The sequence below is a fragment of the Reyranella aquatilis genome (assembly GCF_020880995.1).
Lineage (GTDB): Bacteria > Pseudomonadota > Alphaproteobacteria > Reyranellales > Reyranellaceae > Reyranella > Reyranella aquatilis.
The window spans coordinates 1-114644 of sequence record NZ_JAJISD010000001.1 but is presented as its reverse complement, the minus strand read 5'-3'; the positions used below and the strand labels follow the sequence as shown (position 1 = coordinate 114644).

101 protein-coding genes (1 of these 101 running past the window's edge) are annotated in these 114644 nt (G+C 65.8%); 45 read left to right on the top strand and 56 right to left on the bottom strand.

The genetic code is table 11. The features are described from left to right. Positions 1-2154, bottom strand: partial view of a nitrite reductase large subunit NirB gene (gene nirB, locus LJ725_RS00505; protein WP_230548668.1) — the 5' portion only. It extends 297 nt beyond the left edge of the window; the window shows 2154 of its 2451 coding nt (coding positions 1-2154); its start codon is at positions 2152-2154; its stop codon lies beyond the left edge, outside the window. A 301-nt stretch (positions 2155-2455) separates the two neighbouring features. On the opposite strand from nirB, the gene LJ725_RS00500 reads away from it, so the two are divergent. Beyond that, positions 2456-3055: a DUF4202 domain-containing protein gene (locus LJ725_RS00500; RefSeq protein WP_230548667.1), complete on the top strand. Its 600-nt coding sequence runs from the start codon at positions 2456-2458 to the stop codon at positions 3053-3055. A gap of 10 nt (positions 3056-3065) precedes the next feature. Here LJ725_RS00500 and LJ725_RS00495 read toward each other — a convergent pair whose 3' ends face one another. Next, entirely contained in the window at positions 3066-4139 is a 1074-nt protein-coding gene (locus tag LJ725_RS00495) for a tartrate dehydrogenase (protein WP_329958341.1), read from the bottom strand. A 109-nt stretch (positions 4140-4248) separates the two neighbouring features. Between LJ725_RS00495 and LJ725_RS00490 the strand changes: the two genes are divergently transcribed. The 4 genes from LJ725_RS00490 (at position 4249) to LJ725_RS00475 (ending at position 8527) form a co-directional block, all read left to right on the top strand. After that, positions 4249-5934: an N-acyl-D-amino-acid deacylase family protein gene (locus LJ725_RS00490; protein ID WP_230548665.1), complete on the top strand. Its 1686-nt coding sequence runs from the start codon at positions 4249-4251 to the stop codon at positions 5932-5934. Positions 5935-5958: 24 nt separating this feature from the next. Beyond that, positions 5959-6261, top strand: a complete 303-nt coding sequence (locus LJ725_RS00485; protein ID WP_230548664.1) for a putative quinol monooxygenase — start codon at positions 5959-5961, stop codon at positions 6259-6261. Continuing rightward, positions 6258-7067 (top strand): phytanoyl-CoA dioxygenase family protein, encoded by an 810-nt coding sequence (locus LJ725_RS00480; protein ID WP_230548663.1) that lies wholly within the window; start codon positions 6258-6260, stop codon positions 7065-7067. The genes LJ725_RS00485 and LJ725_RS00480 overlap by 4 nt, the downstream gene beginning before the upstream one ends. Before the next feature lie 272 nt (positions 7068-7339). Then, positions 7340-8527: a TMEM43 family protein gene (locus LJ725_RS00475; protein WP_230548662.1), complete on the top strand. Its 1188-nt coding sequence runs from the start codon at positions 7340-7342 to the stop codon at positions 8525-8527. 3 nt (positions 8528-8530) lie between these two features. Here LJ725_RS00475 and LJ725_RS00470 read toward each other — a convergent pair whose 3' ends face one another. Continuing rightward, positions 8531-9193, bottom strand: coding sequence for a TetR/AcrR family transcriptional regulator (locus LJ725_RS00470; protein ID WP_230548661.1), 663 nt, complete (start codon positions 9191-9193; stop codon positions 8531-8533). 111 nt (positions 9194-9304) lie between these two features. On the opposite strand from LJ725_RS00470, the gene LJ725_RS00465 reads away from it, so the two are divergent. Together LJ725_RS00465 and LJ725_RS00460 are read left to right on the top strand one after the other, a co-directional pair. Continuing rightward, positions 9305-10459 (top strand): efflux RND transporter periplasmic adaptor subunit, encoded by a 1155-nt coding sequence (locus LJ725_RS00465; RefSeq protein ID WP_230548660.1) that lies wholly within the window; start codon positions 9305-9307, stop codon positions 10457-10459. A 27-nt stretch (positions 10460-10486) separates the two neighbouring features. After that, positions 10487-13591, top strand: a complete 3105-nt coding sequence (locus tag LJ725_RS00460) for an efflux RND transporter permease subunit (protein WP_230548659.1) — start codon at positions 10487-10489, stop codon at positions 13589-13591. Positions 13592-13725: 134 nt separating this feature from the next. On the opposite strand, the gene pcp is transcribed toward LJ725_RS00460, so the two are convergent. The 10 genes from pcp to LJ725_RS00410 form a co-directional block, all read right to left on the bottom strand. After that, a complete protein-coding gene (gene pcp, locus LJ725_RS00455; RefSeq protein ID WP_230548658.1) occupies positions 13726-14367 on the bottom strand; it encodes a pyroglutamyl-peptidase I in 642 nt (213 codons plus the stop codon). A gap of 72 nt (positions 14368-14439) precedes the next feature. Then, on the bottom strand, positions 14440-15237 hold the full coding sequence (locus LJ725_RS00450) for an FAD binding domain-containing protein (RefSeq protein WP_230548657.1): 798 nt from the start codon (positions 15235-15237) through the stop codon (positions 14440-14442). A gap of 16 nt (positions 15238-15253) precedes the next feature. Continuing rightward, on the bottom strand, positions 15254-17638 hold the full coding sequence (locus tag LJ725_RS00445; RefSeq protein WP_230548656.1) for a xanthine dehydrogenase family protein molybdopterin-binding subunit: 2385 nt from the start codon (positions 17636-17638) through the stop codon (positions 15254-15256). Between the two features lie 4 nt (positions 17639-17642). Continuing rightward, on the bottom strand, positions 17643-18128 hold the full coding sequence (locus LJ725_RS00440) for a (2Fe-2S)-binding protein (RefSeq protein ID WP_230548655.1): 486 nt from the start codon (positions 18126-18128) through the stop codon (positions 17643-17645). Between the two features lie 182 nt (positions 18129-18310). Next, positions 18311-19330 carry a TRAP transporter substrate-binding protein gene (locus tag LJ725_RS00435; RefSeq protein WP_230548654.1) on the bottom strand — a complete coding sequence of 340 codons (1020 nt, stop codon included), beginning with the start codon at positions 19328-19330 and terminating at the stop codon, positions 18311-18313. A gap of 136 nt (positions 19331-19466) precedes the next feature. After that, entirely contained in the window at positions 19467-20828 is a 1362-nt protein-coding gene (locus LJ725_RS00430; protein WP_230548653.1) for a TRAP transporter large permease, read from the bottom strand. Further along, positions 20828-21319 carry a TRAP transporter small permease gene (locus LJ725_RS00425; RefSeq protein WP_230548652.1) on the bottom strand — a complete coding sequence of 164 codons (492 nt, stop codon included), beginning with the start codon at positions 21317-21319 and terminating at the stop codon, positions 20828-20830. The genes LJ725_RS00430 and LJ725_RS00425 overlap by 1 nt, the downstream gene beginning before the upstream one ends. A gap of 457 nt (positions 21320-21776) precedes the next feature. Continuing rightward, positions 21777-22238 carry an SRPBCC family protein gene (locus LJ725_RS00420; protein WP_230548651.1) on the bottom strand — a complete coding sequence of 154 codons (462 nt, stop codon included), beginning with the start codon at positions 22236-22238 and terminating at the stop codon, positions 21777-21779. 24 nt (positions 22239-22262) lie between these two features. After that, positions 22263-24194: a glycoside hydrolase family 17 protein gene (locus LJ725_RS00415; RefSeq protein WP_230548650.1), complete on the bottom strand. Its 1932-nt coding sequence runs from the start codon at positions 24192-24194 to the stop codon at positions 22263-22265. Positions 24195-24259: 65 nt separating this feature from the next. Further along, positions 24260-25357: a M14 family metallopeptidase gene (locus LJ725_RS00410; protein ID WP_230548649.1), complete on the bottom strand. Its 1098-nt coding sequence runs from the start codon at positions 25355-25357 to the stop codon at positions 24260-24262. 667 nt (positions 25358-26024) lie between these two features. Between LJ725_RS00410 and rcsF the strand changes: the two genes are divergently transcribed. From rcsF to LJ725_RS00395, 3 genes are read left to right on the top strand one after another with little or no spacing between them, the layout of a single operon-like run. Then, positions 26025-26402, top strand: coding sequence for an Rcs stress response system protein RcsF (rcsF, locus tag LJ725_RS00405; protein WP_230548648.1), 378 nt, complete (start codon positions 26025-26027; stop codon positions 26400-26402). An 18-nt stretch (positions 26403-26420) separates the two neighbouring features. After that, positions 26421-27539 carry a hypothetical protein gene (locus tag LJ725_RS00400; protein WP_230548647.1) on the top strand — a complete coding sequence of 373 codons (1119 nt, stop codon included), beginning with the start codon at positions 26421-26423 and terminating at the stop codon, positions 27537-27539. 57 nt (positions 27540-27596) lie between these two features. Next, on the top strand, positions 27597-28004 hold the full coding sequence (locus LJ725_RS00395) for a hypothetical protein (RefSeq protein ID WP_230548646.1): 408 nt from the start codon (positions 27597-27599) through the stop codon (positions 28002-28004). Between the two features lie 480 nt (positions 28005-28484). Here LJ725_RS00395 and LJ725_RS00390 read toward each other — a convergent pair whose 3' ends face one another. Next, positions 28485-29240 carry an SDR family NAD(P)-dependent oxidoreductase gene (locus LJ725_RS00390; protein WP_230548645.1) on the bottom strand — a complete coding sequence of 252 codons (756 nt, stop codon included), beginning with the start codon at positions 29238-29240 and terminating at the stop codon, positions 28485-28487. A gap of 15 nt (positions 29241-29255) precedes the next feature. Next, positions 29256-30233, bottom strand: coding sequence for an NADPH:quinone oxidoreductase family protein (locus LJ725_RS00385; RefSeq protein ID WP_230548644.1), 978 nt, complete (start codon positions 30231-30233; stop codon positions 29256-29258). Between the two features lie 108 nt (positions 30234-30341). Between LJ725_RS00385 and LJ725_RS00380 the strand changes: the two genes are divergently transcribed. From LJ725_RS00380 to LJ725_RS00365, 4 genes are read left to right on the top strand one after another with little or no spacing between them, the layout of a single operon-like run. Next, on the top strand, positions 30342-30797 hold the full coding sequence (locus LJ725_RS00380) for a MaoC family dehydratase (protein WP_068187648.1): 456 nt from the start codon (positions 30342-30344) through the stop codon (positions 30795-30797). 6 nt (positions 30798-30803) lie between these two features. Continuing rightward, positions 30804-31667: an HpcH/HpaI aldolase/citrate lyase family protein gene (locus tag LJ725_RS00375; protein WP_230548643.1), complete on the top strand. Its 864-nt coding sequence runs from the start codon at positions 30804-30806 to the stop codon at positions 31665-31667. Next, positions 31664-32290, top strand: a complete 627-nt coding sequence (locus LJ725_RS00370) for an exopolysaccharide biosynthesis protein (protein WP_230548642.1) — start codon at positions 31664-31666, stop codon at positions 32288-32290. Before LJ725_RS00375 ends, LJ725_RS00370 begins: the two co-directional genes overlap by 4 nt. Before the next feature lie 20 nt (positions 32291-32310). Further along, positions 32311-33423 (top strand): aromatic ring-hydroxylating oxygenase subunit alpha, encoded by a 1113-nt coding sequence (locus LJ725_RS00365; protein WP_230548641.1) that lies wholly within the window; start codon positions 32311-32313, stop codon positions 33421-33423. Positions 33424-33526: 103 nt separating this feature from the next. Here the strand turns inward: LJ725_RS00365 and LJ725_RS00360 are convergent, their stop codons facing one another. The 3 genes from LJ725_RS00360 to LJ725_RS00350 are packed head-to-tail and all read right to left on the bottom strand — an operon-like array spanning position 33527 to position 37848. After that, positions 33527-34693, bottom strand: a complete 1167-nt coding sequence (locus LJ725_RS00360; protein WP_230549677.1) for an acyl-CoA dehydrogenase family protein — start codon at positions 34691-34693, stop codon at positions 33527-33529. A gap of 10 nt (positions 34694-34703) precedes the next feature. Beyond that, a complete protein-coding gene (locus tag LJ725_RS00355; protein ID WP_230548640.1) occupies positions 34704-35624 on the bottom strand; it encodes a glutamate cyclase domain-containing protein in 921 nt (306 codons plus the stop codon). Next, on the bottom strand, positions 35605-37848 hold the full coding sequence (locus LJ725_RS00350; protein WP_230548639.1) for a CHASE2 domain-containing protein: 2244 nt from the start codon (positions 37846-37848) through the stop codon (positions 35605-35607). Before LJ725_RS00350 ends, LJ725_RS00355 begins: the two co-directional genes overlap by 20 nt. A gap of 71 nt (positions 37849-37919) precedes the next feature. Between LJ725_RS00350 and LJ725_RS00345 the strand changes: the two genes are divergently transcribed. From LJ725_RS00345 to LJ725_RS00330, 4 genes are all read left to right on the top strand, one after another. After that, positions 37920-38816: a DMT family transporter gene (locus LJ725_RS00345; RefSeq protein ID WP_230548638.1), complete on the top strand. Its 897-nt coding sequence runs from the start codon at positions 37920-37922 to the stop codon at positions 38814-38816. 49 nt (positions 38817-38865) lie between these two features. Continuing rightward, entirely contained in the window at positions 38866-39204 is a 339-nt protein-coding gene (gene erpA / locus LJ725_RS00340; protein ID WP_230548637.1) for an iron-sulfur cluster insertion protein ErpA, read from the top strand. A gap of 216 nt (positions 39205-39420) precedes the next feature. Further along, a complete protein-coding gene (locus tag LJ725_RS00335) occupies positions 39421-40401 on the top strand; it encodes a Bug family tripartite tricarboxylate transporter substrate binding protein (RefSeq protein ID WP_230548636.1) in 981 nt (326 codons plus the stop codon). Between the two features lie 39 nt (positions 40402-40440). Next, positions 40441-41229 (top strand): exodeoxyribonuclease III, encoded by a 789-nt coding sequence (locus tag LJ725_RS00330; protein ID WP_230548635.1) that lies wholly within the window; start codon positions 40441-40443, stop codon positions 41227-41229. A 139-nt stretch (positions 41230-41368) separates the two neighbouring features. Here the strand turns inward: LJ725_RS00330 and LJ725_RS00325 are convergent, their stop codons facing one another. Next, entirely contained in the window at positions 41369-42136 is a 768-nt protein-coding gene (locus tag LJ725_RS00325; RefSeq protein ID WP_230548634.1) for an SDR family NAD(P)-dependent oxidoreductase, read from the bottom strand. Between the two features lie 247 nt (positions 42137-42383). Between LJ725_RS00325 and LJ725_RS00320 the strand changes: the two genes are divergently transcribed. Further along, positions 42384-43118 carry a bestrophin-like domain gene (locus LJ725_RS00320; protein WP_230548633.1) on the top strand — a complete coding sequence of 245 codons (735 nt, stop codon included), beginning with the start codon at positions 42384-42386 and terminating at the stop codon, positions 43116-43118. A 70-nt stretch (positions 43119-43188) separates the two neighbouring features. Here the strand turns inward: LJ725_RS00320 and LJ725_RS00315 are convergent, their stop codons facing one another. The 4 genes from LJ725_RS00315 to LJ725_RS00300 are packed head-to-tail and all read right to left on the bottom strand — an operon-like array spanning position 43189 to position 47420. Further along, positions 43189-44442, bottom strand: a complete 1254-nt coding sequence (locus LJ725_RS00315) for a class I SAM-dependent RNA methyltransferase (RefSeq protein ID WP_230548632.1) — start codon at positions 44440-44442, stop codon at positions 43189-43191. A gap of 19 nt (positions 44443-44461) precedes the next feature. Beyond that, the gene (locus LJ725_RS00310) at positions 44462-45463 is read right to left on the bottom strand and encodes an asparaginase (RefSeq protein ID WP_230548631.1); all 1002 of its coding nucleotides are present in this window, start codon (positions 45461-45463) and stop codon (positions 44462-44464) included. Further along, on the bottom strand, positions 45460-46167 hold the full coding sequence (locus LJ725_RS00305) for a PP2C family protein-serine/threonine phosphatase (RefSeq protein ID WP_230548630.1): 708 nt from the start codon (positions 46165-46167) through the stop codon (positions 45460-45462). The genes LJ725_RS00310 and LJ725_RS00305 overlap by 4 nt, the downstream gene beginning before the upstream one ends. Positions 46168-46184: 17 nt before the next feature. Further along, a complete protein-coding gene (locus LJ725_RS00300; protein ID WP_230548629.1) occupies positions 46185-47420 on the bottom strand; it encodes a cytochrome P450 in 1236 nt (411 codons plus the stop codon). 60 nt (positions 47421-47480) lie between these two features. On the opposite strand from LJ725_RS00300, the gene LJ725_RS28840 reads away from it, so the two are divergent. The 4 genes from LJ725_RS28840 to LJ725_RS00280 all read left to right on the top strand — a co-directional run bounded on the left by LJ725_RS28840 (position 47481) and on the right by LJ725_RS00280 (position 51332). Next, a complete protein-coding gene (locus LJ725_RS28840) occupies positions 47481-48008 on the top strand; it encodes an AMP-binding protein (RefSeq protein ID WP_268990356.1) in 528 nt (175 codons plus the stop codon). Next, the gene (locus tag LJ725_RS28835; RefSeq protein WP_329958340.1) at positions 47957-49039 is read left to right on the top strand and encodes a class I adenylate-forming enzyme family protein; all 1083 of its coding nucleotides are present in this window, start codon (positions 47957-47959) and stop codon (positions 49037-49039) included. Before LJ725_RS28840 ends, LJ725_RS28835 begins: the two co-directional genes overlap by 52 nt. Next, the gene (locus LJ725_RS00285; protein ID WP_230548628.1) at positions 49039-50571 is read left to right on the top strand and encodes an acyl-CoA synthetase; all 1533 of its coding nucleotides are present in this window, start codon (positions 49039-49041) and stop codon (positions 50569-50571) included. Before LJ725_RS28835 ends, LJ725_RS00285 begins: the two co-directional genes overlap by 1 nt. Before the next feature lie 116 nt (positions 50572-50687). Then, positions 50688-51332: a glutathione S-transferase family protein gene (locus tag LJ725_RS00280; RefSeq protein WP_230548627.1), complete on the top strand. Its 645-nt coding sequence runs from the start codon at positions 50688-50690 to the stop codon at positions 51330-51332. Between the two features lie 7 nt (positions 51333-51339). On the opposite strand, the gene LJ725_RS00275 is transcribed toward LJ725_RS00280, so the two are convergent. Together LJ725_RS00275 and LJ725_RS00270 are read right to left on the bottom strand one after the other, a co-directional pair. Further along, positions 51340-51858: a hypothetical protein gene (locus LJ725_RS00275; protein WP_230548626.1), complete on the bottom strand. Its 519-nt coding sequence runs from the start codon at positions 51856-51858 to the stop codon at positions 51340-51342. 111 nt (positions 51859-51969) lie between these two features. Next, entirely contained in the window at positions 51970-52425 is a 456-nt protein-coding gene (locus LJ725_RS00270) for a GNAT family N-acetyltransferase (RefSeq protein WP_230548625.1), read from the bottom strand. Positions 52426-52651: 226 nt separating this feature from the next. On the opposite strand from LJ725_RS00270, the gene LJ725_RS00265 reads away from it, so the two are divergent. Beyond that, a complete protein-coding gene (locus LJ725_RS00265) occupies positions 52652-53098 on the top strand; it encodes an SgcJ/EcaC family oxidoreductase (RefSeq protein ID WP_230548624.1) in 447 nt (148 codons plus the stop codon). 26 nt (positions 53099-53124) lie between these two features. Here LJ725_RS00265 and LJ725_RS00260 read toward each other — a convergent pair whose 3' ends face one another. Continuing rightward, positions 53125-54066, bottom strand: a complete 942-nt coding sequence (locus tag LJ725_RS00260; protein WP_230548623.1) for a dihydrodipicolinate synthase family protein — start codon at positions 54064-54066, stop codon at positions 53125-53127. A gap of 107 nt (positions 54067-54173) precedes the next feature. On the opposite strand from LJ725_RS00260, the gene LJ725_RS00255 reads away from it, so the two are divergent. The 3 genes from LJ725_RS00255 (at position 54174) to LJ725_RS00245 (ending at position 57570) form a co-directional block, all read left to right on the top strand. Further along, positions 54174-55262, top strand: coding sequence for a fumarylacetoacetate hydrolase family protein (locus LJ725_RS00255; protein WP_230549675.1), 1089 nt, complete (start codon positions 54174-54176; stop codon positions 55260-55262). Positions 55263-55393: 131 nt separating this feature from the next. Further along, entirely contained in the window at positions 55394-56815 is a 1422-nt protein-coding gene (locus LJ725_RS00250; protein WP_230548622.1) for an amidase, read from the top strand. Beyond that, on the top strand, positions 56812-57570 hold the full coding sequence (locus LJ725_RS00245; RefSeq protein ID WP_408015710.1) for an RluA family pseudouridine synthase: 759 nt from the start codon (positions 56812-56814) through the stop codon (positions 57568-57570). The genes LJ725_RS00250 and LJ725_RS00245 overlap by 4 nt, the downstream gene beginning before the upstream one ends. On the opposite strand, the gene LJ725_RS00240 is transcribed toward LJ725_RS00245, so the two are convergent. The 8 genes from LJ725_RS00240 to LJ725_RS00205 form a co-directional block, all read right to left on the bottom strand. Next, complete coding sequence (locus LJ725_RS00240; protein ID WP_230548621.1) at positions 57542-58204, bottom strand: hypothetical protein; 663 nt, start codon at positions 58202-58204, stop codon at positions 57542-57544. The genes LJ725_RS00245 and LJ725_RS00240 overlap by 29 nt on opposite strands. Continuing rightward, the gene (locus LJ725_RS00235) at positions 58201-59181 is read right to left on the bottom strand and encodes an ABC transporter permease (RefSeq protein ID WP_230548620.1); all 981 of its coding nucleotides are present in this window, start codon (positions 59179-59181) and stop codon (positions 58201-58203) included. Before LJ725_RS00235 ends, LJ725_RS00240 begins: the two co-directional genes overlap by 4 nt. 161 nt (positions 59182-59342) lie before the next feature. Continuing rightward, positions 59343-60281 (bottom strand): ABC transporter ATP-binding protein, encoded by a 939-nt coding sequence (locus tag LJ725_RS00230; protein WP_230548619.1) that lies wholly within the window; start codon positions 60279-60281, stop codon positions 59343-59345. Between the two features lie 9 nt (positions 60282-60290). Continuing rightward, on the bottom strand, positions 60291-60650 hold the full coding sequence (locus LJ725_RS00225) for a COG1470 family protein (RefSeq protein ID WP_329958339.1): 360 nt from the start codon (positions 60648-60650) through the stop codon (positions 60291-60293). Between the two features lie 45 nt (positions 60651-60695). Then, positions 60696-61454: a COG1470 family protein gene (locus tag LJ725_RS00220; RefSeq protein WP_230548617.1), complete on the bottom strand. Its 759-nt coding sequence runs from the start codon at positions 61452-61454 to the stop codon at positions 60696-60698. A gap of 23 nt (positions 61455-61477) precedes the next feature. Beyond that, a complete protein-coding gene (locus LJ725_RS00215; protein WP_230548616.1) occupies positions 61478-62092 on the bottom strand; it encodes a glutathione S-transferase family protein in 615 nt (204 codons plus the stop codon). 40 nt (positions 62093-62132) lie between these two features. Continuing rightward, positions 62133-63152, bottom strand: a complete 1020-nt coding sequence (locus LJ725_RS00210; protein ID WP_230548615.1) for a zinc-binding dehydrogenase — start codon at positions 63150-63152, stop codon at positions 62133-62135. After that, positions 63149-64036 carry an alpha/beta fold hydrolase gene (locus tag LJ725_RS00205; RefSeq protein WP_230548614.1) on the bottom strand — a complete coding sequence of 296 codons (888 nt, stop codon included), beginning with the start codon at positions 64034-64036 and terminating at the stop codon, positions 63149-63151. The genes LJ725_RS00210 and LJ725_RS00205 overlap by 4 nt, the downstream gene beginning before the upstream one ends. A gap of 47 nt (positions 64037-64083) precedes the next feature. On the opposite strand from LJ725_RS00205, the gene LJ725_RS00200 reads away from it, so the two are divergent. From LJ725_RS00200 to cutA, 3 genes are read left to right on the top strand one after another with little or no spacing between them, the layout of a single operon-like run. Further along, positions 64084-65415 (top strand): aromatic ring-hydroxylating dioxygenase subunit alpha, encoded by a 1332-nt coding sequence (locus LJ725_RS00200; RefSeq protein WP_230549673.1) that lies wholly within the window; start codon positions 64084-64086, stop codon positions 65413-65415. A 4-nt stretch (positions 65416-65419) separates the two neighbouring features. Next, entirely contained in the window at positions 65420-66850 is a 1431-nt protein-coding gene (locus LJ725_RS00195) for a glutamine synthetase family protein (RefSeq protein ID WP_230548613.1), read from the top strand. 29 nt (positions 66851-66879) lie between these two features. After that, complete coding sequence (gene cutA / locus LJ725_RS00190; RefSeq protein ID WP_230548612.1) at positions 66880-67194, top strand: divalent-cation tolerance protein CutA; 315 nt, start codon at positions 66880-66882, stop codon at positions 67192-67194. A 7-nt stretch (positions 67195-67201) separates the two neighbouring features. On the opposite strand, the gene LJ725_RS00185 is transcribed toward cutA, so the two are convergent. After that, on the bottom strand, positions 67202-67669 hold the full coding sequence (locus LJ725_RS00185; protein ID WP_230548611.1) for a VOC family protein: 468 nt from the start codon (positions 67667-67669) through the stop codon (positions 67202-67204). Positions 67670-67744: 75 nt separating this feature from the next. Between LJ725_RS00185 and LJ725_RS00180 the strand changes: the two genes are divergently transcribed. Continuing rightward, the gene (locus LJ725_RS00180; protein WP_230548610.1) at positions 67745-68335 is read left to right on the top strand and encodes a TetR/AcrR family transcriptional regulator; all 591 of its coding nucleotides are present in this window, start codon (positions 67745-67747) and stop codon (positions 68333-68335) included. Here LJ725_RS00180 and LJ725_RS00175 read toward each other — a convergent pair. Together LJ725_RS00175 and LJ725_RS00170 are read right to left on the bottom strand one after the other, a co-directional pair. Beyond that, a complete protein-coding gene (locus tag LJ725_RS00175; RefSeq protein ID WP_230548609.1) occupies positions 68317-69279 on the bottom strand; it encodes a formylglycine-generating enzyme family protein in 963 nt (320 codons plus the stop codon). The two genes, LJ725_RS00180 and LJ725_RS00175, sit on opposite strands and share 19 nt — an antisense overlap. An 84-nt stretch (positions 69280-69363) precedes the next feature. Then, positions 69364-70968, bottom strand: coding sequence for an arylsulfatase (locus LJ725_RS00170; RefSeq protein ID WP_230548608.1), 1605 nt, complete (start codon positions 70966-70968; stop codon positions 69364-69366). An 80-nt stretch (positions 70969-71048) separates the two neighbouring features. On the opposite strand from LJ725_RS00170, the gene LJ725_RS00165 reads away from it, so the two are divergent. Beyond that, on the top strand, positions 71049-72029 hold the full coding sequence (locus LJ725_RS00165; RefSeq protein WP_230548607.1) for a LysR family transcriptional regulator: 981 nt from the start codon (positions 71049-71051) through the stop codon (positions 72027-72029). Between the two features lie 63 nt (positions 72030-72092). Here the strand turns inward: LJ725_RS00165 and LJ725_RS00160 are convergent, their stop codons facing one another. After that, positions 72093-73166, bottom strand: coding sequence for an NAD(P)H-dependent flavin oxidoreductase (locus LJ725_RS00160; RefSeq protein ID WP_230548606.1), 1074 nt, complete (start codon positions 73164-73166; stop codon positions 72093-72095). Between the two features lie 93 nt (positions 73167-73259). Here LJ725_RS00160 and LJ725_RS00155 point away from each other — a divergent pair, with 93 nt between their 5' ends. Genes LJ725_RS00155 through LJ725_RS00145 form a run of 3 tightly spaced genes read left to right on the top strand, consistent with a single transcriptional unit; the run spans position 73260 to position 75912 of the window. Further along, entirely contained in the window at positions 73260-74132 is an 873-nt protein-coding gene (locus tag LJ725_RS00155) for a LysR family transcriptional regulator (protein WP_230548605.1), read from the top strand. After that, on the top strand, positions 74129-74491 hold the full coding sequence (locus LJ725_RS00150) for a VOC family protein (protein ID WP_230548604.1): 363 nt from the start codon (positions 74129-74131) through the stop codon (positions 74489-74491). Before LJ725_RS00155 ends, LJ725_RS00150 begins: the two co-directional genes overlap by 4 nt. An 11-nt stretch (positions 74492-74502) precedes the next feature. Further along, the gene (locus tag LJ725_RS00145; protein ID WP_230548603.1) at positions 74503-75912 is read left to right on the top strand and encodes an amidase; all 1410 of its coding nucleotides are present in this window, start codon (positions 74503-74505) and stop codon (positions 75910-75912) included. A gap of 43 nt (positions 75913-75955) precedes the next feature. Here the strand turns inward: LJ725_RS00145 and LJ725_RS00140 are convergent, their stop codons facing one another. After that, a complete protein-coding gene (locus LJ725_RS00140) occupies positions 75956-77746 on the bottom strand; it encodes a phospholipase D-like domain-containing protein (RefSeq protein ID WP_230548602.1) in 1791 nt (596 codons plus the stop codon). A gap of 67 nt (positions 77747-77813) precedes the next feature. On the opposite strand from LJ725_RS00140, the gene LJ725_RS00135 reads away from it, so the two are divergent. Beyond that, entirely contained in the window at positions 77814-78845 is a 1032-nt protein-coding gene (locus LJ725_RS00135; protein ID WP_230548601.1) for a 5-methyltetrahydropteroyltriglutamate--homocysteine methyltransferase, read from the top strand. On the opposite strand, the gene LJ725_RS00130 is transcribed toward LJ725_RS00135, so the two are convergent. The 5 genes from LJ725_RS00130 to LJ725_RS00110 all read right to left on the bottom strand — a co-directional run bounded on the left by LJ725_RS00130 (position 78842) and on the right by LJ725_RS00110 (position 85028). Continuing rightward, on the bottom strand, positions 78842-81004 hold the full coding sequence (locus LJ725_RS00130) for a hypothetical protein (protein WP_230548600.1): 2163 nt from the start codon (positions 81002-81004) through the stop codon (positions 78842-78844). The two genes, LJ725_RS00135 and LJ725_RS00130, sit on opposite strands and share 4 nt — an antisense overlap. After that, positions 81001-82059 carry a glycosyltransferase gene (locus LJ725_RS29085; RefSeq protein WP_230548599.1) on the bottom strand — a complete coding sequence of 353 codons (1059 nt, stop codon included), beginning with the start codon at positions 82057-82059 and terminating at the stop codon, positions 81001-81003. Before LJ725_RS29085 ends, LJ725_RS00130 begins: the two co-directional genes overlap by 4 nt. A gap of 10 nt (positions 82060-82069) precedes the next feature. Further along, positions 82070-82786, bottom strand: coding sequence for a class I SAM-dependent methyltransferase (locus LJ725_RS00120; RefSeq protein ID WP_230548598.1), 717 nt, complete (start codon positions 82784-82786; stop codon positions 82070-82072). 113 nt (positions 82787-82899) lie between these two features. Next, the gene (locus LJ725_RS00115; protein WP_230548597.1) at positions 82900-84618 is read right to left on the bottom strand and encodes an N-acyl-D-amino-acid deacylase family protein; all 1719 of its coding nucleotides are present in this window, start codon (positions 84616-84618) and stop codon (positions 82900-82902) included. Next, positions 84618-85028, bottom strand: a complete 411-nt coding sequence (locus LJ725_RS00110; RefSeq protein WP_230548596.1) for a nuclear transport factor 2 family protein — start codon at positions 85026-85028, stop codon at positions 84618-84620. The genes LJ725_RS00115 and LJ725_RS00110 overlap by 1 nt, the downstream gene beginning before the upstream one ends. A 118-nt stretch (positions 85029-85146) precedes the next feature. On the opposite strand from LJ725_RS00110, the gene LJ725_RS00105 reads away from it, so the two are divergent. The 5 genes from LJ725_RS00105 (at position 85147) to LJ725_RS00085 (ending at position 90753) form a co-directional block, all read left to right on the top strand. Beyond that, a complete protein-coding gene (locus tag LJ725_RS00105) occupies positions 85147-86850 on the top strand; it encodes a GMC family oxidoreductase (protein ID WP_230548595.1) in 1704 nt (567 codons plus the stop codon). 9 nt (positions 86851-86859) lie between these two features. After that, positions 86860-87825 (top strand): peptidyl-alpha-hydroxyglycine alpha-amidating lyase family protein, encoded by a 966-nt coding sequence (locus LJ725_RS00100; RefSeq protein ID WP_230548594.1) that lies wholly within the window; start codon positions 86860-86862, stop codon positions 87823-87825. Between the two features lie 12 nt (positions 87826-87837). Then, positions 87838-88809, top strand: a complete 972-nt coding sequence (locus LJ725_RS00095) for an NAD(P)-dependent oxidoreductase (RefSeq protein WP_230548593.1) — start codon at positions 87838-87840, stop codon at positions 88807-88809. Further along, complete coding sequence (locus LJ725_RS00090; RefSeq protein WP_230548592.1) at positions 88806-89783, top strand: Bug family tripartite tricarboxylate transporter substrate binding protein; 978 nt, start codon at positions 88806-88808, stop codon at positions 89781-89783. The genes LJ725_RS00095 and LJ725_RS00090 overlap by 4 nt, the downstream gene beginning before the upstream one ends. Positions 89784-89853: 70 nt before the next feature. Beyond that, the gene (locus LJ725_RS00085; protein WP_230548591.1) at positions 89854-90753 is read left to right on the top strand and encodes a transglutaminase domain-containing protein; all 900 of its coding nucleotides are present in this window, start codon (positions 89854-89856) and stop codon (positions 90751-90753) included. Here the strand turns inward: LJ725_RS00085 and LJ725_RS00080 are convergent. Together LJ725_RS00080 and LJ725_RS00075 are read right to left on the bottom strand one after the other, a co-directional pair. Next, positions 90750-92018 carry an MFS transporter gene (locus LJ725_RS00080; protein ID WP_230548590.1) on the bottom strand — a complete coding sequence of 423 codons (1269 nt, stop codon included), beginning with the start codon at positions 92016-92018 and terminating at the stop codon, positions 90750-90752. The genes LJ725_RS00085 and LJ725_RS00080 overlap by 4 nt on opposite strands. Before the next feature lie 151 nt (positions 92019-92169). After that, complete coding sequence (locus LJ725_RS00075; RefSeq protein WP_230548589.1) at positions 92170-93669, bottom strand: flavin-containing monooxygenase; 1500 nt, start codon at positions 93667-93669, stop codon at positions 92170-92172. Positions 93670-93784: 115 nt separating this feature from the next. On the opposite strand from LJ725_RS00075, the gene LJ725_RS00070 reads away from it, so the two are divergent. From LJ725_RS00070 to LJ725_RS00060, 3 genes are read left to right on the top strand one after another with little or no spacing between them, the layout of a single operon-like run. After that, positions 93785-94747: an SGNH/GDSL hydrolase family protein gene (locus LJ725_RS00070; RefSeq protein WP_230548588.1), complete on the top strand. Its 963-nt coding sequence runs from the start codon at positions 93785-93787 to the stop codon at positions 94745-94747. A gap of 13 nt (positions 94748-94760) precedes the next feature. Continuing rightward, positions 94761-96365: a GMC family oxidoreductase gene (locus LJ725_RS00065; protein WP_230548587.1), complete on the top strand. Its 1605-nt coding sequence runs from the start codon at positions 94761-94763 to the stop codon at positions 96363-96365. Between the two features lie 11 nt (positions 96366-96376). After that, the gene (locus tag LJ725_RS00060; RefSeq protein ID WP_230548586.1) at positions 96377-96820 is read left to right on the top strand and encodes a hypothetical protein; all 444 of its coding nucleotides are present in this window, start codon (positions 96377-96379) and stop codon (positions 96818-96820) included. On the opposite strand, the gene LJ725_RS00055 is transcribed toward LJ725_RS00060, so the two are convergent. The 8 genes from LJ725_RS00055 to LJ725_RS00020 all read right to left on the bottom strand — a co-directional run bounded on the left by LJ725_RS00055 (position 96817) and on the right by LJ725_RS00020 (position 110216). Further along, entirely contained in the window at positions 96817-97182 is a 366-nt protein-coding gene (locus LJ725_RS00055) for a hypothetical protein (RefSeq protein WP_230548585.1), read from the bottom strand. The genes LJ725_RS00060 and LJ725_RS00055 overlap by 4 nt on opposite strands. Positions 97183-97265: 83 nt before the next feature. Further along, complete coding sequence (locus tag LJ725_RS00050) at positions 97266-98543, bottom strand: acyl-CoA dehydrogenase family protein (RefSeq protein WP_230548584.1); 1278 nt, start codon at positions 98541-98543, stop codon at positions 97266-97268. A gap of 236 nt (positions 98544-98779) precedes the next feature. Further along, entirely contained in the window at positions 98780-100681 is a 1902-nt protein-coding gene (locus LJ725_RS00045; protein ID WP_230548583.1) for an ATP-binding protein, read from the bottom strand. Between the two features lie 28 nt (positions 100682-100709). Continuing rightward, the gene (locus LJ725_RS00040) at positions 100710-101543 is read right to left on the bottom strand and encodes a phosphate/phosphite/phosphonate ABC transporter substrate-binding protein (RefSeq protein WP_230548582.1); all 834 of its coding nucleotides are present in this window, start codon (positions 101541-101543) and stop codon (positions 100710-100712) included. Between the two features lie 284 nt (positions 101544-101827). Then, complete coding sequence (locus tag LJ725_RS00035) at positions 101828-103075, bottom strand: nucleotidyltransferase domain-containing protein (protein WP_230548581.1); 1248 nt, start codon at positions 103073-103075, stop codon at positions 101828-101830. 390 nt (positions 103076-103465) lie between these two features. Continuing rightward, the gene (locus LJ725_RS00030; protein WP_230548580.1) at positions 103466-103744 is read right to left on the bottom strand and encodes a PqqD family protein; all 279 of its coding nucleotides are present in this window, start codon (positions 103742-103744) and stop codon (positions 103466-103468) included. Between the two features lie 67 nt (positions 103745-103811). Continuing rightward, positions 103812-105614 carry an asparagine synthase-related protein gene (locus LJ725_RS00025; RefSeq protein WP_230548579.1) on the bottom strand — a complete coding sequence of 601 codons (1803 nt, stop codon included), beginning with the start codon at positions 105612-105614 and terminating at the stop codon, positions 103812-103814. Between the two features lie 264 nt (positions 105615-105878). Beyond that, positions 105879-110216: an AMP-binding protein gene (locus LJ725_RS00020; RefSeq protein ID WP_230548578.1), complete on the bottom strand. Its 4338-nt coding sequence runs from the start codon at positions 110214-110216 to the stop codon at positions 105879-105881. A 273-nt stretch (positions 110217-110489) separates the two neighbouring features. On the opposite strand from LJ725_RS00020, the gene LJ725_RS00015 reads away from it, so the two are divergent. Further along, positions 110490-111872, top strand: coding sequence for a CoA-binding protein (locus tag LJ725_RS00015; RefSeq protein ID WP_230548577.1), 1383 nt, complete (start codon positions 110490-110492; stop codon positions 111870-111872). A 53-nt stretch (positions 111873-111925) separates the two neighbouring features. Here LJ725_RS00015 and LJ725_RS00010 read toward each other — a convergent pair whose 3' ends face one another. Together LJ725_RS00010 and LJ725_RS00005 are read right to left on the bottom strand one after the other, a co-directional pair. Further along, positions 111926-112576, bottom strand: coding sequence for a GNAT family N-acetyltransferase (locus tag LJ725_RS00010; RefSeq protein WP_230548576.1), 651 nt, complete (start codon positions 112574-112576; stop codon positions 111926-111928). Positions 112577-112875: 299 nt separating this feature from the next. Next, positions 112876-113691 (bottom strand): nucleotidyl cyclase domain-containing protein, encoded by an 816-nt coding sequence (locus LJ725_RS00005; protein ID WP_230548575.1) that lies wholly within the window; start codon positions 113689-113691, stop codon positions 112876-112878. Positions 113692-114644 lie beyond the last annotated feature (953 nt).

Here is a 114644-nt window from a genome sequence, read left to right as displayed (position 1 = left end):
GATCTCGGTACCCTTGATGTCCAGGCCGGCAGCACCGGCGAAGTGGATCTCATAGCCCGAGTCGACGCAGATCACGCCAACGTCCTTGCAGGTGGCCTCCGAGCAGTTCCGGGGACATCCGGACACGGCCATCTTGACCTTGGCTGGTGTCCACGAGCCCCACATGAATTTCTCGATACGAATGCCGAGACCGGTCGAGTCCTGCGTGCCGAAGCGACACCAGTCGGTGCCCACGCAGGTCTTCACCGTGCGCAGCCCCTTGGCGTAGGCATGGCCCGAGACGAAGCCCGCCTTGCCGAGATCGGCCCAGACCGCCGGCAGGTCCTCCTTGCGGACGCCCAGCATGTCGATTCGCTGGCCGCCCGTGACCTTCACCGTCGGGATAGCGAACTTGTCGACCACATCGGCTATCGCCCGGAGCTCCTTGGAACTGGTAACACCGCCCCACATGCGAGGCACCACCGAGAAGGTGCCATCCTTCTGGATGTTGGCGTGGACGCGCTCATTGATGAAGCGCGACTGGTAGTCGTCGGCATATTCCCCGGGCCAGTCGCAGACGAGATAGTAGTTCAGCGCCGGCCGGCATTTGGCACAGCCGCACGACGTCTTCCACTCCAGTTCCTGCATCACCGCCGGCACGGTCTTCAGCGACTTGGCGACAATCAGCCGCCGGACGTCGTCGTGGCCCAGCGGCGTGCAGGCACACATCGGCTGGACGGCACTGCGATCGAACGCATCGCCCAGCGTGAGTTCCATGAGCTGTTCGACGAGGCCGGTACAGGTGCCGCACGACGCCGAAGCCTTGGTGTGCGCCCGCACCTCGTCGAGCGTGGTCAGGCCCTTCGCCTTGATGGTGGAAGTGATCTTGCCCTTGCAGATACCGTTGCAGCCGCAGATCTCGGCATCGTCCGGCAGCGCCGCGACCGCCGCCGCCGGATCGCTCGTGCCGCCGCCCTGGAACGCCGGTCCGAAGATCAGCGTGTCGCGCATCTCCGAAATGTTCGCCGCCTTCTTCTTGAGGTCGTTGAACCAGGCGCCGTCCGCCACTTCGCCGAACAGCACCGTGCCGATGATCCTGTCGTCCTTCAGGATCAGGCGCTTGTAGACGTCAGCGGAGGCGTCACGCAGCACGATCTCCTCGCGGTCGTCGCCGTCGGCGAAATCGCCCAGGGAATAGACGTCGATGCCGGTGACCTTCAGCTTGGTCGGCGTATCGAGATGCACGAAGCGGGCGGACTCGTCGCCAGCCAGCCGGGCCGCCGCGGTTCGCGCCATCTCGTAGAGCGGCGCCACCAGGCCATAGACGCGGCCGCCCACCTCGGCGCATTCGCCGAGCGCATAGATGTCGGGATCGGACGTGCGCATGCCATCGTCCACGACAATCCCGCGCTCGACCGAGAGGCCCGCTTCCCGGGCCAGCGCCGCGTTCGGGCGGATTCCCGCCGCCATGACCACGAGCGTGGCGGGGATGATCGTGCCATCGGCCAGTTCGACGGCCTCGACCTTTCCGTTGCCGAGGATCGCCTTGGTATTCGCCTGAGTGAGAACCTTGATGCCGCGCGTCTCGAGTGCCTTCTGCAGGAGATAGCCGGCGGCAGGGTCGAGTTGGCGTTCCATCAGGGTCGGCATCAGATGCACCACCGTGACATCCATGCCCTGCGACTGCAGGCCGGCCGCCGCCTCGAGGCCGAGCAGCCCGCCGCCGATCACCACCGCCTTGGCGCGTGACTGCGCCGCAAGCAGCATCGCGTTCACGTCGTCGAGATCGCGATAGGTGAGCACACCCGCGAAGTCGTGTCCGGGCACGGGGATGATGAGCGGATTGGAGCCGGTGGCGATCACCAGCTTGTCGTAGGCCTCGGTCACGCCCTCCGAGGAGGTGACGGTCCTGGCGACGCGGTCGATCGCCTCGATCCGATGCCCCTTGTACAGGGTGATGCCGTTGCGGACGTACCAGCCATCACCGTGGATGATGATCTGCTCGTAGTCCTTCTCCCCCGACAGCACGGGCGAGAGCATGATCCGGTCGTAGTTCACCCGCGGCTCGGCATTGAAGATCGTCACCTGGTAACGCCCGGGTGCGGCTTCCAGCAGGTGCTCCAGCATGCGCCCGGGGGCCATGCCGTTTCCGATGATGACGAGCTTTTCGATCATTTCCTGGCGATTCCCCAAAACAAAAAAGCTGCCCAACGGACTTCCGTCCCGGTACGGGACGTGCAGTCGTTGGCAGCTTTGCCTGAGGCGCCCGCCATTGGACGCCCATCGATGAGGCCTCTTTGCCCCCGCGAGTACGGAGCATGAACCGTGCCAATCGTTGCGTGGTGGAAACCGCCGACATCGGCCCTGCCTGGCGGCGGAACGAACGCGGCTCAGGCGCACACTGGCGATTTATTGGGCACGGGTCGTTGTGGTTTGCCTCCTTAAGACGAGACGCTACGATCAGCGCAGGCATACCGTGACCGAGCTTTCACCCCACTTCGACGCGACCATCGCGGACATCGATGCCGCCAACGCCCAGGATCCGCGCCTCGACCGGGTCGATGGCGCGGCACGCCCGCGCGAGGTCGTCTATTCGGAACGGATGTCCGACTGCATGGCGCGCCTTTATCCCGACGCTTCGGAAGCACTGCGCCTCGCCGCCCGGGCCCAGCATATCTGCCGATGGCAGATCCCGCGCACGGACTACCCGCTCGGCCGCGAGGGTTACAACGCCTGGCGGACAGCCTGCCGGGAGCATCACGCGACACTGATCTCCGGCATCATGCGCCGCCACGGCTATGCGGACGGCGACATCGCCCAGGTCGTGAAAATCATCCGCAAGGAGCAGCTGAAGCGCGATCCCGAGAGCCAGGCGCTGGAGAACGTGGTGGCCGTTGTCTTCGTCCAGCACTACCTGGACGAATTCATCGCCGGCCACCGAGACTATGACGATACCAAGCTGGCCGGAATCCTGAAGAAGACGTTGCGCAAGATGGACGCGACCGGCCACGCCGCCGCCCTCGCCGCGAACCTGCCGGCGAGGACAGTGCGCCTCATCGAGATGGCGCTGAAGTGAAGTCGGCGCCCTAAACCGTTTTCACCAGTTCGGCGATGGCGGCGCCGACGGTCTTCGTGTCGCCGTTGCCGCCCAGGTCCTTGGTGCGCGGACCGCCTTCGACAAGCGAAGCCGCGATGGCGCGCTCGATTGCCTCGGCGGCCTCCGGATAGCCCAGATGGCGCACCATCATGGCGCCCGACCAGATCTGACCGATCGGATTGGCGATGCCCTTGCCCGCGATGTCCGGGGCCGAACCGTGGACCGGCTCGAACATCGAAGGATACTTGCGCTCCGGGTTGATGTTGCCCGACGGTGCCACGCCGATCGATCCGGTGAGCGCCGGTCCGAGATCGGACAGGATGTCGCCGAACAGATTGGAGCCGACGACCACATCGAACCAGTCCGGGTTGCGCACGAAATGCGCCGTCAGGATGTCGATGTGATACTGGTCCGCCTTGATGTTCGGGTACTTCTTGCACATCTCGGCGAAGCGCTCGTCCCAGAACGGCATCGTGTGGATGATGCCGTTCGACTTGGTGGCCGAGGTGACGTGCTTCTTCTTCGTCGTGCTGGCGAAGTCGAAAGCGAACTTGAGGATCCGGTCGACTCCCTTGCGCGTGAAGATGGCCTGCTGGATCGCCATCTCGTCGTCGGTGCCCTGGAACATGCGGCCGCCGATCGAGCTGTATTCGCCCTCGGTGTTCTCGCGCACGACCCAGAAATCGATCTCGCCCGGCTTGCGGTTGGCCAGCGGCGACGGCACGCCCTCGAACAGGCGCACGGGACGCAGGTTAACGTACTCGTCGAAATCGCGACGGATCGGGATCAGCAGGCCCCAAAGCGAAACGTGATCGGGCACGCCCGGCCAACCGACGGCGCCGAGGAAGATGCTCTCGAAAGCCTTGAGCTGCTCCATGCCGTCGTCCGGCATCATCTTGCCGGTCTTCACCAGCCGATCGCACGACCAGTCGAAATCGGTGAACTCGAGCTCGAAGTTGAAGCGCCGCGCAGCGGCTTCCAGAACCTTCACGCCCTCCGGCAAGACTTCCTTACCGATTCCGTCTCCCGGAATTAGCGCGATCTTATGCTTGGCCATCTCAATCCTCCCGAACCGCGCGGACCCTAGGCAGCGCGACTTTGCCATGCAAGCGCGGCATTGCCCCTGCGAAGCGCTCGCGCCAATATGAACACGCGTTTACCCCGGAGTAACCATGACGTTCGACCTCAAGATCACCGGCGGCACCATCGTCGACGGGACCGGCAAGCCCGGCTATGTCGGCGATGTCGGCATCAAGGACGGCAAGGTCATCGCACTCGGCAAGGTCGATGGGCCAGCCGCCCAGACGATCGACGCTACCGGCAAGGTCGTCTCGCCGGGCTTCGTCGACGTGCATACGCACTACGACGCGCAGATCCTGTGGGACCGCATGCTCACCATCTCGCCCTGGCACGGCGTCACCACCACGGTGATCGGCAATTGCGGCTTCGGCGTCGCGCCGACGCGGGAGATCCATCGCAAGCTGATCATGCAGACCCTTGAGAAGGTCGAAGGCATGAGCCTCGAGGCGCTGGAAGCGGGCCTCGGCACGGCCTGGCCGTTCGAGACGTTCCCGCAATATCTCGACGCGCTCGAGCAGCGCGGCTCGGCGATCAACGTCGCGGCCCTGTTCGGCCACACGCCACTCCGCCTCTACGTCATGGGCGAGGAATCGACCGAACGCGCGGCTACGGCCGACGAGGTCGGCACGATGAAGAAGCTCGTGCGGGAAGCGATGGACGCCGGTGCGATCGGCTTCGGCACGTCGGTCTCGGTCAGCCACAACGGCTATGCCGGCAAACCGGTGCCCAGCCGTCAGGCGACACCCGAGGAGATGGACGCCCTCGTCTCGGTCATGGGCGAGATGAAGCGCGGCCTGATGCAGATCACCATCGGCCGCGATTTCTCGACCCGCCACATGGCCGAGGTCAGCCGCAAGTACAACATTCCGGTCACCTGGACCGCGCTCCTCTCCCACCTCTACGGTCCGGGCGGCCATCGCAAGCAGCTCGACCTCGCGGCCGAGCAGCGCAAGTCGGGCGCGCTCGTGATTCCGCAGGTGAGTTGCCGGCCGCTGAACTTCGAGGTCACCTTCGCCGAACCGTTCATCTTCGACGTGATGCCGTTCATGAACGAGCTGGCGAAGGCCGACGCGAAAGAGCCCGGTACCCGCCGCCGCGCCTATGCCGATCCGGCCTGGCGCGAGAAGCTGCGCAGCGAGGTCACGCCGCTGTTCCGCAACTGGTGGGACCGCGTCGTCATCGCCTGGTCGCCGTCGCATCGCGAACTCGAGGAGATGCCGCTCACGGCGGCGGCCGCGAAGCTCGGGAAGGATCCGGTCGATCTCGCGCTCGACATCTCGCTGGCCGACGACCTGCAGACCCGCTTCCGTATGGCCGTCATGAACTTCGACGAAAAGGAAGTGGCCGAGCTGATCACCGATCCGAACACGATCATCGCCCTCTCCGACGCCGGCGCCCATGCCAGCCAGCTCTGCGACGCCTGCTACTCGACGCACCTGCTCGGCCACTGGGTGCGCGACCGCAAGGTCTTCACCCTCGAGGAGGCCGTACACAACCTCACCCAGCGCCCGGCTGAGATGTTCGGCATCACCGATCGCGGCGTGCTGGCCGAGGGCCGTCCCGCCGACGTCGTCGTATTCGATCCGAAGACCGTGAACCCGGGGCCGCTGAAGCGCGTCTACGACCTGCCGGCTGGTGCCGACCGTCTCGTGTCCGAGGCGAGTGGCATCGAGGCCGTGGTCGTCAACGGCAAGATGATTCGCCAGAACAACAAGGACATGGTCGCGGCCAACGACAAGCTGCCCGGTCGTCTGCTACGACACGGGCGCGCGGCCTAAGCGTACATTCAGGGAGAGAGACCAATGATCCACGTCATCGCCATCATCACCGCCAAGCCCGGCAAGCGCGACGAAGTTCTTGCGAACTTCAAGGCCAACGTCCCGGCCGTGCACGCCGAGAAGGGCTGCATCGAGTACGGCGCGACGGTCGACATCGATGGCGGTCCGTTCGCCAAGTTCGGTCCCGACACGTTCGTCGTCATCGAGAAGTGGGAGACCATGGACGACCTCAAGGCCCACGGCGCGGCGCCGCACATGAAGGCCTATGCCGAGAAGAACAAGGACCTGCTCGCCAATCGCGCCGTCCACGTCCTGCAGAACGCTTGATTTCCGTCACCGATACCGACGTCGCCGCGTACGAGCGCGACGGCGTCGTCTGCCTGCGCGGCGCCTTCGACGCCGTGTGGGTCGGAATTTTGTGCGAGGCGGTCGAGCGCGATCTCCTCAAGCCGGGCCCGCACGCCACCAACTTCGCCGAGGGCAGCACCGCCGGGAAGTTCTTCGGCGACATGTTCATGTGGCGTCGCGACAACGATTTCCGCCTCGCCGCCCTCGCCTCGCCCGCCGGCGAGATCGCGGCGGCGATGATGCGATCGCGCAGCGCCGATCTCTTCTACGACCAGCTCTTCGTGAAGGAACCGGGCACGGTGCATCCGACCCCCTGGCACCAGGACCAACCCTACTGGCCCGTGTCCGGCTGGCAGATCACCTCAGTGTGGATCGCGCTGGACGACATCGACCTCGGCAACGGGGCCGTCGAGTTCATCGCCGGATCGCACCGCTGGGGCGTCAACTATCGTCCGACACCCTTCCGCAAGGGCCATGAGGCCAAGTTCACGTCGAGCGAACTCGCGCAGATCCCGGACATCGACAGCGACCGTGGCCGTTACGACATCCGGTCGTGGACGATGGAGCCGGGCGATTGTCTGGTGTTCCATTCGATGATCGTGCACGGCGCGCCGGGCAACAAGACGCCGGGTTCAAGACGCCGCGGACTCTCGCTGCGCTACACCGGGGACGATGCCCGCTACGATCCGCGGCCCGGGACCTTCGAGTTTCCCCACAAGCCTGACCTCATCCCCGGAGCCCCCATGACCTGCGACCTCTTCCCGAGAGTCTGGCCGAGGCGATAGCGGGTCGAGCACAGCTCACCTCGAGCAACTGGATGCGGCTCCATCGCGTAAGCCTGAAGATGCCGTGATGGTTGGTCGCCTTGAAGGAGCGAAAGGTCCCTCGCTTACGCTCCGTATGACAACGTTTGTTTGATCGGCGCACTGCGCAAATCCCGACAAGATTGTCATCCCGAGCGTAAGCGAGGGACCTTTGTTTCATGTGCGGTCGCCCTGCATTTGAATGAGGCGGATGGTGATTCTAGTCTGCCCGCCCACTCCCAAGGGCAGCTTCAATGGAACAACCGGGCGTCGATCAGGTCACCGAGGTCACCAGCACCTCCTGGTTCGCCCGTCTCGGGCAGGCGGTGTTCGGCATACTCATCGGCTTCGTCCTGATCGCCATATCAATCGGCCTGCTGTTCTGGAACGAGGGGCGCGCGATCCGCACGGCCCAGGGGTTGAGCGAGGGCGCGGGGATCGTGCGCAGCGTTTCACCCGACAGGGTCGACCCGGCCAATAACGGTCGGCTGATTCACGTGAGCGGCATGCTGTCGACCGCCGGCCCCGTGGCCGACCCGGACTTCGCGCTGCGGGTGCGCGGCGTACGCCTGGAGCGGCATGTCGAGGTCTACCAGTGGAAAGAGGAGACCCACAGCGAGACCCGCACCAAGCTCGGCGGCGGCGAGGAACGCACTACGACCTACAAGTACGTGCGCGTCTGGTCGGACAAGCCCATCGATTCCGACCGTTTCCGCGAACCACGTGGCCATACCAACCCGGTCATGACCTACCAGTCGCGCGAGGCAATGGCGGCTGGCACGCGGCTCGGTGCCTTCGCGGTACCGGAGACGCTGCTGCGCGGGTTCGGCGAGGCGAGACGCCTGCCCGCGACCGAGACGCAGGCCAATGCGCTGCAGCTTCGGGTCAGCCGGCCGGTCACGATCAACGACGGCGTGCTCTATGTCGGCCGCGATCCCGCGCAGCCCGCGATCGGCGACATGCGCATCTCCTTCTCGGAGGTGCCGCTGCAGGCGGCCAGCGTGGTCGCGGCCCAGGCCGGCGATGGCTTCGCCCCCTTCCCCACACGCACCGGCACGACCGTCGAACTGATCGCCGCCGGCACGGTGCCCGCCGCCGTCATGTTCCGGCATGCCGAAGAAGAGAACGTCACCGCGACCTGGGTGCTGCGCCTGATCGGCGCGGTCTTCATGCTGATGGGCTTCAGCTTGATCCTGCGACCGCTCGCGGTGGCGGGCAGCGTGATCCCGCTGCTGGGCGAGGTAATCGGGGCCGGGGTGCTGCTGGTGGCACTGGTCTGCACGGCCGCGGTCGCGCCCGTCGTCATCGCCCTCGGCTGGCTTTGGTACAGGCCGCTGGTGGGTATCGGCGTTCTGGCGGTCGGGGCCGCGACGACATGGGGCCTGATGAAGCTCCTGCGGGCACGCGCCGCCGCGCGCAAGGCCGCCCTCCCGGCGACCTGACGCTCAGTCGGCGCGGATGAGGCCCTTCATCACGATGTCGAGCATGCCCGTACCAAGAAGGTCGCGGTTCGACCATGGAAACTCAGGCTTCATGATGAGGGCCGCAGCCACGCCGTGCATGGCCATCCAGCATAGTTCCGCGCAGGTGTCCGCCGGGTAGTTGAGCTTGAGGCCGGAGGCCTCGGCTTCGGCGAGAATTGCCACGAGCCGCTGGAACACGACGGCGCCGCCAATGCCGGGACGTGTCGGATCGTCCGTCGGCATCCTGTGTCCGAGCTTGCGGATCGATTCCGGAAGGTTGGCGCCCAGAAACACCAGCTTGTATTCGTCCGGGTGCGCGAGCCCGAACTTCAGGTAGGCCTCGCCGAAGCGGCGGATGCGCTCGCGCGGCTCGCTGACGGTGGCCTCGATCTCCTTGATGCTCTCGATCAGGTACCCGAAGGTCTGATCGCAGAGCGCCAGCATCATCTGTTCCTTGTCCTGGAAATAGAGATACAGCGCGGGCGCAGATACGCCGACCCGGTCCGCGATCCTGCGGATGGTCGTGGCCTCGTAGCCCAGTTCCAGGAACAGCTCTTTGGCGGCCTGAAGGATTTCCTCGCGACGGGTATGCCCCTCGCCGCGCTTTTTCCGGCCCGCCGGCACGGCTGTCGAAAATGCGTTCACGGGTTCTCCTGCCCCCCTTGACTCTTATCTGAACGACGCTAACTTATCAACACTAACTTAACGACGTTTATCTACACTGTCCCATTGTAAACGTCCGAAGGAAGGCCCGCCATGCGTCTCCCCAACGTTCGGTTTCCCGCCAGGTTTCCCCTGAAACTGGTTGCCGTGGGAGCGGTCGGCGCAGCCCTGGCAGGCGGCGCCTTCGCTGCCTTTTCCTTCCATGCGAACGCGAGCCGACCGGCGGCCGGCAACGAACCGGTCGTCCGCCCGGCGCGGGTGGCCGAGATCACCTACAAGAAGCAGAGCCAGGCCCTGCTTCTGGCCGGCACGGTCGTTCCCCGCATCGAAAGCACCCTCGGCTTCCGGGTCTCGGGCAAGATCGTGCAGCGCTCGGTCGATGTCGGCGCCGTGGTGAAGCCCGGCGACGTGATCGCGACCCTAGATCCGGCGGACTACAAGCTCGCGGTCGACAATGCCCGCGCCGCGCTCGCGTCGGCCGAAGCCGACTATGCCCGCGCCAAAGCCGATCACGAGCGTTACCTCAACCTGCGGGGCAGCACCGCGTTCGTCCCGCAGACCCTGGACCAGCGCCAGTCGCTCGCGTCTACAGCCCTCGCCCGCGTCGACCAGGCCAGGAGCCAGCTCGCCTCGGCCGAGAACAATCTCGCCTACACCGTCCTGCGCGCCGATGCGGCCGGCGTCGTCACGGCCGTGCAGGCCGAGGTCGGGCAGGTCATGGCGCAAGGCCAGGGCGTCATCCGCCTTGCCCGCACCGAAGAACTCGAAATCCTCGTGGGGGTGCCCGAGCACCGGCTGAAGGTCGTGCGCGAAGCCAGCAACGCCAGCTTCGAACTGTGGTCCGATCCGGGACGCCGTCACGCCGCGCGCCTGCGCGAACTCTCTCCCAGCGCCGATCCGGTGACGCGTACGTACGCGGCACGCTTCAGCGTGATCGATCCGCCGGAATTCATCGGCCTCGGCATGACCGCTACGCTGGGCTTCGAGCGTCCCGACAGCACGCCCGTCGCCGAGGTGCCGCTCGCCTCCATCTTCCAACGCGGCACGCAGCCGGCCGTGTGGGTCGTCGATCGCACCACCGGCACGGTGGAGCTTCGCCCGGTGACGATCGCGCGCTGGCGCGACGACACCGCCGCCATCTCCTCCGGCGTCAAGGACGGCGAGCTGATCGCCACGGCGGGCGTACACAAGCTGGAGACCGGCCAGAAGGTGAAGCCCCTGCCGATGCAGCAGCAGGCGGCCCGCTAGCGACCTCGTTTCGAGGGGAGTTTCTTCATGACCACGCGCACCAATCTCTCGGCGCTGGCGCTGAAGTACAGCACGCTCACCGTGTTCTTCATGATCGCGCTGACGCTGGCCGGCTTCTATGCCTTCTTCAACCTGGGCCGCGCCGAGGACCCGCCCTTCACCATCAAGCAGATGGTCGTGTCGGCCGCCTGGCCTGGCGCCACTTCGCGCGAGGTCGAGCAGCAGGTAACCGAGAAGATCGAGACCAAGCTGCAGGAACTTCCCTACTTCTACAACGTCCAGAGCTATACCAAGCCCGGCGAGACGGTGATCTTCGTCTCGCTGCGGGACGACACGCCGCCCGCGAAGGTCGCGGACCTGTGGTACCAGGTGCGCAAGAAGGTCGGCGACATCAGAGGCTCGCTCCCGCAGGGCGTCGTCGGGCCCTTCTTCAACGACGAATACGGCGACACCTACAGCATGATCTGGGCCTTCGAGGCCGACGGATTCTCGCCGGCCGAGGTCAAGGAGATTGCAAAGGCGGTGCGCCAGCGCCTGCTGCGCGTGCCCGACGTCACCAAGGCCGACCTGTTCGGCCTGCAGGACGAGAAGATCTACATCGAGTTCAGCCACACACGGCTCGCCATGCTGGGCGTGCCGGTCGACCAGATCCTCGAGGTCGTGCGCCGCCAGAACGCAATCGTGGCGAGCGGTACGGTCGAGACCAAGGGCGAGCGCGTGGCGATCCGTGTCGACGGCGCACCGACGTCGGCGGAGCAGCTCCTGGCGCTTCCCTTCACCGCCAACGGCCAGACGCTGACCCTGGGCGACGTCGCCGAGATCAGGCGCGGCTACCAGGACCCGCGCCAGCTCGCCATGCGCTTCAACGGCAAGCCGGTGATTGGCCTCGGCGTCGTGATGGCGCCCGGCGGCAATGTCGAGACATTGGGCAAGGCACTCGACAAGACGATGGCCGGGGTCGAGGCCGACCTGCCGGTCGGCATCACGGTGCATCGCATCGCCAACCAGCCCGAAGTCGTGGCCAAGTCGTTCGAGGAGTTCAGCTCCTCGCTGCTGGAGGCGCTGGCGATTGTGCTGGTCGTCTCGTTCATCAGCCTCGGCCTCCGCACCGGCGTGATCGTGGCCCTGTCGGTGCCGCTGGTGCTGGCCATCACCTTCGTGGGCATGCTGCTGCTCGGCATCGACTTCCAGCGCATCTCGCTGGGCGCGCTGATCATCGCGCTGGGCCTCCTGGTCGACGACGCGATCATCGCCGTCGAGATGATGATGGTGAAACTGGAACAGGGCGCGAGCCGCCTCGAAGCCGCCACCTACGCCTACACCTCGACCGCCTTCCCCATGCTGACGGGCACGCTGGTCACCGCCGTCGGCTTTGTGCCGGTGGGTTTTGCCCGCTCCAGCGCCGGCGAATACACCAACTCGATCTTCTGGGTGGTCGGCCTGTCGCTGATCATCTCGTGGTTCGTTGCAGTGCTGTTCACGCCGTGGATGGGATACCACCTGCTGCCGACCCCGAAGGTCCAGCATCACGATCCCTACAACGGCCGTCTCTACACGCTCTTTCGCAAAATGGTCACGTGGTGCGTCACCTGGCGCAAGACGACCATCGCCATCACGGCGCTGGCCTTCGTGGGCTCGATGGCGGCGTTCGGCCTGGTATCCAAGCAGTTCTTCCCGACCGCCAACCGGCCGGAACTGATCGTCGACATGAAGCTGGCTCAGGGCGCCTCCTGGAGTGCGACCGACGCGGAGGTCGCCAAGCTCGAGAAGTGGCTCGCCAACAACGCCGACGTCGCCTCCTACACCGCCTATGTCGGCGCGGGCAGCCCCCGCTTCTATCTGCCGACGGTGCCGGAACTGGCGAATGCCAACTTCGGCCAGATCATCGTCATGACGAAGGATCTGGTGGCCCGCGAGCGCGTCGTCGCCGAGCTGGATCGTCTCTTCAAGCAGGACTTCGAGGCCGTGCGGGCCCGTGTGCAGCGCCTGCAGAACGGCCCGCCGGTCAGCTATCCCGTGATGTTCCGTGTGCTGGGCGACGACCCACAGCAAGTCCGCCGGGTGGCCGAGCAGGTGCGGCAGGTGTTCAAGGCCGATCCCGACACGCGCGACATCAACTTCGACTGGAACGAACTGGCGAAGACCGTCCGCCTCGAGGTCGACCAGGCCAAGGCGCGCGCGCTGGGCGTCGATTCGCAAGCGCTGGGCAACACGCTCCAGACGCTCCTCACCGGCATCAACGTCACGCAATATCGCGAGCGCACCGAATCGATCGACGTGGTCGCCCGGGCCGTGGCGCCGGAACGGCTGAGCGTCGAGGGTCTGGAGGCGATCAACCTCCGGACATCCACAGGCGGCGTGGTCTCGCTGGCCCAGCTCGCGACGCTGAAGTTCGAGCTGGAGGAGCCGATCCTGTGGCGCCGCAACAAGGACCTGCTGATGACCGTCCGTGCCGGCGTGGCCGACGGCGTCCAGGGCCCCGACGTCGCCGCGCGGCTCGACAAGGCGCTGGCGCCGGTGCGCGCCACCCTGCCGCCCGGCTACCGCATCGAGGTCGGTGGCGACCAGGAGGAATCGGCCAAGAGCCAGGCGTCCATCTTCAAGATGATGCCGCTGATGGTCTTCCTGATGGTGCTGTTCCTGATGCTGCAGCTCCAGAGCTTCTCCAAGCTGGCGCTGGTGCTGCTTACCGCCCCGCTCGGCCTGATCGGCGTGTCGCTGTTCCTGCTGCTGTTCAACCAGCCGTTCGGCTTCGTCTCCCTGCTGGGCGTGATCGCGCTGGCCGGCATGATCATGCGCAATTCCGTGATCCTCGTGGACCAGATCGAACAGGACATCGCGGCGGGCCATGCCAAGTGGGATGCCGTGATCGACGCCACCGTGCGCCGCGCCCGCCCGATCCTGCTGACCGCCGGCACCGCGATCTTCGCCATGATCCCGCTGTCGCGCAGTGTCTTCTGGGGACCGATGGCCGTCGCCCTGATGGGTGGCCTGCTGGTCGCGACCGCCCTCACCCTGCTGTTCCTGCCGGCGCTCTACGCCGCCTGGTTCCGGGTGAAGAAGCCGGACGCCACGACGCAGGCGGCGCCGTCGCACCACATCCCGCCCCCGCTCGCCATCGCGGCGGAGTAGTTGCTCCGTCATCTCGACCGGAGCGCGCAGCGCGGAGTGGAGAGCTCTTCTCTCCACGAATAGCCGGCTCTTGGTGGAGCGAAGGTCTCTCCGCTCCGCACCTTCGCTGCTCCGGTCGAGACGACGGCTATGTCTTAGGAAATACGCCCTTCGGCGGTGTGAATGTCGGTCGTGCGTGCAGCACTGGTCGCGACGATGATCTCGATGCCGCGCGCGATGTCGTCCACGGCCATCGAGGGGGCACCGCCCAGCCGTGCCGCCTGTTCCGGCACATAGGGAATGTGCAGGAAGCCCCCGCGCATCCTCCTCGGATGGGTCTCGATGATGTCCATCAGGGCATACAGGATGTGGTTGCAGACGAAGGTGCCGGCGGTGTTCGAGACAACGGCGGGGAGGCCTGCCTTGCGCATCTCCGCGACGCAGGCCTTGATCGGCAGGTTCGAGAAGTAGGCCGCCGGGCCGTCGGCGCGCACCGGCACGTCGATCGGCTGCTTGCGGTCGTTGTCGGGAATGCGCGCGTCCTGGACATTGATCCCGACCCGCTCGAGGCAGAGTTCGGGGCGACCACCGGCCTGGCCGACGCACAGCACGATGTCGGGCTTTGCCTTGTCGATCGCCTCCCGCAGGACGCCCGCGGATCTGGCATAGGAGGTCGGGAGAACCGCCGTCGCCACGGCCACTTTGCCGATCTTCTTGCTCAGCCGGCTCACCGCCAGCGAAGAGGGATTGACCTTGTCGCCGCCGAACGGATCGAAGCCGGTTACCAGAGCCTTCATGTCCTACCCGCCTCAAACGAAAGGGCGCCCGGTTAGGGGCGCCCCGACGTTAGTCCTTCGGTTGCCGAACGGCTACTTGTTGGCCTTGTCGACCGCGCGGCGGGCCATTACGCCCACCAGATGCGCGCGGTACTCGGCGCTGCCGTGGATGTCGCTGTTGAGATCGGTCGCCGGGACCTTGATGTCCTTGATGGCGTCCGACGAGAAGTTCTTGGACAGCGCCTCTTCCATCGCCTTGACGCGGAAGACGCTGGGGCCGGCGCCGGTCACGGCGACGCGCACGCCTGAGGCGGTCTTGGCCACGAACACGCCGACCATCGCATAGCGCGAGGCCGGGTTCGGGAACTTCATGTAGGCCGCCTTCTCGGGCTTCGGGAAGCTGATCGAGGTGATGATCTCGCCCTCGCCCAGCGCCGTCTCGAACAGGCCCTTGAAGAAGCCGTCGGCGGCATGCTTGCCGGTGTTGGTCGTCACCGTGGCGTTAAGCGCCACGACCGCGGCCGGATAGTCCGCCGCCGGATCGGCGTTGGCGACCGAGCCGCCGATCGTGCCGCGGTTGCGCACCTGCGGATCGCCGATATGGCCCGCGAGGTCGGCCAGCGCCGGGATGTGCGCCTTGACGTCGGCCGAGGTGGCGACGTCGCCATGCTTGGTCATCGCGCCGATGACGACGTTGCCGCCTTCGACCTTGATGCCGGCCAGTTCCTTCACGCCGCCGAGATCGACGACGTCGCTCGGCTTCGCGAGCCGCTGCTTGAGGGTCGGGATCAGCGTCATGCCGCCCGACATCGGACGGGCTTCTTCCTTGCCCTTCAGCAGGGCGACCGCGTCGGCGACCGACTTGGGGCGGTGGTAGGCGAAATCGTACATCTGGACTTTCCTCCGTTTACTCGGCCGCCGCGCGTTGGGCGCCCTGGATCGACTGCCACACGTTGAGCGGCGTGGCGGGCATCTCGACATGCTTGACGCCGATCGGCGCCAGCGCGTTGTGGACCGCATTCATCACGGCCGCGGGTGCCGCAATGGCCCCCGCCTCGCCGCATCCCTTCACGCCCAGCGGATTGTGCGGGCACGGGGTGACCTTGTAGCCGAGCTTGAACGACGGGAAGTTGTCGGCGCGCGGCATGGTGTAGTCCATGAACGAGCCGCTCAGCAGCTGTCCGGTGTTCTTGTCGTACACGGCACCCTCGAACAGCGCCTGGCCGACACCCTGGACGATGCCGCCATGGACCTGCCCCTCGACGATCATCGGGTTGATGATGTTGCCGAAATCGTCGACCGCGGTATGGGCGATGACCTCGACGATGCCGGTCTCCGGGTCGATCTCGACCTCGCAGATCTGGGTGCCGGCAGGATAGACGAAGTTTGCCGGATCGTAGAAGGCGTTCTCGTCCATGCCCGGCTCGATCTCGGCCAGCGGATAGTTGTGCGGCACGTAGGCGGCGAAGACCGCCTGCGCCAGCGGCACGGCCTTGTCCGTGCCGGCCACCTTGAAGGTGCCGTTCTCGAACACGACGTCGGCCACGTCGGCTTCCATCAGATGGGCCGCGATCTTCTTGCCCTTGGCGATGATCTTGTCGGTCGCCTTCATGATGGCCGAGCCGCCGACCGCCAGCGAGCGGCTGCCGTAGGTGCCCATGCCAAAGGTCGTCGTCGACGTGTCGCCATGGACGACCTCGATCTGGTCCATCGGCACGCCAAGACGATCGTGGACGAGCTGGGCGAAGGTGGTCTCGTGGCCCTGCCCGTGGCTGTGCGAGCCGGTGATGACCTGCACGTTGCCCGTCGGGTTGAACTTGATCTGCGCCGATTCCCACTGGCCGACGCCGCCGCCCAGCTGGCCGATCACCTGAGAGGGCGCGAGGCCGCAGGCCTCGATGTAGGACGAAAAGCCGATCCCGCGCAGCTTGCCGCGCGACTTGGCCTCGGCCCGACGGGCCTCGAAGCCCGCGTAGTCGGCGATCCTCATCGCCTCGTCGATGATCGGCGGGTAGTTGCCCGAATCGTACTGCAGCGCCACCGGCGTCTGGTACGGGAAGGCCTCCGCCGGGATGAAGTTCTTCCGGCGCAACTCGGCGGGGTCCATCTTCAGCTCGGCCGCGGCCTTGCTGACGATCGTCTCGATGACGAAGGTCGCCTCGGGACGGCCGGCACCGCGATAGGCATCGACCGGTGCGGTGTGCGTCACGGCGGCCTTGACGTTCGCGTAGATGAGCGGCGTCGTGTACTGGCCGGCCAGCAGCGTCGCGTAGAGGTAGGTCGGCACCGCCGTCGAGAAGGTCGAGAGATAGGCGCCCATGTTGGCGATCGTCTCGACCTTGAGGGCCAGGAACTTGCCGTCTTTGTCGAGCGCCAGCTCGGCATGGGTGACGTGGTCGCGGCCGTGACAATCGGTCTGGAAGGACTCAGTGCGCTCGGCCGTCCACTTGATCGGCCGGCCGACCCGCGAGGCCGCCCAGCAGACCATGGTCTCGTCGGCGTAGCAGAAGATCTTGCTGCCGAAGCCACCGCCCACGTCCGGGGCGATGACGCGCAGCTTGTGCTCGGGGATGCCCAGCACGAAGGCCGACAGGATCAGGCGCAGGACGTGCGGGTTCTGCGAGGTCGACCAGAGCGTGTAGTTGCCAGTGCCCTTGTCGTACTCCGCCGCAGCCGCGCGCGGCTCCATCGCGTTCGGGATCAGGCGGTTGTTGACGATGTCCATTTTGGTGACGTGCGCCGCCTTGGCGAACGCCGCATCGACATCGGCCTTCACGCCGATTTCCCAGTCGTAGATCAGGTTGCCCGGGGCCTCGGCATGCACCTGCGGGGCGCCCTTGTCGAAGGCCTTGGCCAGATCGACGATGGCCGGCAGGACTTCGTAGTCCACCCTGATGGCTTCGGCCGCGTCTTTCGCCTCGTCGTAGCTGTTGGCCACGACCATTGCGACGGTGTCGCCGACATAGCGGACCGTATCGACCGCCATCACCGGATGCGGCGGCGACTTGTGCGGCTCGCCGTTCTTATCCTTGACCACCCAGCCGCAGATCAGGCCGCCCACCTTGGCATCGACAAGATCCTTGCCGGTGAAGATGTTGACGACGCCTGGACTCTTCTCCGCCGCGGAGATGTCGATGCTCTTGATCTTCGCATGGGCATGCGGCGAACGCAGGAAATACGCGTAGGTCGCCCGGGCGAGGGGCAGATCGTCGACATAGCGGCCGGTGCCGGTGAGGAAGCGCTTGTCTTCCGTCCGGACAACCCGCGCGCCGATTCCGGTGGCGGAGGTCATGGCGTTACACCCCTGCTGACTTCATGGCCGGTGCAGCGGCCAGGATTGCCTTCACGATGTTGTGGTAGCCGGTGCAGCGGCAGAGATTGCCCTCCAGCTCGCGGCGCACCGTGGCCTCGTCGAGCTGGTAGTTGTGGCGCTTCACCATGTCGATGGCGCTCATCACCATGCCGGGGGTGCAGAAGCCGCACTGCAGGGCATGATTGTCACGGAAGGCTTCCTGCATCGGGTGCAGCTTGTCGGCGCTCGGCGCGAGGCCCTCGATCGTCGTGACCTTGGCGCCCTCGGCCTGGACCGCGAGCATGGTGCAGGATTTCACCGACTGGCCGTCCACATGGACGACGCAGGCGCCGCACTGGCTGGTGTCGCACCCGACATGGGTGCCGGTCATGCCGAGATGCTCGCGCAGGAACTGGACCAACAGCGTGCGCGCCTCGACCTTGCCCGATACGGACTTGCCGTTGACGGTCATGGCGACGGAAATTGTCATCAGTCTATCTCCCCTGGCGTGTTCTTGCGGTGCGGCCGCCCGTGGCGCCGCCCGCGGAGGCATTGACCCGACTGTCGCAAGCCGCGGACCCGCCGGTCAAGGAATTTGCAATACGACGCCGGTAAACTCCGCCAAGAGGTGCCGCTTCGCGCGGCACCTCTCCTTCTCAGTTGCACCCTGCTTCAGTTCAGGGTACCGCGCCGCTGCTGGAACTCGCGACGGGCCGCCTGCATCAGGTCGAACAGCTCCGTCGACTTGCCACCCATGCTGCTGACAAGCTCCATCTGCTTCGATTCCACCAGCTTGCGGTAGGCATCGCGTTGGGCCTGATTCAGCTCGACGTAAGTGCCGCCCTTCGCCCTGAACTCCTTGACCTTTTCCGCGATCTCGTCAGCCACCATCTTCCGCTGCTGGGCGACCGGCAACACCCCGTCGCGGATGCCCTGCTGCTGGGCCGGCGTCAGCTTGTCCCACGCTGCCTTGTTCGCAACGACGAGCGAGGGATGATGCAGATGGCGGAGGTCGTAGTAAAACGGGGCCGACTCGCGGGCCGGGGTCGTCACGTAGTAGGGAAATGGCAGATCGGCCGCCACCACGAGGCTCTGCTGCAGCGCGGGGAACAGTTCGGACAGCGGCATCTGGACCCCGTTCGCGCCCATGGCGCTCCAGAACATCCGGGAGGCCGGAGTCGGCGCGACGCGGGCCTTGAGGCCCTTCAGGGATTCCGGCGTAGGGCATGCCGTCTTGCAGACCACTCCGTTCCAGCCCACCTCGCCGATACCGATCGCCACGAGCCCCTTGGCCTCAAAAAGTCGCGTCATGTATTTCCAGACGGTTCCGTCGAGCACGTAGTTGCGCTCGGCTTCGTTGGCCCACAGAAACGGAACGTTCACTAGGGCCGCCTCCGGGAACCCGGCCGGCGAAATTCCGGCGAACGAGATGCTTGCCATCTGGAGCCTTCCCCGGAGCACCTGCTGGGCCAGTTCCTGCTCACTCGCCACGAACTGCCGTTCCACTTTGACGCCGGGAACCTTGTTCCAGTTCGCAACACTCTCCTCAACGATGGTCAGCAGCGAGCTGCCCGGTTGGGCCGCCGAGCCGACTTTCCAGGTCTCCTGTTGCGCCGAAGCGGGAATCGAGAAAGCCGCAAGAGCCGCGCCCACTGTGGTACCGAGAACGATACGCCTGAAGACACCAGTCATGACATTTGCCTCCTTGTTATTTCATTCCTACGCCTGGGTATCCCTCGCTCCCCGGCGGCCACGCGCCGGAAGGCGAAGAATTTCGAGACTTTCGCTGCCGCCGAAAGCACATCCCGAGAATGACTGCCGCCTCCCATCACCTGGCCAGGGAGAGGGACAGTTCGGGAAACGCGATGACCGCGACCAGCCAGAGCAGCATCAGGATTACGAAAGGCACGACAGCCTTGCAGATCGTCCAGAAGCTTTCCTTGAATGCCGCCATTGCCACGATCAGATTGAGACCCACAGGCGGTGTCAGGTAGCCGATCTCCAGATTGGCCGTCATGATGATGCCGAAGTGGATCGGGTCGTAGCCGACCGATGTCGCAAGCGGCAGAAGCAATGGCGAGAAAACGATGATCGCCGACCCGGCATCCATCAGGCAGCCGACGACGAGCAGCAGCAGGTTGATGCCGATCATCATCGTCGCCTTGTCGGTAACGTGCGCCTTGACGAAGTTCACCCACCCCGCGGCGACGCCTTCATAGTCGAGGACCGTGTTTAGACTGGCGGCGATGGCCAGAAGCGGAAGAAGAGTGCCGAGCAAGCCGACTGTCTCTGTGAGAACCTTGCCGTAGTCCGGCAGCTTCATGTCGCGATGGATGAATGTCTCGACCAGAAGGGCATAGAGCACCGATACCGCCGCCGCCTCGGTCGGCGAAAAGTATCCGGAGTAGATGCCGCCAAGCAGGATCACCGGGAGCAGGATCGCCCAGATGCCCTGGCGAAGCGCCGTCCCGATACGCCCCGGGTTCCAGGGCTTCGTCGGCATGCGGCGGTTGACGGCGTAGGAGTATATCGCGAACACGAGCGTGAGCAGCAGGCCCGGGCCGATGCCGGCCTTGAACATCTCGGTGATCGACGCTTCGGTCATGATGCCGAACAGAATCATCGGAATCGACGGCGGGATCATGATCCCGAGCGTGCCCGCCGAAGCAATGAGCCCCAGTGAGAACGGCTTGCCGTAGCCGGCGCTGATCATTGCCGGATACATGATCGACCCGATGGCAAGCATGGTGACGATCGAAGACCCGGAAATCGCGGCGAACACCGCGCATCCCAGGACCGCGGCAACACCCATGCCTCCGGGAATGGGCGCAGTCAGCTCCATCATGACATTGATGAGCCGCTGGGCGATCGACCCGCGGGTCATGATCGCGCCGGCGACGATGAACATCGGAATCGACAGCAGGACCTCGCGATTCACGACGAACCACATGTCCTGCAGCAGGAATTCGACGCCGCTGTTCGTCGCGAAGTAGGCGTGTGTATAGGCTGCGATGACCGCGAGGATCAGCACGACCGGCTGGCGAAGCACCAGAAGGCCGATGACCATCACCAGAAAGAACAGAACCTTCGGTCCCGGCATCAAGCCGAACAGGCCAAGCAATCCGAAGACCGCGACGACAATGCCGAGGCTCCAGTAAAGCGGGCTGCGGCTTCGAATGACTGCGTCCATCACTCGTGGTCCTTCTCGACGGGGCGGATGGCAGGGAACGCGGCGTAGAGCGCGTAACGCACCGCCGACACCAGGAAGAGATAGGGGACGGCAAGCTGGATCGGCCAAACGGGGATCTCGAGCACCATGTCGGTCTCGCCCAGCTTGATCGAGCTCTCGACAAACTCGAGCGCATAGATGCCGAAGAACAGGCAAATGCCTGAAGAGACGACGTCGCCGAGCCGCGCCATCGTCGGATGCCATGCCGGAGGGAAAAGCCGGTCAACGGCCTGCACACGGAGGTGTCCGCCGGAGTGGACCACCACCGCAAAACCAAGCAATCCGGCCACTGCCGTGCAGAAGACGGCGAACTTCTGCGCTCCGAAGATGCCGTTGCCGAGAACCTCCCGCGCAACGATGTCCGAGATCAGCGCGCCCGCCACGAGCACGAAGGCAGCGCACGCAACGAAGATCTCTGCGCCGTAAACCCGTTCAAGGGTTCGGCGAGCCACACTTTCCATCCCTGCCTCGACGTTTTTTATGTCGTTCAGGGAGCAATTGGGTTCGCCATGCTTTCATTTCAATGCTGACATGAAAAAATAGTCAGCTTCAGCCCTTCCCAGATCTTTGAAAATATGAACCATATTTCCAGTATGTGCATATAGCGACACGGCGAGCGCAAATCTGCTTCCGCGAGCTCCAGCGTGGTAAACCGCCTCGTGCAAAGCCTCTACGGCGTCATGTCAGCCGGGATCGTCTGGCTGCATCGGCAGGCAGGCAGGCGCCCGGGCGGCGCAGGCGAGCCGCATCGCGCCGGATCGACACCCTCAAGGCGTCGTGGCTAGCGGCTGGCGAGAAAAACCAGAATCAGGATCGCAGCACCGACGCCAATCACCGTCCAATGCCGGAAGCCTCGCTGCGCTGCAGCAGACGGCACGGGCGGTGGCGGCTCTCCCGACGACACCATGGTCAGGCCGCCGCGACCGGCGGCGGTGCGCCAACGCTCTCGGCGAACTTGCCGAAGAACTGGTCCGCCAGCTTCTTTGCCGTCCCCGTGATGAGGCGCGCACCGACCTGGGCGATCTTGCCGCCGACCTGGGCATCCACGTCGTACTTCAGGATCGTGTCGCTGCCGTCTTCGGTCAGGGTCACCACCGCGCCACCCTTGGCGAAGCCGGCGACGCCGCCCTGCCCTTCACCAGTGATCCTGTAGCCGTTCGGGGGATCGATGTCGGAAAGCGTGACCTTGCCGCCGAACGCCGCGCTGACGGGGCCGATGCGCAGACGGACCTTGGCCGTCATCTCGGTCGGCGACAGCATCTCCAGCGATTCGCAGCCGGGAATGCAGGCCTGCAAGATGGCCTGGTCGTTCAGCGCCGCGAACACCTTCTCGCGCGACGCACCGATCCTGTATTCACCCTTGATTTCCATTTCGTAACTCCCGGCTCTCGGCGCCTACCACTTGTTGGTATAGGAGTCCGGCGGCAGTTCTGCCAGTGGTTCGCGCACCGAGATGTAGATCGTGGCGATGTAGGGCACGGCCATCAGCAGCGCCAGGAAGGCAAACCAGTTGGCCTGGGTGTTCCAGAACAGCGTGCGGATCACCCAGCGGCCGCCGTCGGCCGAGACGAACCCGCCGGCCCCGCCGTCGTGCAGCTTGATGGCGCCCTCGGTCACCACCAGCACGATGGCCCAGAAGACCAGCATGGACGCCAGCACGATCTCCGGCATCACCGGCGCGAAACGGCTGAGACGGCGGTCCATGCGCACGAAGCCGCGGCTGCCGTCGTAGCCCAGCAGGCGGCCGAACGAGAGCGCCTTGGCGATGCGATGGTCGCGCGCCACGGGCTCGGTGCGCAGGATCGTGATGGTCTTCCACAGCATCAGCACGATGCTGGGGATCACGAAGCTCCAGATCGGGAAGTCGCGGTAGCGGCCGTCGATGGCGATCTGGCGGAACCAGTCACCGATGCGGATCACCCCGTCGTACCAGTCGATGCTGATCACGATCAGGTAGAAGATGCAGAGCAGCGTCAGGGCGAGATAGAGGATCTGGGCCAGCACGTCGGCACGCTGCAGGATGCGGTAGCGCGGCAGTTCGCGCCACGCCCTCCAGGCTTCCCGAACCCGGGCGCCGTAAAGCGACGGATCGGCCATCTGTCCGGTCAGGCTGTCGGAGATGCCGCGCAGCAGCGCGTAGCTGAACAGCGCCAGGAGGATCGCCCAGAAGGCCACGCCCAGGGTGCGCTCGAAATAGAAATTGCGCGTCAGGTCGACCCACGTCGCCTCGATGTAGCAGGTCGCGACGAGCTGGGCGAAGAAGGCGAAGATGCAGATGCCCTTCCAGTGGCCCGCCTTGCGCTGTGTCGCATAGGCCAGCAGCAGAAGGGCACCGACGATCGTCGAGATGGTGAACAGGATCTGCCAGTGCGGCTCCGCCCTCACCGGCTTGCCGAGCTCGAATTTGTCGTGGCGCTGGGCATCCAGCAGGCCCCAGGCGGCACCGACCGTGCCTTCCTGCCGGGCCTTCCAGTACTGGTCGAACGCCTCGATGACGTTGTAGTCGAAGCCCTCGCGCTCGGCGGCCTGTCGGAAGATCGAGAAGTACTTCACCTGCTCGACGCGGCCGGGACGGGCGTCGGAGCGCATGCGGCCGTCGCTCGGCCAGCCGGTCTCGCCGATCACGATCTTCTTGCCCGGGAACCGCGCCTGGACCTTCTTGTAGATGTCGACGAGGTGCTTCTCGATCGCGAGCTTGCCGTCGGCTTCCCGGCGATCCACCCCGATCGGCTCGTCCTCCCAGTACGGCAGGATGTGGATGGTGATGAAATCGACCTCGTCGGCCAGCGACGGATTGCGCAGCCAGAATTCCCACACATCGGCATAGGTCACCGGCTGCGTGACCCGCTGTTTCACCTGCCGGATATAGCGGCGCAGTTCACTCGCGGTCAGGTCCTTGCGCAGCAATACCTCGTTGCCGACGATGACCCGCTCGATCGTGTCCTTGTATTTGTTGGCGTGGTCGATCAGCAGGTTGATCTGTTCGAGATTTTCCTTCTCGTTGTTGTTCAGCCAGGCGCCGTGCCAGACCTTGAGCCCGTACTTGCCGGCCCGTTGCGGGACGGCCTCCAGATTCTCGCCCGAGGAATAGGTGCGGACCGCCTTGACCTTGCCCTCGAGACGCTTGAGGTCGGAATCGATCTGCTCCGGCGTGGGAAAGGTGCGCGTCAGCGGGCTCTGGCCCGGCCTGTACGGCGCGAAGGAAACGCTCTGGAGGGGCGCGGCGGTCCAGCCGGCAATGTCCACCGGCCGGTTCGGAACCCACCACCACAGGAAATTTAGAGCCGCCACGACCGCGAAAGCCAGCAGCGCCACGAGTGCACGCATGGGAAGGCTTGTAGCAGGATCGCTGAGCGGACGTATGGCTTTTCGAGGGCTGTTGTCCCCAAAAACTAAAGGGCGCCCCGCTGCAGGCCGGCGATCGCCTGCCGCACCACCTGATGGCCGCGGAACAGCACCGCCTCCTTCCAGTCGTCGGTCTCGGGATAGAACTGGCGGCGCATGGCCTTGCGCACCGCCTCGGCTTCCTTGCCCAGCGGATCGCCGTATTTATGCAGCCAATGGTCGGCGCGGAAAGCCTTCTGGCCGCTCTCACGGTCGAAGGTGCCGTATTCCAGCGTGCACATGGTCAGCCGGGTCTGCGGCTCCTGAAGGACGCGGTTCAGCCCGTAATGCCCCAGCCCGTCGCGCGCCTGGGAGGCCGTCTGGCCCCGTTTCGACTCGGTGACCGACTCGCCCCAGAAATTGCGGACCCTCCGAGACCCGCTGGTACCGATATCGTAGTGCGTGATCGGCTCGCCGTATCCGTAGGGACCGAGGCCGGTGTGGAAGTCGACCACGGCCACGTCCTGGCGGCTCTTGAGATAGCGGTCGACGATGGCGTGCAGCGTGCGGTTCGACCAGGACGGCCCGCCACCGCCGAAGAACATGCCGTCCGCATGGCTGTACTGGCCGCCGGAGACGGCACGGAAGAACTCGACGTCGCCGACCTTGCGCCGGAAAGCCGCCAGCCTTGCATCGGCCGCCGCCCGCCCCGCCTCGCTGAAATCCGCCGGCACGAGATCGTCGGCGATCTCCAGATACCCCTCGTTCACCGGATAGGGCCTGGAATGGTCGACATAGTTGCGGTTGAGGTCGTTGCCCTCCTCCGTCACGCGCCGCGTCCAGGCGAAGCCGTAGGGGTTGATCGCGTGGACGAAGAGCGCCGCGGTGCCCTTCGGCAATCCGGAGGCGCCGACGCCCGCCAGCCAGTCGACCTGGAAGCCGGAGCCGCAATAGCCCTCGACCCCGTGCGTCGACGAGATTGTGACCATCACCTTAGACGCATCCGTCGGCCCGACCCAGGCCACGTCGGTCGACAGCGCCTCGCCCTTCGGGCCCTTGGTGGGATTGTCGTAACGGAAGGTCTCGGCATTCGCGAGCCGGGCGGCCGCCAGGAACTTGTCGCGCGCCTCGCTGTAGTCGGCGGCGAAGGAGGCAATGTTGTTCATGGTCGCCGATACCTCGTCCAAAGCTTCACACATTTCAAAAGACGCCGTCAGACTCCCCCCCTCTGTTGTTTGGGAAGGAGACAGGGCGAACACGGAACAAATTAGCCTAGTTTTTAGGCTGAAATCGATGGGCTTGAGCACGACGTTGCGGAAGGCCAGATACTTGGCATGGTCGTCTCCGTTCAACGGCCCATCACGGCGTGAAGCGCGTTCTGCTGATGCAGTTGCTAGCTGAATACTTCCCAACGTCAGATTTCTGCGAAGGCGGGCTTCTCGACCCCGGTCATGATGTCGTAGGCCTTGAGGATGGTCTCCTCCGGCGTCCGCGTGACGCCGCTGTCGTGGTAGATCGCCTTCAGCCACATCACCATCCTTGTGTAGTAGCCGTTCTAGATGGTGGCCGCTCTCTACGATTGTCCACACCGTTGAGTTTCTGCTTCAGTCCAAGTCCGCCGATTCTGCCGAAGACTGTCCCTACCTTGCTTCCTAGCCCACTTCGAAACCCGGATCTTCGTTACGCGCATGGGTGGCCTTCCCGGCCTCGCGTGGCAGCAGGCAACACAGAGAAATCGCGAGACGCGAGAGGCGCCCAGGCGAAGGCTCGGGGGCATTTGCTATTGATGCGAGCACCCTAGGCCGACACAATGGTCCCCCCTGGGGGACAACAATGAAGCTATCGGTATTTGCGGGACTTCTCGCCTGCGCGGTGACGGTGTCGTGCGGGCCGTTCATTCCGGTGACGAAGCTCGACAAGGTTCCGCCAGAAACGATGACGGCAGCCCTCAATGTGAAGATCTACCGGGCCGGCGCCGAGACACCTAAGGTCAACCAGTACATCGGTCAGGTGATCGGCAATAGCTGTAAGAACCTGATGACCGATCCGCCCCCGACGACCAATGATGCGCTTCTGCGTTTGCGGATTGATGCAGTTCAAAAGGGAGCTAACGCGGTGATGGATGTCACTTGCGATCCCGCAGGAACAGACACTTGGGGTACAAACTGCTGGTCTTCAGTGTCATGCAAGGGTGTGGCTGTTCGCGAGTGATGAAGTGGGATTGACGGCATGACATCGGCTGGCGCACTTCCATTAGATATTGACGAGCTCTATCGCCGACGCGTCCCGTGCATGATCGCGTTTCTCCGGCCTTTTAGGATTATAGACGGGCCAACCTCGCCGGCATGGGAGCCCACGATTGAACAGATCAATAGCCGCACTTGGGACTACGTAGAACTGCACCGAATGGTGGCGCAGATAGATGTCGGATTGCCGCCCCCCTACAATTTGGCTGTCGCGCGCGACGGCGCCTTTGCGCTGCCAGCTCTACCCGAGCTGCGGAAAGGCGTAGACGCTGCGGAATTTTTCAATCAACACTTTGCCGCGCTCCTGCTTGGCGGCATCTATTGTGAAGCTATTGCACACGACGCTTTGGACTTCGGGTCAATTATCGACTGGTCTTTCATCCGCGTGAATACATCTGCGCCTGCAAACCGGTTCAATCAGCTTGCTAGGCTTCAAGGGGCGAGTCCGATTGAAGCCATTGCGCTTCAGGAAGAGCGAAGACTTCTTACCTCGGAACTAGACAGCGCCATGCTGGCAGGGCGCGCGGTAATGGCGGCAGTTCCTGAAATGAGCGGAGAGTTCTTACTTAAAGGCACCACGGGCTTTGCACGACGTGATTGGAGTTCGGCACTGGCCAACCTGTGGATTGTCGTAGAGCAGATCACCAGTAATCTTTGGCAAAGCGATGTTGTTGGAAAGGCTAGAGCAGAGGGTGCTGCTGCGGGCCGCATCGACCAGCTCGGGGATACTCGAACTTGGTCGACCGGGCCGCGCCACGAACTACTGTATCAAACAGGTCGTATCGGAACTGAGTTGCTGGCTGCCCTTTCAACGGCCCGTCGGGCAAGGAATGCGCTCGCACATCGTGGTAGTCACCCCTCGGAAGACGCCGCGCGCGCGGTTTACTACTCTGTGATCGAATTACTGAAGATCGCTGCCAGCCACACGGTGCTTCCGTTGGCTCAACTTGACGTACAGAACCACACACTCTCTGATCCATTTGTACCGACAGGCCGCACAATTAGCGGCGAGCCAAAATATTGGATGCCGATTCCCAAGTTGCCCGGTGAAGCGGAACTTGAACTGCTTGAAGGGGAAGCACGGGAGCGAGGGCTGATTTAAGTGAATCGAGCTGGCGATGTTTGACGAGCTAAAACCTCGTTAAGGGAGATGCGCGAGATGTCAGAAAAATTCGAAGATATCAAGATGTCAGGGTTTGCGGATACGCCACCCAAAATGGTGACCGGAGAGGCGCCAGCCATACGTGAGCTCACGATTCGACTCTCCAAGATTCCACCGCAGGAGTGGACAGACGCCTTCAATGCCGCTTGGAGGGCAGTACTGTATTCAGACAAGAAGCCGGCAGAAGTGAGGGCCGGCTTCCTGCGAATTACCTGCGTTCCTAATCGCTTTAACGACGATCATAAGAGGACGTTGGAACGCGTAATTGCTGAAACAAATGAGTCCTACAGGACGAGAAGGGCTGCCGAGGAATCGGCACGGATTAAGGCTGAGGCAGACAAGGCGACCAAAGATGTCGAAGAGGCCGCTGCCTATGAGAAACTCAAGAAGGACGTGAAGTTCTAGGGCACTGGCAAGCCACTACTTCATCTTGCCGAACACGCTGGCGACCTCTTGTTAGTAGTGCAGCTTTGCGATGCCAGGCGCGGCGGTCGTCCGCTGGCTCTTTCGGCGGATCAGCGGGAGGAGCTGAAGGCTCCGGTCCTTGCGGCCCCGACTCGGCCTTCCACGGCGTAAGCGGATGGTGCTGCCTTGATGAGTGCACGGTCGGCAGGATGCTGCAGCGGATGGGCCCGACGCGAGTGCAGCCGCACGCCCATAACCCCAGGAAGGCTGGCGCCGCGCAGCAGGCCATTAACAAAGCTCCGCCACCCTCGTGGCCGTGCGTTTGCTCACACTATTGCTGGTCGCGAAGCCACTCGGCTCACTTATCGTGGCGGCGCTGCGAGTTCGTGATGCCTTTTGAGACTGCTCGTGAGATGCCCGGACTTACCCCAACGGCAGAAGTGTCCAGCGCACTGGCTCCATACTCTTCTGGCCTGCGTCTCACGTGCGCAAGGTGAGGCCGCCATCGACCACCAGCTCATGGCCGGTGATGAAGTCGGCTTCGTCGGAGGCCAGCAGCAGCGCGCCACGGGCGATGTCGATGGGCTGGCCGAGGCGGCGCAGCGCAGCCTTCTTCTCCCAGACCTCACGGATCTCCGGCTTGTCGAAGTTGGTCCGCGTCATGCCGCTGTAGATGGCGCCGGGGCAGACGTAGTTGGCGGTGATGTTGAACTTGCCCAGTTCCAGCGCCAGCGTGCGCGTGAGCCCGCCGACGCCGGCCTTGGACGCGCAATAGGCCGCCAGCCCGTAGTCGGTATCGAAGGCCATGACCGAGGCCGTGTTGACGATGCGCGCCCGGCCCTTCTCGCGCGCCCTGAGCTTGAGTGCCGGAATGGCCTCGCGGCAGAGCCGGAACATGCCGCGCACGTTGACCGCATTGGTGCGGTCCCACATCTCGTCGGTCATTTCCTCGACGAAGGCGCGGCCGCTCACGCCGGCATTGTTGAACAGGATGTCGAGTGCGCCGAATTTCTCCAGCGCGGCGGCGACGATCCGCTTCGGCGCATCGTCCCCCGTGATATCGGCGGCGAAGGCCGCAATCGACGCGTCGCCCGCATGAACCGTGTCGATGGCCGATTCGGGCCGGTCGACCGCCAGGACCTGCGCGCCCTCCTCGGCGAAGAGCTTTGCCGATGCCTCCCCGATGCCCGAGGCGGCACCGGTCACGATCGCGATCTTGCCCGACAGTCTACCCATGCGCCCCTCCCGCCCTCAGGCCACGTCGATGATGACCTTGCCGGTCGCCTTGCGCGACAGCAGGGCGTTCATGGCGTCAGCTGCCTTCTCCAGCGGGAAGCGCATGGAGATGTGCGGCTTCAGCTTGCCCTCGCCGTACCAGGCCAGCATCTCGTCGAAGTTCTTTCGTGCCTCGGCGGGCTCGCGGCCTCGCCACGCGCCGTAGAACACGCCGCGCACGTCGCAGCTCTTCAGAAGCGCCAGGTTGGCCGGCAGCGACGGGATGCGGCCCGCCGCGAAGCCGACCACCAGCAGGCGGCCGTACCAGGCGATGCAGCGCACGGATTCGTCGAAGGCATCGCCGCCGACGGCGTCGTAGATGATGTCCGCGCCCGCGCCGCCGGTCAGCTCCTTGACCTTGTCGCGCATCTTCTCCTTGGCGTAGTTCACGAACATCGTGGCGCCGTACTTCTTGCAGATCTCCATCTTCTCGTCGGAGCCGACGGCGGCGATGACCTTGAGACCCATCAGCGCGCCCAGTTCCACCGCGGTCAGGCCGACGCCGCCCGAGGCGCCGGTCACCAGCAGCGTCTCGCCCGGCTTGTAGCTGCTGCGCTGCTTCAGCGCGTAGTACGAGGTGCCGTAGGTCATGGTGAAGGCGGCACCATCCTCGTAGCTCATGTTCTTCGGCATCGGCAGCAGCTGGATCTCGTCCACCACCGCCTCGCTGGCGTAGCCGCCATGGCCGATCATGCCGATCACGCGGTCGCCGACCTTGTAGGCGGTAACGCCCTCGCCCACCTCGGTGATGTCGCCCGCGATCTCGTGGCCCGGCGCAAAGGGGCGCGGCGGCTTGAACTGGTACTTGTCCTGGATGATGAGCGTATCGGGGAAGTTGACGCCCGCCGCCTTGGTCGCGACGCGCACCTGCCCCTTGCCCAGCGGCTTGGAGGGCATCTCCACCAGCTTCAGGCTCTCCGGCCCGCCCGGCGTCTCGCTCAGCATCGCGCGCATCGTCTTGCTCCCGTTTCTCGGTGTTCCATCCAGTGGCGGCATTGATACGATGGCGGGCCGCCCAGCGTCCATCCATGCTAGGAAGGCTCGACTTCCGCGAGGAGAAAGATGGCAGGGCTTTACTACGAGGATTTCACGGTCGGCCGCGTGTTCGAGCACGAATGGACCCGCACCGTGACGGAGATGGACAATGTCCTGTTCAGCTCCCTCACCATGAACGTGCAGCCGCTGCACCTCGACGAGGAATTCGCCTCCAAGACCGAGTTTGGCCAGCGCATCGTGAACAGCCTCTTCACGCTCGGCCTGATGATCGGCATCACCGTGAACGACACGACGCTCGGCACCACCATCGCCAATCTCGGAATGACCGACGTGCGTTTTCCCAAGCCCGTGTTCCACGGCGACACGGTGCGCGTGCGGACCCGGGTGGTGAGCCTGCGCGAGAGCAAATCGAGGCCCGATGCCGGCATCGTCGAATTCGCCCACACCGCGATCAACCAGCGCGACGAGATCGTCGCCGAGTGCACCCGTCAGGCGCTGATGCGCAAGAAGCCCAGGAGCTGAAGTCCGATGCGTTCCTTCCTGTTCGTCCCCGCCGATTCGGAGCGCAAGCTCGCCAAGGGTCCCGCCTCCGGCCCCGACGGGCTGATCCTCGATCTCGAGGATTCCGTCGCCACCGACCGCAAGACAATCGCCCGCGACATGGCGCTGGCCTACCTGAAGAGCGCCGACCGGGCCGGGCCGAAGCTCTACGTCCGCGTCAATGCGCTCGACACCGGCCTCACGCTGGGCGACCTCGCCATAGTCATGCAGGGCAAGCCGGACGGAATCGTGTTTCCGAAGTGCGTCGGCCAGGCCGATCTCGACCTGATGTCGAACTACCTCGACGCGCTCGAGACACGCGAGGGCATGGAGCACGGCAAGACCCGCATCCTGACCATCGCCACCGAGAGTGCCGCGGCGATCCTGGCGCTGACGGCGGCGCCGGCGAAGCACGCCCGTCTGATCGGCCACTCCTGGGGCGGCGAGGATCTGATGGCCGATCTCGGCGCGCTGGCGAAGGGCCCCTCGCCCGGCGTCTACGACGACACGTTCAAGCTCGCCCGCACCGTCAACCTGATGGCCTCGGTGGCCGCCGGCGTTACCGCCTACGACACGGTCTATCCCGACATCAGGAACATCGAAGGGCTGCGGATGGAGGCGCGGGATGCGCGCCGCATGGGCTATGGCGGCAAGATCGCCATCCATCCCGACCAGGTCGCCATCATCCACGAAGTCTTCACGCCCAGTGAGGCCGAGATCGACTGGGCCAACCGCGTCATCGCGACCTTCGAGGGCAATCCCGGCGCCGGCGTTCTCACCATGGACGGCAAGATGCTGGACAAGCCGCATCTCGTGCTGGCCCGCCGGCTGGTCGCGCGGAAGGGTGGATGAAGGATAACTTCGGCCTCCTCGACACGCTCGACCGGCTGTTTGCCGGAGACCGGCGGTCGGTGCTCTCGCTGGACGAGTTCCTCGCCGGACTCGAGGGGCGTTCATATGCGTTCGCCATCCTGGCGGTGAACATCGCCAACGTCATTCCGACCGGCATCCCGTGGCTTTCGACGATCACCGGCGTGCCAATGCTGTATCTGCTCGCGCAATACTTCGCAGGAAGGCCGGTGCCGTCGCTCCCGCGTGCCATCGGCAAGCGTGGCCTGCCCCGCGGCAAGCTCCAGGATTTCCTGCAGCGCGCGCGGCGCTTTATCCGCTGGCTGGAAAACACCGTCCATGCGCGCAGCGAAGGATGGGTTACGGGTCTGCCGCGCCGACTGCTGTTGTTCGCATGGGCAGCCAACGTCGTGATCCTCGCCTTGCCGATCCCGTTCGACAATCTCTTCCCGGCCTGGGCGATATTGTTCTTCTGTTTTGCCCTGATCGAAGATGACGGCGTGATGGCTATTCTTGGATGGATCATGACCGTGATTACCGCCTTCTGGACCGTGTTTTTGCTGATGGTCGGCCATGCCGCGATCACGGCCGCAATTTCGACGTTGCGAGGGATTATCTTCGGTTAGCCACAACGTGAGCTGCCGCCATGACTCTCCTTGCCGACACTTCGTCCCGCCTTCTTGCCGCCCTGGAGCGCGGTGAGTCGCTTCCCGCCCGCTGGTACACCGATCCCGGAATTACCGAGCGCGAGATCGCCCAGGTCTTTCGCAAGAGCTGGAACTATGTCGGCCCGCTCGCGCACCTCGCCGAAATCGGCGACTACGTGACCGGCTATGCCGGTGGCGTGCCCGTCGCGGTAGTGCGCAACGAGAACGGTCTCGCCGGATTCGTGAACGTCTGCCGCCATCGCCGGCATGAAGTGATGAAAGGTCGTGGCAACGCGAAGAGCCTCCAGTGCGGCTATCATGCCTGGACCTACGACCTCACCGGTGGCCTGCGGCGCGTGCCGCGCTCCACCTCCGAGCCGAACTTCAACCTCGCGGACTTCCCGCTGCTGCCGATCCGGGCCGAAGCGCTTGGCCCCTTCGTCTTCGTCAATCTCGACCCCGACGCTCCCAGCGCAGCCTCGCTCTACGGTCCCGTCCTCGGCCTGATCGCCGAGAGCGGTGTCATCCTCGATACGCTCGTGCACTACAGCCGCGAGGAATGGCGCTCGAATGCCAACTGGAAGACGATGCTCGAGAACTATCTCGAATGCTATCACTGCGCCGTCGCCCATCCCGGCTTCAATGCCGCGATCGACGTGCGGCCCGACGTCTATACGCTGAAGACCCACGGCTACTTCTCGAGCCAGAGCGGCCAAGTCCGCCCGGCGGCGCTCGCGGGCAAGAGCAAGGTCGAGCTTTACGACGTCGCCGGCGCGGTGACGCAGTCGCAGTATCACTTCCTGTGGCCGAATGTGACGATCAACATCAATCCGGGTTTCCCCAACCTGTCGATCGATGTGTGGACACCGGACGGTCCGAACGCCACCAAAGGCCTGTCCGAGCAGTTCTTCGGTCCCGGCGTGAGCGAGGATTTCGCCAAGTCGCTCGTCGCCTTCAACAAGCAGGTGGCGGCGGAGGACGACGCGCTGACCGATTCGGTCCAGCGCGGGCTGCTGGGCGGGATTCCCGACACCGGCCGCTTCCTCACTAACAGCGAACACCTCGTCATCCACTTCCAGAAGATGATCGTCGAGGCTGTCGGCGGCTCCTGATTCAAATCATCCTGAGCGCAGCGAAGGATCGCCCGTCCTCCAGGGAGGCGCCGAGCGCTCCATCAGGTCCTTCGGTGCGCTCAGGACGACAAGCTGTCCCGATCTAGTACGACCGCGGCAATCCCAGCACGTGTTCGGCGACGAAGTTCAGGATCATGTTGGTCGAAATCGGCGCCACCGTGTACAGGCGCGCCTCGCGGAACTTGCGCTCGACGTCGTATTCCTCGGCGAAGCCGAAGCCGCCATGGGTCTGCACGCACATCTCCGCCGCCGCCCAGGAGGCCTCCGACGCCAGCATCTTGGCCATGTTGGCCTCGGAGCCGGCGTTGATGCCGGCCTCGTACATGGCCGCCGCCTTGCGCACCATCAGGTCGGCCGCCTCGATCTGCGTGTAGGCGCGCGCGATGGGATACTGCACACCCTGGTTCTGGCCGATCGCGCGGCCGAACAGCTTGCGCTCCTTGGCGTAGTTCACCGCCTTCTCGATGAACCACTTGCCGTCGCCGATGCACTCCGAGGCAATCAGCACGCGTTCGGCGTTCATGCCGGAGAGGATGTAGCGGAAGCCCTGCCCCTCCTCGCCGATCAGGTTCTCGGCCGACACTTCCATATTGTCGAAGAACACCTCGGTGCTGTTGTGGTTCATCATCGTGCGAATCGGCCGGATGGTGAGCCCCTTGCCCAGCGCCGAGCGCATGTCGACGAGGAACACCGACAGACCCTCGGTCTTCTTCTTGGTCTGCTCCCGCGGCGTGGTGCGGGCGAGCAGCAGCATCAGGTCGGAATGCTCGGCGCGGCTGGTCCACACCTTCTGGCCGTTCACGACGTAGGTGCTGTTGTCCTTCTTCACCGCGGTGGTGCGCAGGCTCAGCGTATCGGTGCCGCTCGACGGCTCGGTGACGCCGAAGGCCTGCAGGCGCAGTTCGCCGGTGGCGATCTTCGGCAGGTAGCGTTCCTTCTGCTCCTTGCTGCCGTGCCGCAGCACCGTGCCCATGATGTACATCTGGGCGTGGCAGGCGGCGGCGTTGCAGCCGGCCTTGTGAATCTCCTCCAGCACCGCGCTCGCCGCCGAGATGCCCAGCCCCGCGCCGCCATACTCCTCCGGGATCAGGATCGACAGCCATCCCGCCTCGGTCAGCGCCTTCACGAAGGCGGTCGGATAGCCGCGTTCGCGGTCGAGGTCGCGCCAGTAGGCGCCGTCGAACTTGAGGCAGAGTTGGCGAACGGCGTCGCGGATTTCGGGATGCGTCGGGGCGTAGGGATTTTCCATGGCGCGCAAGCTAGTCCGCGCCCTCTCCTCGTGCAATGCGACCAAGCTTGTCCACCAGAGGACCGTGGATTTCGGGTCCGAAGCCGTCGACCGTGGCCTCGCGCAGCGCGGTCACGCCATCGACCGCGCCCGCCTCGTCGACGGTTGCCCGCGTGACGGCGAGGTCGCGTTCCGCCGTCAGGAATTTCGCAATCATCGCCTGCCAGTCCGGGCGCAGCACTGCGAGCGCCGCCATCAGGCCGTAGGCGCCCCAGTTCGACACGCCGGCGACCACGAGGTGATCGCACGAGGTGACGCAGGCGATCTCCGCACCATTGGGCACGTGCCGCGCGATCAGGCCCGCCGGAAGCTTGCCCATGCCGATCTCGTTGCCGCCGTCGCCGACCGCGAGCTTCGTCCAGTCGCCGCCTTCGAACAGCGCATCGAGCCGCGCCGTCCAGGGCGACACGTCGACCCCGCGCATGTTGCGCGGCCGGCCGTCGGCGCTGGGGCCGCAGCGCTCGATGGCGACTACATGGCTGAGCTTGTCCTGTCTCCAGCGCCGCGCCGTCTCCTCGATGGCGTCGTCGTCGCCCAGCGCGACCTCGTCGACGGTCACGTTTTCGCCGGTGGCCCGCACCGCCGCCTGCACCGCCTCGACGTTGGGCGTGTCGACGGCGATGCGCGCGGGCACGCCGCAGGCCGCGAGCGCGGCAGCGAGCAGCGCCGTCCCCACCGGACCGTCGGTCTCGGGCGCCGCCACGTCGCCGCGCGGAACGAAGAATCCGGTGATCAGGCCGACCTTCCCTGCCGCCGCGAGCGATCGCGCCGCGTCCGCCAGCCCGCCGCGATTGGCGTCGATCAGTTCCTGGGTCCTGCGGCCGAGATCGCGGCACACCAGCGCCTCGATCGCGGCAAGACGACGATCCTGCTCACTTGTCCTTGGCGACATAGACTCCCTTCCAGTCCACCGGCGAATCGTCGATCAGGGCGTCGAGCCGTCCGCGCATCATCTCGTAATAGGTCTGACGCCAGCCCGCCGTCTCCGCCGCGGCCTGGCACGTCCGGATCATTTCCAGCGCCTCGGCGAAGGCGCCGCTGCGATAGAGCCTGAGGAATTCGTCCTGGCAACCCTGAAGCGCGCGAAAAGCATCCGTCTGTGCGACGGCGGCATCGCCCAGCAGGGCGAATACCCGCTCGGGCTCGGTCTTGCCCTTCACGGTGATGAGGTCGATCTCCAGCGTCGCATAGTCCTCGACCTCCTCGCGCGTCTTGCGGCCGATGATGATGCCGACACCGTAGGTCTTGCACTGTCCTTCGAGCCGCGAGGCGAGGTTCACATCGTCGCCCAGGCAGGAATAAGTGAAGCGCTGGGTCGAGCCGAAATTGCCGACAGAGGCCGGGCCGGTGTTGAGGCCGACGCCAATATTGACCGGAATGTGCTTGCGCCCCTCGGCTTCCGCCTCCGCCTTCCATTCCTGGTTCAGCTCGGCGAGACGGGCCTGCATCGCCAACGCCGCGTCGCAGGCCCGCGCGGCATGCCGCTCGACGGGAAGCGGCGCGTTCCAGAACGCCATGATCGCGTCGCCCATGTATTTGTCGATCGTGCCCTTGAGACCGAGGATCAGGTCCGTCATCGGTGTCAGGAACCGGTTCATGAACCGCGTCAGCCCGTGTGGATCGAACTGTTCGGAGATCGTCGTGAAGCCACGCACGTCGGTGAACATCACCGTGATCTCGCGCAGCTCGCCGCCCAGCTGCAGCAGGCTCGGATTGCGCGCGAGCTGCTCGACCAGGTCGGGCGACAGGTACATTCCGAAGGCGCCGCGGATCTCTGCCCGCTCCCGCTCCGTGCGCATGAAGGCGAGCGCCGTGCCGACGACATAGATCGCCGCGAAGGTGACCGGCGGATAGATCGGGTCGAACAGCAGCTGATGCTTCGAATAGGCGAACCACGGTACGGCAAGGCCAACGCCGATGAAGACCGTCGCGACAACCGACATCTTCCCGGCCGACAGGCGTGGGAGCAGGACGACCAGCAGCAGGCCGATCGCCGCCAGATAGAGGAACTCCGCGCCGTCGGCATAGTCGGGCCGGGACAGGAATTTCTGCTCCAGCATCTGCTCGGCCAGCTGGGCATGCAGTTCGACTCCCGGCACAGCATCCTGGACCGGCGTATTGCGCAGGTCCTTCAGGCCGATCGCGCTTGTGCCGACGAAGAAGACGTTGCCTTCGATCTTTTCCGCCGGCACCTCGTCCTTCAACACCGCCCGGGCGGAAATGAACCGTTCTTCCTTGTGGCCGGTGTCGTAGACGATGAGGCGGCCGCGCGCGTCGGTCGGTACCTCGAGATTGCCTGTCCTGATGGCCACGATGCCGGTCTTCTCGCCGAACGAAATCTCACCGCTCGCGCCCGAGGACTTGATCAGGTAGGTCGAGGCCTCCTGCGCGACGCGCAGCGCCTCGATCGACAGCGCAGGAAACAGCCCTTCGTATCCGACAACCCGAAACATCATCGGCACGCGGCGAATCACGATGCTGTCGACGTCGGTGTTGACGCTGCCGTTACCCTTGGCGGCGGCTTCGAGGATGTCGATCGACTTCACGGTGCCGCCCTGCTGCGGCAGGAACTGGCTGGGCTGGTCGCCGGCGAATGCCACGCCGTGGAACGTGCGCGGCGGCTTCCCTGTGCCCTTCACGTCGAAGCCGAAGCCCGTGACGACGCGCGACTGGGCCATGGCGTCGGCCAGCACCTTGTCGTTGTCCTGCACGGCGGCAGCAAGCTTCTGCACCGTCTCCGGGTCGGTGAAGGCCACGAGGTCGCGCACCATGCGGCTGATCGAGGAGCGGTCGGGCTCGGCGAACACCGCGTCGAAGGCCACGACGACGGCGCCCTTCTCCGTGAGCTTGTCGACCAGCCGTGCCACGATCGTGCGCGGCCACGGCCACTGGCCATATTCCTGCAGCGCCGCCTCGTCGATGTCGACGATGCGCACCGGCGTCTCGGGATTGTAGAGGCGCGGCTGGATCCGCTGGTAACTGTCGAAGGCGAAGTCACGGAGGCGGGAAACGGCAGACGGATCGGCAATGCGCAGCGCAAGCGCGCCGAGCAGCACCAGCAGCGCGACGACGACCGGCGCTCGCGGCGCATTGATGCAGCGCAGCAACCAGCTCATACGCCTGTGACTTTCTGCTCTCCCACGAACTTCACTTTACAGGGGATGAAGGCCAAGCCAAATAGCGCAGCTTGTCGGACGCCCCTCGCCAGACCGCCCTTCACGGCATCTACTTCAAGCTGAGCGCCCTCGTGCTGTTCTGCACGATGGACGCGATGGTGAAGGGGCTGGGCGGGACCTATGGCTCCTTCCAGCTCATGGTCTTCCGCAGCGGTGTCGCGCTGGTGCCGGTCGCGGTCATGATCTGGCACGCTGGCGGCATGCGCGTGGTGCGCAGCAACCGGCCCTGGCTGCAGGCGCTGCGCGTCACCATCGGCTTCGGCAGCATGTTCGGCTTCTTCTACGCCTTTCCGCGCATGCCGCTGGTCGACGCCTACGCCATCTCCTTCTCGGCACCGCTCTTCATGGTCGCGCTGTCCGTGCTGATCCTCAAGGAACCGGTGGGCTGGCGGCGCTGGACCGCGGTCGGCGTCGGCTTCGCCGGCGTGCTGATCATGCTCGATCCCTGGGGTATCGAGTTCCACACCGTTTCGCTGATCATCCTGGCGGCGACCTTCTGCTATTCGCTCTCGACCGTGATGGTGAGACTGCTCAGCCGCCACGATCCGGACGTCGTGACGCTTTTCTGGTTCGCCATCGTGGGCACCGTCATTTCGCTGGCCTGCGCCATACCCGAATGGATCTGGCCGCCGCCGATGGACTGGGTGTGGCTGCTGACCCTCGGCCTGCTGGGTGGCTTCGCCCAGATCCTGATTACGCGGGCCTGGCGGCTGGCGCCCGCGGCGGTCCTGGCGCCCTTCGACTATGTGTCGATCATTCTCGCCGTGGCCTTCGGGTACCTCTGGTTCAGGGAAGAGCCCTCCTGGACCGTCTGGTATGGCCTGCCGCTGGTCGTCGGTTCGGGGCTCTACATCCTCCACCGCGAGCGGGTCCGGGCCCGGGAACGGAGCAAATCCTTAATTCCCTAGGGTTTTTGTCGGGATTGACGAAACGCCCTGCCAACCACATCTTGTGGTCATGACCACCGACGCCACGACCTTCTCCGTAACCCCCAGCGCGGCCAAGCGGATCGCGTTCCTGGCCTCCAGGGAACCCAAGCCCGTCATGATGAGGGTGGCGGTCCTGGGCGGCGGCTGCTCGGGCTTCCAGTACAATTTCTCCTTCGAGGAAGCGCGCAACGACGACGACCTCGTCATCGAGCGCGACGGCGCCGCCGTCCTGGTCGACGCCACCTCGCTGGAGTTCCTGAAGGGCAGCCAGCTCGACTATGTCGAGGAAATGGTCGGCGCCGCGTTCCAGGTGAAGAACCCGAACGCCACCTCCTCCTGCGGCTGCGGCAACTCGTTCAGCGTATAAGCCGAGCAAAGCTCGGCTGGTGAGCGGCAAGACATCGCGAAGCGATGTCCGGGAGCGCCGAGGAACGAACGACCACTCTCCCCCATCGCCCCGTAAGTCGGAGCACTTCTCTATTCGCATTCGAACGGGGAAGCCGTCGATCCTGTCCGCGCTGCGGCTGCGGCGTCTTCTTCCCTGCCAGGTCGCCTGCTAGCGTCCGGCCGACAGGGAGCTTCCATGAACATTGGACGACGAACCTTCGCCTTCTCGGCCGCGAGCTTTCTTGCTTTACCCGCGACGGCGCAGGAGGGTTGGCCGGCTCGCCCCGTCACCCTCGTGGTGCCCTATCCGCCGGGCAATGCCGCCGACATCAGCGGCCGTATCCTGCTCGAACCGCTGTCGACCGAGATTGGGCAGCGCCTCGTCATCGACAATCGCGCCGGCGCCTCGGGCATCATGGGCAGCGCCTCCGTCGCCCGCTCGGCACCCAACGGCTACACGCTGCTGCTCACGTCCAATTCACCGATCGCCAGCGGCCCGTGGGTGACCAAGAACGTGCCCTACGTCGTGGAGCGCGACTTCACGCCGATCGCCGGCATCGCGCGCGGCGCCCTCGTCCTGCTGGCCGCGTCCGACGTGCCGGTGAGCACCACCGCCGAGTTCGTGGCCTATGTGAAGGCCAATCCTGGCAAGACCAGCTACGGCTCGTTCGGCCAGGGCAATCTCAACCACCTGATCATGGAGATGCTGCGCCTGCGTCTCGGCCTCGACATGGTGCATGTCCCCTATCGCGGCAGCGGCCCGGCGCAGCTCGACCTGGCCGCGGGCCGCATCCAGTTTCTGTTCGACGGCGCGCCGGGTGCGCTGGGCCGCATCAAGGCCGGACAGGCCAAGGGCATCGCCGTGTCGACCCTGAAGCGTTCGCCCACCCTGCCCGACATGCCGACGCTCGCAGAATCGGGCCTGCCCGAACTGCGCGGCATGGATGCTGGCGGCTGGGTCGGCCTGTTCGGCCCGGCCCAAACCCCGGCGCCGGTGGTCGAGCGCCTCAACGGCGCGGTGCGGGCCGTGATCCCGGCGGCGCAGGCCAAACTGCTCGAACAGGGTCTCGAGACCTTCACGGAGAACAGCCCCGCCGACTTTGCCGCCTTCGTGCGCGCCGACAGCGAGAAATGGCGGCAGGTCGTTCAGGACGCGAAGATCGAGCCGCAGGAGTGAGGCATGCTATGAGGACGGCAAGAGAGGCAGCCTGAACTCATGAAAATCGCGACCTGGAACGTGAACTCCGTGCGCAAGCGCACCGGCAATCTGGTCTCGTGGCTGGGCGAAGCCCAGCCCGACATCGTCGTGCTGCAGGAGATCAAGGCCCAGGAACCGCAGTTCCCGACGCTCGAGGTCGAGGCCGCCGGCTACAAGTGCGCCATCGTCGGGCAGAAGGGCTTCAATGGCGTCGCCTTCCTCTCACGCCATGCCTTCGACGTGACGGCGCGCGCCCTGCCCGGCCATGTCGAGGACGAGCCCGCGCGCTACGTCGAGGGCCGGGTGCATACGCCGCGCGGGCCGCTGACGGTGGGCGGCCTCTACCTCCCCAACGGCAACCCGGTCGGCACCGAGAAGTTCGCCTACAAGCTGGCGTGGATGGAACGGCTACTTGGCCATGCCCGCACGCTTCTGGCGCGCGAGGAGATGTTCGTGCTGTGCGGCGACTACAATGTCTGCCCGACCGAGATGGACGTCTACGATCCCAAGGCGTTCGCCAACGATGCGCTCTGTCAGCCCGAATCGCGGGCGGCATTCCGCAAGCTGCTCAATATCGGCCTGACCGACGCGGTACGCGCCTTCCATCCCGACGGCGAGCAGTACACGTTCTGGGATTACCAGGCCGGTGCCTGGCCCAAGGGCCACGGCCTGCGGATCGACCACCTGCTGCTGTCACCGCAGGCCGCCGACCGGCTGACCGCCGTTGGCATCGACAAGGCGGAGCGCGGCAAGACCGAGCCGTCGGATCACGTCCCGGTCTGGTGCGAACTGGACGTCGCGGCTTAAAGCTCCGTCGTCTCGGCCGGAGCGCGCAGCGCGGCGTGCAGAGACCTTCTCTCACCCGAAAGGCGGCAAATGGTGGAGCGAAGATCTCTCCACTCCGCTCTCGCTTCGCTCGGCTCCGGTCGAGATGACAGGACTTTGTCTACTCCGCGCCGGCGCCGATCACGCCGCCGTCGGCGATGATGCACTGACCGCAGACGAAGTTGCCGGCCTTGGAGGCCAGGAACACCGCGACGCCGCCGATGTCGTCGGGCTGGCCAATGCGCTTCAGCGCGGCCTTGTTCTCCTGGGCGGCGCGGATCTGCGGATTGTCCCAGAGCGCCTTGGCGAAGTCGGTCTGGATCAGGCCCGGCGCGATCGCGTTCACGCGAATGTTGTGCTTGCCCCACTCCATGGCGAGCGACTTCACCAGCGAGAGGTCGGCGGCCTTGCTCATGTTGTAGGCCGCGATGTGGGCCGAACCGACCAGCGCGCCGATTGACGAGACGATGATGAAGGCACCGTCCTTGCGTTCCGCCATCTCCGGGCCGACCATGTTCATCAGCCACAGGTTCGACATCACGTTGTTCTGCATGATCTTCTGAAACACCTCGTCCTTCAGCCCGGAGAGCGGACCGAAATACGGGTTGGACGCGGCGTTGCAGACCATGATGTCGATCTTGCCGTAGGCCTTGCGCGCCTCGGCGACGAGGTTCTCGAGCTGGGCCTTGTCGGAGATGCTGGCCGCGACGGCGGTCGCCTCGCCGCCCTTGGCCTTGATACCCTTCACCACCTCCTCGCAGGCGGGCAGCTTGCGGCTCGACACCACGACCTTGGCGCCGTGGGCGGCCATCTGCTCGCAGATCGAGCGGCCGATTCCGCGGCTGCCACCGGTCACGACGGCCACCTTGCCGGTCAGGTCGAACATCATCGGTCGTCTCCTCGTTTCATTTGGTCATCGAAGCTGTCGGCCCAACATGAACCGGCCGGAGAATTTGGTCGATAGGGATGAGTTTCTCCAGTCGACACCCGCTCCGCGTCACGGCGCTTCCCTGCCGATCGGACAGACGGGCGGCGTCGGCCGACTCCGCCTTCCCGCAACCCGGCCGAATGATGGTATCTGGGACGCTCGACGGCTTCGTCGGAGGGGAGGGCAGATAATGTATCTCGAGTTGAGCATGGGTTGGAAGCTCGTGCTGGCGGTTTGCGTCCCGGCCCTGCTGGCGATCGTCATTCTCACGGCCGAAGCCCGTGGCCCGCTCTCGGCGTCGATCCAGTCCTGCAAGGGCGTGGTGGCGCCTTACTTCAACGGCATGGCGATGCTGTTCAGCCTCTATGCCGCTCTGCTGGCCAGCGATGCCTGGCAGAAGGACATCCAGGCCCGCCGCTTCGTGAGCGGCGAGACCAATGCCGCGCGGCTGATCGCCCACACTGCGCACGCCATGGGCGTCACGGCAGCCCTGATGCCGAAGCTCAGGGCCTATCTCGAAGCCTCCAGCGGCGAGATGGATCGCGGGACGGTGATCCGGGCGGCCCGCGGCAAGACCGAGAATGCGTTCGACGACCTCGTGGGTGCGATCGTGCGGGAGCCCAGCCTCGATTCCTCGTCGCGGGCTATCCTGATCGGCGAGGCTCAGACCATGATGAGGGCACGGGAGGACAGGGTGCATCTCGCCAGCGATGCCACGGTGCCGCTCAAGGGCTTCGCCATGGTGATCTTCGGGGCGATCACCCAGATCGCCCTGATGCTCGTGCATCTCGGCCAGAGACGCCCGATGCGGGTCGCCGTGAGCCTTTTCACGGTGTCCTTCAGCACCTGCCTGGTCCTCACCGCGATCTTTGGGGCGCCCTTCCAAGTCTTCATGCCGCACCAGCCCGGGGCCGCATTGAGCGACGTCCTGAAAGGACTATAGGGAGGTCATCGGCGAGGACAGGCGCGACGCGTGAAGCCCGCCCGGTTCAATAATCTCGCCCGGAAGTCCCTCACCGCATCAGCAGCGCGATCAGTTCGACGTGCGCCGACCAGAGGAACTGGTCGATGGGCATGAGTTTCTCCAGCCGGTATCCGCCGTCCTGCAGGCTGCGCACGTCGCGGGCGAAGCTGCCGGGGTCGCAGGAAGCATAAACCACCCGCTTCACCTTCGAACCGGCGAGTTCGGCGCACTGCGCGGCCGCACCCGCACGCGGCGGATCGAGCACGACGGCGTCGAAGGCTTCCAGTTCCTTCGCGGTGAGGGGATTGCGGAACAGGTCGCGCAGCTGAACGGTCGCGCGGTTGGTCGCGGCCTTGCGCAACGCCGCATCGACGGCGACGACGGCGGTCTTGTCGCTCTCGAACAGGCTCGCCCTGCCCGGCTTGCCCAGCGAGAGCGCACCGATCCCCGCGAACAGATCGGCGATATGGGCCCCCTCGCCGCCCCAGGCCGTGACGCCGGCGCGCATCACCAGCTCGGCTCGCCGTGTCGCCTGCAGGAAGACGCCGGGCGGCGGCTCGACGCCGGTATCGCCCAGCACCAGCAGGGGCGCGCGGCGCACGATCACCGGCTCGGCCCGGGCGCGGTCGCCCCAGCTCACGCGCGCCATGTCGGCGCTCTCGGCCAGCGCGATCAACGCCTCGCGGATGGCAAGTGTCAGCTCGAAGCGCCGGTGTGGCCGGATCAGCACGTCCAGCCCTGTGTCTGTCTCGTTGACCACCGCATCGGCCGACGTGCCGTCGCGCAGGATCGACGCCATCGCCGCCCGCAGCCTCGGGATGGCGGCGTCGATCGCCGGCCGTACCACGACGCAGGTGCCGACATCGACGACGTTCTGGCTCGCCCGCTCGTGGAAGCCGGCGTGGACGCGCTTGCCCTGGCGGCGCAGCACGATATCGGCACGGCGGCGCTCGCCCGGTTCGCAGGTGACGGGCGCCTCGAAGCGCGGCGCCTTAACGCCGCGCTGCGCCAGCGCCTTGGCGATCAGCTCGCTTTTCCAGCCGGTGTAGACGTCGCGCCGCCAGTGCTGCAGCGCGCAGCCGCCGCAGGTCCCGAAATGGCGACAGGGTGGCGTTTCGCGATGCCGCGACGGGGCCAGCACTTCGATGAGATCGCAGGCGATGCCGTCGCCGCGCTTGTCGAGCGGTTCGGCCTCGACCGTCTCTGCCGGCAGGCAGTAAGGCACGAAGTAGCGCTTGCCTTCGAGGTCGGCGACGCCGTCCCCGCGCGCACCGACTTCAAGAATGTCGAGCGTCAGGCTCACGATGGGTTTTCCGACGGGGTCAACCCAGCCAGCTCTTCGCCGGCCGCATCTCGCCGACCAGCAGGCCGACCACGTTCTTGATCGGCGGATGCAGGACCTCGTCACGCTGCCCCGCGGGCAGCACACCGAGATGATCGAGCAGCGCGGCCATCGCGACTTCCGCCGCCCGCCCCGCGCCGTCCCAGACCTTCAGCGCCACGCCGAGGCCCAGGGTCGGCAGCATGCCGCAGAACACACCCTCGGCGCCGGTCTTCACCTGGATGACACCGGGCGCGGCCTCGTTGATGCGCGTGCAGAAGCGGCCAGATCCTGCGACCATGAAGGGCTCGGCGTTCATCGCCTTGCGGATGCGGTTCGCGGCATCGGCCCGGCGGCTCGACAGCCGCGACGGATCGGCCATCGAGGCCATCGCATGGGCGAGACTCCTGAGCGGCGTCGCCAGCGTGGGGATGCCGCAGCCGTCGGTGCCGTGGGGCAGGCTGTTGGCATCGAGGCCGCACAGCTCGCTCATCGTCTCGCGCAGGCGGCGCTGAACCGGATGGTCGTACTTGATGTAGCCCTTGGTCGGCTCGCCGTACTGCACGGCCGTCGTCAGGAAGCCGCTATGCTTGCCGGAGCAATTGTTGAACGCCGGCGTCGGCAGGGTGTTGGCGCGCGCCAGTGCCTCGATGCTGGTCTGCAGGCGCGGCGCGTGCGTGCCGCATTCCAGGTCGGCTTCGCTGAGGCCGACCTTCGCGAGCCAGGCGCGCACCGTCTCGACATGCCGCGTCTCGCCGCTGTGCGAGGCGCAGGACAGGGCGATGTGCTCGTCGCCCAGCCCGAAGCGTTCGACCGCACCGCTCTCGACGAAGGCCATCGCCTGGATCGGCTTGTTGGCCGAGCGCGGCAGGATCGCCGCATCGATGTCGCCCCAGGATTCGACCACCGTGCCGTCGGCCTTCACGACGGCGGCGATGCCCTCGTGCCGACTCTCCACCACGGGGCCGCGGGTGACCTCGATGACCACGGGACCACGATTCATCGAACTCGCTCCAGCTTGACCACGGTGATGTTGTCCTGATGCGCCTTGGCCGTCGCCAGCACCGCGTCGATGATGCGGTCAACCGGCAGTGCCGCCTGCGCCAGGATCTCCTCGTTCTTGAGGCTCTGCACGCCGTCGCTGCACATCAGCAGCCGCGCATCCGGCCCAAGCCGGCGCGTGCCCTTGTCTATCAGGGTGAGCGGCTCGCCCATAACGGCCTCGCGCAGCGTGTGGCGCCCGGGATGATGCTCGGCCTCGTCCGCCGTCAGCATGCCGCGCGCCACCAGCGCGTCGATCTGCGGCGCCATCGAATGATCGGCGTTGAGGCGCGCGATCCGCCCGGCCTCGATCAGGTAGAATGGGGAATCGCCGACGCTGATCCAGCGGACCTCGTCGCCGCGCAGCTGCGCCGCCACGAGCGTCGCGCCCATGCCAGAGAGTTCCGGCTTCCCGACCGCGCCCTTGCCCACCGCCTCGTTGGCGTCGGCCAAACCGTCGCCGAGACCGCCGCCCTGCTCGACAGCGTGGACGAAGGCATCGACAGCAAGCCGGCTCGCCACGGCACCGCCGGCATGGCCGCCCATGCCATCCGCCACCACCGCCAGCAGCGATCCGTCGCCGAGCGTCGCGAGACGCCAGCTGTCCTCCTGATACGGGCGGGCGCCCTGATGCTGGCCGCCCTCGCCCCGCCACCGCGTCGCCATGCCGGGTGCCACGTCCTCTAGTGCCAGACCGCCGGGAGCTTGCTGAGGCCGCGCAGGGTGAAGCTGCGGCGCCACGCCGGATTGTCCTTCTCAGGCAGCGTGAGGTTCGGCATGCGATCGATCAGCGCCGTGAAGACCAGCTCGGCCTCCAGTCGCGCGAGCTGCGCACCTAGGCAATGATGGATGCCGCCGCCGAACGACATCGGCCGGATATGCTCGCGGCCGACATCGAGCCGATCCGGGTCGGGATACTGCGCCGGATCGCGATTGGCCGCGCCCAGCAGGGCGACGATGCTCTGCTCCGCGTCGATCGTGACGCCGCCCAACTCGACTTCGGCATGGGTGACGCGGCCGGTGATCTGCACCGACGAATCGTAACGCAGCAACTCCTCGACGGCGTTGGGGATCAAGGATGGATCGGCCTTGAGGCGCTCCCACTGATCGGGATTGCGATGCAGGGCGAGCAGGCCGTTGCCGATCAGGTTGGTGGTCGTCTCGTGCCCGGCGCCGAACAGCAGGCCGATATTGGCCTGCAACTCTTCGGCAGTAAGCTTGTCGCCCGCCTCCTCCGCCTTCACCAGCTCGGTCGTGAGATCGTCCTTCGGCTCGCGCCGCCGCAGCTCGCAGAGCTGGTTGAAATAGACGCCGGCCATCTGGGTATTGCGGTTGGCCAGGTCGAGCTCCTCACGCGTCATCGGCACAGGTTCGAGGATGCGGCCGTTGACGTTGCTGCCCGCCAGGAAGGGTGCGCGATGCTCCTCGGGGATGCCCAGCATGTCGCAGATGACGATGACCGGCAGACGATGGGCGAGGTCGCGCATCACGTCCATTTCACCCTTGTCGGCGACCCGGTCGAGCTGCTCGTCCACCAGTTCCTTGATGCGCGGTCGCATGTCGGCCACGCGGCGTGCCGTGAAGGCCTTGGTGACCAGGCCGCGCAGGCGGGTATGATCGGGCGGATCCTGCACCAGCATCGTCTTCGCGAGGCTTGCCACGGCGGGCTCGTTCATGCGGTCGGTGCCGTAGCGGCGCCGCATGTTGCCTTCGAAGTCCTTGCCGAAGCGGCGGTCGCGCAACGACAGCGCCACGTCCTCGTACCGCGTGATCAGCCAGAAGCCCTGCGGCGTCTTCATGACCGGCGCGGCTTCGCGCAGCCGGCGGTAAAACGGATAGGGGTCGGCGATGAAGGCCGGGTCGAGCGGATTGAACTCGAGGTCCTTCGCAGGGGCGGTCGGCTGGGCGATGGTGTCCATCGTTTCCCTTTACCACGAAGCCCCTTGCCGTGCGAACGAACGAGCCCCTAGCATCGTCCCATGTTTGCACTGACCCAGGGACTTCGCCGCGCCGTCCAGACCCGTCCCAACGGCGTTTCGACCTCCTTCGCCGGCCGTCGGCGGACCTGGCGGCAGACGCAGGATCGCGTGAGCCGGGTCGCCGGTGCGCTTTCCGCACTGGACGTGCGTCGCGGCGACCGCGTGGCGATCCTGGCGCTGAATTCCGACCGCTATCTTGAACTCATGTACGCCCTGCCCTGGCTGGGCGCGGTGATGGTGCCGCTGAACACGCGGCTGGCGACACCCGAAATCGAGTACATCCTTAACGACTCGGGTGCCGTGGCGATGTTCGTCGACACCGGCATGGCGCACCATCTGAAGGTACTCGACGGCAGGACGCCGGCGCTGCGCGAGGTCGTCTGGCTCGACGATCTCGCCGGTCCCGAGGGCCTGCTGCGCTACGAGGACCTGACCAGCTACGAGGCGCTGGACGATGCCGGGCCCCCGACGACGAGCTGGCCGGCCTGTTCTACACCGGCGGCACCACGGGCCGTTCGAAGGGCGTAATGCTCACCCACACCAACCTGGTCGTTAATGCGCTGAACGGCGTGGCCGGCATGGGCTTCGATGCCGACACCACCTATCTCCATTCCGGCGCGATGTTCCACCTGGCCGACGGCGCCTCGACCTTCGGTGTCACCCTGTCGGGCGGGCGCCACGCCTTCGTGCCGCGCTTCGAGCCGCTGGAGGTCCTGCTCACCATCCAGACCGAGAAGGTGACGCACGCGCAGTTCGTGCCGACCATGATCAACATGCTGGTGAACCACGACCGCTTCGCCGAGTTCGACATCGGCTCACTCGCCTTCATCCTCTACGGCGCCTCGCCGATGCCCGAGGGCGTACTGCGCAAGGCGATCGAGGCGATGCCGCGGGTCCGCCTGATGCATGGCTACGGCATGACCGAGGCGTCGCCCATCGTGACCCTGCTCGACCCGCGCTACACGGTGCTCGACGGTCCCTTCGCCGGCCGTCTCAGGTCGTGTGGCCAGGCGGTTCTCGCCTGCGAGGTCCGGATCGTCGATGCCGACCGGCTGGAGGTGCCCCGCGGCACGACCGGCGAGCTGGCGGTGCGCGGCGCCAACGTCATGAAGGGCTACTGGAACAAGCCGGCGGAGACCGAGGCCGTGCTCGAGGACGGCTGGTACTATTCCGGCGATGGCGCCTACATGGACGAGGAAGGCTTCGTCTTCGTCGTCGATCGCCTCAAGGACATGATCATCTCGGGCGGCGAGAACGTCTACTCGGCGGAGGTCGAGAATGCGATTTCGACCATGCCCGGCGTGGCCGAGGTGGCGGTGATCGGCGTGCCCGACGAGCGCTGGGGCGAGCGGGTCCATGCCATCGTCGTCCCGAAGCAGGGCTCGGCCCTTACCGCCGACGCGCTGATGGAGCATTGCCGCGGCCAGATCGCAGGCTACAAATGCCCGCGCAGTGTCGACATCCGCGACACACCGCTGCCGCTTTCGGGTGCCGGCAAGGTCCTGAAGCGCGAGCTACGCGAACCCTACTGGCAGGGCTTTACCCGGGGCGTGAACTGATGCCGACGATTCCCTACTACGACTGGATCGCCCACCACGCCGGACGGCGTCCCCGGCAGCTCGCGATCCACGATCTGCATACCGCACGGACGCTCACCTATGCCGACCTCGATGCGCGCATCGGCCGTTTGACGGCGGCTCTTGCCGCGCGGGGCATCACCCGGGGCGACCGCATCGCCCTGCTCGCGCCGAACTGCGCCGAATACTTCGAGCTGCAATTCGCCTGCGGCCGGCTGGGCGCCATCATGCTGCCGCTCAACTGGCGGCTCACGGTGCCGGAACTGGAATACATCCTGGGCGATTCGAGCCCCAAGCTGCTGATCCACGATCGGTCCTTCGCCACTCAGGCGAGTGCCCTCTCCGCCAGTCTGCTCGAAATCGACCATGAGCGCCCCGACAGCGCCTACGAGCGCGCGCTCGCCGAGGCCGGCCCTCCGCCTGCGCCCGTTTCCCTGACGCATGACGACATCGGCATGGTGATGTACACGTCGGGGACCACCGGGCACCCGAAGGGCGCGATTATCACCCACGGGATGGTGTTCTGGAACTGCGTCAACCTCGGCATCCCTGCGCTGATCACGCCCGAGACCGTGCAGCTCGTGGTGCTCCCCCTGTTCCACACCGGCGGCCTCAACTGTTACGCCAACCCGGTGCTCCATGCCGGCGGCACGATCGTCGTGATGCGCAATTTCGATCCCGGCCAGGCGCTCGACTCCATCTCCGATCCGGCGCTCGGCATCACCCACTTCTTCGCGGTGCCGGCGCCCTACCAGTTCATGATGCAGCACCCGAAATTCCAGGGCGCCGACCTGTCGCGTCTGCGGATCGCCGGCGTGGGCGGTGCCCCCTGCGCGTTGCCCATCCTCGAAACCTGGATCGCGCGCGGCGTGCCGCTGGTTCAGGGCTGGGGCATGACCGAGACCAGCCCCGCCGGCACGATGCTCGATGCCGCGGACGCGATCCGCAAGGTCGGCTCGGCCGGCAAGGCGATGATGCACACCGCCATCCGCGTGGTCGACGACGAGGGACACGACGTGCCCGCAGGCGGCATCGGCGAACTGCTTATCAAGGGCCCCAACATCACGCCCGGCTACTGGAACAACGAGGCGGCCACGCAGAAGAGCTTCACCGACGGATGGCTCCACACCGGCGATGCCGCACGGCTCGACGAGGAGGGCTTCGTCTACATCGTCGACCGCTGGAAGGACATGTACATCTCGGGCGGCGAGAACGTGTATCCCGCCGAGGTCGAGAACGTGCTGTTCCAGATCCCGGCCGTCGCCGACGCTGCCATCATCGGCGTACCCAGCGAACGGTGGGGCGAGGTCGGGATGGCCGTCATCGTGCGCAAGCCCGACCAGGCGCTGGCCGAAAGCGACGTGATCCAGCATTGCCTCGGCCGTCTCGCGAAGTTCAAGGTTCCGCAATCCGTGACCTTCGTCGATGTCCTGCCCCGCAATGCAACGGGCAAGGTCCTGAAGCGGGAGCTGCGGATGCAGTATGTGGGACAGGGCGCCCCGGCGATTAGCTAGTCTCGGGCCAGCGACAAGTAATCGTACTTCCAGGTGCCGGATTTTCACTGTGCCGCGAAGTCGGCAGGCCCTAAGAAACGTCGATACGTGTCCCGTCGGCCAGAACAGGAAGTTCAATGCTCACGATTTACGGCGTCTATCGCTCGCGCGCGTCCCGCAACATCTGGCTGGCCGAGGAGCTGGGCATCCCGTTCAAGCAGGTGCCGGTGATCCAGCACTATCGCACCGTGCCGGCCGGCATGCTGCACACGCAATCCCCCGAATTCCTGAAGGTCAATCCGAACGGCCTCATCCCCTCGATCGACGACGACGGGCTGGTGCTGCACGAATCGCTGGCGATCAATCTGTACCTCGCGCGCAAGCATGGCGGTCCGCTCGCTGCGGCAAACGTGGCCGAGGAAGGCGAGATCGCGATGTGGTCGCTGTGGGCTGCCACGGGTGTCGAGCCGCACGCCATCAATGTCCTCTACCACCGCCTCGGCAATCCGACGGGCGAGAAGGACCCGAAGGTCGCCGATGCCGCCGTCGAGGCCCTGCGTCGTCCGTTTGCCGTGCTCGAGCAGGCTCTTGTGAAGAGCGGCTGGCTGGTCGGCGGCCGCTTCACGGTGGCCGACCTGAACGTCGCCGAGATCGTGCGCTACGCGCAGGCCGCCCCCGAACTGTTCGAGACGTCGCCGCGCGTGAAGACCTGGCTCGCCGCCTGTCAGGCGCGCCCGGGCTTCAAGAAGATGTGGGCCGCTCGCGACGCCGAGCCCGCGTAGGCGAGGCTCAATTCAAGGGCGCTGCCCCGGTCAGCGTCGCCAGGCGCGCCGTGGCACCCGCGATCGCTTCGGCGGTGAACCGGTCGGGATAGGTCAGCACGAGCTGCTCGCCCGACATCTCGACCATGCCGTGGGCGACCAGGAGGTCGAACGATTCCGGCGCTTCCTTGCTGCGGGCCCAATCCTCGAGACAGGCGACGACGCCCTTGCTCTTGAGCTTGAGCCGCGTGCGGCTAGCGCGGGTCGCCCGCCGGTTCTTCTGGGTCAGCAACTGCTCGTAGGCCGCCAGCGTCCGGTAGAAGGCCCGGTCCAGCGGATCGGTCTGGTCCGCGCCTTCCAGCGCACAGAGCTGGTCGAACGCCTGGCGCCAGACATCCTCACGCCCCATGCGCTTGGCGTTCTCCATCAGCGTGCGCAACTGGCCCTGATCGGTATAGGTCGAGATCGGCTTCGCCATCGTCTGCTTGATGACGGGAGGCGCCTTCTCGGCGGGCGCGCGACCGCGCTTCGATGAATTCTTGGCCACGGGCTACTCCTGCACAATTGTCCGGCACTTTGTGTGCAAGAGAAATCACCATAGCACATTGTTCGACCTGCAACCGGATAGTTCACGAGGCGAAAGCTGCCCTCCGGGCCGTCACGCCGCCAGCACCAGCCGGTCGTTGGCGACCGCGAAGCCGAAATTCTCGTAGAAGCGCTTGGCAGCGCCCTCGCCCACCACGGCTTCGACCTGCACAGCGCGGCGCTGGCGCGACCATTCCACGGCGGCGGCCAGCAGGCGCCGGCCAATGCGGCGGCCGCGCTGGTCGGCGCGCACGACGAGATTGTCGACCTCGATGATCTTGTGGACGCCCACGCCTTCGAGCGGGACCAGCCGCGTCACGAGGACTGCAACCGCCAGCACGCCCATCTCGCTCTGCGCCACCAGCAGCGTCGTGCCCGGCGTTTCGAGCCATGTCAGCACCTGCTCGCGCGCGTTCTCGCCGCCGTCCAGTAGATCGGCGAGATCGTCGATGTCGCGTGGCCCCGCCAGCCTCACACGGATGGCGAGGGGCAGGTGTTGCGGTTCAAGTTCTGCTTCGATGATCGACATGTCGTCCTCCGGTTTGCGGGTTCCGCCGCGGCCCGGAGGCCAGTCCTAGAACACGAAAGCCGCCGGGATGCGGCGGCTTCGTTGAGTCATGACCCTTCGCGCCGCCTATGTCAGGGGCGTAAAATACCAAGCGTTGTAGGTGCGGGTCGTGACCATGATCACTCTATAATGCCCGGATGCCGGCGGTGTCAAATCGCCGGCCGGACGACAATGAAGGGAGATCGTCATGAGGCCGATTACAGGACTTCTCTGCCTGCCGCTCCTGCTGACGTCCTTGCCCGCCTTCGCAGGGCCGGCTGAAGACGCAGACGCGTTGGTCGACCGGTGGGCCGCGACGTACAGCGCCAACGACAGCGAAGCCCTGGTCAAGCTGTACACGCCGGATGCCATCCTGCTCGGCACGACGAGCCCCGTCATGTCGGAAGGTACCGAGCAGATCCGCACTTATTTCAAGGATCTCGCGGGGAGCGGCCGCAAGAACGCGATCGTCGAGCGGCGAACGATCGTGCTGGACGAGAAAGCCGTTGTCACTACGGGCTTCTACAATTTCGCACGGGCGTCTGAGGGCGACGTGCCGCGCCCGTCCCGCTTCACCATGCTGATCGTGAAGCGCGACGGCCAATGGATGATTCGCCATCATCATTCGTCGCCCAAGGCGGCGACGCGGCAGTAATCCCGCCGCCCCAGAGTTCGCACGGACTATTCGGCCGCGACCGCCATCGCCTGCTTGAGGCCGGGCATGGTGAAGCCGAGCTTGTCGAGCTTCTCGATCATGTCGCGGCCGGTCTTCTCATCGATCTCGACGAGCGGCGGACGGACCGGGTTCCAGTGCGGGTCGCTGCCGTAATGCGCGATGACGTACTTCAGCGCCGGGATCATCACGTAGCCTTGCATGACGCCGCGGACCTCGTTGATCCAGGCCTGGAGCTTGTCGCCTTCCGGCGTGCCGCAGGCCTTGATCGTCTCGGCGATCTTGCCCGGGTTGATGTTGGCGGTGGCGCTGATGCAGCCGACGCCGCCGGCCTTCAGGTTCTCCAGGATCGGCTTCTCGTTGCCGGAGAAGACGTCGAAGCCGTCCTTGGCGAAGGCGTCGATCATGCTCTTCGTATGGGGCCAGTCGTCCGACGAATCCTTCATGCCGACGATCTGCGTCGGATAGGCCTTCATCAGCCGCTCGACCAGCTTGTGCGTGATCGGCACGCCCGAGACCCCGGGGATATGATAGAGATAGACGCGCAGGCGATCGTCGCCGACCCGCTGCACGACTTCCGAGTAGAAGCGGAACAGCCCCTCCTCCGGAACGCCCTTGTAATAGAACGGCGGCAGCATCAGCACGCCGCCGACTCCGAGCTTCACCGCGTGCGCGCTCACCTCGGCCGCCTCGGTGATCGAGCAGGCGCCGGTGCCGGGCATCATGCGCGCGGTCGGCACGCCGGCCGCGACGACGGCTTCGAGCAGGCTCATCCGCTCCTTGGCCGACAGCGAGTTGGCTTCCGAGTTGGTGCCGAAGACCGCGAGCCCGCAATCCTGGCTGATCAGCCACTTGCAGTGAGCGATGAAACGGCCGACGTCCGGCGACAGGTCGCGCTTGAAGGGCGTGACGACGGGCGAAAGAACGCCTTTGATCCGTGCTGCGGCCATGATCTTATTTCTCCCGGGAATGGCGCGCCTTTTCTGCAACGAAGCGCCGGAGACGTCCAGTGTCACCATCTCTCAGCGAAATCCTGCCCGAAGACGGCACTTCGGGCATGCTCGTCGGCCGCGTCTGGCGGGCGGGAAAGCCGGCAGGCCCCTCGGTCGTCGCGATCCGCAGCGACGGGGTTTTCGATCTTTCGGCTACCGTTCCGACCATGGCCGATCTCTGCAACGCGCCCGATCCCACGGGCCTTGCGCGCAACACGCCGGGTGAGCGCATCGGCGCGCTGCAGGACGTGATTGGCGACCTCCTGGCGCCGGTCGATCTGCAGGCGCTCAAGGCCGCCGGCGTCACCTTCGCGGTCAGCCTGCTCGAACGGCTGATCGAGGAGCATGCCAAGGGCGACCCCGCCCGGGCCGAGCAGGTGCGCGGCGAGTTGAATTCGATCATCGGTGCCGATGTCAGTGCCATCAAGCCAGGGTCGCCCGAGGCCGAAGCGCTGAAGAAGACCCTGATGGCGCGCGGCGCCTGGTCGCCCTATCTCGAGGTCGGCATCGGCCCCTACGCCGAGATCTTCACCAAGGCGCCGCCCATGGCCGCGGTCGGATACGGCGCCGAGATCGGCATTCGGCCAGACTCCGACTGGAACAATCCCGAGCCCGAGGTGACCCTGATCGTCAGCGCCAAGGGAAGGATCGTCGGCGCGACACTGGGCAACGACGTCAACCTGCGAGACATCGAGGGCCGCAGCGCGCTCCTGCTGGGCATCGCCAAGGACAACAACGCATCGTGTGCGCTGGGTCCCTTCATCCGCCTGTTCGACGCGACCTTCTCGCTCGACGACGTACGCCGCGCCAAGGTCGATCTCGAAGTCACGGGCCCCGACCAGTTCCGCCTGCGCGGGTCGAGCGACCTGTCGAAGATCAGCCGCGATCCCACCGATCTCGTCGCCCAGGCGATGAGCGCGCATCAGTATCCCGACGGCATGGCGCTGATGACGGGCACGCTGTTCGCCCCGACCGAACCGCGCAAGCCGGGCGGCACGGGCTTCACCCACATGGTGGGCGATCTGGTGTCGATCCGCTCGCCCAAGCTCGGCACGCTCACCAACAAGGTGGCGCATTGCGACAGGGTCCCGCCCTGGACCTTCGGCACCGGCGCCCTGATGCGCAACCTCGCGGCACGAGGGTTGCTGCGGTAGAGCCTTCGCACCTTTTCAAACTCCTCTCCCCCGCCAGGGGGAGAGGCAGGGTGAGGGGGTTGCACGCGATCTTTGACGCCCCCTCACCTAACCTCTCCCCCTGTCGGGGGAGAGGAACATGAAACGAGACCATGACCGACCTCACCCGCCTGCCCGCCTCCGACCTGCGCGAGCAGATCGCCGCCCGCAAGATCTCGCCTGTCGAACTGACCGACGCCGTGCTCGCACGAGCGGAGAAGCTGCAGCCGGTGCTGAACTGCTTCGTCACCTTGGTGCCCGACCAGGCCCGCGCGGCGGCCAAGGCTGCTGAAAGTGCGATCATGCAGGGCAAGCCGCTTGGCCTGCTGCACGGCATCCCCTTCGCCGCCAAGGATCTCGTGAACACGGCCGGGGTGCGCACCACCTTCGGGTCACTGCTCTACGAGAACAACGTGCCGAAGGAAGACGCAGTCTGCGCGGCGCGCGTGAAGGCCGCGGGCGGCATCCTGTTCGGCAAAACGACGACGCCGGAGTTCGGCCACAAGTCGCTGACCGACGGGCCGTTGTTCGGCCGCACGCGCAACGCCTGGAGCGCCAACCACACGTCCGGCGGGTCGAGCGGCGGCGCGGCGGTGGCGGTCGCGGCCGGCATCGGGCCGATCGGCATCGCCACCGACGGCGGCGGATCCACGCGCATTCCGGCCGCGATCAACGGCATGGTCGGGCTCAAGCAGAGCAACGGCGTGATCCCGCACAGCCAGGTGGCGGACGCGTTCGGCAACTACACCTACGTGACGCCGATGACGCGCACGGTGATGGACACCGCGCTGATGCTCCAGGCGATGGCCGGCCCGCATCCCTCCGACCCCTGGTCGATCGGCATCGAGCCGCCGGACTACCTCGCCGCCGCGCGTGCCGAGGGCGATCTCAAGGGCAGGCGCATCCTCTACAGCGCGACGCTCGGCAACACGATGGTCGCGAAGGACGTGCGCGCCGCCTTCGAGCAGTCGCTGGTGCGGCTGCGCGAACTGGGCGCCGAGCTGGTCGAACTCACAGAGGAACTGCCGGACCTCAGCTCGGCGTGGAAGGTCATCAACCACACGACCTGGAAGGCGCGCTTCGACGAGATGATCAAGCGCGACGGCAACCGCATGACGCCCTCGCTGGTGCGCCAGGTCGCAGAGGCCGCCGACTGGTCGGGCGCGGACTACCAGCGCGCGATGTTCCAGCGCAGCGAACTCTTCCGCATGGTGCAGGGCTGGTTCGAGACCGCCGACTTCCTGGTGACGCCGACGGTCTCGCGCACCGCGCTGCCGATCGATCAGGACCTGTTCGATCCCATCACCATCGACGGCGTCGAGGCGGGCGAGCTGCGCCGCAACTGGTTCCCCTACACGATGCCGTTCAACATCACCGGCCATCCCGCCCTTTCGATCTGCAATGGCTACGATTCGGAGGGCCTGCCCATCGCCCTGCAGATCGTCGGCCGCTTTCGCGACGAGTCGTCGGTTCTCCGCGCCGCCGCCCTCTACGAAGCGAGCGAGAGCTGGCTCGACCGTTGGCCCGACCTGTGAACCGGCGCCCTCCCGACAAGGCCGCCCCGCGCCAGCCACCGCCGCGCCGGCGCCCGCCGCCGCTGACCGCCGAGGAGATCCAGGCGCGCGTGCTGCATCGGGACGGGCTGATCCTGGTGATCGACAAGCCGGCGGGGCTGGCGGTGCATGCCGGTCCCAGCGGCGCGCCGAACCTCGAGGAGTGCTTCGACGACCTGCGCTACGGGCTGCCGCGGCCGCCATCGCTCGCCCACCGGCTGGATGCCGACACCGCGGGCGTCCTGGTGCTGGGCCGGCATCCCAAGGCGCTCGCCAAGCTGGGACGCCTGTTCTCCGGCCGCGACACCGAGAAGACCTACTGGGCCGTCGTCGAGGGCTCGCCGCCGGCCGACGAAGGCGTGTTCGACATGCCCTTGCTGAAAGTGAACACGCGGAGCGGCTGGTCGGTGAAGGTGTCGCCGCAGGGCCAGCCCTCGGTGACGCGCTACAAGGTGCTGGGACGCGGGCCCGGGATGACCTGGCTCGAACTCAATCCCGAGACCGGCCGCACCCACCAGATCCGCGTCCACTGCGCCGCCGCCGGTTGCCCGGTCATCGCCGACCGGCTCTATGGCCAGGCGCGCCCCGACAGCCAGCTCCACCTGCAATCGCACCGGATCGCTCTTCCGCTGTCGGCGTCGAAGCCGCCGGTGGACGTCACGGCCCCGCCGCCGCCGCACATGATGGAAGCGTTGATTGCGTGCGGCTTCAGTCCCGCGCCGTCACCCACACCCTGAGCTTGTCGCCCGCTTCGAAGCCGGCTTTGACGGCGGCCTTCAGCTCGCGGCCGGATTCGTAGCCGACCAGCGGCATCCGCGGGAATGTCTGCGCCGCCAGTACCGTCAGCGAGCGCCAGACGGCCGGCGCGTCGGCCGCCTCGGCCACCACGTTGGAAACACCGACGACGTCCTCAGCCTGATAGAGCATGAAGCCCGCCACGACCTTGAAGCCGCGACGCCCGCGGAACAGCGCGAACCCCGGATCGTCGAACGGCAGTCCCTCGCCGCCTTTGTCCTCGCGACTCCAGACGATGTCGCTGGACGGCCCCTCACCCGGCATGGCGCCGCGTATCCAGCTGGCTTCGAACAGCAGGTCGAAGCCGCGACGCGACAGGTCGAGGGTGTGGAAGCTGTCCTTTACCGACCAGCGGCCCGGAAGGTTCGATTTCTGCAGGATCTCGACCGTGCTCCGCTGCTCCTCCAGTGCCGTCTCGCCCACGGCCAGAGTGACGGCATTGGGATAGAAGCGCGGCACGGTCGCGGCATTGACCCACATGTGCGGCAGGAAGCGGCCCGCGTGGCCGTGCGCGCGACAGACCGCATCGCACCACCGCGCATTGTTGTGGGCCGCAGCGACGGTCCAATCCTTCACGCGCGCACTTCCTCGCGCTGGAAGATCACGTAGGCCGCCGCGAAGACCACGACCATCCCGGCGACGAGCCCGGTGATCTGCGGCCAGATCATCAGCAGGCTCTGATCGAACGGCAGCGGCGCGCCCATGATCGCACCGCGCATCTGCGCCGGCAGCATCGGACCGAGCGTGCGGGTCTCGGGACTGAGCAGGCCCAGCACGGCCTCGCTGAACAGCGTGCCGGGGGAGAACCGCATCAGCCCCATGGCGATGTCCTGGACGGCGGCGTATTCCTCCAGGCTACGGATCTCGCTGGGCGCCACGCCGGAAACGACTGCCGAGGCGAGCTGCGGCCACAGCAGAAAAAAGAACAGCCACAGGCCGAGCGCGCAGAGGGCCGAGGTCGCGGTCGAGCGGAAGAGTACCGAGAACAGCATCGCGATCGCGAGCCACACACCGCCATAGGCCACGGAGACGACAAGAAACCCGAGACCGCGCGCCACTTCCACGCCACGCGGCGGGACGCCCAGCAGCAGGAGCCCGGCACCGACGACAATCAGCCAGAGGGCGACCAGCGCCACCGCGAAAGTCGTGAGCCCGGCCAGGAACTTGCCGAGCAACAGCGCATCTCGATAGATCGGCTGCGACAGGACACGACTCAAGGTGCGCCGGTTGAACTCGCTGTTCACCGAATCGAAACCGAGCCCGATCGCCATCAGCGGAATGATGAAGTTCAACGCCGCGATGAAGGAGATGCCGACCTGCTCGGGCTCCAGGGTGAAGATGCGCAGGAACAGAAAGGAGTTGGGGTCGACCACCGTCCGCAGGGTCTGCAGCGACGAGGCCACTGGGAAGGCGCCGAAGGCGAGTACAAACAGCGTCAGCACCATCATGCGCACGCTGCTCAGGTGATCGGACAGTTCCTTCATGAAGACCGGCCCGAGCCCGGTGAAGGGCGAGCCCTGGCGACGCGCGGCACGTGAGTCATTCCGTCTCATGCCGGCCTCAACCGATCCACCTCATCCTGAGGAGGCGCGAAGCGCCGTCTCGAAGGATGGGAAGCAAACGGCGTGCGCGTGCGCATGCTTCGAGACGCGCTCCTCCGGCGCGCTCCTCAGCATGAGGTTGGGGGTGTGACTTCACTCCGCCTGGAAAGACGCTAAGCGGCACGGCGCGCCTCCTCGAAGTAGCGCGTATAGACCTCTTCGAGACTGGGCTGCAGGTCGGCGAGCCGGGTGAGCGCGCCGCCCGCGGTCACGATGCGATGGGCCACGGCCGCCCGGACGTCGCGGTCGGCGACCACGCGCCACGCCCCCTCGCCTTCGGGCACGACGGTCTGCACGCCCTCGACTTCGCGCAGAATGCCCGCGACGTCGGCACCCGTCGCCTCGACCAGGATCGGATGGCCGGCACCCAGCACCTGGTTGGCCAGTTCCACGACGGTGCCCATCAGCGCGATCCGGCCCTTGTTGAACAGGGCAACCCGGTCGCAGACGCTCTGGACGCGGTCGAGCAGATGCGAGGACAGCAGCACGGCGACACCCGCCCGCTTCAGGCCGCGGATCATCTCCAAGAGCTCGAAGGTCGAATGCGGATCGAGACCCGAGGTCGGCTCGTCGAGGATGGCGACCTCGGCTCTCTTCATCACGATCTCGGCGATGCCCAGGCGCTGGCGCATGCCGCGCGAGAAGGTCGCGACGCGCTTGTCGAGCACATCGGCCAGCTTCACGCTCTCCATCGCCTCGGCGATGCGCGTCTCGGCCTCGCGACGCGGGATGGCCAGCAGCCGCGCGGTGTAGCGCAGGTTCTCGCGCGCCGTCAGGTGATCGTAGAAGCCGACGGCGTCCGGCAGGTAGCCGACCCGGCGCTTGACCTCCAGCGGCTGGCGAACCGGATCGAAGCCCAGCACATCGACCGATCCGCCGCTCGTCTCGGTGAGCCCCAGCATCATCAGGATGGTCGTGGTCTTGCCAGCGCCGTTCGGCCCGAGCAGGCCGAAGATCTCGCCCCGCCGGATGCTGAAGTCGATCGCGTCGACGGCACGATGACTGCCGTAGACCTTGGTCAGTCCGCGCGCCTCGATGACGGTGTCGGCCATCGGCTGCTTCTAGCGCCGGCCGAACCGCGCGACCGCGCCCAACAGGACGAGCAACGCCACGGCGATGATGCCGATGCCGGCGATGCCCCAGAGCGTTGACGTGGTGACGGTGATTCGGAAATCGGCCGAGGATTGCTCGCCGCGGGCATTCGCGCGGAACGAGGCCATGTAGTCGCCGGCCACGGCCTTGTCGGCCGGGGTCACCAGGACCTGCACCTCCTTCTTGTCACCGGGGGCGATGGCGGCGATCGACTTGGGATTGAACTCGATCTTCCAGTTCGACGGAACCGTCCCCGAGAGTTCGACCTCGTCGACCGGCGCGGTGCCGTCGTTGCTCAGCACCAGCGTATAGGTCGAGGTCTTGCCGATCTCGGCATCGCCGCTCAGCCGGCCGTCCTTGGTCGAGAGCGCGAGCTAGCCCTGACCGCTCACCTGTAGCGTGACCCGCATCTCGGCGGTGGCACCTTCTGCCGCGACCTTGACCAGCACGGGGTAATCACCGGCCTTCACATCGCGCGGCGGCGTCACCTTGAGCTTGATATCCTTGGTCTGCCCGGCCTCGATGGGAATAGAACTGATCTCGTTGGAACCGAACCCTTCGGTGAAGGTGCTCTGGAAATTCGCCGGGCCCTGGGCCGCCAGCGCCACGGTCAGGTCCTTGCCGGAATCGTTGCCCACGGTCAGCGTGTACTCGAAGGCCGAGCGCGGCGTGCCGCGCAGCGACGGCAGGCGCGACTTAAGACTGAGCTTGGCCGGCGCCTCCGTTCCGACGGTAAGCGTGATCGGCAGGCTGGCCTGTTGCATCGGCCCCTTCGCCGTCAGGATGACCGTCTGCGAGCCTGTCGGCGCATCCTTCGGCACTTCGATGCGCAGCTGAACGGTGACGTCCTGGTTGACGCCCACCATCACCGCACCGACCGGTTGCCCGCCCCCCAGCAGGTCGATCTTCCAGCCCGCGGGAACACCGGCCAGCGCCAGAGCCAAGGGCTCGGGCATCTGGCCGGCATTGTTCACCTTCACGCGGATCGTCGTGACCTCTCCCGCACGCACCGTCTGCGTGGGGTAGTCGGTCAGCAGGAACAGCCCCTTCACTCCGGGCGGATCGCCCTGCGCCTGTGCTCCCGCGAGCGGCAGCACCAGGAGAGCGAACAGGACGGCGATCAATCGGCGCATGGTCTGGTTCCCGCGTTCCTCGATCAGGCGGTGGCGCTCGGCCGGGCCTTCATGCGGCCCATCCAGGCCGTCAGGTTCTTGTTCGCCGGATCGAGCGGCTGGCCGACCTTCCCGAGGAATTCGAGGAACGTGTACAGCAGGATGTCGGCCATCGTGAGCTTGTCGCCCGTGACGAAGGGCTTCGATCCCATCTGCCCGTCGAGCCAGGCGAGCTTCTTGCGCGCGCTCTCCTTCAGCCCTTCCGCCGCCTCGGGAATGCAATGGACACGGTCCTGGAACATCTTCAGCCCCTGCGAGAAGCGGAAGCCGTTGGCCGCCGGCTCGAGGATATTGAGATCGATGCGGCGGACCCACATGCGCGTCGCCGCGCGTTCCTCCGGCGTGTCGCCGATCAGCGAGGGCGTGTCCTTTTTGATCTCGTCGATGTACTCGCAGATCGCGGTGATCTCGGCCAGAACCGTGCCATCGTCGAGTTCGAGCGCCGGACACTGCCCGGCCGGGTTGATCTTGAGGTAAGCCTCGCGCCGGTTCTCGCCGCCGCGCAGGTCGACCTCGACCTTCGGCACGTCGAAGCCCTTCTCGGCCATGAACATCCGGACCATGTGCGGGTTGGGGCCGACCGAATTATAGAATTTCATCTTGCTGTTCCTCCCTCGATGCCCTGAAGCGCTATCAAAGTCAGCGCCACGGCTCCACGAGAATCTTGGTATGGCGTTCGGGATTGGCGAGCTCCTCGAAGGCGCCCTTGACCTCGGCCAGGCCGACCTTGCCGGTGATCAGTGCATCGGCCTCGACCTGCCCCTCGGCCAGCAGACGGAGGCAGCGCGCGAATTCGTCGGGCGTGTAGCCCAGCACGAACTGGAGGGAGAGTTCCTTCACGATGCCGAACAGCGGCTCGATCCGATCCGGCTCCATGCAGACGCCGGCCACGACGATGCGCGCATCGCGCGGCGCCGCCTCGAAGACCTGCTGCAGGAGACCGGGCACGCCGACGCATTCGAAGATCACGGCGCGCTTGCCCGGCGTCAGCTTCGCATAGGGCGATTCCAGCTTGGGATCGATCACGATGTCGGCGCCCATCTTCACGGCCAGCTCGCGCCGCTTGGGCGAGAAGTCGGCTGCGATGATCGGATGGATGCCCTTCAGCCGCAGTCCGACGATGGCGGCGAGGCCGACCGGCCCGCAGCCCACCACCAGCGGCGCGTCGTTCTCCTGCAGCGCCGCCTTCTCGACCGCATGAATACCGACCGCGAGCGGCTCGGTGAGGGCCGCATGCTCGGCCGACAGTCCGTTGGGCACTTCGAGCAGCAGCGGCTCCGCAAGAACCATCTGTTCGCCGTAGCCGCCGGGAAAGTCGTTGGAATAGCCGACCGTGCGATGGCCGTCGGCCTGGGGAATCACCGGCATCGAGCAGACCAGCGTGCCGGGCTTGAACTTGCGCTCGGCACCGGGGCCGTAGTCCAGCACCTCGCCGCAGAATTCGTGGCCAAACACGACGTCGCGCGACAGATCGAGCGGCAGGCGGCCGGGAATGCGCTTCGACAGCTCCACCATGTGCGGCGCGTGTTTCGCATAGTGCAGGTCCGAACCGCAGATGCCGCAGCACAGCGTCTTCACCAGCACCTGCCCCGCCGCCGGTACCGGCGCCGGGACATCGGCGACGACGATGTCGCCGCCGCGCAGGACCGCGGCCCTCACTTGATGAACTCCCGCGTGGTGGCGACGAAGTCGTCGAGCCGGTCGTGCTGCACCCAGTGACCGGCGCGCTCGAACTCCACCACCTTCGCGGTCTTGAAGTGCTTGATGCGGCCGTCCTTCTCCGGATTGGAAGCCCAGCTCTCCTTGCCGTAGACCAGCAGGGTCGGACAGGTGATGCGCGCCCAGAGTTCCTCGATCGCCTCGTAGCTCATGTCGTACGGCTGGTTGACGCGCACATAGTTGTCGAACTTCCAGCTGTAGGTGCCGTCCTCGTTCTGGTTGACGCCCTGCTCGGTCAGGTGGCGGGCCTGCGCCGCGGAGAGATGCTTGTTCTCCTCCTGCATGCGCTTGAACGCGTCCTCGATGGTCGGATACTTGCGCGGCGCGCGGGCCGAAAGCTTGCGCTGCTCGTCGATCCACTCGGTCATGCGCTCGTTCATCGGCTTGTTGCCGCGCTCGGCGATCACCTTGGGCGACGGGCCGAGGCCCTCGATCGCCACCAGCTTGCGCACCTTGTCGGGATGGATGCCGGTGTAGCGCAGGCAGATGTTGCCGCCGAGCGAATGCGCGACGATCGTCACCGGCGCCAGGTTCTGCTGATGGATGAGCTGCGCCAGGTCGTAGATGTAGGCTGCCATCGAATAGTTGCCGTCGGGCGACCACTGGCTGTCGCCGTGCCCGCGCAGATCCGGACAGATGACGTGCCAGTCCTTGCGCAGGGCCTGCGCCACCCAGTCCCAGTTCCGGCAGTGATCGCGGCCGCCATGGACGAGGAGAAGCGGCGGCGCTTCCGGGTTGCCCCAGTCGACATAGTGCAGACGCAGGCGCTGTGAAAAGAAGACGCGGGAAGTGGGCCCCGGCATGCCGTTCAGAGAGGGGTTCATGCGGTCTTCTATAGCGAATCCCGATGGTTTGCGTCACTCTTGCCCGCATGATGAGTCCCGAGCAGAACGAGCTGATGACCCGGGTCGGTCCGGGCACCAAGTGCGGAGCGCTGATGCGCCACTACTGGCATCCCGTGGCCCTCGCCGACGAACTTCCCGCCGAGCGGCCGGCCAAGGCGGTGCGCGTGCTGGGGCAGGATTTCGTCCTGTTCCGCGACGAGCGCGGCCGGCACGGGCTGCTCGACCGCGACTGCCCGCATCGCGGCGCCGATCTCGCCTTCGGCCGCCTCGAGCATGGCGGCCTGCGCTGCCTGTTCCACGGCTGGCTGTTCGACGTCGACGGCAAGTGCCTGGAGACGCCGGCCGAGCCGGAAGGCAGCGTGCTCTGCCAGCGGGTGCGCCAGCGCAGCTATCCGGTCGTGGTGAAGAACGGCATCGTCTTCGCCTATCTCGGCGAGGGAGAGGCCCCCGCCTTCCCGGACTTCGACTGCTTCCTCGCGCCCGGCACGCACGCCTTCGCCTTCAAGGGCCTGATCGAGTGCAACTGGCTGCAGGCGCTGGAAGTCGGCATCGATCCGGCGCACGCGTCCTACCTTCATCGCTTCTACGAGGACGAGGATACCGGCGCGGCCTACGGCAAGCAGTTCCGCTCCGCCTCTGCCGATTCCGAAATCCCGATGACGCGCCTGCTGCGCGAGTTCCCGCGACCGAAGCTCGACGTCGAGGCGACAGACTACGGCCTGCGCCTGTTCGCGCTGCGCAAGCTGAACGAGCAGCACACGCATGTGCGGGTGACCAACCTCGTCTTCCCCTACGCCTTCGTGATCCCGATGAGCGCGGAGATGACGATCACGCAGTGGCACGTGCCGATCGATGATACGAGCTGCTACTGGTACGCGATCTTCACCAGCTTCGGTAAGCCGGTGGATCACGCCGCGATGCGCGAGCAGCGCCTGAAGCTCTACCAGCTTCCCGACTACCGCCCGCTGATCGGCCGCCACAACGACTATGGCTACAACGTCGCCGAACAGAAGAGCCAGACCTTCACCGGCATGGGCTTCGACATCAACGTCCACGACCAGTGGGCGGTCGAAAGCCAGGGCCGCATCCAGGACCGCACGCGCGAGCATCTCGGCACCACCGACAAGGCGATCGTCGCCTACCGCCGCATGCTGCTGTCGGCGATCGGACAGGTCGGCAACGGCGAGCGGCCGATCATGTGGCTCGACCAACAGCGTGCTGCCGCGATCCGCGGTCCGGTGGCGATCGACGGCATGGGGCCGACCGAGGGCTGGGAAGCCTACTGGAAGGATGTCGACGTGCGCCGCCGCCAGGCTTCGACCTGGGCGGCTGACACACTACCGCCGCTGGTCGCGTGAGCCGATGAGCCTGGTCGAACGCGCGGGCCTCTGGATCGAGGAGCGCAAGGCCGCGACCCGCGAGGCCGAGCGGCGCATGAAGGCCGGCGAGATGTCGGTCGTGCGCCTGGCCTTCGCCGACCAGCATGGCGTCCTGCGCGGCAAGACGCTGATGGCCGCGGAAGTCGACGCGGCGCTGAAGAACGGCGTCGGGTTCACCACCACGATGTTGCTCAAGGACACGTCGCACCGAACGGTGTTCCCGGTCTGGCAGCCGGGCGGCGGCTTCAGCATGAAGGAGCTGGAAGGCGCGGCCGACGTGGTCATGCTGCCCGATCCCACGACCTTTCGCGCCCTGCCCTGGGCGCCGCATTCCGGCTGGATGCTGTGCGACATCTACTTCGCCGACGGCCGGCCGATGCCGCTCTGCACGCGCCAGGTCCTGCGCCGCACCCTCTCCACCCTGGCCGATCGCGGCTTCGACTTCGTCGCCGGGCTGGAAGTCGAGTTCCATCTCTTCAAGCTGGAAAAGGCAAGGCTCGGCCCCGGCGACGCCGGCCAGCCGGGCGAGCCGCCCGACGTGTCGCTGCTCAACCAGGGCTATCAGTACCTGACCGAGCAGCGCTACGACGAGATGGATCCGATCCTGGAGATCCTGCGCACCAACCTCGTCGATCTCGGCCTGCCGTTGCGCTCGCTCGAAGTCGAATTCGGTCCCAGCCAGGTCGAGTTCACCTTCCGCACCGGCATCGGCCTGGAACCTGCGGACACCATGGTGCTGTTCCGCAGCGCCACCAAGCAGATTGCCCAGCGCAACGGGTTCCATGCCACCTTCATGTGCCGGCCCAGGCTCGCCAGCGTCATGTCGAGCGGCTGGCACCTGCACCAGTCGCTGACCGACCGGAAGACGCATGCCAACGCCTTCGCCGATGCCAACGAGACTTTGTCGACGACCGGCCGCCACTACATGGCCGGCTTGCTCGAACATGCGCGCGCGGCGGCCGCCTTCAGCACGCCGACACTGAACGGCTACAAGCGCTACCGTCCCTTCTCCCTCGCGCCCGATCGCGCCATCTGGGGCCGCGACAATCGCGGCGTGATGGTGCGCGTGCTGGGCGGTCCAGGCGATCCGGCGACCCATCTCGAAAACCGCGTCGGCGAGCCTGCGGCCAATCCCTATCTCTACATGGCCAGCCAGATCGTCTGCGGCCTCGACGGGATCGAGCGCCAGCTCGATCCCGGCCCCTCGGCCGACAAGCCCTATGAGACGCGGGCGCCGCTGCTGCCGCGGTCGCTCGCCGAGGCGCTGGCGGCGCTGCGTGAAAACGAGGTGCTGCGCGCCGGGCTCGGCGACTTCTTCGTCGACTACTACACGCGCCTCAAGCAGGCTGAGATCGATCGCTTCGAACTCGAAGTCAGCGACTGGGAGCAGCGCGAGTATTTTTCGCTGTTCTGATTCGTCCGTCTGGATCAGAAAAGACCGCCATGTCCGCCATCGTCGTCGTCACCACCGTCGCCAACCGCAAGGACGCCCGTTCGCTCGCGCGGGCGCTGGTCGAGGCGAAACTCGCCGCCTGCGCACAGATCTCCCGAATCGAGAGCGTCTACAGCTGGAAGGGCGCCGTCGAGAGCGGCAAGGAATATCGCATCCTCTTCAAGACACTCGACGAGCACTACCCCGCCGTCGAGCGGGCGATCCTCGACCTGCACCCGTACGAGGTGCCCGCGATCCATGCCTTCCCGATGGTGCACGTCTCTCCGGCCTATGCCGCGTGGATCGAGGAGAGCGTGGCGGTCTAGACGCTCCTCAGCCCTGCCCGCCCTCCAGCATCTTCGTCCAGCGCTTCTGCATCTCCTCCGGGCTCACGACCTCCTTCGAGGCGGCGAGGAACCAGCGATAGCCGAATGGACAGGCGACCATGCCGGACCGGTCGCCGTAGAACTGGTCCTGCACCGGCCGCACGAGCGTGGCGCCGGCAGCCACGGCCTTCTCGACCGCCTCGTCGGCATCCGGAACGGCGATGTGGAAGGCCACCGGCGAGCCGCCGATCGCGCCCGGGCTACGCGCCCCGAAATCGGGATATTCGTCGTTCATCATCAGCACGGTGTTACCGATGCGGATCTCGGCATGGCCGACCCGGCCCGCCGGTTCGACGAGGCGGAACAACTCCACCGCGCCGAACGCCTTCACGTAGAAGGCGATCGCGGCTTTGGCGTCGTGCACAGTCATGTGTGCCCGCACGGTCTGACCCGGGGGGGCGGTCTTTGCGGGCATGGCATCACCTGTGTTATATTACGTTACGTATCGTAACGTTAATAGATGCCCCGTCAAGCCTCTTCAGCCCCACCGGTGCGCGGCCGTCCCCGCGATCCGCGCACGCGCGCCGCGATCCTGGTAGCCGCCCGTGACCTGCTGGAACGCGGCGGCCTGACGGCCGTCACGATCGAAGCGATCGCGCAGAAGGCGGGGGTCAGCCGCCCGACGATCTACCGCTACTGGCCGAACGCACCCGCCGTCGCGATGGCCGCGTTCCTGGAGAAGACGGGCGCGGCCAGTGCCGCTGCTTCGCCGGGAAGTGCACTGTCCGCGCTACGGGCGCAGCTTCACGCGCTGGCCGACGCCTTCGCCGCCCCCGCCGGCCGGAGCGTCGCGGCCATGGTTGCGGCGGCCCAGTCGGAGACCGAACTGGCCAAGGCGTTCCGCAACGAGTTCATCGCCCGCAACCGGGATGCCACCTGGGCCCTGCTCGAGCGCTGCATCGCGGACCGCTCCATCGCCGAACCGGACGACATGGATGTCACACTCGACCTCATCTTCGGGCCGCTCTTCTACCGCCTGTTGATGGGACACGCGCCGATCACGCGCGGCTTCGTCGATCAGTTGCTCGACACGGTCGTCCGGGCGCGCCGTCGTAGGCCGGTTCAACCGCCCGCCGGCTGATCCCGGACGACACACCTGAAGCCGACATGGCTGGTGGTCGTGTCGATCTGCTCGGCATGGCGCGCAGCCGGGCGATAGCGCTTGCAGTAGCTGGGGGCACAGAGATGCGAACCGCCCTTCAACACCTTGCGCGGGATGCGCACCGCGTCGCGCGGGTCGTAGCTCTGCTCGAGCGTCGCGCCGCGCGGGTTCTCCGGCACGCAGCAGGCCTTGCCCGCATCGGCCGGGTGCCGGGCGGCATACCAGTCGACGGTCCACTCCCAGACGTTGCCGATCATGTCGTATGCGCCGTAGCCGTTGGCCGGATAGGCGCGGACGGGCGACGTGCGGGCAAAGCCGTCGGCGCGGGTATTCTCGTGCGGGAAGGCACCCTGCCAGGTATTGGCCATGTGCCGGCCGCCCGGTGTGAGTTCGTCTCCCCAGGCGAACTCGGCGCCATCCAATCCGCCGCGCGCCGCGAACTCCCATTCGGCTTCCGTCGGCAGTTCCTTGCCCGCCCATTTGGCATAGGCCTCGGCATCGCGGAAGGCGATCTGCACCACCGGATGATCGTCGAGCCCGCCGATGTGACTGCCCCTGCCGTAGGGCCGCCGCCACGTGGCCCCGAAGGTGAAGCGCCACCACTGGCTCCAGTCGGCGAGATCGACGGGCTTCGAGGGCGGCGTGAAGACAAGACCGCCGGCCTTCAGCATCCCCGGCCGCGCGCCGGGATAGTCCTTTGGGTCGGGGTCGATCTCGGCCCAGGTGACGTGGCCGGTCGCTTCGACGAAGGCGCGGAACTGGGCATTGGTGACCGGCGTCTCGTCGATCCAGAAGCCGCTCACCGTCACGGTGTGCGCCGGCTTCTCCTCGGCATAGTGATGATCGGATCCCATGCGAAAGGTGCCGCCGGGGATCCGGACCATCCCGGGGTACGGCGTCAGGGTTCCGGCGTCGTCGCTCATGAGCCGAGTCCTACACGCCTCTCCGCCCGCCCGCCACGGGAGGCGGACGGGCGTTCCGGAGGCGCCATGCGAGGCGCCCGTACCCTAGTTCGCGCTCTGCGGCGGAGAAGTGAGCTTGTTCAGCACACCCTCGAGGTTGAACGAGCCGGGCTTCTGGCGCGGCGGGAATTCGACCAGCGTCTTGATGAAGTCGGTCACGTAGGCCTGAGCCGGCACCAGCAGGTAGATGCGATCGATGCGCCAGCGCCCGTAGCCCATCCCCTCGTGGTCGGCCCGCTCGAACGGATCGGCCCTGAGGTCGAACAGCTTCGGCACGCGCAGGGTCACCATCGGGTCCTGCCACACGTCGAAACCGTGCTTGCGCTGTTCCATGAACGCCAGCTTCCACTTGTCGTAGCGCAGCCCCGCGAGTCCGCCATCGTCGGTCCAGTAGAAGAATTCCTTGCGGGCGCTCCCCGTTCCGTTCTTGAGGAGGTCGCGCTGATCGTAGCCGTCGAGATGGACCTTGAACGGCTTGCCGTTGAAGCTGGCGCCCTGCATCAGGCGCTGCTTGAGATTTCCTTCTCCGGCCGCCGCGGTGAGCGTCGGCAGCCAGTCCTCGGCCGAGAAGACCTCGTTGATCTCGGTGCCCGGACGAACCAGCCCCGGCCAGCGCACCATCGCCGGAACGCGGTAGCCGCCCTCCCAGTTGGTGTTCTTCTCGCCACGGAACGGCGTCGTGCCGCCGTCCGGCCAGCTCATGACCTCGGCGCCGTTGTCCGTGGTGTAGATCACGATCGTGTTCTGGGTGATGCCGAGATCGTCCAGCTTCTTCAGCAGCTGCCCCACCTGGCCGTCATGCTCGACCATGCCGTCGGCGACCACGCCCAGCCCGGTCTTGCCCTCGGACGACGGCTTGAGATGCGTCCAGATATGCATGCGGGTGGAATTCACCCAGGCGAAGAACGGCTTCTTCTCGCGGTTCGCCCGATCCATGAAATCGAGCGAGGCACCGAGGAATTCCTCATCGACCGTCTCCATGCGCTTCTTGGTGAGCGGGCCGGTATCCTCGCACTTCTGCTTGCCCCACTTGCCGAAACGCGGATCCTCGCCGGGCGTTTCGGTGGCGGTGGCGACGCATTTCAGCACCCCGCGCGGCCCGTACTTCGCCTTGAAGGTCGGGTCCTTCGGATAATCGATGTTCTCCGGCTCCTCCTCGGCGTTGAGGTGATAGAGATTGCCGAAGAACTCGTCGAAGCCATGCACCGTCGGGAGAAATTCGTTGCGGTCTCCCAGATGGTTCTTGCCGAACTGGCCGGTCATGTAGCCCTGGCCCTTGAGCAGGTCGGCGATCGTCGGGTCCTTCTCCGAGAGGCCTTCCGGCGCCCCCGGCAGGCCGACCTTCAGCAGGCCCGTGCGGATCGGTGACTGACCGGTGATGAAGGCGGCACGGCCTGCGGTGCAGGACTGCTGGCCGTAGTAGTCGGTGAAGATGGCGCCTTCGCGGGCGATCCGGTCGATGTTGGGGGTGCGATAGCCCATCATGCCGCGGTTGTAGGCGCTGATGTTCCAGTAGCCGATATCGTCACCGAAGATGACGAGGATGTTCGGCTTCGCGGGTGTCTGGGCCTGCGCCGGGGCAACCCCGCCCGACAGGCCCACAAGGAGCGCAGCCGCCGAGAGCAGGTTTCCGATCCTGTTCTTTGCCATCGTGAGTCTCCTCCTCAGTTCAGGTGAAATCTCTTCTCATGAACGATGCAAAACAACACAGTGAACGATACAGTTTGTGAATGGATATCGACCTCAAGTTGCTGCATCACGCCCTGGTCCTCGCGAAGCACCGCCACTTCGGACGTGCAGCTTCGGCGCTGAAGGTCAGCCAGCCCACTCTCAGCAGGAACATCGCCGCCCTCGAGAAACAGCTTGGCATGAGGGTTTTCGAGCGTTCGCGCCGCGACGTGACGGCGACGCCCGGAGGCGACGAGGTGCTGAAGATGGCCGACGAACTGGTCGCACGGGCCGACGCGCTGGCCAACCGGATGGACCTGTTGCGCGACGGCCGGGGCGGCCGCGTGCGGATCGTCGCCGGGGCCTACATCGACGACATCGCCGTGCAGCCGGCCGCGATCCAGTTCATCAGGGCCAACCCCTCGATCCACCTGGAGATCATCGAGCGCGAGTGGACGGCGGCGCTGTACTCGCTCATGTCCGACCAGGCGGATTTCGCGGTCTTCGACGTTCTCGCGCTGCGGGACATGCCCTCGCTCCGTGTCGACAGTCTGGGACTGCTGCAGGGCGTCTACTTCTGCCGCGCCGGCCACCCGCTGCTGACACTTTCGGATCCGCAACCGGCCGACCTGCGGCAGTATCCGCTGGTGGCGCCGAGCATGTCCGTGTCGCGCATGTCGTTCATTGCCGAAATGGACAGCGGCGCACGGATCGACGAGCGCGGCGGCGGCGTGTCACCCTCGATCGCCGTATCGTCCTTCCGCAGCGCCTTGGACATCGTGGCCGGGACCGACGCGATCGGTCTTGGCCATGCGACTCAGATCGCCGAAGGCCTCGCTGCGGGACGGTTGGCTCAGCTGCGCCTGCCCGGGATTCCCAGCCTGCCGGCGGTCGATATGGGTGTTGCGTGGAAGCGCGAGCGGACGCTGCCGCCCGCGGCGCGCGCCTTCATCGAGCTCATCCGAAAGCGTGTCCGCCTCGTGCAGGCGGCCGAGTCGACGGCCATACCGGGTCCGACCAGACGCCCGTCGAGGCGCGCCTGATCCCAGGGGATGGGCGCGCGCGGCAAGCCTGCCTTTCCAGCCGAAGCCCCAGTTCGCGCGCGGTCAGCCGCGGACTCGGCCGAGAACGGCCTGGGTTTCCCGCACCATCGCCTTCACGAGCTCGCCAGCCGGCATCTCGCGCGCCAGGGTCGGCGCCTGCCCGCTCCACAAAGGCGTGAAATCGGTCGAGCCCTTGGCCTCGGCCGGGCCGCGCAGCGGCTGCGTGGCTTCGGCCGTCAGCGGAAAGGCCGGCGCCTCCGCACTCATCGGCCCGACCTCGCTCACGATGCGGTTCACAATGCCGCGGGCCGGGCGGCCGGTGAAGACGTTGGTCAGGACCGTACTGTTGTCATTGGCCTTCTTCAGCGCCGCACGATGCAGGGCACCCGTCCGAGCTTCCGGCGACAGCATGAAGGCCGTGCCGATCTGCGCGCCGGCGGCGCCGAGCGCCAGAGCCGCGGCGATCCCGCGTCCGTCGCCGATTCCGCCGGCCGCGATCACCGGCACCTTCACGGCGTCCACCACCTGCGGCACCAGCGCCATCGTCCCCGCCTGACGCGATATGTCTTCGACCAGGAACATGCCGCGATGGCCGCCCGCCTCGGCGCCCTGGGCGATGACGGCATCGGTGCCCTCGCCCTCCAGCCAGCGCGCTTCCTCGGCCGTCGTCGCCGACGCGATGATCACGATGCCGGCCGCTTTCAAGCGCTGCATCAATGCCTTGTCGGGCAGGCCGAAATGGAAACTCACCACCTTGGGCATGAATTCAAGCACCAGGTCGCAGGCGGTGGCATCGAAGGCGGCGCGCGACGGCCCCTTGGTACCCGGCGCCACGCCCAGTTCTTCATAGTATCCCGCGAGCTTCCGACGCCATGCCGCGTCGCGCGCGGCGTCCACCGTCGGTGCCTTGTGGACGAAGAAATTCACGTTGAAGGGCCTGGCCGTGCCCTGCTTCACCATCTGGAATTCCTGGCGAAGCCCATCCGGCGTCAGCATCGCCCCGGCGATCGATCCCAGTGCGCCGGCCTCGGAGGTGGCGATCGCCATTTGGGGCGACGTCACGCCGGCCATCGGCGCCTGGAGGATGGGATGCTCGATGCCGAATAGGTCGAGAAGGCGTCGGTCCTGCCACTTCATGGCTGTTCTCCTTTGCGTGACCGCAGTCTAGGCGACGGCTGACATTCCAATCAGTGATTTATACTAATCGATGCCATCTGATATTCTGATGCCATGGATGCAAGGGACCTCGCCACTTTCGAAGCGGTGGCCCGGCTGGGCGGCATGGGCCGAGCCGCGCGCGAACTGAACACCGTGCAGTCGAACGTGACGCAGCGCGTGCGGCGCCTGGAAGAGACGCTCGGCGTCTCGCTGTTCGAGCGAAGCCGCGCCGGTGCGCGCCTCACGCCGGCCGGCCAGAGATTGATGCCGTACGCGACTCGCGTCGGCGCGCTGCTCGATGAAGCCGGTCGCGCCGCACGCGACGATGGCGCGCCCCGCGGCCCGCTAACCGTCGGCTCGCTGGAGACGACGGCGGCCCTGCGGCTCTCTCCCCTGCTCGCTTCCTATGTACGGGCCCATCCGGGCGTCGATGTCGTGCTCCGCACGGGCACGACGGCCGAGATGGTGGAGGGCGTTCTGAGCCGCGACATCGAAGGCGCGTTCGTCTGCGGCCCGGTCGTCCATCCGCAGCTCGTCTCGGCACCGGCCTTCACCGAGGAGCTGGCGTTCCTGACAGCCCCCGATGAAACGTCGCTGGCCTCCGCCCTGAGACATCCTGACCTGAGACTCGTCATCCTGCGGGCCGGCTGCTCCTACCGGCAACGACTGGAGGAGTTGCTGGCGCGGCGCGGTGTGGTCGGCCTGCGCCGGCTGGAATTCGGCACGCTGGAGGCCATCCTGGGCGCTGTGGCCGCAGGACTTGGCGTAACGCTTCTGCCGCGCAGCCTGATCGGGCCGGCGTGGCGCGGCGGCGCTGTCCGCGCGCACCGCCTGCCCGCCAGCGAATCGCGCGTACAGACCGTCTTCATCCGGCGACGCGACATCCTTCCCTCCAGCGCCCTGCTCGCCTTCCAGAAGCACGTGACGAAGGCGGAAACCAAATGATGCGCAGTAGCACGACGGTATTCACCGTCAGCGATGCAGCCGCCGCCCTCGCCTACTACCGCGACCGCCTCGGCTTCGACGTCGACTTCGAGTACGGCACGCCGACCTTCTACGTCGGCCTCTGCTCGGGCGAGGTCAGCCTGCATCTGGTCGCCGCGTCACAGTCGCCGCGCCCGCCCGGCCATGGTGCCGTCTGCATCTTCGTCGACGATGTCGACGCTCTCCATGCCGATCTGGTCCGACGCGGCGCCAGGATCCTCAACCCACCCGAGGACCGCGACTACGGGCTGCGGGACTTCGCCATTGCGGACGCGGACGGCAACATGATCTTCTTCGGCACCGAAACGAAGCAGCGTTGAGCGAGGGTACCATGGAGCTTTGGCAGTATGACGCGACCGACCTGGCGCGCTTGATCCGCACCGGACAAGCCTCGGCGCGGGAGGCGGTCGATTCCGTCCTCGCACGCCTGCACAAGGTCAATCCCGCCATTAACGCGGTCGTGCGAGTGCTGGAGAGCGAAGCACGGGCCGAAGCCGAGACGGCCGATGCCGCCCGCGCGCGCGGTCATGCCCTTCCACCGCTGCATGGCGTTCCCGTCACCACCAAGATCAACGTCGATCAGGCCGGACTGCCGACGGACAACGGCGTCATTCCGCTGAAGGACCTGATCGCCCAGGAAGACAGCCCGGTCGTCGCCAACCTGAAGCATGCCGGCGCGATCATCGTGGGACGCACCAATGCGCCCGCCTTCTCGATGCGCATCTTCTCCGACAACGCCCTGCACGGCCGGACGCTCAATCCACGCGATCCCAGCGTGACGCCGGGTGGGTCGAGCGGCGGTGCCGGCGCGGCGACGGCCACCGGAATCGGCGCCATCGCGCATGGCAACGACATCGGCGGCTCGGTGCGTATCCCGGCCTACTGCAACGGCGTGGTAGGACTGCGCACCGGGTTCGCCCGCATTCCCTCCTTCAATCCGACGGGAGCCGCCGCCGGCCGTCCGATCGGTGCGGTCCTGATGGCGACGCAAGGTCCCCACACGCGCACCGTGCGCGACGCCCGCCTCGCCCTCGAGGTCATGGCGCGCGGCGACCGTCGCGACTGGCGCTGGAACGACGTGCCGATGCGCGGTGCACCGCCGGCACGGCCGATCAAGGTCGCGATCGTGCCTGAGGTCCCCGGCGGCAAGAGCCATCCCGCCCAGGTCGCGGCCGTGCGGCTGGCCGGCAAACATCTCCGGGCCGCGGGCTATGTCGTCGAGGAGATCCTCCCGCCCGACATCGAGCGCTGCGTCGAACTCTGGCACGAGATCTGTGTCACCGATGTGTTCGGCGGGCTGTGGCCCATGATGCAGAAGATGGGCGATCCGGACGGGATTGCGGCCATGCAGGCGTGGTTGTCCATCCACAAGCCGGTCGACCTTGCGACTTACGTCAGCGCCCTGACGGAGCGCGAGGCGATGCTGTTCAAATGGATGACCTTCATGCAGCAGTGGCCGCTCGTCATCTTCCCGACCCTGTGCGGCCTGCCGCCCAAGCAGGTGGCCGACATAACACCGGACGGCCAGCGCGAAGTGCTGGACTCCATGCGGTCCGCGCTCATCGCCCCGCTGTTCGGCCTGCCCGGGCTGGCCGTGCCGGTCGGCAGCCACGGTGCCCTGCGGACCGGCGTCCAGATCATGGCGATGCGCAATCGCGAGGATCTCTGCCTCGACGCCGGCGAGGTGATCGAGGCGGCCGAAGGGATCGTGACGCCCATCGATCCCGTCACCGCCGCGTAAGGTCGCGGGCGGGCGCCCTGCCAGACAGGGCGCCCGGCTACGCCTACCTGATGATGTCGCGGAAGATGCACTTCTCCACGCCCTCGCCCGACACGGCGGCGCGCTTCGACCATTGCCAGAGCGGATTCCAGTAGGATTCGAGCAGCGTGCCGGCGGCCTTGCGGTCGTCGACAATGGACCCGAACTCCTGCAGGTTCACGGGGTACATGTTGTCGGAGCCGATGTAGAAGATGCGGTCGTCGACCATCCAGAGCTTGGAGTGGTTGGCAATCGTCTTGCCGCCCGGCCAGGAATCGTCCGGCCCGAACCGGAAGGACGCCAGATGGAAATGGCGGCACAGCAGGGCATTCACCGGATCGGGGCCCTTGCGGATCGCGTAGCGCGACCGCGGATCGGCCGTGTCGATCCGCTTCTGGACAATGTCCTTCAGGCGCTTCGCGAGGACCTGCAGCGGGACGTCGTTGTAGTAGGGACTGCCACCGTTGCCGATTGAGCCCGGGTTCGACAGCACCACGTAGACGTCGCCGTCCCGCTCCATCAGATCGATCATCTCGTCGAGCGAACTCTCTGGGAAGAGCGTGTCCGAGCGCCCCAGTCGGAAGCCAAGATCCTGCTGGGCGACGCGGATCGTCTTGCGTGCGGCACCGAACATGAGATCCCGCGCCAGCTCGCTCTGGTTGGCGAAGTCCTCGGTGATGCCGGCTCCCAGACGGCCGGTGCCCATGATCTCGACGTTTCCCGTACCGGTGACGGCGCGGCGCGTCGCCAGAGCCGCCGGGCAGCGCTGGCTGAATTCGCCGTGGCCCGGCACATAGGTCGCGAGGGAGATCGACTCCTTGTACTCAAGGTTGCCGCAGACATAGCTCCAGAGCCTGTCGGCAAAGCGCGAGGCGCTGGCAGCAGCGGGGCCCCTCACCTGCATCGACAGGTCGTGGACCGGATTGTCGGTGAGATAGTCCTCGGTCCACAGATTGTGGCCGCCGACGATGGCCTCGCGACCGTCCACGACAATGAACTTTCCGTGGTTCCACGAGAAGCTGTTGCAGGATTCCAATACCGTGCAGGTCCGCATCGCCGAGACGCTGACCGTCACGCGCGATCCGGGAATATCCCGCGCCATCTTGGTGAGTTCGCCGAGGAATGCCGCCGCGTCGACTCCCTTGGGCGGAAACTGCCCGATGAGAACCCGGACTTCGACCTGACGGCGGCTGAATGCCAGTTCGGCGATCGCCGCTTGCAGGGCGGCGCTGAAGCGACCGGTCGGCGCCGGTTGCAACTCGACGATGTCGACGCTCTGCCGGGCGCTGGCAACCAGATCATGGATCCGCAGCGGCAGCGCATCCGAATGCCCCAGGCAGACCTTCCGGGCCGCAGTGCGGGCCCCCGGCGTTCGCGGCCAGATCGCCGTGCAGGTACCGCCCTTGCAGTCGCTGTCGGTGTTGCAGGCCGGCAGAGACACGTCGGGCTCGCAGTCCTTGCACCCCATGGCAAACCACGTGAGATCGTCGGCTTTGCGGCCCCAGCGGTTGGGCGTCTGTACCAGCCAGTCGACCAGCAGGCCGTTGCCGCGGGTCAGGTCGTAGGTGATGCCGGCAAACGTGCCGGCGGGATCGCTCTTGGCCAGTTCGCGCTGGAGCTGTGCCAGGGGATCCGGTGCGGAGAGGTCGGGAGGCGTGATGCCTCGCTCGCGAATCAGGGCAACGATGGAAGTCGATGAACGCAATATGCCGAAGTCGCGTTCGGCCTGGCTGTCACTGACAGCGCTGCTCGGAAGGTCGCCGCTGCAGGAATCGGCCGCGACGAGGATCAGCAACAGCACAAGGCGTCTGAACATGGACAGGGACTTAATGGAGTTCCAGACTGGCGCGCAATCACAGCTTCGAGAGAAACGGAATTTCACCATGGGCGAAACGCTCCTGCAGACCACCGTCGTCGGCTCCTACCCTCAGCCCGACTGGCTGGTGAACCGCGACATGCTGAGCAAGGTCGTGCCGCGCACGCGCCTGAAGGAGCTGTGGCGGGTTCCGGAGCCGTGGCTCGAGCAGGCCCAGGACGACGCCACCCTCATCGCCATCCGCGACATGGAGCGCGCCGGCATCGACATCGTCACCGACGGCGAGATGCGCCGCGAAAGCTACTCCAACCGTTTCGCCACGGCACTGGAAGGCATCGACGACGAGAATCCTGCAGTGATCGTCAACCGGACAGGCAATCGGACGCCCGTACCGCGCGTCGTCGGCAAGATCCGGCGCACGCGCCCCGTCGAGCTGCGCGACATGCAGTTCCTGCGCGCCAATACCGATCGCCTGGCAAAGATCACCCTGCCGGGTCCCTTCACCATGGGTCAGCAGGTGAAGGACGAGTTCTACAAGGACGCCGAGGCCATGTGCATGGACTACGCGCAGGCCGTGAACGAGGAAGCGCATGAACTCGTCAAGGCCGGCGCCGACGTCATCCAGCTCGACGAGCCGTGGTTGCGTAACAACCCTGACGAAGCGCAGCGCTATGCGGTCAAGGTCATCAACCGTGCCCTGCAAGGCCTGACGGTACCGACCGTCGTGCATCTCTGCTTCGGCTATGCCGCGGTGGTGACCGGCCTGAAGCCGACGGGCTACTCGTTCCTGCCCCAGCTTTCGGACACGATCGCCCAGCAGATCTCGATCGAATCTGCCCAGCCGAAGATCGACCTGGGCGTTCTCAGGGACCTCGCGCCCAAGAAGGTCATGCTCGGGGTAATCGATCTCAGCGATCCTGAAATCGAGACACCCCAGAAGGTCGCCGAGCGCATCCGCGCCGGACTGAAACATATCGGGCCCGAGAAACTGCTCCCGGCTCCCGACTGCGGCATGAAATACCTGCCGCGCGCAACGGCCTTCGGGAAATTGAAGGCGCTCAGCGAGGGCGCAACGATCGTTCGGAACGAACTGGGTTAGGGCGCGACCTTGCAGGCCAGCGAGCCGTAGTCGCGTTTCCCCACGATCGGCGTGACGGTCATCGTCGTGGGCGGCATCACCGACTTCATCCAGGCTTCGACGAGCGCCTTGTTGGAGTTCGCATCGAAGAACAGGCAGCCCTTCGGGGCGCTCGCGACCTTGCGGATCCATGCCTCCTGCTCCGAGCGCAGCCACAGGCTGTTCTTGGGCGAGGTGATGCCCGAAAGCGAGCGCAGGCCGCCGAAGAAGTAGAACGAATCGGGCTGCGGGATGAGATCGTCGAACCGGTAGGAGGCGAACTCGACGGATCGTCCGTTCAGCCGCTCCTTCAGCAGGCGGAAGAACTCCTCGGCTTCGGCGAAGTCCGGATGGCCCCTGAACGCCGCCTGATGACGCGCGATCGGCGAATAGAGGGTGGCGAGGTCCGGGTACTGTCCCCGGTGACTGCGCAGTTCACGATAGAGTTCCACCATCCCGGCCGTGTCGCGTCCGGTGGCGCCGAGCTCGGCCACGCGGCGGGCGGCTTCACTCCATCCGGCGATGGCCCCCTCGGCGATCAGCATCACGGAGAGAACCATCATCGCGGTCCGTGTTGCTCCACGGCCGACGCAGCGCCAAACGAACACCGGCAGCATCAGGAGCAGCAGCGGCAACAGGAAGGACGGCCCCGCCAGGTGCGAGACGTCCGCGCGCATCAGCGCGAACAGGTGCAGGATGAAGGCGCCGACCGCCACGCCGGCGAACCTCCGCACGAAAACGCGCGTCCTGCCGTCGGCGAGCGCCCAATTGCGGCCCAGGAAGGATGCCAGCAGACCGATCACGACCAGCAGCAGCGGCACCAGACCGTAGGTCAGTAGCAGCGGCCTGAATTCCTCGCCCGACACCGCGAGCGCGGACACGAAGCGGCCGTGCACCACCTTCAGCGTCAGGTCGATGCCGAGATTGTCCGACCAGATCGAGTTGGACACACCCGCCGTCACAAGGCTCGACTTGGCACCGGCCAGCGCCATCACCTCGAAGAAGTGGGCCGGCCCGACGAAGGCCGAGACCAGCCCGACGAAGAGAACGATACCCGCCGCGACGAAGAGAAGTGCGAACCGGACGATCGCCCTCGGCCCCATGCCGGACGCCGGGCCGAACAGGGCCACCGAGAAGGCGAACACCAGGAAGCCCGCGGTCAGGTTCTCCTGGCTGAGAAAGCCGCCGAGGCCCCAGGCCGCACCGGCCAGTACCGGAGCCAGCCAGCCGCGCCGTGCGGAGGCGCCCCCCAGAAGCAGCCAGGCCAGCCAAAGCGACAGGATGGGAATCATCAGCCAGCGCGTCAGCACCGCCCAGCCCGCAAGGTCGAGGCGCTCGGCGGGACTGGGCCACAACGTCCAGCCGACCAGACCGGCGACCGCCCAGCCGAAGCCCAGGAATTGCTGCACCACCACGAAGAACACGATGACGCAGACGACGTTCAGCAGGAGGTTCGCAGCAAAGAAGCCGTGATTGCTGAAATGCACCAGATCGACGAGACCGCTCAGCAGCACCTGGTTGCCCGGCCCATACTGGGTCTGCGCCTCCAGATATGGCACTGCGCCGAGCCGGATCTGCTGCAGCGCGCTCAGATGGACGTGCGAATGGATGTCGTAGAATGGCGCCAGGGTGCCGTCGCCGATCGCGCCGACGCCGCGCAGAGCCGGCAGGCCCAGCCAGCAATAGGCGAGAACCGCGATGGCGAAGGCGCCGAGCAGCCGGGGCAGCCAGCTGCCAAGTCCATCGTCTGCATTCAAGAACGCCGCCGCGGGCGCGCCGCGCAGGCGGGCCATCCAGAGCCAGTGATAGGCGATGAACGAGCCAACACCGAGATAGCCGAACACGAAGGCTCGCTTGTCCATGCGGCCCCAGTCGATCACCTCGTCGCCCGGCGCGATGGCCCCCGACGGGGCAAGCGCGAGGTAGCAATAGCCGCCGATCGCACCGACGACGCCCACGGCATAGAGCAAGGGACCGTCCCCCGCCCCGCGCCGTCGGGCGCTCAGATGCACGAGGCCCAGCGCCGCAAGGCCCGTCAGGCCTCCGGCCAGCAGGAACCAGCCCCGCGAGTCGAGGAGGGCGACCTCGACGATCATCAGGATCGCGGCAGCAAGGCAGATCAGGCCTTCGCGCGCGATCACGCCGCCGCCTTGCGGAAGATAGAAGACCGGCCCCAGATCAGTCGGTTCGAGACCACGAAACGCCAGATCACGTCGATGAAGATGCCCATGCAGGCCGCGACGAACGTATGGCCCCTGAAATGCACATAGGTGAGCTGTGCAGTGCTGACGTTCGCCACGATGCCGAACGAAGCGATGACCGTATAGAGCAGCAGCCCCTTGTAGTAGTTGCCGCTTTTCAGGCGGGCGGTCGGATAGGTCAGGATGTTGTTGATGGTGAAGTTGAAGACCATCGCGGTGATCGTGGCCAGCGCCTGCGACACCCAGAAAGCCGCACCCAACGCAAGGGAGGCGTAGAGCATCGAGAAATGGACGCTCGAGCCGATCACGCCGACGCCGACGAAGCTTACGAGCCGCGGCGGCAGCAGCCCTCCCGACAGCTTGGAAATCACGTCGCACAGCAGCGCCCACAGGACATGGGTCTGCCGCACCGGCCGCCCGCCGATCGGCGCCCGGACATCCGACGCCAGTTCCCGCAGTCCGGCCCGCCGGTTGAGATGGACCAGATCGAAGAATACGCGGAAGGCATCGCCCTGCATGCGCGGGATCGATCGCAGGAAAAACGCACGTGACGTCGCGAAGTAGCCGCTGAGCGGATCGGCGAGATCACGCCCCAGATAGAGGTTGATCAGCCGGCTGGCGAGGTTCGCCGGCATCGGCCGCGCGGCCGACACGATGTCGCTCCCCTGCCGCAGCGCCTCGAGCATCGACGGGATCAGCGCCGGATCGTGCCTGAGGTCGCCGCCCATCACCACGACGATCTCGCCGTGCGCGGCCTGGACGCCCCAGTGAGCAGCCGACGCGCTGCCCCGGTCCTGGATCCGTTGCAGGCAACGGATGTTGGGCCTGTCCTCCGCGAGCTTCCGGACGATGTCGCCCGTCCCGTCGGAAGAATTGTCGTCAACGACGATGACTTCCCACGACCTGTCGCCGAGCGTCGCCGCCAGGCCCTCGATCACGAGGCCGATATTGGCCGCCTCGTTGAAGGTCGGCACAACGATCGAGAGTTCGGTCACCGCGGCCCTCTCACGGCCGCGCCGTCGCCAGCAGGAGGTTCCCGATCCCCAGATACCTCAAGCCCGTCTCGACGGCATGAACGGCGTTGGCCACCCCGAGGCCCAGCACCGCGGCGAAGGGCGCGAATCCCAGCACGGTCTTGACCCGGATGTCGCGGTAGCCCGCCGCCTCGAGATGATCCTCCAGCAGCCCGGTCCGGTACTTGTTGATGTGCTGCTCGATGTAGTTCACCGGAGACTTCGCATTGACGCCGAGTTCGATCAGCGGCCAGAGCGAGCGGTAGTTCGGGGTCGTCACGACGAGCCTCCCCTCGGAAGTCAGAAGCCCCCGTGCCTGCGCCAGCAATTCGATAGCGGCGTCGGGCGTCAGATGCTCGATCAGCTCGATCATCGTCACCGCATCGAACCGCTCGCCCGCAGCGGCCAGCGCGCCCAGCAACTGCGTGGAAAACCGGTGCCCCGCGGTTCCGTACGTCGAAGTCGCGTAACCAATCTGCGAGGCGCTGAGGTCGAGGCCCAGCGCCTCGATGCCGTCGAGATAGTTGCCGATGAAGGTGCCCGGACCGCAGCCGATATCGAGCAGCCGCCGCGGCGCGCCGACGTGGGAGGCGACGGTGCGAAACTTCAGGTCGTGCCAGCAATAGCGGACGCCGGACTTCCGCTGATAGACCCTGTCGTAGAAGCCGGGCGGTATCCGGTTTTCATAGTCGTAGGCGGCACTATCCATCGCTGCTGCTCAAGTCCTCCACCAGTGGCTTCAGCGGGGCTGCAAGGCCGTTTTCCCGCCACGCCGCCACCGGCGCTTCTCTTGAACTGCGAAACCCGGGGCCGCAAGACCCGTCAGCCGACGGCCGTACCTTTCAGGACGGTGCCGGCATAGCTGCCCGTCGCCTGCCCGTCCTCGAACGCGACCATGCCGTTCACCAGCGTGGCCTTGATGCCTTCGGCCTTCTGCACGAGCCGCCGGGCGCCCCCCGGCAGATCGCGCTCGACCGTGGGCAGGCTGGGCCGGATCCGGTCTTCCTCGAAGAGGTTGAGATCGGCCCGGAAGCCTTCCTTGACCAGGCCGCGATCGCCCATGTCCCAGGCAACGGCATTGTCCCGGGTGATCTTCTTGACTGCCTCCTCCAGAGTGAAGGCGCCGCGCTTGCGAACCCAGTAGCTGAGCAGATGCGTCTGCAGTGAGGAGCCCATCTCTTGCGCGACATGGGCACCGGAGTCGGAGAAGGTCGCGAGCGTTCGGGGGTGCTTCAGGATGCCCAGCACGTCATCCGGTGTCTCGTTGACCAGCGGCTGGACATAGACCTGGTTCTCGTTGGCCAGCGACAGGTCGATCATCACTTCGACCGGATGCTGCCCGCGCGCCCGGGCAAGCTGCTCCACCGTCGGATCGTCCCAGTCGACGCCGTTCAACGCGTACAGGTTGGAATAGTCCGGCTTGCGCGGATCGGTCGTCGCCGCCCCGCCGCCCTGGAAGACGTTGTCGCGCGGCTTCATCCGCTCCTCGGCCGCCACCAGCTGGCGCCGCAGCTCGGGATCGGCCAGGCGTCGCTTCTGTTCGGCCATCGGCAGTTCGCGCACGGCACGCCACTCCGGCAGCACGTCGAACGGCAGGTAGGACTTGAGCGAGAAGATGGCGTTGATCGAGCGCGTGGTACCCTGGCCGAACATGCGGCCACCGGCGGCGACGGTCTCGTCGATGTAGCGGGTCTGGTAGGCCCAGCCGGTCGGATCGTCGCCCTGCTTGGTGGCCAGCACACCGAACATGATGGGCCGCCTGTAGGCCAGCGCCACCTCCCGCAGCCGCGCGAGGAACGCCCGGTGCGCCGGCCCGCTCGCGATGTCGGGACCGACCTGAAAGATGCCGGCGTCGAGTTCGGCCATCGCCGCCACGATGCGATCGATCTCCTCCCACTCGGCGATGCGGCTGGCGACCGGCGTATTGTCCGGCGTCACGTGCGTGGAGGCGCGCGAACTCGAGAAGCCCATGGCACCGGCCTTCAGCGCCTCCTTCACCAGGGCGGCCATGCGGACCATCTCGTCTTCGGTCGCCTTCTCGGTGAAGGCGCGCTGGCCCATCACGTACATGCGCAGCGCCGAGTGGCCGATATACATGCCGTAGTTGATGGCCTTGGGCAGGCGCTCGACGGTGGCGAGATATTCCGGGAAGGTTTCCCAGGTCCAGTCGATGCCCGCCGCCATCGCCTCGGTCGGAATGTCCTCGACCGCCGAGAGGCAGCGCGCGTAGAGATCGCGGTCCCCGGGCTTGCAGGGCGCCAGCGCAAAGCCGCAATTGCTCATCACCACCGAGGTGACGCCATGCCAGCAAGAACAGCTGCCCAGCGGATCCCAGGCGACCTGCGCGTCCATGTGGGTATGGCCGTCGATGAAGCCCGGCGAAACGATCAGCCCGTCGGCGTCGATCGTGCGCGCGGCCGGTGCGGTGATGCGGCCGACCTCGGCGATCACGCCGTCCTTGATGCCGACATCGGCCGAAAAACGCTTGTTGCCCGAGCCGTCGACGACGGTGCCGCCGCGGATGACGATGTCGTGTTGCATCACAGGCGATCCTTGTTCTCGACGATCTTCCAGTAGGTGTCCTTGGCGGAGATCTTGCCGCCGCGGAACGTGTAGATGTCGCAGCCCTGGTAGTTCAGGTCCTCGCCGTCGGCGCCCTTGCCTTTCACCGTCCAGACCGAGATCGCCCGGTTACCGGCGTAGATGTACTCCTTGTGGTCCCAACGCATGTCGGGAATCACCTTGAAGCGCTCGGCGAGGGTCTTGGCGATCGTGGCCTTGCCCTTGAGCGTGCGGCCGACCGGCTCGGGTCCACGGGCCAGCCAGAAGGTGGCGTCGTCGGTGAAATGCGAAACGATGCGATCGACGTCGCGGCTGTTGAAGGCAGCGGAAATGGCCTTCATCAGTTCGGGCGTGGCGACATCCTCGTTTGCGGCTGCAACGTCCGGCATACGAAACCTCCCTGCTCGCTTTCCGCGACGATTGCAGGCTTCGCCCACCCCGGCAAGCGGACGCCCACAACGGCGCCCAACCGTGCTAGCGTGGCCGCAATAAACGGGGAAACGCCAAGTGTACGATTACATCATCGTCGGCGGCGGGTCGGCAGGCTCGGTCATGGCCAATCGCCTATCCGCCCGCAGCGCCAACAAGGTGCTGCTGTGCGAGGCCGGCCAGGACACGCCGCCGGGCCAGGAGCCCAAGGAGATCGCCGACAGCTATTCGGGCACGGCCTATTTCGATCCGCGCTTCCACTGGACCGACCTCAGGGTCCACACCCAGGTCATCAGCCACAACAACCCGCACGAGGCGCGGCCGCCGCTGCGCAAGTACGAGCAGGCACGCGTGCTGGGCGGCGGCTCCTCGATCAACGGCCAGATGGCCAATCGCGGCGCGCCGACCGACTATGCGGAGTGGGAGAGCCGCGGCGCCGCCGGCTGGGGCTGGAACGACGTGCTGCCCTACTTCAAGAAGGTCGAGCGCGACCTCGATTTCGACGGGCCGCTGCATGGCAAGGACGGCCGCATTCCGGTGCGCCGCATTCCCCGCGAGAAGTGGGCGGGCCACGCCCAGGCGGTCGGCAAGGCCTTCGAGGCGAAGGGATTCAGGTTCCTGCCCGACCAGAACGGCGAATTCGTCGACGGCTACTTTCCCGTCACCCACTCCAATGCCGAGGAGCGCCGCGTTTCCGCGGCGATGGGCTATCTCGACGCGGAGACCCGCAAGCGCGCCAATCTCACCATCTCGACCGACACGCAGGTGACGTCGCTCCTGTTCGAGGGCACGCGCTGCGTCGGCGTCACGGCGCGCGTAGGCGGCCAGGAGCAGGAATTCCGCGGCCGCGAGATCATCCTTTCCAGCGGCGCCATCCACACGCCGGCGCACCTGATGCGCGCGGGCATCGGGCCGGTCGGCCATCTCGCCGATCTCGGCATTCCCGTCGTGTCTGCCCTGCCCGGCGTGGGTCAACGGCTGATGGACCATCCTTCCATCGCGCTGTCCTCGTTCATCAGGCCCCGGGCGCGGATTCGCGAGCACACCCGGCGCCACATCCATGTCGGCCTGCGCTACTCCTCGAACCTGCCCGGTATCCCGAAGGGCGACATGTTCGTGGCGGTCGCAAGCAAGTCGGCCTGGCACGCGGTGGGCGAGCAGATCGCCTCGCTGCTCACCTTCATCAACAAGACCTATTCCGAGACCGGCCAGGTCAAGCTCGCCTCGCGCGACTGGCGACAGGAGCCGGTCGTCGAGTTCAACCTCCTGTCCGACAAACGCGACCTCGACCGGCTGATGAGCGGCTTCAAGCTGATGGCTGCGGTGCAGATGACGGATGCGTTGCGGGAAGTGACAGATGTGCCCTTCCCCGCTTCGTACAGCGACAAGGTCCGCCAGATCGGCGTGGTGAACACCAAGAACAAGTGGCTGACCCGGCTGGTCGCGACGATGCTCGACGGGCCGGCCGCGCTGCGGCGCTACATGATCGAGAAGTACGTGGTCGAGGGATTCACCTTCGAGCAGGTACTGAACGACGACGATGCACTCGAGGCCTTCGTGCGTAAGGCCGCCATCGGCGTCTGGCACGCCTCCTGTACGTGCCGGATGGGCCGCGACGACGATCCGATGGCCGTGGTCGACACCCAGGGCCGGGTACGCGGCGTGCAGGGTTTGCGTGTGGTCGATGCCTCTATCTTCCCCGTGGTGCCCTGCGCCAACACCAATTTCCCGACGCTGATGTCGGCCGAGAAGATCTCGGACGCCATGCTCGCCGGTCACTGAGGAGCCACCATGTCGGTCGTGCTGGGAACGGGCGAGCATCGCTACAGGGTTGTCGAGAACTGGGCAAAGCTGCCGGACGGGTGGGAGTTCCGCGACGTCGCCGCCGTGGCCTGCGACAGCAAGGACCGCGTCTACGTGTTCAACCGCGGCGAACACCCGATGATGGTGTTCGACCGCGACGGCAACTTCCTGCGCTCCTGGGGTGGGGGCCTGTTCAGCCGCGCCCACGGCATCCACATCGACGGCGACGACAATCTCTACTGCACCGACGACGGCGACCATACGGTCCGCAAGATCAGCACCGACGGCAAGGTGCTGATGACCATCGGCGTGCCGAATGAGCCCGCACCGTTCCTGAGCGGCAAGCCGTTCAACCGCTGCACCCATACCGCGCTCTCGCCCAAGGGCGAAATCTACGTGTCGGACGGCTACGGCAACTCACGCATCCACAAGTATTCGCCCGACGGCAGGCATCTGACATGCTGGGGCACGACCGGGACCGATCCCGGCGAGTTCAACATCCCGCACAATATCGCCACCGACGCCGACGGCTGGGTCTATGTCGCCGACCGCGAGAACCACCGCGTTCAGGTGTTCGACGGCAACGGCAAGTACGAGGCCCAGTGGAACAACATGCACCGGCCTTGCGCGCTCTATTGCTGCGGCGGTGCGAAGAACCCGACCTTCATCATCGGCGAGCTGGGGCCGGGCATGCCGGTGAACACCAAGCACACCAATCTCGGCCCGCGCCTGTCGATCGTCGATGCCAAGGGCAAGACCCTGGCCCGGCTCGGCGGCCAGGACGGTCCCGGTCACGAGACCGGCCGTTTCCTGTCGCCGCATGGTCTGGCGGTCGATTCGCGCGGCGACATCTATGTCGGCGAGGTCAGCTGCACCAACTGGCCGAGCACCTTTCCCGGCACGCCCGTGCCGAAATACCTGCGTTCTTTGCAGAAACTCGAGAAAGTCGTCTGAGGAGATATTGTGATGGTTGAACGCGTACTCGTCGTCGGACCCAAGGACACGCTGTCGATGGTCGACGACCTCGCCCCCAAGGGCTACGAGATCGTCAAGGCGCTGCACAATTCGCCGGAGCAGAAGGCCGCCCTGCCCGGTACCCACTACTTCGTGGGCTTCATCCAGCAATATGTCACGCCGCAACTCTACAAGGACGCGCCGAACCTCAAGCTCGTGCAGATGCTGAGCGCCGGCTACGACCGCGCCGACCTCGAGGCGGCCCGCAGGAGCGGCGTGCCGCTTTGTGCCAACGGCGGCGCCAACTCGGTCGCCGTGTCCGAGCATGCGATGCTGCTGATGCTGTCGGTCTCGCGCCGGCTGATCACCCAGCACAACAACGTCATTTCCGGTCGCTGGCACGGCAATTCCCCACCGACCGTCCACGAGGTGCGCAACCGCGTGCTGGGCATCATCGGGCTGGGCACGATCGGCAAGAAGGTCGCCAAGCTCGCCCTCGCTTTCGGCATGACCGTCCACTACTACGACATCGCCCGCCTCAAGGAGGAAGAGGAAGACGCGCTGGGCGTCCGCTTCCGCCTGCTGCCGGAGATCCTGAAGCACTCCGACATCGTCTCGCTGCACGTGCCGCTGAACGATTCGACGCGCCACATGATCGGCAAGGACGAACTCGCCGCCATGAAGAAATCGGCGATCATCGTGAACACCTCGCGCGGCCCGGTGATCGACGAGAAGGCGATGATCGCCGCCCTCTCATCCGGCAACCTGTTCGGCGCCGGCCTCGACGTGTTCGACGAGGAGCCGACTCCGGCCGACAATCCCCTGCTGAAGCTGGACAACGTCGTGCTGACGGCGCATCTCGCCGGCCCCACGTTCGAGAGCAACATCACCCGCCTGCGCAACGGCTTCGACAACGTCCAGCGCGTCGCTCGCGGCGAACCCGCGCTCTGGGTGGTGCCGGAACTGCTGGAGCCGAAGAAGTGAGCCGGCTCTCCCGCCGCGCGCTGCTGGGGGCGGGTCTCGCCGCTCCCTTCATCGCCCGCGAAGGCTTCGCCCAGGGCGACTGGCCCAAGGGACCCGTGCGCTGGGTCGTGGCCTTCGCCGCCGGCGGCGCCGCCGACACGGTTGCGCGGAACATTGGCGTGCGCGTGGCCGAGATCATCGGCCAGCAGGTGATCATCGACAACCGGACCGGCGGCAATGCCGTCGTTGCGGCCAATGCGGTGCTCCAGGCACCGCGCGACGGCCAGACGTTCCTGGTCGATGCGGCCAACCAGATCACCAACACCCTGCTGATGAAGGACCTGCCCTTCGATTACGCGCAGACCTGGGTGCCCGTGACCCAGCTCGCGAGCTTTCCGCAGGTCGTCGCCGTGAAGCAGGATTTCCCGTCACAGACCTTCCAGGAGTTCATCGCGGCGGCCAAGGCCAAACCCGGCACTATCAGCTACGGCACGCCGCCGGCCGCCGGCATGGCCCACATGGCCGGTGAGGAGTTGCAGCGCCGGGCCGGGATCAAGCTGATCCACGTGCCCTATCGCGGCGGCGCCGACGCCGCGCGCGACATCGGTGCGGGGGCCGTCGATTCGGTGATCATCACCACCAACTCGATCCGACCGCCCGTGGCGGCCGGGCGTGCCCGCGTGCTGGCCGTCACCAGCCTCAAGCGCTCCTCGGCCTTTCCCGACGTTCCGACGATCGCCGAGAGCGGCTATCCGGGCTTCGATCTGAACGACTGGAACGGCCTGTTCGCCGTCACCGGCACGCCGCCCGCCTTGATTGACCGCATGCAGGCCGTGGTGGCCGAGGCGATCAAGGATCCGAAGGTGAAGGAGCGGCTCGACCCGACCGGCGCCGACCTGGTCGGCAACACACCGGCCGAGTTCAAGACCTGGATTGCCGGCCAGCGCGAGCTGCTGGGAAAGCTGATCGCCGAGGCCGGCATCAAGCTTCAGTAGGACGAAGAGACACGACGAGCACCGACCGGGTACCGCGCGCCTTGGGTGTTCGTCGTGATATTCTTTCTCTATGCAACCTGACGAACATGCCTTCTATGGCGCCCAGAGTGCAACGACTGATCCCGGTCAGCGCACGACCCTCGATGCGGATCTGCCGTGCCAGATCGAGACGCTTGTCGCGATCGTTCAGGGGCTCGTCGTCGACAAGGATTTCGTCGAGCTCTACGGCCTGGGTCTCGATGGGCAGGCGCGTCTTGGCGAGGTCGATACCCGTTACGCGGCCGACATCTATCGAAGGCTGACGGAGAAGGATCCTCGCCCTCTCCGCGAGCCACGCGAACCGGGCGCGCGCTTCGTCGGCAGTTGCCGCGACTATGCGCTGCTTCTCTGCTCGCTGCTTCGACATCGGGGCGTTCCGGCGCGATTGCGCTTCGGCTTTGCAACGTATTTCTCGAAGAAGCCCGACTCTTTCAGCGACCACTGCGTCTGCGAATACTGGAACGAGGCAGAGAACCGCTGGATACTCGTCGACCCCAACGTCGATCCGGTTGTGAAATCGAGAGTTGGCGTAAAGGCCAACGCCCTCGATCTGAGCCGCGATGAGTTTGTGGTCGCGGCCGACAGCTGGCAGTTGGCCCGCAACGGCAAGGTGTCCCCCGACCGGTTCGGGGTCCCCAGCATCGGAATCCATGGCCTCTGGTTCATTCGCGGCAGCCTCATGCGGGATCTCGCTGCGCTCAACAAGGTCGAGTTGCTCCCCTGGGACTACTGGGGCCTCGCCGACCGAACGCCGATCGAGACTTTGCCGACGGCGGAATTGCCCATGCTGGATGCGTTGTCAGCGGTGCTCGACAGGCCGAACGAACTCGGTCCGGTTCGATCGACCTTCAGCCGGCCGGAGTTTGCCGTTGCAGGTTTGCTCCGAAGCTTCTCCCCCCTTCGCGGAGAAACCAGGGTGGTCCTTCGTTAGCTTCGTCCCTCTGCAGCCTGCAGATTCACCCTGTAGGTCTCTTCGAACCGAAGGATCGCCGCGAAGGAGATCGCCGCGGCGACCATGATCATGAAGGCCGGGCTGAAATCGTTGCCCGTGCGGTGTACCAGCCAGGTGGCGACCAGCGGACTGAAGCCACCCAGGATGCCCAGGGTGACGTTGTAGCCCAGCGCGATCGCCGTGCAGCGGATCTCGGCGGGAACCGCCTCGACCATCAGCGCGGGCTGGGCCCCGATGAAGGCGCCCACCGACACGACGAAGCCCAGCTGCCCCAGCAGGATCAGGGACGGATGGCCCTGGTGCATCAACCAGAAGAATGGCAGCGCGCCGACGAAGCCGAGGGTAGCCGCCCCCAGCATCACCGGCCGCCGCCCATAGCGGTCCGAGAGCCAGCCCATCAGGACCATGACCGGCAGCATCAGGACCATGCTGACGGAATTGATGCCCAGTGCCGTCGCCGGCGCGACGCCGTCCGCCGTCTGCAGCCAGCTCACGATGTAGACGAACATCAGGTAGAAGCCGACCGAGTTGAAGACCGAGAGCGCGGCCAGCTTGCCGAGCAACGGGCCATGGTTGCGCACCGTATCGAGCAGCGGCGAGCGGGCCTTGGGCGCACTGCGCGGCGCCTCGTGGACGTGGCGGCGAAGCGCGACGCCTGCAACGCCGACCAGAAGCCCGAACAGGAACGGCAGGCGCCAGCCCCAGTTCTCCAGCGCCTGCTCCGACATCACCGACGCCAGCAGGGCGCCGGTCGCCGACCCAAGCAGGATGCCGCCGATGGCGCCACAGCATCCCAGCGCCCCCACCAGGGCGCGCCGGTTGGGCGGCGACTGCTCGATGATGAAGATGATCGACGTCGTGTATTCGCCGCCGACCGAGAGGCCCTGCACCATGCGCAGCAGCGTGAGCAGGATCGGCGCGGCGATGCCGAGCGTGTGGTAGTCGGGCAGTACGCCGACCAGGAAGGTCGGGATGGCCATGGCCGCCACGGAGACAGTGAGCGCGGCGCGTCGGCCGAGCCGGTCGCCGATCACGCCGATCACGGCGCCGCCGATCGGCCGCATCAGGAAGCCCACGGCAAAGATGCCGAAGGCCGCCAGGACCTGCGCCACGGTGTCCTCGCTCGGGAAGAAGGCACGACCGATCGCGGCGGCGAAATAGCCGTAGACCGCGAAGTCGTACCATTCCAGCACGTTGCCGATGGCGCCGGCCGCAATGACCTTGCGCGTGTTGCCTCGCTCCATCCCCGCTCCCCCGAGCCTATGACCTAAAGCTCTCTCACTGCCTCCGGGATGACACCGCTTTCTTCCTCGGCGCACCGACACGCCTTCCAGCGCAGGCGTCATTCAGAGCCCAGTGAGGGACCTTCGTGTCTCCAGAAAACAGGCTGCCGGCTCAGCCGTAGACGAACGCTCGATCCTCAAGATCGATGGCCGGGAAGATGTTCTTCTCGTTCCAGTAATCCTGGGTGTGCTGCCACTCCGGCTTGTCGCCGCGCTTGGGCAGGAGGTGCATGCCGCGCATCAGGTAACCCGGATTGAAGTTCTCCGGATCGATCCAGGGCAACAGGGGCATGTCCTTGTCCTCGGGCCGCAGGGCGACCTGGACCTTACGCGCCTGGTGCTTGTCCATGTGGTCGAGCAGGCGGCACACGAAGTCGCCCACGAGGTCGGCGCGCAGCGTCCAGCTCGCGCGGAAATAGCCAAACACCCAGACCATGTTGGGCACGCCGGTGAACATCATGCCGCGATAGGTCACGGTGTCGGCGAAGTCGACCGGCTTGCCATCGACCGTGAAGGCGATGTCGCCCATCACCGACAGGTCGAAGCCGGTCGCCGTCACGATGATGTCGGCTTCCAGGGTCTTGCCGGACTTGAGCAGGATGCCTTCCGGCACGAAGCGGTCGATCTCGTCGGTCTCGACCGACGCCTTGCCGCCGCGGATCGCCTTGAACAGATCCCCGTCGGGCACGAAGGCGATGCGCTGCTGCCAGGGCCGGTAGCTCGGCGTGAAGTGCGGCTCCAGCGGGAAGTCGGGGCCGACATGGGCGCGGACGCCGGCCAGCAGTTCGGCTCTAACCTTGTCGGACTCCTCGAGGGAGCGGCGGGTGAAGACCGACTGGTCGTGCAGGATCTTGCGGCGCACGATCTCGTGGATCCACTCCTCGTCGACCTCGAGCTGGCGCAGGGTCTCGGCCAGCTCGATGGCGTTGCGGCCGGGAATGAAATAGGTCGGCGAGCGCTGGAGCATCGTCACGTGGCCGGCCTTGTCGGCCATCGCCGGGATGACGGTCGCCGCCGTCGCCCCCGAGCCGATCACGACGATCTTCTTGCCGGTGTAGTCGAGATCTTCCGGCCAGGTCTGCGGATGGACGATCTGGCCCTTGAAGCTCTCCATGCCCGGCCATTCCGGCGTGTAGCCGACCGAATGGCGATAGTAGCCCTGGCACATCCACAGGAAGTTGGCCGTGAAGCGGAGCGCCTCGCCGGTATCGGTCCGCACGGCGTCGATCGTCCAGAGATTGTCCTGGCTCGACCAGGACGCGGATTCGATGCGGTGGCGGTAGCGGATGTGGCGCGCGATGTCGTTTTCCTCGATCACCTCGCCCATGTAGGTCTTGATCTCGTGCGCGGTGGCGATCGGCTTGCCCTTCCAGGGCTTGAAGCGATAGCCGAAGGTGTGGAGATCGCTGTCGGAGCGGATGCCCGGATACTTGTGGGTCAGCCAGGTGCCGCCGAAGCTCTCCTGCGTCTCCAGGATGACGAAGCTGCGGTCCGGCATCTGCGTGGTGAGGTGGTAGGCGCCACCGATGCCCGAAATGCCGGCGCCGACGATCAGGACGTCGAAATGCTCGGTCTTGGCGGCGGTTTGCCTCGCAAGGGTTGTATCCGGCATGGGAAGGCTCTTTCCTGACTGGTAATCTGCCGCACAGTCTTGCTTGAACATGAGCGTCCAGACCAGCCCCCAGATGCCACGATCCGAAACACGTTCGAAAGGTCGCGGCGCGCGGGTGGTTCTGCTGCTGGCCGCCGCCATGGTCGTGGGACTGGGCCTGTGCGAGGGCCTGACGCGCCTGTTCCTGCCCGCCTTCGATCCCTCCGGCCGGTTCGAATTCGACTATCCGGTCGGCTCCCTGATGCTCGGCCGACCCGGCACGGTCGCCCGGCAGGCTAAGAACACCGGCGACTACGACGTCCCCGTCCGCATCAATATGCATGGACTGCGCGACGACAACGACGTCTCCACGGCAACCCCTGGAGAGGTCCTGGTGGTGGGCGATTCCTTCACCTGGGGGTGGGGCGTGGCGGCCAGGGACCGGTTCTCGGATCGTCTTCAGATCCTGACCGGCCGCCGGACCTTCAACCTGTCGACCCCGACGGACATCGAGGGCTATGCCGAGCTGCTCGCCTACGCCCGCTCGCGGGGCGCCCGCGCGGACCGCGTAGTGATCGCCGTCTGCATGGAGAACGATCTTCATGGATACGCCGCCCGGCCCGATGGCGAGGCCTCTCCGTCCAACACGGTCGCAATCCGCCACTGGCTGTCCACCCATTCGGCTTTCTATCTCTTCGCCCTGACGGTGGTTCACCAGACACCGTGGCTGCGCGCACTCGCGGTGGAGACCGGGCTGATCACGCCGAATCTGGAAGGCATCAGCGGCAACGAAGACGATCCGCGAATCGTCGAGGCCTCGGCCGACCGGCTGCTCGAGATCGCCCGCCGCTATCGGGCGCTGGTCGTCCTCATCCCGTCGCGCGCCCTGTGGGTCGGACCGTCCCGCGCCGTCGAGGATCGCGTGCACCGGGCCTTCGCGGCGGCGCTCCGGCAGCGCGGCATCGATGTGCTGGACCTGCGGCCCGTGCTGGAGGCAAAAGGAACGCCGCTTGCTTACCACTTCGCCAACGACGGACACTGGAATCCCGCCGGCCACGCGCTGGCGGCCGAGGCCATAAGCCAGCATCTCGCCCGCTAACGGAAGTTCCCTCATGCTCGACAAGGTCGACGTCCTCATCATCGGCTCCGGCGCCTCGGGCGCCGCCGTGGCCTGGAGCCTGGCCGACACGAAGATGCGGATCCTCTGTCTCGAGCAGGGCGACTGGGTGAAGCCCACGGACTACCCGACCAACGGGCGCAACTGGGAAGCCCGCCTGTTCAGCGACTTCGCCATCAACCCGAATCGCCGGGCGCGCGAGACCGACTATCCGATCAACGATGCCAACTCGCCGGTGAAGGTCGTGAACTTCAACGGCGTCGGCGGCAGCACCATCATGTACACGGCGCACTATCCGCGCCTGCACCCGTCCGACTTCCGGGTGAAGACGCTGGACGGCGTGGCCGAGGATTGGCCGGTCGACTACCAGACCCTGGAGCCCTACTTCGCCGAGAATGACCGCATGATGGGCGTCGCGGGGCTGGCGGGCGATCCCGCCTATCCGCTGCATCACCCGCCCATGCCGCCGCTGCCGCTCGGCAAGTCGGGCCAGCGCTTCGGCAAGGCCCTGAACAGCCTCGGCTGGCACTGGTGGCCCTCCGATTCGGCCATCGCCACGGTCGAATATGACGGCCGCGCGCCCTGCATCAATCTTGGCCACTGCACGCCGGGCTGCGCCCAGGGCGCCAAGGCCAGCACCGACATCACCTATTGGCCGGCGGCGATCCGTGCCGGCGTCGAGTTGCGGACCCGCGCCCGCGTCCGCGAGATCACGACCGACGAGACCGGTATGGCGACCGGTGCCATCTATTACGATGCCGAGGGCCAGGAGCATTTCCAGCCGGCCGAGATGGTGATCGTCGCCTGCAACGGCGTCGGCACGCCGCGCCTGCTGCTCAATTCGGTGTCCGGCAGGTTCCCCAACGGCATCGCCAATTCGAGCGGGCTGGTGGGCAAGAACCTGATGTTCCACCCGTTCGCCCTGACCTACGGCTATGTCGACGAGCCGCTCGACGGCAATCACGGGCCGCCGCTCAACCTGTGGAGCCAGGAGTTCTACGAGACCGACCGCAGCCGTGGCTTCGTGCGCGGCTACACGCTGCAGCTCCATCGCGGCACGGGCTCGATCGTCGAGGCGATTACCAGCACAGCCGCCGGCCGCCTGCCCTGGGGCGAGGATCACCACAAGGTCTACCGTTCGCTGCTGAACCGGCGGCTGGCGATGTCGACCATTACCGAGGACCTGCCCGAAGAGCACAACCGGGTCACGCTCGATCCCGTGCTCAAGGATTCCAACGGCATTCCCGCCCCGAAGATCGACTACACGATCGGCGAGAACACGCGGAAGATGATGGAACACGGCATCGCCCGCTCAAAGGAGATCCTGACGGCCGCCGGCGCCACCGGCTTCGGCGTCGAGGCGCCGATCATGAACGGCGGCTGGCATCTGATGGGCACGGCGCGCATGGGCACCGATCCGGAGCGCTCCGTGGTCAACGAATGGGGCCGCAGCCACGACGTGAAGAACCTGTTCATCGTCGACGGCAGCATCTGGGTCACCTCCGGCGGCGTGAACCCGACCTCCACCATTCAGGCGCTGGCGCTCTACATCGCCGACAACATCAAGCAGCGTCTCGCCAACGCCACACTCTTCGACTGAGGCCAAAGGACATGACCAACGAGACCCTCACCGATGCCGAGACGCGCGACCTGCGGGCGCTGGCCGGCGTCATGATCCCGGCCAGCATCACGTACGGCGTGCCGGGTGCGGACGACCCGCTGATTTTTGACGAAATCCTCAGGAACCTCGAGCGCGATACCGCCGACACCCGGACGGCGCTGAGACACTTGGCCGAGCTCTCAGGCGGTGCCTTCGCCGACCTCGCACCGGACCGCCGCGCCGAGGTCTCCGCCCGCTTCAAGCAGGAAGGCGGCGCGCCCCTCTTCTCCCTCAATCGCGTGGTGCTGCTCTGCTACTACCGCGACGATCGCGTCATGCGCTCGCTCGGCCAGGAGCCGCGCCCGCCCTTCCCCAAGGGCCATGTCGTGGAACAGGGCGACTGGTCTCTGCTCGATCCGGTGAGGCAGCGCGCGCCGATGTGGCGCCGCGCCTAACCCTGGCCGCGGGCCTTCAGGACGTAGCGGAGCGCTCGGAAGTTCGAATCCTTCTGGATCGCCGCGGTCACCCGCGGATCACCATAGGGATTGCTGAGCGAGATCAGCACGTCCGTCTGCGTCTGGCAGGACGCGGCCGCGGTTGCGGCGAGCGACTGGGCGCTCGCGTTCCCCGAATCGGCCAGGTGGATGTTCGCGGTAAGGCAGTTGTCCCGGGCTTCGTAGGCGTCGTTGATGCTCTTCATCAGCTTGGGGTCGGACAGGCCGGCGGCGCGCAGCGAGCTTGCGGCCTCGCAGCCGCCCAGCATGAGCGGGAATAAGATCAGGGTCGCCTGCAGCAATCTTGTCCTTGTCGCCTTCATCCGCTGTTCCCGCTCTGTTTACGCCCTGCCGGCCAACCTAGGCCGAGGCGGGCCCGACCTGTCAAGGCCAGGCCCGCTTGCTCCTAGTGGCGGCTGAGTTCGGCACGCCCCACCACCATGTGATGGACCTCGTCCGGGCCGTCCGCGAAGCGCAGATGGCGCTGGTTGACGTACATCTCGCTGAGCGGAGACCACTGGGAAATGCCGGTGGCGCCGTGGATCTGGATGGCCTGGTCGATGATGGTACAGACCTTCTCCGGCACCATCGCCTTGACCATGCTGATCCAGACGCGGGCCTCGCGATGGCCCAGCACGTCCATCGCCTTGGCCGCCTTCAGCACCATGAGGCGCATCGCCTCGATCTCGATGCGTGCCCGGCTGACCAGCTCGAGGTTCTTTCCCAGCTGGATGAGCTGCTTGCCGAACGCCGTGCGCGTGGAGCCGCGCTTGACCATCAGCTCGATCGCCTTCTCGGCGGCGCCGATCGACCGCATGCAGTGATGGATGCGGCCCGGGCCCAGGCGGACCTGGCTGATCTCGAAGCCGCGTCCCTCGCCCAGCAGGATGTTCTCCGCCGGCACCCGGCAGTTGGTGAACTTCAGGTGCATGTGTCCGCGCGGTGCGTGGTCGTGCCCGAACACCGTCATCGGCCCAAGGATCTCCAGGCCCGGCGTGCCCATCGGCACGAGGATCTGCGACTGCTGAAACTGCGGCGAGGCCTCGGGGCTGGTCTTGACCATGACGATCATGATCTTGCAGCGCGGGTCGCCTGCGCCGGAGATGTAGTACTTCTCGCCGTTGATCACCCACTCATTGCCGACCAGTTCGGCGCGCGTGGTGATGTTCTTGGCGTCCGACGAGGCCACACCCGGCTCGGTCATGGCATAGGCCGAGCGGATCTCGCCGTTCAGCAGCGGCTTCAGCCACTTCTCCTTCTGCTCGGGCGTGCCGACCTTCTCCAGCACTTCCATGTTGCCGGTATCGGGGGCGGAGCAGTTCAGCGATTCGGAGGCCAGCGGATACTTGCCGAGTTCGGCGGCGATGTAGGCGTAGTCGAGGTTGGTGAGGCCGCGTCCGATCTCGGAATGCGGCAGGAAGAAGTTCCACAGGCCCGAGGCCTTGGCCTTGTTCTTGGCGGCCTCGAGCAGCTCCAGCTGCCCCGGCGCCCAGCTCCAGCGGTCCTTGCGGCCCTCTCCCAGCCTGAAGAACTCCTCGGTGATCGGCGCGACGTTCTCGGCGATGTGCGCCTTCACCGCGTCGAACAGCGGCTGCGCTTCCTTGGACATCGCAAGGTTGTTGAGCTCCGCTTCAACATCGGGACGGACCGGCTTTTTCATCGTCGCGGCTGCCTTCTGGGTCATCTACGTTTCCTCGGGTCCATGATTCCTCCGTCCATCCCTACAGACCTGACATGACAGGTCAATCCCGGAGACAAGGGACAGGCCGTTCCGCGACGGGGCGGCATCGGGCGGATGGATCACCGGGCAGCCGCAAAGAACCGGGTTCGGGCAAACATGGCGATGCCGGCGCGCGCGGGCCGCCGAAACACGGATGATTTCTCCCCCTGAAGGCAAGAACCAGCGGCCGGCTGCGGCCGTCAGGCGGCCCGGCGTCGTTCCACGGCCCTCGCTAGCACCGAGCGCAGCGAACCCGCCGCAATCGGCTTGCTGACGTAGCCGTCGCCGCCGGCTGCCATGAAACGTTCTTCGTCACCGGCCATCGCGGAGGCCGTCACAAAAACGATCGGCACACGACTTCGTGGCCCCTCCACACCGCGGATCAGACGCGTCGCTTCCAGTCCGTCAAGGCGGGGCATCTGCACATCCATCAGAACCGCGTCGTAGTCCTTGGCCTGCGCGGCGGCGACCGCTTCGCGGCCATCATCGACGAGGTCGCACTCGTGGCCGTCGCGTGTCAGAAGAGCCTGCAGGAGAGCCCGCATGGTCGGGGCATCGTCGGCCACCAGGAGCCGCAGCGATCCTGGCGCATCCCCGGGCACCGGGCCCACCGCCGCAGGGAGCGTCTCGACGACCGACCGGCAGGGCAGGTTCACCGTGAACCGCGAGCCTCTCCCGGGGTTCGACTGGACGGAGATGCTCCCACCCATCAGCGTGAGCAGCTGGCGACAGATCGGCAGGCCGAGCCCCGCGCCGCCATAACGCCGGGAAATGCTCTCGTCCGCCTGGACGAAACTCTCGAAGATCCGTTCCTGCATTTCCGGCTTCATGCCGATGCCAGTATCGGCAACCGATAGAAGAAGCCGGCGCCCTGCATCGACTGTCCGCGCCTCGACCGATACGGTTCCGTGGAAGGTGAACTTGACGGCATTGGAAAGCAGGTTGAGGAGCACCTGCCGCAAACGCCCCTCATCGCCGAGAATCTCCCCCGGCAGGTCGTCGGCAATCCGCACTTCAACGCGGTTGCCGCGCTCCTCCGCCGTCGCCGCCACCAGCGGAATCGTCGATTCGACGAGCGACTGGACCGAAAAAGGCGCCGAAACGACGGCAAGCCGGCCCTTCTCCAGCTGTGCGAAATCCAGGATATCGTTGACGATCGTCAGCAGATGACGGGCCGAATGCTCGGCCGTTTCGATGTATTTGCGAACGATGGGATCGGTCGTGCCAGGCCTCGCCAGATCCAGCATGCCAAGAACGCCCGCGAGAGGCGTTCGCACTTCGTGGCTCATGTTTGCCAGAAAGAGGGACTTTGCCCGATCGGATGCCGTCGCCGCGTCGCGGGCCAGCGCCAATTCCGTGACCCGCTCCTCGATGTCGGTCGCCATGCGCGAGAGTGCGGAGGCGAGAATGGTCAGTTCGGTGTTGCGGCTGCTGACCTTCGGCCGCACCGAATAGTCGCCCTGACCGATCGCTTCTGCCGCCTGGACAAGCTGGCCCAGCGGACGGGTCACCTGGCGTTGTGCGATGGCGAAAGCCACCATGAATGCAGCGATCGCCAGGCTGGAGATCACGACGACACGTGTCATCAACTCGCGTCGGATGTGGTCGATCGCTGCCAGCGAGAAGGCAAACCGGGCATGGCCCAGCCGCTGCCCGCCGAATGACAGCGTGGCCTCGAAGAGTTGCAGGACCGTGCCGTCGGCTTGGTGCAACGACAGGCCCTGCAAGGGAACGGAAGGCCCCGTGCAGTCCGAGAGCGGCCCGGACGCCGCAATCGGCATGCCCCGGTTGTCGCACAGAAGCAGGGCCGCGAAGCTGCCGGCCCGCACGCTCTCCGACACGGAGTCCAAAACGCTGGCGTAGTCCCGTTCCGTCAGCGGCGCGGCGAACATGGCATTGAGCAGCTGACCGTCGGTGCGGGCGCGGGCCTGAAGCTCGACCATCAGCGCCTCGCGCATCTGGATCGCCTGAGTATAGGTCAGGGCGACGGCGGTGCCGGTGATGGCTATCAGGCCGAGCGCCAGCAGACGCAGGCGAAACGAGTTGCGCCAGCGGCGCGCGCGGACGAAGCCCCGAGCGAGCCAGACCCTCAGCGCCCGCATCGCGCGGCACCCATCAGTGCACTCGGGATCAACGCAGCTGCTCGCGGGTTTCGGCCGTTACCGAATCGATTATCTCCAGATCCTTTTCGGGAACGGGACGGATGGCTCGCACCCCCGTGAGGGTCGTGAACTCCCGACCGAGATCCGTCGCGGGAAATGCCATGAGGGCAGCCGTCAGGGCAGCGGCCCTCTCGGCCGTCATGGCGCGGCCCTGAAGCAGAAGGAAATTCGGCAGTTTGGCAAACTCGTCCATCACGGCCAGGCGTTCGGCGATTTCGGGACGGATGGCGCGCAATTCGCCGGCGCTCATCATGGCGAGAGGTGCGCTTCCGGAGGTCAGGACCTGAGCGAGACTGTCCTCGTTGCGGGTCCAGACCACTTCATAGTCGGTACCGGCGGACAGTCCCCGCTGGCGAAGCCAGTTCTTGCCGAGCAGAACGAGCATCGACTGCGGGTTCGACACCGCCAGCGCCTTGCCGCGCAGGGCCTCGATCGAGGTAGCCGGCGCGGCCTTGAGCGTAACCAGCAGGGCGGGAATGGCCGGCTCGAAGCCCGCGATCAGCTTCAGTCCTGCGTCCTGCTGTGCGATCCGCCCCAGATTGGCTGCCGTCACCACGAGATCGTACTCCCCCGCCACGCTACGAGCCTGAAAGGTCTTGAAATCGGGCGCGGTCGCAATCTCGACCGGAATGCCGAGCGCGTCGGAAAGATAATCGCGCAAGGGCCTGTAATTGGTCAAAAGAACCCGCGGGCTGAGGTTGGGCAGGACACCGACCTGAAATGCCTGCGCCCATGCCGGCCGCGCAGCCGCAAGACATGCCATGGACAGCAACAGGGCTGCAGCAATCGATCGGATGTTCATTCGTTGTCCTTTTCTCACGCTAAAGGACGGTGCTGCATCGTCCATGCCAGTGACGAATCTGCATAAAGCCTTGATTTAGCTACGATTTGCGGATGAGCGGTCTTTGCAAAATGCAAAACGCCGGGCTCGGGGCCTGGCGGATTCGCAAAATGCAATCGCCCACTCGCGCTGCGGCGCCGCCGGACTCAACGGTTCGAGCGTCGAAGCGGCGGCGTCAATATCGGGCGCTTCGGCAATGGGCCCAGGAAGTCCCGACCATAACAATCGAGGCCGGCGACCTTAGATCAGCGTCGAGTTCTCCGACCAAGAGCCATCATCGCCTTGGCAGCGAGACGAAAGGGTCGCGTCGCATAGTACGCAGGCCAAAGCAGTTGTGGAAGCCTCATCGCGTCGTAGTCGCCGGAGGTCCGGATGAACGCCAGTCTCAACGCTCCCACGATCCTGTCGATCCGGCGTTCACATAGATGGAAATCCGAAAAGTTCTCCCCCTCCGGAGAATCGGGCAGGCCTTCCCTCAGGTCCCTCGCCAGCCGTCCGGTGAGCATGCGAACCCGGCTGCTCTTCTCGCGTGCCCCAAGCAGTGCCCGGGGGACGGGTGTTCCGGCCAACTCTTCAGCCATCGCGCAGCCGAGCAGGATGGTGTCGCCGCATCGATTCGCCCTGGCACGCTCGTGAACGGCCAGCCAATCGAGATCCGGGTAGCGGTCGATCAGCGTGGCGAAATCGCAAATCCATCCGAGGCTACGCCAGGCTTCCTTCGTTCCATGGCCGGCAAGCAGCAGAGCGAGATTCTCCCGCGAAGGGGTGGTAACTGCCCGATTGCCGATGATTACGGTGTCGAGATCCTGCCAGAGGGCCTCGGGCGTCAAGGGAAACGGCACGTGAGTGCCGGTAAAATTCCAATGGAGATCGACCGCGAGATTGCTGTCAGGATGGACGAAAGCATACTGGCGCAAGTGCGCGAGAAAGGCCCGCCGGTAGGCTCGCGGTCCGTCGGCGGCTCGATAGCCGAACTCGCCGAGCATTCGCTCGGCATCGTCGATCTGTTGCCGGGGCACGATGATATCGATGTCGACATACTCGCGGCGCGATACGTCGCCATGAAGAAGAGCGGCCAGGGTCGGCCCCTTGAAGGTGGCATACCGGAGGCCCGCCCTGTCGAATGCCTCGCTCAAGCGGCACAGCTCTTGAGATACGAACAGCGCACGCGCGCCGTGGATCCGCCGGAAGTTCTCGAAAAAACTTCTCGTTGCCGCCGGCACGGCCTCCCACGACATCCGATAGAGGCTCTCGATAAGCTGCGGGCGGACTCCGTGGTACTCGGCAAGCTTGAACAGCTCGGCGAAGTCGACGCCGCCGCTCAGGATTTTCAGGGCCCCACCGAGATCAGGCCGGGGTCGAGCAACACGAGAGAGAAGTTCGAATTCGGCGCTGCCGGTATAGGGGCTGGCGGAAACCGGAAGTGGCTGCGATCCAGCTGCAACCGGAAGCCCATGTCGGCCTGAAGCTTCGCGATCTTCAGCTTGGGTCACTCGCGGGTGGGACGGAGGAACGGACGCACGATCGTCCAACCGGCCGGTTATGCCGGGAACGTTAGTACCGGGTGCTCTTCCTGCCGCTCTGTTTGCCACCATCGTTGTTCCCGCGGCTTCCAACGGTCATCGTCAGCTCACTGAAGGAACCCAAAGCCACAAGTACCGGCTCGGCGTAAGGCTTTTTCGCGAGCGGTTCCACTACTTTGCCTTGCTCTGCGCAATTGTGCTGCGAATCCATGTAGACCCCTTCGCCCGCCGCGACACCGGCGAGCCCACATCCAACCCGGTGGAACTCTAGCATGACGCTCTTGCGGAGAACAAACTTATTGCACCGTGAATGCGGCGTGAATGCAACAATTGAACAACGGCCAGCAGCCCGCTGAACGGTCAGCTCAGAACATCGATGAGGCCCGCTTCCCGGAGGCTCGTGAGAAATTTCAGCGCGTGATTCCGGCAGACCGCTGGATCGACATCGAACCGCGCCGCAACATCTTCGCAGATTTCCTCGATCGACCTTGCTTCCTCCAGATTATTCCAGATTGCCGTTCCCACGCCCTGGAGGCCGAAATAGCGCCCCTTGTCGAGCTGCAGCATCACCACTTCACCGTTGAATTCGCAGGCAACGTGGCGCGCGGATTTCCTGACGATTGTCGATCCTGTCAGCATCCAAAGACTCTCCGGCATCCGCGGGCCAAATGCCAGTGGCGGAGGGCTCACCTCTTGGTGAGGGCCGTTACCCGGAACCGATACCGTCCGTGCGCCGTGTCGCCAGCCAGTGATCGAGGACGTGAACGGCGAGAACCCTGCCGCGCAGGCGGTGCCCGGGCCAGGACCCGGCCGAGAGGATCGAGACGTCGACGTAGCGATCGAGGGACCCGTTGCGCGACAGGCCCGGAAGCCCGCTGCCAAAGGGGAGCGTGCAATCGTGCGGTGTCTTGGGACGCGCGAGGACCTCGTCCGGAAGGCGTCCTCGCATGGCTTCGCGCAGCAGCATCTTCTCCCTCGCCCACGGGACCGTCGGTACCGAGAGCATGAATTCGAGGACACGCAAGTCGAGAAACGGATGGCGCAGGACGAGCGGTCCAAGTGACTCCTCGAATTCGTAGTCGGCGAACACGGCGGGCCATATGGGATTGCTGAATCCGGCGACGGCTTCGGGCCGCCAGGGATGGCGCGGGCCAAGACCGGCTCCGACGCCGCCGGGAGGGGTTACACCGGCAATCCGCCGTTCAAGGTCCAGGCGAGCGACCAGGGACGGCTCGATCCAGGGTGGCACGCCAATGGAGTCGTCCGGGGGATGGCGGCGTCCGGTGTAGCGCTTGAGAGTGTCCCACCATCCCGCCAAACCTTTGACCCGCAAATAGAACGCGCCGGCCTCGGCGAGCCGCCGCCAGTCACGCCGGCCGATCAGCCATGACAGATATTCGTTTCGCTCGAAGGTGAGAGCATTGTCCGGCCCTTCTCCGTAAAGCCAGACGGATGCTCTTTCCGCCCGTTCGCACACGACGTCGCGGTCGAAATGGGCCGTGGTGATCAAGGCCGACGGCTCCGGCGTCGTCGTCGATCTCGCCCACCACTGCTTGTCGTAGACGAGATTGTCGCCCCGCCGGTGCCGAAGCTCGATGCCAAGCCGCTTGGCCACCAGTGAGCTGAAGTGCCTCTCTCGCGCGGATTCAAACTCATCGAAGTCGAGGCATTCGGCCACGACGCGCGAGGCGTCTCCCGTTACGTGCACCGCACAGGCTGCAAGCGCGGTCGAGTCGAGACCGCCACTCATGGCGATCCCTACCCTGCCGACGGACAGACGGTCGCCGATCGACCTCGACATGAGATCGAGGAAGCCCTCGGTATACTGGCGACGGTCGCGAAAATGGAGAGGATCCCCGATATGGAGGCGCCAGTATCGCCGCGTCGTGATGCCGGTTCCGGAGATCGTCAGCACATGCGCCGGCGGCAGCCGCCGAACATGGCGATAGACCGTTCGCTCGACCTCGAGAGAATGACCGACGGTCAGAAAGTCGGCGATCCACGTATCGTCCAGATCGCGCGCTACTCCCGCCCGTGTGGCAATCCAGTCGAGCGAATCGCTGACAAACCACGTGCCGCCGACCTCCGCATGAAAAAGCGACCGTATGCCGAGCTGGTCGCGGGCACAGATCAGCCGCTTGCGCGAGCCGTCCCACAATACAAAGCAGAAATCGCCCGCAAGGCGATCGAGGAATGCATCACCCCAGGCGGCGTAGGCGCGCAGGCACAATTCGGGATCGGATGCTTCTCCCGGAGCGGCTTCGGGGAGATCCGGAAGCCGCGACCGTAGCTCGTCGCGCGCATCGAGTCGGACCCGACCGACGATCCGGAACAGTCCGCCCAAGCCCCGGATGCCGACGGCCTCGCCCCTGGCCGAAAACGGCCCGGCCTTAGCGCAAACGAAGGCAACATGGCCCGCCCGGTCGATACTCTCGACGTCGTACCCGGCGACTCCGAACCGGCTGTGATCGACGGGAGCGCCGTCGACATTGAAGATGGCAGCGAACACTTTCAGCCGGGAGAGGGCACGGAGCGCAAGGCCGCTCGGGCCTCCCCTGCACACAGCCCATCAAGGCTGGACCGGGGCCGCGCCGATCCAGCCGCCACAAGCGTCTCGCTGGTTTCGGGCCAAAAACTCCGTTCCACGTAGCGACCGGCCGGGATGCGCGTCACGAACATGCTCCTTTGCGCAACTGCCCGAGCCACTTGCCCACGCAAGTGATGGCGCCCTGCGCCCAGACGTCCTTTGCGAGCCCGGAAGGAGACTCTTGCATCATCCTTCCGAAAGAGCCGCATCGTGCCCCCACGCGGTATGGACCGCTCGGTTGAACTCCGCAACGAGGTCCTCCGAATTCTCGGGATCGAGCATACTGACATGATTGCCGGGCACCGGAACGATGGTCAGCTTCTCGGTGCGGGCCTCCCAACCCAGGTCCACGCCGCCCTCCTCCGAACGGAAAAGCACCACCGGAACGCTCAACCGAGCGTTCGGCGCCTGCCGAATCCAGGCTCCGCGATGAAACTGCACGAGCATCGACCGCAGATGCCAACTCAACCGAAACATGAATAGATTGTCGGTTGAAAGGCGAAAAGACACAGCGAACCGAAGTGCACGAATACCCGCCGGGCTGGTAACCACGGATGGGGTCAGCACTGCCTCCGCGATCGTCGCCCAGTCGCGCTTCCAGGCAAGGCGACCGAGCGTTGAAACTCGTTGCGCAAGGCCGCGCCGTTCCGCAGGCGGCCCGGAGTCATAAGGCTCGGCATCCGTATCCAGCACCAGCAGCGCCGAGATCCTGCGGCCGCGCTTCGACAGCCGCTCGGCGATGGCATAGGCGAAGTCCCCTCCCAGAGAGTATCCGGCGAGAAGAATGGGCCCGTCCGGCGCGAACCGTTCGATCTGGGCCAGCAGATGCGCAACGATGTCTTCGTAACCGCCCCGCGCGAGGCCACCGAGATCGGGATAGCTCGTCGGGACAATCCTGATGCTCTTGGCGCAAGCCATTCGAAAGCGGGCCAGCAGGGGCGTGTCGCCCCACTTTCCCGGTACCAGGAACACCATCGGCTGGGCGTCCGGAGACACTGGCGGCGGCCCGTCCTTCAGCCGATCCAGAACCCGTGCGAACCCAGCGGGCCCGAGCCCCCCATGAAACTGATCCAGCGGGAGCGCCCGTCCACACAATCGTTCCAGATGGAGGACCAGAAGGAGCAGCCGCAGGGAATCGCCGCCGGCCTCGTCGAAGCTGCGCTCATCGCCGAGCGCGGGCCGTCCAAGGGCGAGCCGCCAGGCCTCTCTCACAATATCGATCGAGTGCTGCGCCGGGCGGGCGCTGTCCTCGAAAGGCTTAGCTACAGGCTTGACCGTCGAACGCTGCGCGGCGTGCGCCAGCAGCGCCTCCTCGTCCACCTTGCGTCCCGGCAGCAGCGGCAGCTCGTCGAGCACGAACAACTCGGACGGCTCCATATACGCCGGAAGCCTTTCCTTCAGGTGCTTGCGGAGCGTGCCGGCGATGGATGACGGACCGGCCTCGCGCAGCACGACGAAAGCCAACACCGTAGGCTCGCCCAGGATCGTCCGGGCCACGACTGCAGCATCCCTAACCTCGGGCAACTGTCGAAGCGCCGTCTCGATCTCCCCGAGTTCGACACGGTTGCCCAGAACCTTGATCTGCCGATCCTTGCGGCCGAGCATCACGACGAGGCCGTCGGCATTCCTCGAAGCGACGTCGCCCGTGCGATACACGGCCTCCCGGCTGTCGATGTCCTGTTGGAAAAGCCCGGAATGAATGGCGCCGCCCCGCCAGAGTCCGAGTGACATCCAGGGGCTCCTGACGACGAGTTCGCCCGACCGCCCCTGCGGCACGGCCTTCCCGTTTTCGTCGAGCAGGGCGACGGTGTATCCCGGCAACGGATATCCGGCTGGCACGCGGGGTCCGTCCGCCGCAAACCCCGGCGGCACGAACCATTGCAGGATGGCCGGTGCTTCCGTGGCCCCATACGATGAAAGCACGTGGCATTTTTTGGACAGCACCCCGCGAAGCTGCTCGAGATCGATCGCGAGCAACGCATCGCCCGAGGAATGGACGCAGCGCAGGGAAGCCAGCGCCGGCGCGACGTTGTCGATTTGGGCGACGCTGCGCCACACCGCCGGCGTCGTGAACATCATGGTGACGTCCATATCGCCGATTGCCTGCACCACCTTGGCAAGACCCGTCCGCTGGAGATCGAGCTTCACGAGTGCGGCGCCCGTCAGAATGGTTTCGAATATGTGCTGCAAGCCGGCAATGGTGCTGGGAGAGGCAAGTGACAGCAGCCTGTCGTCCGGGCGAAAATGCACGGCGTTGATGAGCTGGCCGACGCGATGCAGGATGGCGCGCTGACTGATCGCGATGCCCTTGGGCTGCCCGGTGCTACCCGACGTATAGACGATGAAGGCAGCCGCACCCGGGGACATTGAGGCCCCGGACAGCTCGTCGGGAGGCCGGCGATCTTCCAGTGCCTCGTCGATCACGATGGTGCGGATGCCGGCCGGTAGCAGCAGACCGTCCGTTATCTCCGACCGCCTCAAGATGACCGCCGCGAGACCGGCATCGCGAACGATCGCGGCGATGCGCTCTTGCGGTTGATGACGATCGATCATCACGCAAGGCCGGTTCGCCGCCAGGCAGGCCAGGATCGCGGCGGGATAGGCGGCTTCGTTCGGAAGCAGTATGCCGACAGCTTGTCCGGCAGCGACGCAGGCATCGATCGTTCGAGAGAGATGCCGGCACGCCGCCCACAAGTGAACGTAGGTCAGGCGCGTGGCGAAATCTTCGCACGCGACCTGATCGCCGAATTCATCCACGACAAGTCTGAAAAGGTCGAGCACGGGTCGATCGACCCATTCCTCGCGAAACCGGCGGAACGGAACAGTCGGGCCGTTGAGGTCGAGTACGGGAGCGGTCGGATAGGACGTCTCGAACTGTGACGACGCCGCGGAGGGAACAAGCGAATGCCCGGCGGCATGGGCCAGCAACGCCTCCTCGTCGACCTTCCGTCCCGGCAACAGAGGTAACTCTTCGAGCCGGAAGAGTTGGGATGGCTGCATATGGGCCGGCAGTTTCTCCTTCAGGTATCTTCGGAGCGCGGCGGCCGTGTCCGACGAGCCCCCTGCCCGAGGAACGAAGAAGGCGAGCAATCTCGCGTCTCCCTCGACCCGGCGTGCAACCACGGCTGCGTCGGCGACTTCGGGCGCCTGTCGAAGAACGGTCTCGACCTCGGCCGGCTCGACCCGGTTTCCCAGAATCTTGATCTGACGATCCTTGCGACCCAGCGTCACGAAAAGACCGTCTGAACGCTTCAGCACGATGTCGCCCGTCCGGTACACCGGCGCTGCCAGGTCTCTCCGGTCCTGCTCGAACGGACCGGGTTGAACGGCGCCGTTTCCCCAGATGCCGAGCGACATCCAGCTGCTCTTGACCACCAGTTCGCCCGGCTCGCCATCGTTCACGGCGTTGCCGGCATCGTCCAGCAATGCAAACGCGAATCCGGGCAAGGGATACCCGGCCGGCACACGCGGTCCGTCATCCGGCAGTTTCGACGTCACGAACCACTGCAGTAGCGCTGGCGCCTCCGTGGCACCATAGACGGAGAGCACGTGGCAGTCCGCGGGGAGCACTCTCCGAAGGCGTTCGAAGTCGATCGCCAGCAGCGCATCCCCCGAGGTCTGGATGCATCGCAGGGACGCCAGGGCAACGGCCGCATCGGGGATGCCCGCAACGCTGCGCCAGACGGCCGGCGTGGAGAACATCATGGTGAGCCGCCGCTGGGCTATCGCCTGCAGGACGGTGCCGAGACCGGTCCGCAACAGGTCCAGCTTGACCAGTGTCGCACCCGACAGCATGACCTCGAAGATCTGCTGCAGGCCGCCGATCGTGCTGGGCGAAGCGAGCGACAGCACCTTGTCATCCGGGCGAAGATGCACGGCGTCGACGAGCTGACGGGCACGATGAAGCACGGCGCGCTGGCTGAGCACGATGCCCTTCGGATGCCCGGTACTGCCTGATGTGTAGACGATGAAGCTCGCTTCGTGGGGAGGCACCGGAGCGGCGGGAAGCCCGTCGGGCGCCGGGCCGTCCTGCAACGCCTCATCGATCACGATGGTGCGAACGCCCACAGGCAACGACGCGGCAGCGACGCCGTCCGACTGTCTCAGAACGATCGCCCCGAGGCCTGCGTCGCGGACGATGCCTGCAACACGATCCTGCGGGTGATGACGATCGATCATCACGCAGGGCCGGTTCGCCGCGAGGCAGGCCAGCACAGCGACGGGATAAGCGGCCTCGTTCGGCAGCAGCACACCGACCGGTTGGCCGGCCGGAACGGCGGCATCGATCATGTGTGCGAGGCGACGCGAGGCTGCCCAAACCTGTCCGTAGGTCAGCTGCCCGGTGAGATCCTCGCAGGCGACATGATCTCCGAACTCCTCCGCGGCGGATCGAAACAGCTCGACGGCCGGTCGATCGATCCAGTCCTCGCGAAACGGGCGGAACGGAACGGTCGGGCCGTTCAGGTCGAGTGCCGGGGCGCTGGGATACGACCAGGAGATTTCTGAGGCTCGAATGGAGGTCATCACTAGTCGGTGAATTCGATGGCTCTGAGTTGATTGGCAAACCTTCGCGAGGACACTCCCGGGACAGGTCCTCCACCGGCTCAGTATATTGCCGAAGGGAGAACTTGCGACAGAAAGCCTGGAGAGCGGACCGTGAGGACGTGCGTGCGCCGCCATCCTGTTGCGGCTGCATGTTCAGCGGCGGTGCCGTCATGCTAAGGGGCCTCGTCGGGATCCTGCGCGACCAGCCCGATTTCCTGCTGCACTTCAATGGATGGTGAGCCGACACGCGCCATGACATCGCCCGACCTCACCCGCCTCTTCTCCCCGCGATCGATCGCCGTTCTCGGTGCCTCGGCCAGCAGCGACAAGCTGGGGGGCCAGGTCTTTGCCCGCCTGGCCGCATCCTTCCGTGGCGAGCTGATCGCGATCAATCCCGGCGAAAGCGATATCGCGGGCCGCCGGTCCATGTCCTCCGTTGAGGCGCTGCCGCAGCCGGTCGATCTGCTGATCGCGCTGGCGCCAGGCGAGCGTCTCGTCGAGGCGATCGAGCGCTGTCCTGCGGGCCTCGTCGGTTTCCTGCTCGCAATCCCCAGCGGCTTCGGCGAGGTCGCGCACGACGGACCGGACCTGCAGCAGCGGCTGGCGGCGGCGGCGCGCCGCGCCGGCCTGCGGGTTGTCGGACCCAACTGCGTCGGCCTGCTCAACGCCTCGATCGGACTGAACGCCTCGATCATTCCCCTGATGCCGCCCGGCGGCTCGGCCGGCCTCGGCGTGGCGACGCAAAGCGGCGGTTTCGGCATGGCGCTCGCGATGTACGCGGCCGACAGCGGCATGGCGGTCTCCTGCTTTTGCGACGTCGGCAATACGGTCGACATCTCGCTGGCCGACTGTCTGGCGCATCTCGCCGGCGATCCGGCCACAGGCGTGATCGGCCTCTATGTCGAATCGGTGCGCGACCTGCCGTCATTCACCCGGGCACTTTCGGCGGCCACCGCGGCCAAGCCGGTCGTGGTCTGCCCGCTCGCCCGCACGCCCTCCGGGCAGGCCGCGTCGCTCGCCCATGTCGGCATCCCGGCAGACGGCGCGCGCCTGTCGAACGATCTTCCCGCCGGGGCGATCGTGGTGCATTCCGGACTCGATCTGCTCCATGCGGCCCGCGCCCTGCTCTGGCAGGGCCGCCCCTTGCGCGGCAGGCGCCTCGCCATCGTCACCGGCACCGGCGGCATCGGCACCGAGATTGCCGACCTTGCCGAAGAGCAGGGCATGGTCGTTCCGCGCTTCTCCGCGCGCCTGACAGCAGCCATCTCGCGGCACCTGCCGGCCTATGCCGCCAGCGCCAATCCCGTCGACCTCACGCCGGTATGGCGCGACTATCCGCGCCTCTATCCGCTGGTGATGGCGGAGATCGCGGCATCAGGCGAAGCCGATCTGATCGCGGTGTCGATCACCGATGTGCCGACCACCTGGCCCGACCTCGCCGAGAGCCTCGCCCGCTCGGTGCCGGCGCTCGGCCTGCCGGTGGCCGTCTACTGGGCCTCTCGCGATGCCGACGTCGCGAACATGGCGCCGCTCCACGCGGCGCGCATCCCCACCTATCGCGCGACGCGCGAACTCGCCCTGGCGCTGGGCGCGATTGCCCGCCACGGGACAGCCGGGGGCGGCGATGCTGCTTGAGGTCCGCGACGTTTCCGTACAGTTCGGCGGTCTGCGCGCCGTGACCCGGCGGCTCAGTCGCGGAACAGCGGATCCGTGCGGCCTCGCCTGAAGAGGAACGGCGTGCGCGCCGCGCCGCGCGGCAGGAAGTAATAGATTCGTCCGCATTCCTGCCAACCGAGGGCGCGCAGTCCCTTGTGCGCGTCGGGTCGGTCGACCTGGCCCAGCGTATAAGCCTGCCGGGCGCCCTGCCGGCGCGCCTCGAGAAGCATCGTGCCGAGCACCAGCGCGTGCACGCCCTTGCCGCGAAAGGCCGGCGGCGTGAAGGCGTCCGTCGTGTAGACCTCACCGGGTCGCAGCCGGATCGGGTGCCCCGGCAGGGCGTCGCCCCAGTTGAAACAGGTCCAGTTGGCATGCGCGAGGACGCCGTCGACGAAGGCCAACCAGCATTGCTCGCCGCGCCGCAGCCGGTCGAGATAACGCCCGCGCGCAGCCTCGTCGCGCGGCCCATCGCCGAGCCAGAGCCAGGGGTCGTCCACGTAGAGCCGGCAGATCGTGTCGAGGTCGCCCTCCTCTGCCCTCCGGATCGAGGCACCGAGCGGGTTCGCGGGCGGCATGACCGGCTCGGCGAGCGAGCGCTCGTAGAAGAGCGCGCAGGTCAATTCGCCGAACGGCGCCGTTACCCGTTTGGACGACTGCCACGCCCATTTCCGCAGATCATGCATGGCGCACGTTGTAGTGCACCATCCTTGCCGCCGTAAATTGTCCGAATCGGGCCAGAGGCAGACCAAACCAGCCGCCATGCAGGCGCATGAAGTCGCAGCTTTCAGCGGAATCATCTCACAGATGCGCGCCAATAATCGTGTGTCCGGGCCCAAAGGCCGGCTGCTCTCTTCCAAAACGTGCATGCTGGGAAACTGTGCGCCTCGAGTTGGTTTCGGCAAACACAACCGGCATTCCAACTGCGGCGCGCTCAAGTGAGTACACCGCTTTGCGAGCCCGCGTTTCCCGCTTTCTTTAAGCTCTAATCCTTGTTCGCAAGCACTGTAGCCAAGGGAGCGCTTGGCGTGTCAGTTGCGCCAGCCGCACTCGTGGGCGGTACATCTAGAACGTCTTCAAACATGTCGCTCGGCGCTGACCGCAAGTCGTTCTGATCTATGTAGACGTAGTCGTTGTTCCGGTTTCGCAATCGCGTTGGGCGCACTTTGACGAAGCCGAGTTCGGTAAACCAATCGTGAGAAAGAGGGAGCCGTGCCGATGCCAAGAACGATGCGGCCCCGGCATACTTCTGCAGTCGGGTGGCTAAGTTAATCGGGAAACCTATGAACTCGCTTTCCCCATCGGAGCGCTTCAGCTCATGTATCGTCCCGTAAGTGACACCAAAACGAATGTTCTTGGGCATATCATGCACCGGCATGAATTCCCGAGCGGCCTCATTCAAGAGATGGAAGTAATTCTTTAGGTCCCAGGATCGAATACAGGCGGCCTTTACTAGCAAATCCCGTTCCCGCGACGACATTGCAGTCACGTCGAAAATGAACATGGCCCCGTCGCCAAGGAATTTTCGATGTATAGGAGTTCCCACCTTACGAAAAAGCTCTCGATGATTGAGATCTGGCACACGGCTCGCGAACTGAGGCATGCTTCCGTTAAAGACGCAGTGCACTTGTTCGTCGATAAAGTTGAGATAGAGCGTCGCGGCCTGTTGGATATCCGGAACCATCAGGAAGGAAGTAAATTCTTCCAAATCATAAGTCAGAACCAGACCCGTTATAGGCGCTAAGGCCCGCTCATTGAACTTCCAAGCCAAGGTGCTCGCAACACGACGTGCAGGTTTCATGCTGAATCTTACCACGAATTCTGCTTGTAGCTACCCGAAGGTGGTCCGGAATTTTCATAGAAAGCAAGACTAACCCAGGCGTCTCGGGGGACTCTCGATGCGTTCCTGCCTGACTATTCCGCGCCTCCGCTTCTCCCGGGGACACTAGCCCGGGATCGCGCCGCAACTCAAACTCCTCAAGCTTGGTGAAGTGCAGCCATCGATTCTGAAGTCCACCTCCCCGAGCTTGACATGCCCCCACGCAGACATCTGTTGCTGAAGGAGATTCGTTCGCGTCGTGGGCACCGAGGGATCGCTCGTCATTTCCGGGGCGGGAAACCATTCCACTCAGGAGCCGAGATCGCGCCACATCGAGCGCTTGCATGCCGGCAGCCCGCGTCTCCTCCATACGAGCGAAGAGATCGCACAAGAAAGACGAGTCTTCATTCGAGATTGGTGAGTCTTCAATGGATACGGCCGCAGAGGGCAATCCGGCGAGTGGAGCTGCGGCAGCCGGAAGGCTCCGGGTATCCTCAACCGCGCTTTTCTGTTCTTCATTCTTTAGGTTGCATCTCTATTTTGTAATACACCTAAGGAGTTTGCGTGCTATTTCTTCAACACAGGCAAACCGCTCGAACAAGACGAGCCTTTGATCCACTATGTTTTGCTTGAATGCCAAAACCCTCTTCAACTCATCGCCTGGATCAGCGAGTTGAGCTGCATCAACGTCTTTGAAGTGCAGGCTGCTTCGGGTTTACCCGTTCGCGAACAGGCCACTGTGGAGATAGAAAATTCTTCGTGGAAGCCGGAGGTATATGGACCGCTTTTCGATGGCGGCGTGCCCCATCGCTTCTAGGTCGTGGTGACAATTTCAGGATTCCCTTTGGGCTGAAGCTCTGATTCAACGCTGGCTTTTGGAGGCTGGCGTGGAAGGAGAAGTTCTGAGGGACGATCAATGGTTGCGGCTGGAGCGG

Bases quoted from the DNA above. Each gene is read 5' to 3' on its own strand.
- LJ725_RS00310 (WP_230548631.1), bottom strand. From the start codon at position 45,463: ATGAATCGTGGTCCCGTGGTCATCGAGGTCACCCGCGGCCCCGTGGTG.
- LJ725_RS00460 (WP_230548659.1), top strand. From the start codon at position 10,487: ATGACCACGCGCACCAATCTCTCGGCGCTGGCGCTGAAGTACAGCACG.
- LJ725_RS00445 (WP_230548656.1), bottom strand. From the start codon at position 17,638: ATGACCTCCGCCACCGGAATCGGCGCGCGGGTTGTCCGGACGGAAGAC.
- LJ725_RS00055 (WP_230548585.1), bottom strand. From the start codon at position 97,182: ATGAAGGCGACAAGGACAAGATTGCTGCAGGCGACCCTGATCTTATTC.
- erpA (WP_230548637.1), top strand. From the start codon at position 38,866: ATGACCACCGACGCCACGACCTTCTCCGTAACCCCCAGCGCGGCCAAG.
- LJ725_RS00160 (WP_230548606.1), bottom strand. From the start codon at position 73,166: ATGAAGTGGCAGGACCGACGCCTTCTCGACCTATTCGGCATCGAGCAT.
- LJ725_RS00370 (WP_230548642.1), top strand. From the start codon at position 31,664: ATGAAGGATAACTTCGGCCTCCTCGACACGCTCGACCGGCTGTTTGCC.
- LJ725_RS00435 (WP_230548654.1), bottom strand. From the start codon at position 19,330: ATGACTGGTGTCTTCAGGCGTATCGTTCTCGGTACCACAGTGGGCGCG.
- LJ725_RS00150 (WP_230548604.1), top strand. From the start codon at position 74,129: ATGATGCGCAGTAGCACGACGGTATTCACCGTCAGCGATGCAGCCGCC.
- LJ725_RS00170 (WP_230548608.1), bottom strand. From the start codon at position 70,968: ATGGCAAAGAACAGGATCGGAAACCTGCTCTCGGCGGCTGCGCTCCTT.
- LJ725_RS00270 (WP_230548625.1), bottom strand. From the start codon at position 52,425: ATGTCGATCATCGAAGCAGAACTTGAACCGCAACACCTGCCCCTCGCC.
- LJ725_RS28840 (WP_268990356.1), top strand. From the start codon at position 47,481: ATGTTTGCACTGACCCAGGGACTTCGCCGCGCCGTCCAGACCCGTCCC.
- LJ725_RS00110 (WP_230548596.1), bottom strand. From the start codon at position 85,028: ATGCCGGACGTTGCAGCCGCAAACGAGGATGTCGCCACGCCCGAACTG.
- LJ725_RS00485 (WP_230548664.1), top strand. From the start codon at position 5,959: ATGATCCACGTCATCGCCATCATCACCGCCAAGCCCGGCAAGCGCGAC.
- LJ725_RS00250 (WP_230548622.1), top strand. From the start codon at position 55,394: ATGACCGACCTCACCCGCCTGCCCGCCTCCGACCTGCGCGAGCAGATC.
- LJ725_RS00320 (WP_230548633.1), top strand. From the start codon at position 42,384: ATGGGTTGGAAGCTCGTGCTGGCGGTTTGCGTCCCGGCCCTGCTGGCG.
- LJ725_RS00360 (WP_230549677.1), bottom strand. From the start codon at position 34,693: ATGGAAAATCCCTACGCCCCGACGCATCCCGAAATCCGCGACGCCGTT.
- cutA (WP_230548612.1), top strand. From the start codon at position 66,880: ATGTCCGCCATCGTCGTCGTCACCACCGTCGCCAACCGCAAGGACGCC.
- LJ725_RS00020 (WP_230548578.1), bottom strand. From the start codon at position 110,216: ATGACCTCCATTCGAGCCTCAGAAATCTCCTGGTCGTATCCCAGCGCC.
- LJ725_RS00280 (WP_230548627.1), top strand. From the start codon at position 50,688: ATGCTCACGATTTACGGCGTCTATCGCTCGCGCGCGTCCCGCAACATC.
- LJ725_RS00490 (WP_230548665.1), top strand. From the start codon at position 4,249: ATGACGTTCGACCTCAAGATCACCGGCGGCACCATCGTCGACGGGACC.
- LJ725_RS00120 (WP_230548598.1), bottom strand. From the start codon at position 82,786: ATGGATAGTGCCGCCTACGACTATGAAAACCGGATACCGCCCGGCTTC.
- LJ725_RS00430 (WP_230548653.1), bottom strand. From the start codon at position 20,828: ATGGACGCAGTCATTCGAAGCCGCAGCCCGCTTTACTGGAGCCTCGGC.
- LJ725_RS00235 (WP_230548620.1), bottom strand. From the start codon at position 59,181: ATGAGACGGAATGACTCACGTGCCGCGCGTCGCCAGGGCTCGCCCTTC.
- LJ725_RS00220 (WP_230548617.1), bottom strand. From the start codon at position 61,454: ATGCGCCGATTGATCGCCGTCCTGTTCGCTCTCCTGGTGCTGCCGCTC.
- LJ725_RS00095 (WP_230548593.1), top strand. From the start codon at position 87,838: ATGGTTGAACGCGTACTCGTCGTCGGACCCAAGGACACGCTGTCGATG.
- LJ725_RS00355 (WP_230548640.1), bottom strand. From the start codon at position 35,624: ATGTCGCCAAGGACAAGTGAGCAGGATCGTCGTCTTGCCGCGATCGAG.
- LJ725_RS00255 (WP_230549675.1), top strand. From the start codon at position 54,174: ATGCTCGTCGGCCGCGTCTGGCGGGCGGGAAAGCCGGCAGGCCCCTCG.
- LJ725_RS00330 (WP_230548635.1), top strand. From the start codon at position 40,441: ATGAAAATCGCGACCTGGAACGTGAACTCCGTGCGCAAGCGCACCGGC.
- LJ725_RS00030 (WP_230548580.1), bottom strand. From the start codon at position 103,744: ATGCTGACAGGATCGACAATCGTCAGGAAATCCGCGCGCCACGTTGCC.
- LJ725_RS00390 (WP_230548645.1), bottom strand. From the start codon at position 29,240: ATGGGTAGACTGTCGGGCAAGATCGCGATCGTGACCGGTGCCGCCTCG.
- LJ725_RS00365 (WP_230548641.1), top strand. From the start codon at position 32,311: ATGACTCTCCTTGCCGACACTTCGTCCCGCCTTCTTGCCGCCCTGGAG.
- LJ725_RS00155 (WP_230548605.1), top strand. From the start codon at position 73,260: ATGGATGCAAGGGACCTCGCCACTTTCGAAGCGGTGGCCCGGCTGGGC.
- LJ725_RS00215 (WP_230548616.1), bottom strand. From the start codon at position 62,092: ATGAAATTCTATAATTCGGTCGGCCCCAACCCGCACATGGTCCGGATG.
- rcsF (WP_230548648.1), top strand. From the start codon at position 26,025: ATGAAGCTATCGGTATTTGCGGGACTTCTCGCCTGCGCGGTGACGGTG.
- LJ725_RS00045 (WP_230548583.1), bottom strand. From the start codon at position 100,681: ATGCGGGCGCTGAGGGTCTGGCTCGCTCGGGGCTTCGTCCGCGCGCGC.
- LJ725_RS00350 (WP_230548639.1), bottom strand. From the start codon at position 37,848: ATGAGCTGGTTGCTGCGCTGCATCAATGCGCCGCGAGCGCCGGTCGTC.
- LJ725_RS00380 (WP_068187648.1), top strand. From the start codon at position 30,342: ATGGCAGGGCTTTACTACGAGGATTTCACGGTCGGCCGCGTGTTCGAG.
- LJ725_RS00410 (WP_230548649.1), bottom strand. From the start codon at position 25,357: ATGAACAACATTGCCTCCTTCGCCGCCGACTACAGCGAGGCGCGCGAC.
- LJ725_RS00065 (WP_230548587.1), top strand. From the start codon at position 94,761: ATGCTCGACAAGGTCGACGTCCTCATCATCGGCTCCGGCGCCTCGGGC.
- LJ725_RS00420 (WP_230548651.1), bottom strand. From the start codon at position 22,238: ATGGAAATCAAGGGTGAATACAGGATCGGTGCGTCGCGCGAGAAGGTG.
- LJ725_RS00010 (WP_230548576.1), bottom strand. From the start codon at position 112,576: ATGCATGATCTGCGGAAATGGGCGTGGCAGTCGTCCAAACGGGTAACG.
- LJ725_RS00040 (WP_230548582.1), bottom strand. From the start codon at position 101,543: ATGAACATCCGATCGATTGCTGCAGCCCTGTTGCTGTCCATGGCATGT.
- LJ725_RS00060 (WP_230548586.1), top strand. From the start codon at position 96,377: ATGACCAACGAGACCCTCACCGATGCCGAGACGCGCGACCTGCGGGCG.
- pcp (WP_230548658.1), bottom strand. From the start codon at position 14,367: ATGAAGGCTCTGGTAACCGGCTTCGATCCGTTCGGCGGCGACAAGGTC.
- LJ725_RS00400 (WP_230548647.1), top strand. From the start codon at position 26,421: ATGACATCGGCTGGCGCACTTCCATTAGATATTGACGAGCTCTATCGC.
- LJ725_RS00165 (WP_230548607.1), top strand. From the start codon at position 71,049: ATGGATATCGACCTCAAGTTGCTGCATCACGCCCTGGTCCTCGCGAAG.
- LJ725_RS00450 (WP_230548657.1), bottom strand. From the start codon at position 15,237: ATGTACGATTTCGCCTACCACCGCCCCAAGTCGGTCGCCGACGCGGTC.
- LJ725_RS00085 (WP_230548591.1), top strand. From the start codon at position 89,854: ATGCAACCTGACGAACATGCCTTCTATGGCGCCCAGAGTGCAACGACT.
- LJ725_RS00440 (WP_230548655.1), bottom strand. From the start codon at position 18,128: ATGACAATTTCCGTCGCCATGACCGTCAACGGCAAGTCCGTATCGGGC.
- LJ725_RS00395 (WP_230548646.1), top strand. From the start codon at position 27,597: ATGTCAGAAAAATTCGAAGATATCAAGATGTCAGGGTTTGCGGATACG.
- LJ725_RS00145 (WP_230548603.1), top strand. From the start codon at position 74,503: ATGGAGCTTTGGCAGTATGACGCGACCGACCTGGCGCGCTTGATCCGC.
- LJ725_RS00305 (WP_230548630.1), bottom strand. From the start codon at position 46,167: ATGGCGACGCGGTGGCGGGGCGAGGGCGGCCAGCATCAGGGCGCCCGC.
- LJ725_RS00140 (WP_230548602.1), bottom strand. From the start codon at position 77,746: ATGTTCAGACGCCTTGTGCTGTTGCTGATCCTCGTCGCGGCCGATTCC.
- LJ725_RS00185 (WP_230548611.1), bottom strand. From the start codon at position 67,669: ATGCCCGCAAAGACCGCCCCCCCGGGTCAGACCGTGCGGGCACACATG.
- LJ725_RS00075 (WP_230548589.1), bottom strand. From the start codon at position 93,669: ATGCCGGATACAACCCTTGCGAGGCAAACCGCCGCCAAGACCGAGCAT.
- LJ725_RS00050 (WP_230548584.1), bottom strand. From the start codon at position 98,543: ATGACCCAGAAGGCAGCCGCGACGATGAAAAAGCCGGTCCGTCCCGAT.
- LJ725_RS00265 (WP_230548624.1), top strand. From the start codon at position 52,652: ATGAGGCCGATTACAGGACTTCTCTGCCTGCCGCTCCTGCTGACGTCC.
- LJ725_RS00415 (WP_230548650.1), bottom strand. From the start codon at position 24,194: ATGCGTGCACTCGTGGCGCTGCTGGCTTTCGCGGTCGTGGCGGCTCTA.
- LJ725_RS00100 (WP_230548594.1), top strand. From the start codon at position 86,860: ATGTCGGTCGTGCTGGGAACGGGCGAGCATCGCTACAGGGTTGTCGAG.
- LJ725_RS00135 (WP_230548601.1), top strand. From the start codon at position 77,814: ATGGGCGAAACGCTCCTGCAGACCACCGTCGTCGGCTCCTACCCTCAG.
- LJ725_RS00005 (WP_230548575.1), bottom strand. From the start codon at position 113,691: ATGAAACCTGCACGTCGTGTTGCGAGCACCTTGGCTTGGAAGTTCAAT.
- LJ725_RS00080 (WP_230548590.1), bottom strand. From the start codon at position 92,018: ATGGAGCGAGGCAACACGCGCAAGGTCATTGCGGCCGGCGCCATCGGC.
- LJ725_RS00015 (WP_230548577.1), top strand. From the start codon at position 110,490: ATGACATCGCCCGACCTCACCCGCCTCTTCTCCCCGCGATCGATCGCC.
- LJ725_RS00325 (WP_230548634.1), bottom strand. From the start codon at position 42,136: ATGATGTTCGACCTGACCGGCAAGGTGGCCGTCGTGACCGGTGGCAGC.
- LJ725_RS00375 (WP_230548643.1), top strand. From the start codon at position 30,804: ATGCGTTCCTTCCTGTTCGTCCCCGCCGATTCGGAGCGCAAGCTCGCC.
- LJ725_RS00465 (WP_230548660.1), top strand. From the start codon at position 9,305: ATGCGTCTCCCCAACGTTCGGTTTCCCGCCAGGTTTCCCCTGAAACTG.
- LJ725_RS00285 (WP_230548628.1), top strand. From the start codon at position 49,039: ATGCCGACGATTCCCTACTACGACTGGATCGCCCACCACGCCGGACGG.
- LJ725_RS00115 (WP_230548597.1), bottom strand. From the start codon at position 84,618: ATGCAACACGACATCGTCATCCGCGGCGGCACCGTCGTCGACGGCTCG.
- LJ725_RS00260 (WP_230548623.1), bottom strand. From the start codon at position 54,066: ATGGCCGCAGCACGGATCAAAGGCGTTCTTTCGCCCGTCGTCACGCCC.
- LJ725_RS00230 (WP_230548619.1), bottom strand. From the start codon at position 60,281: ATGGCCGACACCGTCATCGAGGCGCGCGGACTGACCAAGGTCTACGGC.
- LJ725_RS00175 (WP_230548609.1), bottom strand. From the start codon at position 69,279: ATGAGCGACGACGCCGGAACCCTGACGCCGTACCCCGGGATGGTCCGG.
- LJ725_RS00205 (WP_230548614.1), bottom strand. From the start codon at position 64,036: ATGAACCCCTCTCTGAACGGCATGCCGGGGCCCACTTCCCGCGTCTTC.
- LJ725_RS00335 (WP_230548636.1), top strand. From the start codon at position 39,421: ATGAACATTGGACGACGAACCTTCGCCTTCTCGGCCGCGAGCTTTCTT.
- LJ725_RS00300 (WP_230548629.1), bottom strand. From the start codon at position 47,420: ATGGACACCATCGCCCAGCCGACCGCCCCTGCGAAGGACCTCGAGTTC.
- LJ725_RS00475 (WP_230548662.1), top strand. From the start codon at position 7,340: ATGGAACAACCGGGCGTCGATCAGGTCACCGAGGTCACCAGCACCTCC.
- LJ725_RS00195 (WP_230548613.1), top strand. From the start codon at position 65,420: ATGAGCCTGGTCGAACGCGCGGGCCTCTGGATCGAGGAGCGCAAGGCC.
- LJ725_RS00385 (WP_230548644.1), bottom strand. From the start codon at position 30,233: ATGCGCGCGATGCTGAGCGAGACGCCGGGCGGGCCGGAGAGCCTGAAG.
- LJ725_RS00200 (WP_230549673.1), top strand. From the start codon at position 64,084: ATGATGAGTCCCGAGCAGAACGAGCTGATGACCCGGGTCGGTCCGGGC.